Origin of the sequence: Burkholderia sp. COPS, assembly GCF_019425585.1 — a bacterium.
Lineage (GTDB): Bacteria > Pseudomonadota > Gammaproteobacteria > Burkholderiales > Burkholderiaceae > Burkholderia > Burkholderia cepacia.
On sequence record NZ_WIXR01000002.1, the window covers coordinates 172,368 to 287,478 of the forward strand.

Sequence of the window (115,111 nt, forward strand, 5' to 3'; positions counted from 1 at the left end):
GGCCATACGACGGTCGCGGACTATCTGCGCAGCGTGACGGCCAATTCATCGAGCAGCTGGGGGGACGGCTCGACCGCGACGGCCAACTTCGCGGTCGGCGGATCGGGGATCGCGTTGCGCGGGCTGAGCGAAAAATACACGCTGGTACTCATCGATGGCCAGCGCGCCGCCCCGTATGCGTACGCGGCCAACGGCACCGATCAGTTCTTCGACCTGAACACGCTGCCGCTCAACATCATCGACCGGATCGAGATCGTCAAGACGGGCGCGGTGTCGCAGTACGGCTCCGATGCCGTCGCCGGTGTCGTGAACATCATCACGAAGAAGAACTATCGGGGCCTGGAGCTGACCGGCAGCTACGGCGGCGCGACGAACGGCGGCGGCGGCGCGGGCACGACCCGGTTCGGCTTGCTGGGCGGCTTCGGCGACATCAACGCGGATCGCTTCAACGTGACGGCGGCGCTCAGCTACTACAAGAACAACGGCGTGCTCGCTTCCGACCGGAACATGACCGAGAACCAGAATTTCTCGAACTATCCCGGCGGCCTGTCCAACCAGTCGACGTCGTACTGGGCGAGGGCGAACGGCAACGTGCCGCTCGACCCCTGTGCGTATGGCGGCAAGGTCGCACCCGGCAACGCGAATTCCCAATCGTTCGGCGCCGGCGGCACGATCTGCCAGCGCAACACGGCAGGCGCGTCGTCGCTTTCGCCGTGGACCGAGCGCCTGAGCGCGAAGCTGCACGGCGAGTTCAGGATCGACGACGCGATGCAGGCGTTCGCCGATCTGTGGGAGAGCAACAACACGACGGTCGCGAACCGGGGCGTCGGCCGCCTGACGACCAGCACGCAGACCTACGATCCGGCGACGGGCAGCGTAGCGCTGGTATCGAACGTCGTGCCGGCCGGTAATCCCTACAATCCGTTCGGCGTGCCGACGCAGTTGCGCTATGCGTTTCCGGCGTCGCAGTCGGTGCATGTCAGTTCGAACTACTGGCGCGCCGCGACGGGCGTGAAGGGAACGTTCGCGGTGCCGTCCGCGGGCGACTGGGACTGGAGCGCGTCGTATGCGCATTCGCAGGACACGGTCTCGCAGAACTATTCGAACCAGATGAGCGCCAGCGCGCTGACGAACATCATCCGGAACGGCACGTTCGATTTCTCCAACCCGTCCGCGACGCCGAACGGACTGAACGGCCTTTACCAGAGCACGTCGAACCAGGCGATCACGAAGCTCGACGTGCTGGATGCGACGCTGTCGAGCCCGAACCTGTTCAGGCTGCCGACGGGCAACGTGGGCCTCGGGCTCGGCGCGCAGTTCATGCACCAGAGCCAGTACATCGGCACGGGAGCGGGCTGGGCGAGCGGCCAGCTGACGTCGCCGTCGATCCAGTCCGTCGACGGCGAGCGCAACGTCGCGGCCGTCTACTATCAGCTCGACATCCCGCTGCTGAAGACGCTGACGTTCAGCCAGTCGGGCCGCTACGATCACTACAGCGATTTCGGCGGCGCGTTTTCGCCGCGGTTCGCGCTGCGTTTTCAGCCAGTGCGGGAACTCACGTTGTACGGTTCGTACAATCGCGGCTTCCGTGCGCCGACGCTGATCGAGAACACGTCGTCGCGGACGTTCGGCTCGCAAGGCGTGGTGGATGCGCGAGATCCGAACAATCCGGGTTCGTACAACATCGTCGAGGAAATTCGTGCGGGCAATCGCGGCCTGCAGCCCGAGCGCACGAAGAACTATAACGTCGGCTTCCAGTTTTCGCCGACGCGTACCACCGATATCGGTTTCGACTGGTACAAGATTCATATCGACAACGTGATCGGCACGGATGACGTGCAGGTCGTGGTCAATCAGAACGATCCTTCACAGGTGGTTCGCAATGCCAACGGCAGCATCGCCTATGTCACGCTGCCGTATCGCAATCTGTCGTCGCTGGACACCGACGGCTTCGAGGCAACGTTCCGCCAGACGGTCGCGACGAAAATCGGTACCTTCACGTTGTCCGGCGATTGGGCGTACATGTGGCACTTCAAGATGCCGGTTGGCGGCGTGGAAAGGGATTACGCGGGCAACAACGGCGCACTTCACCAGCCGTTCGGCGGCAGCTCGCCGCGCTGGAAAGGGAACACCGACCTGAGCTGGAACCATCACCAGTGGAACGCGACCCTGAGCTGGCTCTATGTCGGCCCTTACGCGCAGGCCATTCTCGCGCCGGGCACGTACCCGGGCATGGCGGATGGCGTTGCGTCGTACAGCCAGTTCAACCTGATGATCGGCTATACGGGATTCAAGCACTGGACGCTGTACGCGGGGATCGACAACCTCTTCAATCGCAAGCCGCCGTTCGATCCGGTATGGATGGCGGGGCCGACCGGCTACGATTCGTCGCTCTATACGTACGTCGGGCGATTTGCGCAGTTGGGGGCGACGTACCGGTTCTGAGGGTCGTTGCGTTTGCCTTTGAACGGCAGCGCGCCGACGCTCACGCGCCGCGCGGCGGCTTGCCGCCACCGGTCATGCTGCCGAGCCGCTTTCGATCAGCCCGGCGGCGCGACGGATGCGCCGGTGATGCCATGCCGTCGCAGCGCATCCGCGACGAAGCCCGACGCCTTCATCTCCTCGACGAACGCGTTCAGTGCCGCCGCGGCGGCTTCGCCGCGACGCTTCGGCACGCCCATTGCCTGCCGGATCACCATGAACCGTTCGTCGAGCAGGCGCAGGCCGGGCGTTTTCGCCGCATCGGCTTCGAGTTGCTGCTTCACGCCCGCCGCGACTTCCAGCTGCTGGTCGACGAAGGTCTGCACGACGGCTTGCGACGTCGGTGCACGCACGATCTGCGCGGCCTTCAGCTCGCGTGTGAGGAACAGGTCGTACGCGCTGCCCTTGCCGACGGTCACGCGGTTGTGAGGCTGGTCGACGTCCGCGTTCGTGCGGATCGGCGACGCGTCGCGCACGAGATAGAACCCCTCGATCAGCACGTACGGCGCCGTGAACGCGACCGTTTCGCCGCGCAGCGGATCGACCGCGAAGAAACCGAAATCGGCACGCTCGTCGGTCAGCGCCTGCACCGATTGGGCCGCGGTGTCGAACACCACGAGTTCCAGCTCGGCCGACAGGCGTTCGGCGAACGCGCGTGCGAGGTCGATCGACACGCCGAACGGTTCGCCGGTTTCCGGGTCGCGGTTCGCGAGGATCGGGTTGCCGAGATTGATCGACGCGCGCAGCTTGCCGGTAGGCGTGAACGCGGAGAGGACGGATGGGGCGAGAGGCATGGGTGGCTCGTTGCGGTCGTAGGGGCAGGGTTCCGGGCGTGTCGATGCGAGTCGAAGCACGACAGCGCGCCGGCATCGAGCTTATCACCCGGCTTTCGTGACGGGGCAGCATCGAGCGATTCAACGGCCTCGCGTGGTCTACGCCGATCGCGGCCACGATTCCGAGCGGCATCGGCGAGTCCTGCGCAATCGCGGTATCCGGCCGGTGATCGCGAAGCGCCGGGCCGGACACGGCAGCGGACTCGGCAAGTATCGTTGGATGGTCGAACGCACTCACTCCTGGCCCCACGGTTTTCGTCGCCTACGCACTTGCTTCGAGCGACGGGCTGACATTCACGAAGCATTCCTGAAACTCGGTTGCCCGCCTGTCTGTTGGAATATCTTCAGGCGTATCGATCACGTGACGAGTCTCGAACTTGACTTCAAAGTCGGTAACCATGTCGCGAGTACACAATGGGTCGTTATCGAACCGACCAACATACACCCCTCCCACGATTCCTTCTGTAGTTACCGGCATGCGTTCTTTTCGTTTCTCTCCCGATCCGCTGTCCGAATACGAAAGATGAACTTCACGATGTCGCCCGGAACGAGGGACTCGCGTCGCTGACGCTCGGGTAACCAGAAGGTGGCGGGGTGCGCCAAAGCGATCGGCTCGGCATCATCCAGTTCCCACCCGTCCCGATCAATCTCTGCAAGCGACATCGTTTTCTCCGGTTTTTTTCGAGGGCTCTTGGCATGGCCTGCGATTCTTTTCTTCGCAGCGGCTCACAGTTCAGGACAGTGCGGCGTGGCAGGCGCGTTGCGTCCGTACGAGATAGGTGCGCACGACGGCCGGCTCGAGCCCGAGCGAGCGTGCCGCCTGTTCGATGCGGAACCCGCGCACGCGACACAGAAAGTATGCCTCGCGGCAAACGGCCGGAAGGCCATCCAGCGGTTGTGCCAGCGGGGCCAATCGACGACGGCGGTGGGCGTCGGGACGCATCGGCCGGGGCCGGGCAGGACGGGCGATCGAGAATCATTTGCTATTGCTGCCGCAAGTGAGCTATCCGGTTCAGGGAGCCAAACAAACGCAAAGAAGCGCGTCACACGCGTCTTATCCCTTCGTCGGGAAAACGAAAGTCACGATAACGATTCTCAACATTCTTCAAGCCGGCGACGCACCGGCTCCCATGCGTGTGGCGCGTGCCGGAAGCCGTGGCCCTCGCGTGTGCCATCCCGGACGATCAAACCTAATCGAACGGCCATCTGGATCCCCGCGTGCATGCGATTCAACCCCTGCTGGATGAGGCAGGTGAGCGGCACATTGTCCGATCGTAAACCGTCCGTCCTGAAATTTGCGTCCAATGACATCGAGAAGCGCGTGCGGACCGAGGTCGAGGTGATCGTGCATCGATTCACCTGGTTTGACGAACAGTGTTCCGGGGGCACGGCGTTGCATCCCTGTGATGGTCGAAGCACCATGGTGTTTGCAAGCTTGAGAGAAAGAACCGTCGGCGCAAGGAGTCGATGGCTGAATCGAGTCACGGGCCGGGGGTAGACAACGACTCGCCGAACCTCAGCGATGACCCTTGGCAATAGCTGACGTCACGATACTAAGTGGGGCAAACAGGAAGGAACAAGATCAAATCGGAACCGTGACTTTGTTAGCTGATTTGTGAAATTAACTTTGTCGACGAGATTAATATTATCAACCTGCAAAGCAAAGGGTATCGATAATGAATTGCAATGTGAAAAATCTTCAAATCACAATGGTGCGATCGTTGGCGATTATGACGGTGAAGCGTTAGGGTTATGGCGCTGCAATTCCCAGACGTTTGTTTATGCAGCTGTATGTGAGTGCGGTGCGACCAATCGTCGTACGGGTGATCATTACGACGCGCCACATCGAGACACGAAAAATTCACTATCCGGTCGTGAGAATGGAGCGATGATGATGCGCCGCGACTAGACACGCGCGAGCAAGCGTTGTCGCACTTTCGAAGAAAAATTCTAAAACGAACCTGAGAGAACAATGGTACTTAGACCATCCGCGCCGGGGGAGTTTAAATATCGCGAGCTTTATAACGCGATCCATCGGGGCTTATTGCAGAACAACCGGCTGTTGCGACTGGACACGCCGCTCGGCCAAAACGCGCTGATCCCGCTGCGCGCGCGTGGTTCGGCGCGGATTGGCCGCGACTACCATTGGACGATCGATGTCGCGTCCCTGCGCGACGATACGGCGCTGCTCTCGCTGATGCATCAGTCAGTGACGCTTTGGTTGCAACAGCCCGGTGCCCCTTTCGCCGACGCGGTCTATCGGCCGATCCACGGCTTTGTACACAAAGTCGGCTACCTCGGCGGGGACGGTGGGCTGTCGACATACCAGCTCGGGTTTTCCTCGGCGCTGGTATTCCTGGGCGGCACCCGCAACGACGAAGGCTGGACCGAACAAAGTGCGCAGGAAATCGTTTCCGAGATCCTGAATCGCTATCCGCAACTGCATGGCAACTTCCGCTTCGACCTGAATCGCGAACCGGCAGTGCGCTCGTGGTGCCGCCAGAGTGAGACGGATCTGCACTTTTTCCATCGGCTGCTCGAAGACGAGGGCTGGTATTGCTACTGGGTCCACGATCCGGTCCGTAACGGCGAGACGCCCAAGACCACACTGGTGATCGTCGACCGGGCTGCCGCGCTGCAGGATCCGAAGGCAGCCGATTTTGTTCGCGATGCCGGGGACGGTGAAGTAGTGAGCGGGTTTGCGCATTGGGCGGCCATGCAGACGATGCAGAGCTTGCGATACGAATCGAGCTCGTTCGACTACAAGCGCCCGACCGCTCGCTTTGAAGTGGCCAGTGCGCTCCAGTCGGTCGGCTACGCGGCCGACGACGGTCGCCATCAGGCGGAGCAACAATCGATACCGGCTGCACCGATGACGGTCTATGAGCCGACCGCTTACGGTTATCCCGATGAGACCAGTGGCGAAGCGCGTGCACGCAGGCGTGTACAGGGCTGGGATGCGCGAGCGCGCCGATACTTCGGGGTTGGAGGGTTGCGTTGGCTCGATGCGGGATCGCGCTTCGTCCTGAACGACCATCCACGCCATCCGGAACACGACAGCGATGCGCGGACCTTCCTGGTGGTCGAAGCGCGCTGGTTCATCGAGAACAATGTGCCGATCGGCCAGCCGCTGGCGGAATTTCCGCTGAGTCTGCGCGCGACACTGGATGAACAACAGGCAGCCCACGGCGCACGCTTCTCGACTCCGGGTCATGGCGAGGACGGAACAACCGGCTTTTACGTGATTGAGGTCGAAGCGCAGGACGCGCGCCTGGAGTATCGCAGCCCCTTCGAGCATCCGAAGCCCGCGATGCCGATCGAGCATGCTCTGGTGGTCACGCAGGAAGGATTCGAAGCGTGGTCGAACGAACGCAATCAGGTCCGTGTCCATTTCGCATGGGACAGGAAGAATCCGCCGGGTGCGTTCAATGCCTCGCCCCTGCTTTCGTCGATGCAGGCGGATACCGGGAACGGCTACGGTGGGGTGCATGTTCCCCGCGCGGGCGAATGGGTGCTCGTCGGCTACTGGGGAAACGACTGTGACAAACCCTTCATCTTGGGCCGCGCCAGCGGTGGCACGACACCCGCGCCCTGGCACACCAATGTGCTGCTGTCGGGGTTTCAGTCGCAGGGCTTCGGCAAAACCGGAGCGTATAACGCATTCATCCACGACGACGCCACGAACCAGGGCGGCACGCGACTGATCAGCTACACGGGGCAGAGCTATGCAGCGCTGACCCAGGGTTACCTGATCCAGCAGGACGGCAATACGCGTGGCCGCTATCTGGGGCAGGGGTTCGTGCTGCACGCCGACGAATACGGAGCGGTCCGTGCGAGCAAGGGGCTGTCGATCAGCACGCATCGGAAAGCCTACGACGACGAACAGATGAGTGTCGGAGAAGCCCGTACGCAATTGCAGAAAGCCGGGATGCTGGCGGAATCGCTGTCGAGCGCCAGCACGACAGCACAAGCCGAATCGTTGCAAGCCGGTCAGGACGCGCTCAACGCGCTGGCCAAGGACGCGGAGCACGCGGTGTCGGGCCGAAATTCGGGCGGGGTTACTGCCGGCGGCGGTACCGGCAACGCCAACGGATTCGCGAAACCGGTGATCGTCATCGCGACACCCGCGGACTTTGCCGCTATCGCCGATCATTCGGCCCACGTGGTGGCCGACAAGGAAGTCAACGTGATCAGTGGCGAGAACACGCATCTGGGAAGCGGGAAGTCACTGATCGTTGCGGCCGCAGAAAAGATCAGCCTGTTCGTTCACAAGGCCGGCATGAAGCTGTTTGCTGCGAAAGGGAAGGTCGAGATCTCGGCCCACACCGACGACGTGCGCGTGAACGCCGGGAAAGAAGTGAACGTGAAAGCCAAGCGCATCGTGCTCGATGCCGACGAGATCTGGATCAAGGCCGGCGGATCGTACACGCAGTGGTCGGCGTCCGGGATCGAGGACGGCACGCAGGCCGGCCGCACGATCAAGTCGGCGTCCTTCAGTCGGCAGGGGCCGAGCTCGGTGGCCCAGCGAATGAACAGTATGCCGACGGCCAGGTTCAACGACCCGTACGTACTGCGTGATCGCATCACCGGCGAGGTGCTGAAAAACCATCCGTACGAGCTGATTCGTGGCGACGGGACAAAGTTGTCCGGGACGACGGACGAGCTGGGGCAGATCACCGAGCAGAAGAGCGAGGATATCGAGAAGCTGGCGGTACGCGCATTACGGCGCCGGCCGAGCGGTCCTGCTGAGTGAATTCGACAACCGACACGCGAAATAGAACAACGACGATGACTGACAACACGAACGATTCCGCCGGCGGTTCGCCGTTCAGCGATAGTGCAGAACAGGATGTCGTGCGGGTGACCAGCCGCACCGACAAGGACGGCGCGTCGGTCGGGCACTTCACGTTGACGCCGGCGAGCGATACGCGGCAAAAGGAGTTGCTGTGCGACGTCCGTCCGATCATGCCGGTGATCTTTCTGCCGGGCGTGATGGGCTCCCCATTGGTCAACAAGGAGACCGGGGACCCGATCTTTTTCCCACCGAACACGGACGGCATGTTGGGTGACTTTGGGGCGCTGCCGGCGCTGCTCGGCATGTGGTTCAAGGGCGCATCCACGCGAGAGACGCGATACGACCCGACCAAGGCAGTCGTGACACCGCTCGGACCTGTTCGTGCGGGCAAGGTCCAGAAGGACGATAGCGAAGACCAGTATGTCGACGAAGCCGAGGCACTCCGACGTGGCTGGGGCTCGGTCTACCGGTCGAGCTACCAGCCGATGCTGGCTTGGCTCGAGGAGCAGCTCAACGAGCCCCGATGCATGGGGAAGAACAAAGGCGCGTGGATCGAGACCGATCCTGACGGCAAGGACTGGACGCTCAAGCCCTTGTTGGGCACCGAGCCCGCCGACTATGGTGCGACGGGCGTGGGTGAGCAAGGCCGGGGGCAGGCGATCACCGAAGACTCGGAAGTCTTCAAACGATTCCTGAAGTACCGCTACCGGGTGTATGCGATCGGCTACAACTGGCTGCAGTCGAATGAACAGTCGGCGAAGGACGTGATCGAGGGATTGACGTTCACGGACAAGAAGAGCGGCAAGAAAGCGCGGCTGATGGGGATCAACGAGATCATCGCCGAGAACGACAGCGGCAAGGCGATCATTCTCACCCACTCGATGGGCGGCCTGGTCGCCCGTATGGCTGTCGCGATGCACGGTGCCGAGGGCCTGATGCACGGCGTATTCCACAACGTGCTGCCGGCGACCGGCGCACCGATCGCGGCAAAACGATTTCGCACGGGTGGCGGCAATGAGGGGTTGCTGAACGGGTTCATCAACGGTGCGCTGCTCGGCAGCAACGCGGACGAATTTGTTGCAGTGGCGGCGAATGCGCCTGGCCCGCTGGAACTGCTGCCGATGCCGGACTACCACAACGGAAAGGCGTGGTGGATATTCTCGCAGCTGAACGGTACCCCGGTAATGACGTTGCCCAAGAATGGTGACGCCTATAACGACATCTTTACAAATTCGAAGTGGTATGGCTTGGTTCCGGAGCAATCAACTTCGTTGCTCGACCCGGCCGGGATCATCCAAAAGCGGCTCGACAGCCAGCCTATCAAAACAACCGTGTTCGAGAATTTTTCGAAAACGATGCTCTCTGTTGTGCGAAATCAAGGAAAAATAATAGATAAATATCATGGTAAAACATACATATCATATGGGGACGGTGCGCTGACGTCCAAGGATTCTGGAGTTCAGAGCGACGATAGCAATAAGAACAAGATCGAGAAAGGAAAGAATCTGGACGACCTATTGGCATGGGGAACGGTCATCTGGAAAGGTGATGTGCCGCCTGGCGTGACGGAGGATGAGTTGAAATCCGCCCGTTTCCTGAGCGACTCGCACCGTGGAACGGTACGGGTGCATCTGGACACACGCAATGTTACCGTCGAGTTCGAAGTGCAAAAAAAGCCGGTGCTGCCGAACGGAAGCAAAGAGCCGGATCCGGAAAAGAACGGCATTGTCCCGGGCGACGGAACTGTTCCGGTTTGGTCTGCTGAAGCGCCAGCACATAGCGCAAGTGGCGGCGCAGCGGAAGGGATACAAATGATATTCGACCAAGGGGGCTATGTGCACCAGGAGAGCTACAACCATCCATGGGCACGATGGGCGCTACTTTATAGTATCGTCCAGATTGCACAAGACACACCGGAGCCGAAAACTTGAAACGAATTCTCCGTATTGTACTTTTGATTGCAGGCCTGTCGACCTGCGCATTGACATTTGCGAACGAGCTGAGCATGACGAATCCATTACTTCTCAAGCCGCGCCCGTGGTGCATCGGGCGTTTTGTATTTGATCGGCCAGTGGCGAGTGAAATTACAAATCAGCGATATGCGTATTGGGGGAATAAGATTGAGACGCAGTACAGCGTTTCTCCTGCTGAATACCGTGTCAAAGTTGATGTAGCGGAAAAGAAATATCGTACGGAAAGACGGTTCGATCCTTCAAATCCAAAAAGTCAATCAGGTCCCGTTTGGCTCGAGAGAGAGATATCGCCAACAAAAAATTCAAGAGTTTTTGCTTATCAAGAAGGTATCGCAAAAGCTGCAAAATTGCCTTTTGGTGTAGATGGATATCTATACGAAAACAACTCCTTGTTTCATGCGACGGGGTCAATTGGTTCCGGTGGTTTGGACAAATTTGAGCCTGTTTATACCGATCTTTTCCGTCGCATCAAAGCGCGCGATAACTGGTCGGTGCCGACGGAATCGGGATTCTGCTTCGACGGTGGCTTCGTTTCAGGGTCGTCGAAGTATACGGAGGAAGTCAGCCAGTCGTTTGCGCTGATGCCGGGACGGCCGGCGTTGCTGGTGATCGAGATGCGGGATGCCGTCGACGTCGACCAGAAAGAGTCGTTGACCAAAACACTGCCTGCATTGCGCGCGAAGATGGACCAGATATCGAGCGGGAGCTACCGGATCTTGCGACAAGGAAAGCGGACAGTGGCCGGTATGGACGCCGAGGAAGTGCTGTTCGCGTTGAAGGAAGGCGAAGTTACATCTTATCGGTTCTACCTGCTTGCGCCGGGCGATCCGAGCACCTTGGCGAAGCCGCATACGGCCATTCAATTGCTGCTCGGCGCGAGCAGCCCGAACTTGTCGCCTGAAGAGGCGACGTCGCCGGTCGACGAGGCAGGCGCGCTGCAAACCTGGGAGACGTTGTTGAACAGCCTGCACCTGCGGCCGGGCGCGGTCTAAACGGGGCCGCCATGCGACGCTTCGACATCGTGAAAGGCGACACGACGACGGTGGGCGGCATCGTCCAGGGCGGGGACCATACGGATATGATCGGCGGCCGAGAACAAGCCTACGAGCATGATCCGGTCTGGTGTCCCGTCTGCAAGACGGTCGGAAAGATTTCAACCGATGGCCCGCGGATTTCCACGACCGGACCGGATGGTCGGCAGGCAGCGTTAAGCGACGATCTATGCGTGTGCGCATGCCCGACGCCGCCGAAACTCGTGGCGTCGCAATCGACGTCGTACATCGACGTCTAGAACAGGGAAACGGGATCTCGACGGGGTACGCTGGCCAGCTCGGACAATCTCTCAGGATGGCGACTCGCGTTCCGGCCACCAGGGCTGCGGTTGTCCACGATCGACCAGCAGCGCGTCGAGACCGTTGCCTTCGATCCACTTCGGCTTGGGGCCGTGGCCGGACCACGATTTGCCCGGCTTCGGGTCGCAATACTTTGCCGGCGCCCTGTGCGTTTTCTTCTGGCTGCCGATGCAGCCCAACGCGCTGAGGATTTCTTGCTGCGTAATTCCCCGTTGCTTTACCTGTTCCTGGAGGATCGAAAGCACGCTTTACTTTTCCGAACGCCGGCCCCACAGCGCTCATCGCTACCAACCTCCGGCCACGGTCCGTCGAGTCTGGCTGGATTCCGACAATATCGACGCGCGACTCACTGCCTGATTGGCTACAGAATCCCGCCGCAGGTCAAGGCTGGAATCGCTTTTTGCTTTGCGCCCGTGGCGGCTTCCGGTTTGCCGTGTCGTGCCGCGTCGCGGGCTTCCGGCCGGGCGCGGCGGGCCTTGATCCGTCCGGCAACCGCTAGAATTGCGGTTTTAGCCCGGAATACGTCCATGTCTTTTGCCTCGCTCGGCCTGATCGATCCCTTGCTGCGTAACCTGCAGGACCTCAATTACCAGGCTCCTACGCCGGTGCAGGCCAAGGCGATTCCTGCCGTGCTCGGCGGCAAGGACGTGATGGCCGGGGCCCAGACGGGCACCGGCAAGACGGCGGGTTTCGCGCTGCCGCTGTTGCAGCGGCTGGTGCAGCACGGCCCGGCGGTGTCCAGCAACCGCGCGCGCGTCCTGGTGCTGGTGCCCACGCGGGAACTCGCCGAACAGGTGCTGCAAAGCTTCATCGCGTACGGCAAGGGCCTCGACCTGCGATTCCTGGCCGCGTACGGCGGCGTGAGCATCAACCCGCAGATGATGAAGTTGCGCAAGGGCGTGGATGTGCTCGTGGCCACGCCGGGCCGGTTGCTGGATCTCAACCGCCAGAACGCGGTGCAGTTCGATCAGGTGCAAACGCTGGTGCTGGACGAAGCCGACCGCATGCTGGATCTCGGCTTCGCGCGCGAACTGAACGCCGTTTTTGCCGCGTTGCCCGCCCAGCGCCAGACGTTGCTGTTTTCGGCCACGTTCAGCGACGAGATCCGCGCGATGGCGGCGAGCATTCTGCGCGGCCCGGTCAACATCAGCGTCAGCCCGCCCAACGCCACGGCCAGCAAGATCAAGCAGTGGGTGGTGCCGGTGGACAAGCGCAACAAGCCCGACCTCTTCATGCACCTCGTGGCCGAGAACAAGTGGGAGCATGCGCTGGTGTTCGTCAAGACGCGCAACGGAGTGGATTACCTGGCGGCCATGCTGGACGAAGCGGGTTATGCGGTCGACACCATCCACGGCGACAAGCCGCAACCCGCGCGCTTGCGCGCGCTGGAGCGCTTCAAGACGGGCGAAGTCCAGATGCTGGTCGCCACCGACGTGGCGGCGCGCGGGCTCGATATCGACGATCTGCCGCTGGTGATCAACGTCGATCTGCCGATCGTCGCGCAAGACTACGTGCACCGGATCGGCCGTACCGGGCGCGCGGGCGCCAGCGGCGTCGCGGTGTCCCTGGTATGTGCCGACGAAGCGCCGCAACTGGCCGCGATCGAAGCGCTGATCCGGCAAACGCTGCGCCGTGAAGAAGAGCCGGGATTCGAGGCCGAACACCGCGTGCCGGAAACCAGCGCGACGGGTCAGATCATCAAGAAACCCAAAAAGCCGAAGAAGCCCAAAGTGCAGCACGCGGCGCCCGTCGCCAGGCCGGTGGCCGGTAAAAAGCCGCGCCCGCAAGCGCAAGGTGGGGAAAGCAGGCACAAGCCTGCGGCGGCGCACGCAAAGCCGGCCGGCAACGAACCGGATTACACCATCGGCAGCCCGTTCAGCGTGCAGAAACCGCGCGGCAAACCGGCCGGCAAGCCGGCTGCGGGATCGCGCAAACCCTCCGGCAAACCCGCCGGCAAACCCGCCGGCGGCCGTGGCAAGCGGCAGCCTTGACGTGTCGGGACGAGTCACGCCGGTCATTGAACCTGGCGGGCGGTTCGGGGCCCGCCGGCAGCGTCAAGGCGGTCGCATCGACGGGGTGAATCCGGCGTAACGCCAGGCCGTTCGCGTCGGCGATCTGGCAATATGCACCGACGGACTTCAGACACGGGCACCCCATGCACATCGCGATTCTGACCTTTCAGGGCTTCAACGAACTCGATTCCCTCATCGCACTGGGCGTGCTCAATCGCATCAAGAAGCCCGACTGGCGGGTCACGCTTTCATGCCCGGAGCATTTCGTCACATCGATGAACGGGGTGACCGTGCAGGCGCAGTCGACATTGGCCGACGCCTGCACGGCGGATGCCGTCATCGTCGGGAGCGGCATTCGAACCCGGGAAGTCGTCAACGACGCGACGCTGATGGAGCAGTTGAAACTCGATCCCGCCCGGCAACTGATCGGTGCCCAGTGTTCGGGCACGCTGGTTCTGGCCAGGCTCGGCTTCCTCGACAACGTCCCGGCCTGTACGGACCTCACGACCAAACCGTGGGTAGTCGAGGCGGGCGTCGAAGTCCTCAATCAGCCGTTCTTCGCGCGAGATAACGTCGCAACGGCTGGCGGCTGTTTTGCTTCGCAATACCTGGCCGCGTGGATCATCGCGCGCCTCGAGGGCGAGGAAGCCGCGCGCAGCGCGCTTCATTACGTTGCGCCGGTCGGGGAGAAGGATGAGTACGTTTCCCGTGCGCTGACGAACATCACGCCTTATCTGCCGTAATGCGATAAAAAATCGCACTGCGTTCATCGCATCATGCGGTGTTCGCGATGGCGGTTTCTCCGGCGCCCTCGGTTCGCAATCGCGTTGCCGGCGGCAGCCGTGATTTCCGTTTTCCCTTGCTTGCGGATGTCGGATACCACCGAATCGGGAAGCGTGATCGGGGCCCGATCCGCGAGGTTCAATGCACGTCATTTGCGACGATGGACGCCAACGCTCGAGCGCCGTCGTGCTGGGCCGTGTCTTCAGTGGAAAAGATGTGGTGACTGAATGCGATCAGTTTGAAGCCGGACCCCGTGGAACGAGGGACGGTGATACCCCAGTGCCAGCCACCGTCCTGCTGGAACACGTGAAGGGCAGGGGGTGCCTGATTCAGTGCTGATGAAAAAGTCGTCATGGCGTGCTCTCCCGTCATGGGGCGACTGCTGGGCAACGACATCGGATGCGCGAACCCAGTCTACGAGCACTTTTGCTGCAGCGCAATATCCGGATGACGCGAACATGCCGATGTGCGGCGCGCCACAATTTTGAAATACAAATATGCAGCGTCGTCGATGGCTGGCATATTGATGTGACGATTAAGAATGTTCGGAGGCTTCATGGACCGCAGTTCGCTTGTGTGGGCGGGGGTACCGCATAACAGCGATGGCGTCGTGTTTCAGGCTCGGGTCGGCCGCGGGCTTCAGCGCTTTCATGTTTCCCGGTTGATTCTCGAGAAGGCATGCGACCTCGAGCGACTGGCATCCGACGCGCGGCAGCTCGAATGCTTTTACGAGCATCTGGCCCCGATCCTGGCAGTCGCCCGGAAGACGCGCTCGAATGCGAAAGCCGATACGGTTTCGCTGAAGGTTTCCGATTTTGCCCGAACAGGCAGCGTGCGTGCCGGGCAGGATGCCCGGGCCGGGATGCGATGAGTATCGCGGGGGCCTCAGATGTTGTCCGCGCGCCAACGACGCGGTGACACACCGGTGACGCGCGTAAATGTCCTGGTGAAGTGGCTCTGATCCGCGAAGCCGCAGATATCCGAGATCATGTGCAGCGGCATGGATGACGTGCGCATGTACATGATTGCGCGCTCGATGCGCTGATTGATCAGCCAGCGATGGGGCGGCAACCCGGTCGTCTGATGAAAGGCTTTGACAAAGTAGCCGCGAGACAGGCCGCACGCTTTGGCGACATCGGCAATCGTGACGTTCCCGGTCAGGTGCTCGAGAAGAAACCCTTTCGCCATTCGTTCCTGCCACGCCGTGAGCTTGCCCGTCGACTTCTCCCGCCGCTCGCTGACGCCGCCGTACTGGCGCGCGACATGTGCCTGAAAGGCGAGTGCGACGTGGTCGACGAAGAGCCGGGACGCATGCCCGGGCTGCGCCAGAGCGGGGAGCAGGGCCTGGCCCAGGCGATGAATGATCGGGTCCACCTTGCTCAAATGCGGTGGCAGGTAAAGCTGTGGCCGCTGCCTGCCGCCGATTTCATCGACTGTCTCCTCCAGCGTCAGGCGGGGGAGGTGAAAATGGATGCAGTCGAACGTTCCCTTCAGGTCGGAAACCCATCTGCGATCGAGGTCATGGATCGTGACGGTTCCTGCTTGATAGGGGACGAAACGAGCGACACGTCCGTCGAGCCACAATTCCTGTTCGCCGAACGCGCGTAATTGCAGCACGACGAGATCGGCGTCTTCCAGTTCGTATGGCGCGGTTCGGCCAATATCCCTGCGAGATGTCTTGAGCCGACTGATGCTGACCTGTGCGTGCGGCAACGTCTGCGTGACGACGCTTTGCCTGAGGTCGGCCGGCATGAAATCAGATGATGCGTTGTCCGACTGTGCGGCGGTCATAAGTCCGCGGGAACGTGAAGAATGGGGCGGCGAAGTATATCAAAGCAATATTTGGCTGGTGTGCGTCGTGGGTCGCCGATGCAGTGGCAGAGCGTGAATACGGCGTGACGTGGGCCTCACTGCTGTCCCGGCCCGTCCCGGCCGGGTCGACGTCGGCGATTGGACGTACGGACAAGCGATAGGCGCGTAAAGGACGTTTTTCCCTCGTTTCGGGCGGCATGTCGTTATTTGAGGGGTCCGGATAAAATGCGACTTTCCGGGTTTTCAGTTAACGACTTCGTCATGCATCGAATCGGATTCTTCGTTTGCCGTGGCTACGATGTGCTCGATCTGGGTGGGCCGCTGTCGGCCTTCAATCAGGTGGCCACCGCGGCGGGCCACACGCCCTATGATCTCCAGGTCATCTCGCAGTCCGGCGGCCCGGTTCCCGGCAATACAGGCGTTTCGATCGAAACGCGGCCGATCGGACGGCGTACGTTCGACACCGTCATTTTCGTGGGCGGGGAGATCGAGCCGATGCGGGCTCCGGAAAACATCGCCGCTGCCAGGAAACTCGGCGCCCGCGCCTCGCGGGTGGCAAGCGTGTGTACGGGGGCGTTTCTGCTGGCCGAAACCGGCTTGCTGGACGGCGTGAGAGCCACGACGCACTGGCTGTACGCGGCCCAGTTGCAGTCGCGCTTCCCGCGCACGCGGGTCGAAGGCGACAGTATCTATATCGAGGAGGGCCGCATCTGGACGTCGGCGGGCATCGCCTCCGGAATCGACCTGGCGCTCGGCATGATTGAACGGGATATGGGTGCGGAGATTGCGCGTGCCGTCTCCCGGTATCTGGTCGTTCCGTATCGTCGACCGGGCGGCCAGTCCCAGTTCTCGGCAATGTCGCAGATGGAGCCGGAATCGGACCGGATCCGCATCGCGCTGAATTTTGCCCGGGAGCACCTCGCCGAAGCGTTGCCCGTCGAACGGCTCGCCGATGCCGCACGATTGAGTGTGCGGCAGTTCGGACGCGCATTTCGCCGGGAAACCGGTGAAACACCTGCCAAGGCGGTCGAGCGCCTGCGAGTCGAAGCGGCGCGGCTGCGCCTGCAGAGCGGTAGCGAACCGATCGAGCAGATTGCGCTGGCGGTAGGGTTCACCGATCCGGAACGGATGCGCAGGGCCTTCATCAAACTGCATGGGCACCCGCCGCAAGCGATTCGACGCGAGAGCCGATCGAACGGCGTGCGCTGATCGGCTGCCGGCCGATCAGCGCACTGCCTATGAATGCCCGTCTGACGGATCAGTCGTGCTTCGTGCAGGTCATGATCCGTTTCGCCGGATGCTCATTGGTCGTTCGTCGGCAGCGGACCGTAATCGTTCCACATGTCGCGATGCAGTTTCCACGCGCCGCCCTGCTTCAGAAAGACGAGCGTCTGCTTGCCGCGGTACTTGAGCTTTCCGTCGTGGTCATGGATCTCCGTATCCGAAACCTCGGTCACGACCCGGTCGTTGCCGTAGAACTCGTAGTTGCTGAACGATACGGTGACAGGCTTCGATCCGGCATACCCTTTGGTGAGGTATTCGGTGATCGCGCGGCTCCCCGTTACCTTGTCGCCGCCGGGCGGCAAGAGAGTGCCGTCGCGGGTATAGAGGCGACCGATTGCTTCGTAGTCGCCTCGCGCGAAGGCATCCGCCCATCGTGCATTCTCGGCTTTGATGGCCGCTTCGGGCGGATGTTGCGAACCACCGGCAGATGCCGGCGTTGCAAACGCGAAAAAGGTGACGCAGGCTGCTGCAAGTGCGGTAGCGAAAGTACGATTCTGTTGCATCGGGTGATTTCCGGTTATAGATCGAATTGAGAGGACTACGAAAATTTAAAGGGCGGGCGGGCAATGTCGGAGCCGGTGATTATCTAGGCCTGCAGACGGCCCGCGCGCATTGCCGGCCCATGTTTCACCGAACGCCTGGAATGCGCGCGAGCCCCCTGGAGGCGCCGGGCAGTTCCTTGTCGACCATCGCGACGACTTCCGGCCGCGCGTCCCTTGGATGGCCGGAGTGGAACGGCGGCGCGGGATCGTATTCGATCACGAGTTGCGTGAATTCGGCCGCCTGTCGGCCGCGCAGCTTCTCCGCCACGCGAAGCGCGAAGTCGATGCCCGCCGTCACGCCGCCGCCGCTCATGAACCGGCCGTTGTCGTCTTCCACGAAGCGGTCGGGAACGGGAATCGCGCCATATTCGGCCAGCTTGTTGACGAAGGCCCAATGGCACGCGCTCCGCTTGCCCTTGAGCACGCCCGTTGCGGCGAGCACGAGCGATCCGTTGCAGACCGACGTGACGTGCCTGGCGCTTTCCGCCAGGCGCCGGATCTGCGCCTGATACGCGGGTTGCATCGGCGCCGTCAAATTAGACCCGCCGGGGACCAGGAGCACGTCCGTCTTGTCGATGTCGGCCAGCCGCTCGGTCTTGCCGTACACGACGCCGAATTCGAGCGTCACGTTGCCGCCATCGAGGCTCGCGTAGCGGACGTTCGTATTCGGCAGCCGATGGAAGATCTCGCTGGGGCCGGCGAAGTCGAGCAGCGTCCCGCCGTCGTAGTTGACGATCAGGATGTTGAGCGGTTCATTCGGCGCAAGTTCGCCCTTGCTGCCGGCCTGCGCAAGAGCAGGGGTGGTGTGCGCGAGCAACGCGCTGCCGCCCAGGATGGCGCCGAGGGTGGCGGCGCCCCCCAGCTTGAGGGCATCGCGGCGCGAACGGCCCGCTCTCGTGAGCGGTGTTCCGGAAGCATTGTCTTCGCTACGGTCGGTCAAGATCGTTTCTCCTTGCACTTCGGCCCCTCTGCGAGCGCAACCAGATTGGGCCGGATTGAATGGCCGCCGCGACGAACGGCGTGGCGGACGTGAGATCGGGATGGGGATGAGCCCGGATGATTTGCAGGGCTCAAGCATCGCGCGCCGCAGGCTTAAAGCTGCGAAGCGCCGCCATCGACGACCAGTTCGGTGCCGACGACATACGACGATTCGTCGCTGGCGAGATAGAGCGCCGCGTACGCGATGTCCATCGCGTGGCCCATGCGGCCCACCGGAATGGTTTCGGCGAATTCGGCCTTGCGCTCGCGAACCCATTCGTCGGGCATGCCCCATTTGGTGAGCAGCGGAGTGTCGATCACACCGGGCGCGATCGCGTTGAAGCGGATCTTGCGGTCGAGAAACTCGTAGGACCAGCTGCGGGCGAGCGATCGTACGGCGGCTTTCGCTGCCGCGGTCAACGAGATGCCATGCTTGCCGGTCTGCGCGACGAAGGATGTATTGAGAATGAACGAGGCGCCTGGCCGCAGGTCCGGCAGCACCGCCTGAAGCGTGAACACCACGCCCTTGACGTTGATGTCCATGATCTCGCCATAGAGCGCTTCGTCTATGTCGTTGACCGCGGACGGGAACGCCCAGCCCGCGTTCGCGAACACGACGTCCAGACCGCCGAACGTCTCCTTGACCTCGGCGGCAATCGCCCGCATGTCGTCGAGCGAACGGACGTCGCCCTTGAGAACGAGCGCATGCTCGCCAAGCTCGGCCTTCACGCGCTCGAACACCGTGTCATCGCGGCCCGTCACCGCTACGCGGGCACCTTCCGCAATGAACAGCTTCGCGGTTGCGAGGCCGATGCCGCTGGTACCGCCGGTGATCAACACTGACTTGTCTTTAAGCCTCATCTTCTGCTCCATTTTTACGTCGTGACTGATCAGGCCGAAGGCTTCAAACGCAATTGCGTCTGTGTGCCTTTTCCGGCTCGATCTTCCACGTGCAGTATGGAACGCGAGGCGTATGGCGCAAAGGTCGTATAACCCTCAAAAAGCGCCACTCGGTTCAAGCGAGTGAACAACGCGGCTCGGCGTTTGGCGGGGGGCATTGCCCGTTCGCACGCTTCATGTGGGGTCTCGCTGGCGGCGAGTGGCGTGTGGCGCAGGCGTGCGCGAAGGTCGGACGCGCAGTGGTCGCGATGCGGATGTCCGAGCGACCGCGGCGAGCGGCCGGTATCTGGAGGCCGTCTGCTTCATTCCTCGCGCTCATAGCGCAAACGGTATCCCCCATTCGTTCGCTCGATGCGTGCGAACCCGCGTTCCCCCAGATGCATGCCGGCGATCAACAGCCCTTCCGAACTGACCTGGTCCAGAAGCCGTGACCGCGTAGCAGCGGCCAACGACGCATCGTGATCGAAGGCAATCGACACCTCCGGTCGCTGAATCTGGATATGCGGGAAATGCACCACGTCTCCCCACACAAGAAGCCCCTGATCGCTTGATTCAAGCAGATATCCGGTGTGCCCGTCGGTGTGCCCGGGTATCGGCAGTGCGTCGATGCCGGGGAGTACTTGCCCGTCGTCGAAAAGACGAAGCCGGTCGCCATAAGCATCGAACACCCGACGCGCCACTGCGAAATTTCCGCGTGCGCGTTCGCTGGCGCGACTCAGATTCCCGTCGTCCTGCCAGAACCCGACCTCGCGTCGATGCACGACCAGTTCCGCATTCGGGAACGCGATCTCTCCTGCACCGTTCACGAGCCCCCCGACATGGTCGGGATGCGCGTGGGTCAGCAGGATGGTGTCGATCGCGGCGGGCTCGATGCCGGCAAGCGCGAGGTTCGTCCCGAGTTGGCCGCCCCATTGCCTGAACCCGCCCGCCCCGGCATCGATGAGCACGGTGCGTCCCGCGCCGCGTACGACGTAGCAATTGATGTGCACGGCTTCTGGCGCCTTCTGCCCGGCATCGCGTTGCATGTTCGACGCGTCTGCAGGGTCGATATTCGACAGAAAGTCGAGACTCGCGGTGAGGTAGCCATCGCTGATGGCGGTAATCGTGAAATCCCCGACTTGCTGGCCGGGAAAGTTAAGCGTGGCCATCGTGCTTCTCCGAATCGGCGAATGGTGGGTTAGTTGCGGGCGTGAATGTTCGACGCGGTGTAAGCAAAACACCGAATGCGCGCGGTGAGGCCGGTGCGCCGGACGATCGCACGATCCAGCGCTTCCATGAACCGGTCCATGACCGCCGACGTGCGGGGTGCCCCGGCACGATACCGAATGTCCGCGTAGACAGGATGTCCGTGCCCGTGCAGAACCGCCTGAAAAATGACGTGGACGTTCCTGAGCTCGGCGCCGAGCACATGCGTACAGAGCTCGACGCAGTCGCGCGACAGCTCGGCAAGATTTTCGTCAGCGGGCATCCGCTGTGCATCGATCGAGAAAGTGACGTTCGGCATCGTGGGCTCACTCCCGGGCAGTCGAAGGGGCACGTGCGCTCGTCAGTTGCTCCGTCATCGGCGCATAAAGGTGAATGCCTTCCGTGCGCTCCTCGACAAGCGGCACGCTGTTGCGCGGCACGACGGCGAGCCAGCGTCGTGCCGGTAACTGCTCCAGCGCGACGGCTTGCATGGCCAGCGGGCGGAGGCCCAACCGGATCAGCGGATCAGGGCCGCCGGCGCACAGCGCGAGGCGTTCGCCTTCCGCCACCGCCGGGGCCAATCCGATATCGGAATAGAGATTGCGATGCCAGTCGGTGATGTGTTGCTGCCATTTCGCAAAATTGCCGCCGCCTTTCCGGCGATATTCGTCGCCGGTCAGCACATCGAGACCGTCGATTGTGTGAATCGCCAGATAGACGGGGCAACCGCTGCCGATCGCCTTGAACCGCTGCGACGTGTGAAATCCCGTCACCGAGATCAGGGCAGGCAGCTTTTCAAGGCTGTAGAAGTCGTTCCATTCGGCTTCGCTGTCGACGTCGGCGAAGCTGCATTCCACGGTGTAGATCATCGGATCGTCCTTTGAGCAAGATGCACGTCCCACGGCGGGCGCTTGATGGTCAGTGCGGTAACGTAATGCTAAGCTCGCATTTGCACCCCATAAAACGAAATAAAGTCAGCCTTCAGTGATATTTGCTCAAGCTGACGTCGAACCCACCCTGACCGGCGAGCCACGCATGCCCCGCAAGATCCCGAGCAATTCCGCGCTGCAGGCGTTCGAAGCCGCGGCCCGACACGGCAGCTTTGCCCGAGCCGCCGATGAACTCGCCCGAACCGAGGGCGCCGTCAGCCGTCAGATCGGCCGGCTGGAGGCGTTCCTGGGTGTCACGCTGTTCGAGCGGATCGGCAACCGGGTACGGCTGGCACCGAACGGTGCGCGGTATGCGGTGCAGGTTCGCGAGATCCTGGATCGGCTGGAACGGGACAGCCTGTACCTGATGGGGCAGCCCGTCGAAGGCGCGAGCATCGATATCGCCGCCATTCCGACCTTCGCCACGCGCTGGCTGATCCCCCGGCTGAAACACTTTCAGGATCGGCATCCGAACGTCACGGTCCATATCGCCGAGCGCATGGAACCGTTCCTGCTGGCCGGGAGCGGTTTCGACGCCGCCATCCATTTCGAGCATCCGGCGTGGGCTGGAATGCATCTGCATCCGCTGCTGGAGGAAGTGCTGGTGCCCGTGTGCAGTCCGGCGTTGCTGGCGGACGCCGGGGCGAACCCGTCGCTGGACGCATTGCCACGCCTTCACCGGCGGCAGAACCCGGACGCGTGGCAGGCCTATGCGCAGGAGTCCGGCATCGTGCTGGGCAACTCGGCGATTGGCGCGCGCTACGATCTCCATTCGATGCTGATCGAAGCGGCGCTCGCGGGCCTGGGTGTCGCGCTAGTGCCGCGTCTTTACGTCGACGCGGAGCTCGAGCAGGGGCGGCTGGTCGCACCCTGGCCGGCGGGCAAGTCCGTCACGAAAAACTTCTGCCTCGTCCTGCCCGAACCGATCGAACTGGCCCAGGGGCCGTTGCAGGCTTTCGCGACGTGGATGCTGAATGACGCGCCGGGCCTGGCACCGCACGGTAGCGCCCGACGCACGCCGCGAGGCAGACGTCAGCGCGGTGCTTCCTCTCCACGTTGATTCGCCGCACGCAGGCCGCGATCAGGTACGCCGCGCTCGGCGAGACACCGCCTGCCGAATGCTCCTGTCAGCCGCGCGTATGCGCCCAACCGACGGGCCTGCAAAGCTCCAGGACCAACAGTGCTGCCGGCACTGAAAACCGGTTCCACCCGCGCAATGCGGGTTCTTCCACATGATCGTTTGGTCTCCTTCGCATCCTTGATGACCATTGCTCCATGACGGCAACGCGATAAGGCACGTCCGGCGGGTCGAGGTGCCGGTGCGGTTGTGGCATCCGGCGTTGCGGTCTCCTGTGGCCGGAAACGTGTGATCCGCGTGGTGCTTGTCGGTGCAAAGCCGCAACGGCCGGGATCACAAGACGTCGAGGAAGATCGATGGATCTAGTGGTTGATGCACCCGTTGTCAACTGACTGGAGGGCCCTGTCTAACAACCTGCACAGCGTTGTTGAACGTGATTCACTTCGCGTGCTGGTGCGAAAACGTTCGTTTGTGTTCGTTTTTATTCGTTTTCCGGTATCGGAGTCCCGTCGCGCCGAGCCGTCGAGTGGGGTACAGCCGACATCCCGCGCGCGGGCGACGCTTCAATGCCGAAAGCGTCGCTGCATCAGCGATTTCCGCATCCTCATCCTCGAGCAACTGACATGTACGTAAAAAATGGAGAGCAAGATGAGCAGATCGATACGAGCGAAGGCAGTGGCGACCGTGGTGGCGATCGCCATGAACGCGGCCCCGGCCGCGAGTGTTGGAACCGTTCTGTCGCTGGCCGGCGCACAGGCCGCTTCCGCCGCGACGACCGCCGTTGACGACTACGCGGCGACCCGGTACCCGATCATTCTCGTGCACGGGCTGACCGGCACCGACAAGTACGGTGGCGTCGTCGAGTACTGGTATCGCATTCCGGAGGACCTGCGGGCGCACGGTGCGGCGGTATACGTTGCCAACCTGTCCGGCTTCCAGAGCGACGATGGCCCGAACGGGCGTGGCGAGCAATTGCTTGCGTTCGTGAAGCAGGTGCTTGCGGCAACGGGCGCGCAGAAGGTGAATCTGATCGGCCATAGCCAGGGCGGCCTGACATCGCGTTATGTTGCGTCCGTTGCGCCGGAACTGGTCGCGTCGGTGACGACGATCAGTACGCCGCACTGGGGCTCGCAATTCGCGGACTTCGTCCAGCAACTGTTGCAGACGGACCCGACCGGCCTGTCGTCGACCGTGCTCGGCGCATTCGCGAATGCGCTCGGCACGTTGACGAGCAGCAACTTCAATACGAACCAGAATGCGATTCAGGCGTTGTCGGTGCTGACGACGGCAAAGGCCGCCGCATACAACCAGAAATTCCCGAGCGCCGGTCTCGGTGCGCCGGGCTCGTGTCAAACCGGCGCGCCAACGGAGACTGTCGGCGGCAATACGCATCTGCTTTATTCGTGGGGCGGCACGGCGATCCAGCCGACAGCGACGGTGGCCGGCGTGACGGGGGCCGTCGATACGAGCGTGAGCGGGGTCACCGATCCGGCGAACGCGCTCGATCCGTCAACGCTGGCACTCCTCGGCAGCGGCACGGTGATGATCAATCGCAGCGCAGGTCCGAACGACGGCGTCGTGTCGCAATGCAGCGCGAGGTTTGGCCAGGTGCTCGGCACATATCACTGGAATCACACCGATGCGATCAACCAGATCCTCGGCGTGCTCGGCGCGAATGTGGAGGATCCGGTTGCGGTAATCCGCACGCACGCGAACCGGTTGAAGAATCAAGGCGTGTAATCGATGACAGGGAGCAAGCGCGGCATCGCGCGACGCCGGCATGTCCGGCGTCGCGCCTGCCGTGATCGGGCGGATCGTCGTGCATCGAGTGGTTTCTTCAGCGCGTTGTCGATAACGGTCACCAGGGCGTGGCCTATCCGTGCTTCAGCGCGGTCGAAACGCGCATCATCGCGGAACCGTTCCGGAGGCGTCGGCGCGATGTTGTAAAGGCAATCGGCCATGCGGCCCTGTCAGCCTCGAACGCGTCAGGATCTCATTCTGCTGGCGCAGGGCGCAACGACGTCGATTACCCCGCACTCGAGAGTGTGGGGCCGGTCTAGAGCCACTGCTCTGAATTCCCGTTGCACTGCCGCATAAAACGATCGTCAGTCGTTGGAAGTGCACGGGGAAAATCGCTTCGTACTCCAACTGAAAAATCCGTCTCGACCCGAGAGTATGACCGTCCAGCAAGGAATGCAGGGCGTTTGACGATTTCATTCCTGGCTCGCCGGAGACGCGCTCGATCATCGCGGTTCGCGATCCGCATTCAAGCGACGAATGTGTGCATCGCAACAATCCATTTCATTCACGGCAATCGTAACGGTAAGGTGAACGCACGTTCGAATTTGATCGAGCGATCCGAAACCACCCTGTGACGATGCCATGACAACGAACCGCGATCGACCTGCCAAAGTGTCAGCCCCGACTTCCGGTGTCACGCCGGCAGGCGGCAATGCGCGTACGGCGGGCCCGCGCCTGCCGGCCAGGCTGGTGGGCCCGATCGTGCTCGGCACGCTGCTCAACGCGCTGAACTCGTCGATGATCGCGGTCGCGCTCGTCAGCATCCAGCAGGCGTTCAATCCGCACGGGCATGAACGCATCGACACCCTGTGGCTCGTGTCGGGCCTTTATCTCGCGACGGCCGTCGGCCAGCCGACGATGGGGCGACTGGCCGACCGGTTCGGCGCGAAGCGGATCTTCTGCATCGGCCTCGCGATCGTGTTGATCGCGTCCGCGCTCGCGCCGTTCGCACCGTCGCTCGGGTGGCTGATCGCGTCGCGCGTCGCGCTCGGCATCGGCACGTCGGCCGCGTATCCGGCCGGCATGGCGATGATCCGCACGTGGTCGCAGCGGCACGCGAACGGCGCGACGCCGACGGGCGGGCTCGGCGCGATCTCGGTGGCGGCACAGGTGGCCGTCGCGTTCGGGCCGCCGCTCGGCGGCGCGCTCGTGCAGTTCGCCGGCTGGCGCGCGATCTTCTGGATCAACGTGCCGATCGTGCTGCTCGCGTTCGTGCTGGCGTGGCTGTGGATTCCGGCCGACGTCGCCCCGCGCGGCGCGCAGCAACGCCGCACGCTGCGTGGCACGCTGAAGGAACTGGACCTGCCGGGCGTCGTGCTGTTCGTCCTGACGCTCGCGAGCCTGCTGCTGTTCCTGCAATCGGTCACGCACGATCCCGACTGGCTGCTGCTCGTCGCGACGCTGGTGCTGTGCCCGGTGCTGGTCGGGCACGAGCGGCGGGCGGCGACGCCGCTGATCGACATCCGCATGCTCGGCGACAACCGTGCGCTCACGAGTACGTACCTGCGTTGCGTCGGCACCTACGCGGTGTTCTACGCGATCTTCTATGCGCTGCCGATGTGGCTGCAGGAGGCCAAGCGCCTGTCTGCCGCCGACGCCGGCCTCGTGATGCTGCCGGTCGCGGGGATCGGCACCGTGGCGACGATGCTCGCGACCCGCCTCGCACACGGTCACGGCTCGCGGCCGGTGCTGATCATCGGTTCCGCGATGCTGTGCGTCGGCAGCGTCGTGATGAGCCTGCTCACCAGCGCGATGCCGGTCTGGTCGATCGTACTGCTATCGATCGTGTTCGGCGTGCCGAACGGCTTCAACAATCTCGGAAACCAGGCCGCGCTCTACCAGAGTGCGCCGCACGACCGGATCGGCACGGCCTCGGGGCTGTACCGCACTGCGCAGTATGTCGGCGGCAGCCTGTCGTTTGCGCTCGTCGGGCTGGCGCTCGGCCATCCGGCGAGCGATCGCGGCCTGCGCGAGCTGGCCATCGTCCTGGCGGTCATCAGCGTGCTGCTGCTGCTCAACGCAGCGTCGAGCCGGCACCTGGATACCGCCGCTTCTTCCATCCCCCAACAGAAGTGAGGTTTTGACATGTCCACTCCGACGCTCAATCGCGCGGTCGCCCTGGTCGCCATCGATCTGCAGAACGGCATCGTGTCGCTGCCGGTCGTGCCCTACACCGGCGCGCAGGTCGTGGCGAAGACGGTCGAGCTCGCGACCGCGTTCCGCGCGTTGAAGCTCCCCGTGATCTACGTGCACACGAGCTACCAGCCGGACGGCGGCGTCGCGCTGAAGGTCAGGACGGATGCGCCGTCGGCGCCGCCGAATCTCGACCCCGAATGGAGCGCGTTCACGCCGGCGCTCGGCGTCGGGCCGTCCGACATCGTCGTGACGAAGCACCAGTGGGGCGCGTTCACCGGCACCGACCTCGACGTGCAGCTGCGTCGTCGCGGCATCACGGACATCGTGCTGACCGGGATCGCAACCAACATCGGCGTCGAATCGACGGCGCGCCAGGCATACGAGAACAACTACAACGTCGTCGTCGTCAGCGACGCGGTCAGCACGTCGTCCACCGACGCGCAGACCTTCGCGCTGACGCAGATCTTCCCGAAGCTCGGGCAGGTCGCCGCGACGGCCGACGTGGAGGCGGCACTGAAGCAGGCGTATTCGCGCTGAACGAAGCGGCGTGTTCGGCGTGCACCATTCAAACAGAGTCATTTACCGAGGCATGACGATGATCAAGACCGATGCATGGGTTCTCTACGCAGGACCGGAACCGAGCAGGAAGCAGGCGCCCGTGGCGGGCGAACTGCGTCGCGAGACCTTCGAATTCTCCGATCTGGAAGCCGACGAGGTGCTGGTCGAGCCGCTGTACGGATCGTGGGAGGCGAACCTCGACCACGCGCTGTCGCGCAATCCGGTCGACATCTGCCGGCAGCGCCGCGAGGACAAGATCGTGCTCGGCAACGGTGCGCTGGTGCGCATCGTCGAGCGCGGCAGCGGCGTGAAGACGCTGAAGGAAGGCGAGATCTGCATGGTGATGCCGTTCGGCAAGCGCGACGAATACGGGTTCGCCGAGCTCGTCTACGCATACGACGCGCCGGGCACGATCGGCGTGATGGCGCAGCGGACCAAGATGCGCGCCGACAACCTCGTGGCGGTGCCGACGGACAGCCGGCATTCGCTGCTGCAATGGGCGACGTACGGCCGCTACTTCACCGCGTGGGACAACTGGAAGGTGGCGTCGACGTGCTGGCGCTCGCAGCTGCCGGACGTCGATCCGGCCGACTACCTGGTGTTCGGCTGGGGCGGCGGCACGACGCTCGCCGAACTGCAGCTCGCGAAGCGCGAGGGTTTTCGCGTCGCGATGACGGCGAGCAACGACCGGCGCCTCGAGGAGCTCGCGAAGCTCGGCATCACGCCGGTCGATCGCCGCAAGTTCCCGAACCTCGCGTATGACGACGAACGCTACAAGACCGACCCGGAGTACCAGGCGAGCTATCGCGAGTCGGAGCGCGTGTTCGCGGAGACGATCGCGGAGCTGAGCGGCGGCCGCGGCGTCGCGATCTTCCTCGACAACCTCGGCGGCGCACTGTATCGCGCGACGATGCGCGTGGTCGGCCGCACCGGTATCGTCACGACGGTCGGCTGGAAGACCGGGATGCGCCTGTGGAACCTGCGCGCGACGGAGTGCATCAACCGCCGCCTGCACATCCACACGCACGCGTGGCGCTACGACGACAGCATCACGATCCGCGATTTCCAGGAAACGAGCGGCTGGATCGGCGAGGAGCCGACCGAGATCTTCGATTTCGACGAGGTGCCGAAGCTCGCGTCCGACTACCTGAACGGGAAGATCCAGACGTATTTCCCGATCTACCGGATCAACGCCGTCTGAGCGGCAGGTCGCGCGCCGCGCCCGCATCGCTGCAAGACGATTAGTCATGCAGATGATGTCGGTGTGCGGCGCGCCGTGCAATCCATCTGACTGGAGAACGGCATGGCCACTGTGGAAATGGGGGGCGTCGACACCGGTGCGGCGTCGGACGCGTCCAAACCGGCGCCGCTCGACGGCATTCGCGTGATCGACGCCGCGACGTTGTTCGCGGGGCCGCTCGCGGCGACGATGCTGGCGGACTACGGCGCCGACGTGATCAAGGTCGAGCATCCGGACGGCGATCCGGCGCGCAAGTACGGCGCGCGTCGCGACGACGTGCCGTTGTGGTGGAAGGTGCTCGCGCGCAACAAGCGGGCCGTCACGCTGAATCTCGGCACGGCCGACGGCCAGCGGATCTTCCGTGAAATGGCGGCGCAGGCGGACGTGGTCGTCGAGAATTTCCGGCCCGGCACGCTCGAACGCTGGGGGCTCGGTTACGACGTGCTGTCCGCGATCAACCCGCGGCTCGTGCTCGTGCGGGTGACGGGCTTCGGGCAGTTCGGCCCGTATGCGAGCCGCCCCGGCTTCGGGACGCTGGCCGAGGCGATGAGCGGGCTCGCGTCGGTCACCGGCGAGGCCGACGGGCCGCCGCTGCTGCCGTCGTTCCCGCTCGCGGACACCGTCGCGGGGCTGAACGCCGCGTTCGCGATCATGACGGCGCTGAAGGCGCGCGAGCACACCGGGCGCGGCCAGGTCGTCGATCTCGCGATCATCGAGACGATGCTCGCCGCGATGGGCGCGCAGGTCGCGAGCTACGACCAGACGGGCCGGGTGCCCGAGCGCACCGGCAATCGTTCGCCGAACAATTCGCCGCGCGGGGTGTACCGCACGTCGGACGGCAAGTGGGTCGCGCTGTCGACGTCGGCGCACAGCATCGCGGAGCGCGTGATGCGCCTCGTCGGCCGTGCGGACCTGATCGACGAACCCTGGTTCGCGAACGGCGCCGAGCGCGCGAAGCATGCGGACGAACTGGATGCGGCGGTCGGCGGCTGGATCGCGCAGCGCTCGCGCGACGACGTAATCGCCGAGTTCGAGCGCGCGCAGGCGGCGGTCGCGCCGATCTACGACGTCGCCGACGTGCTCCGCGATCCGCAGTACGCGGCGCTCGGCTCGGTCGTGTCGGTGCCCGATGCGGAGCTCGGCGCGTTCCGCACGCACAACGTGCCGTTCCGGCTGTCCGACACGCCCGGCGCGATCCGCTGGGGCGGGCCGGCGCGCGGCACGCACAACGACGAAGTATTCGGCGCATTGGGGCTGGAGCGGCACGAGATCGCCGATTTGACCGAACGGGGCATTGTATGAAAACCAGCGCAACCTACCGCAGTTACCTTTACGTGCCCGCGCACAAGGCGCAGGTGGTGGACAAGGCGTATGCAAGCGAAGCCGATGCCATCGTGCTCGACCTCGAGGATGCCGTGCCGGCCAGCCACAAGGCCGAAGCACGCGAGGCGGCCGCCGCGATTCTCGCGGAAGGCCCGCCGAAGCCGACCTACGTGCGGATCAACCCGATCGGCAGCCCGTGGTGTCGCGACGACGTCGACGCGATCGCGCAGCCGGCGCTGCAGGCGCTGCGGCTGCCGAAATGCGACCTGCCGCAGCATATCCAGGAAGTGGCGGGCTGGCTCGACGCGCTCGGCAGCGAGGCGGGCATCCAGATCCTGATCGAGTCGGCTTACGGTGTCGAGACGGCTTACCAACTCGCGACCGCGTCGCCGCGGCTCGAACGGATCGGGCTCGGCGAGAGCGACCTGCGCGCGGACCTGCAGATCGGCGTCGACAACTTCACGCTCGAGGTGTGCCGCGCGCGCTGCGTCGTGGTGTCTCGCGCGGCGGGGCTCGCCGGGCCGATCCAGACCGTCTATCACACGCTGCCCGATCTCGACGGGCTGAGGGAATCGACGTTGCGCGCCAAGTCGATGGGGTTCCTCGGCCGCTTCGCGATTCATCCGTCGCAGCTCGCGGTGATCAACGAGGTGTTCACGCCGTCGGAAGACGAGATCCGCGCGGCCGAGCGGGTGCTCGAGGCAGTCGATGCGGCAGCGGGCAAGGCCTCGGCGTCGTCGGTCTTCGTGCTGCCGGACGGCCGCGTGGTCGCGCCGCCGCTGATCGCCAACGCGCGCGTGACGCTCGCGCTCGCGAACAATCTTCGACTCAGTGGAGCACTGGCATGAGCACACCCGAGACGCTTTCCGCTCCGGCGGCGGCCGCCGATCCAGTTGCACCGGCCCGGCCCGCGCCGCCCGACGGCATCGTCGGCGCGCTCGGCCGCTTCGCGGCGGAGGTGCGCGCCGGAGGGCTGGAATACCGGCTGCGCGTCGAGGCCGCCGCGCGCGTGCTCGACGTGGTCGGCAACAGCCTGATCGCGCACGACGAACCGGTCGTGCAGTCGGTGCTGCAGGTCGCACGGCGCTGGGCGGGCACCGGCCCGGCGAGCGTGATCGGCGCGCCCGACCGGCTGCCGGCCGCGAGTGCCGCGCTCGTCAACGGCACGCTCGCGCATGCGATGGACTTCGACGATTCGCACATGCTGTCGGTGCTGCATCCGAGTGCGTCGGTGATTCCGGCCGCGCTCGCCGCCGCGCAGGCGAGCGGCGCGTCGGGCGCGGCGCTGCTCGATGCGATCACGGTCGGCACCGAGGTGTGCATCCGGCTGGGCGTCGCCGCCTACAACGAGCGGCTCGGCAATTCGGTGTTTTTCGAGCGCGGCCAGCACGCGACGTCGATCTGCGGCACGGTCGGCGCGGCGGCGGCCGCGGCGATGCTGCTCGGGCTCGACGCCGCGCAGATCGCGGCGGCGCTCGGTATTGCCGCGAGCATGGGCGCGGGCCTGCTCGAAGCGAACCGCACCGGCGGCTCGGTGAAGCGGATCCACTGCGGCTGGGCGGCGCATGCGGGCGTGAGCGCGGCGGAACTGGCGGGCGCGGGCGTCACCGCGCCGCCGACCGCGCTCGAAGGCCGCTTCGGCTTCTTCCACGCATGGTGCGGCGACCTCGCCGACGTCGACGCGGTACTGCGCGACCTGGGCGACGAATGGGAGACGAGCCGGATCATCTTCAAGCCGTATCCGTGCAACCACTTCACGCATCCGGGCATCGACGCGGCGCTGCAACTGAAGGCGCAAGGCGTGACGGCGGACGACGTGGTGTCGGCCGAGCTGCGGGTCGCGACGTCGACGCTGCGTACGATCGGCGAGCCGGCCGAGTTGAAGGCGAATCCGCCGAACGGTTATGCGGCGGCGTTCTCGGGGCCGTACACGGTCGCGGCGGCGCTGCTCGGCGGCGGCGGGCTCGGCGTCTGGTTCGACGATTTCGACGATGCGCTCGCGCGGGACCCCGCACGGCGCGCCCTGGCCGCGAAGGTGCGTTGCGTGGCCGATCCATGGTGCGATGCGCGCTTTCCGCATTTCCTGCCGGCCGTGCTGCGCGTCGAGCTGCGCGACGGGCAAGTGCGCGAGGCGTGGATCGAGTCGAGCAAGGGCACGAATTCGCGGCCGCTGACCGAGCAGGAACTCACCGCGAAATTCGTGCTGGCAGCGAGTTCGGCGCTCGGCATGGAGCGCGCGCTCGCGCTGCGCGACGCGGTACGGTCGCTCGCCGACGATGCGCCGCTCGATGCGCTCGCGGCGCTGACGTCGGGCATTGAAGGAGGACACCGATCTTGAATGCACCCCGCTGGAAAAAGCGGCCGCCCGGCTCGAACTGGGGCGACTTCGGTCCCGACGATCAGAAGGGGCGGCTGAACTGGCTGACGCCGGACAAGGTGCGGCAGGGCGCGGCCGAAGTGCGGGAGGGGCTGTCGTTCTCGCTGAGCCTGCCGCTCGACGTGCCGCGCGGCGGCGGGCTGAACGCGCGGCGGCGGCCACCCGCGATCATGCCGGCGCTGCTCGGCGACAAGCCGTATTTCGGTTATCGCGCGGACGAACAGGTTGCGAACGCAACCGATGTGGTCTGCGACGATTCGTTCTGCATGCACTCGCAGTTCTCGACGCAATGGGACGGCCTGTCGCACGTGGGCGGCGTGTTCGACGCGGACGACGACGGCGTGCCTGAAATCGTGTTCTACAACGGTTTCCGGATGGGCGAACATCTGCGGGTGCCGCAAGAGGGCGACGCGACGGGCGGCGCGCACGCGCTCGGCATCGAGGTGATGGCGCAAACGGGCGTGCAGGGGCGCGGCGTGCTGATCGACCTGCGGCGTCATTTCGGCGACGCGCGCACGAAGGTCGGCTTCGCGCAACTGATGCAGGTGATGGAGGCGGACCGCGTGCAGGTCGAGCGCGGCGACATCGTCTGCATTCACACCGGCTTTGCGGATCTGCTGCTGCATGACGACGGCGGATCGCCGGCGACGGTCGCGAGCGCGTGCGTGCTGGACAGCGGCGATGCGCGGCTGCTGCAATGGATCGACGAATCGGGGCTGGCCGCGCTCGTGGCCGACAACCATGCGATCGAGGAACGTCCGCAACATGCGCAGCCGCTCGCGCAACCGGGCGCGCTGATGCCGCTTCACGAACTGTGCCTGTTCAAGCTCGGCATTCACCTCGGCGAGCTGTGGCACCTGACGCCGCTCGCGAACTGGCTGCATGCACACGGTCGGAACCGGTTTCTGCTGACCGCGCCGCCGCTGCATATCCGCGGCCTGGTCGGCGCACCGGCGAATCCGGTCGCGACCGTTTGAGCTTGCGGGCGGCCGCCGGGGCGGCGTTCGCCCGCATTTTTTTGCAATGCGACCTTTTTTCAAAAATCGCGAATCAAATGACCGATTGGTACGGTATCCGGAAGAATCGACGCGAAACGGACCAACTAATTTAAAAAATTAACCAATACCGCTCGATACCTAAAAATATAGATACGTCAAGATTGGACTATTCTTGTGCATTGCACTAAATATCAGGGGATTGCTCCGATTGCGGAATTTTTCAATCGCAATCGGAGGCGGTGTTTAACCTGTTTAGTGGATGGTCGCAAACATGAATCTACGTTCGATCGATCTGAACCTGCTGGTCATACTCGATGCGCTATTGACGGAGAAACAGGTCACCCGGGCCGGCCAGAAGGTCGGCCTCACGCAGCCGGCCGTCAGCAACGCGCTGGCGCGGCTGCGGTTCCTGTTCAAGGACGAGATCCTGGCGCGCACCGCGGTCGGCATGGAGTTGACGCCGCGCGCACAGGCGCTGGCGATGCCGATTCGACAGATCATGCAACAAATCGAGGAATTATTTGAATCGGATTATCAATTCAATCCTTTTACGTCCGAGCGCCATTTCACGTTGCGCATGTCGGATCTCACCGAATTGCTTTTGCTGCCGGCTCTGCTGCGCTGCATGCGCTTGACCAGCCCGAATATCGGCATGGACGTCGTGCACATGAGTGCCGCCAAGACCGCCGACGCACTCGAATCCGGGCTGCTCGACCTGGCGATCAGTGCCGGCCTCGAACATTCGGGCGCGCTGTCGTCGCAAATCGTGTTTCATGACCGGATGGTCTGCGTGATGAGCCGCAGCCATCCGGAAGCGGGCATGCCGCTGACGCTCGAACGGTTCCTCGCGCTCGACTTCCTCAACGTGACGATCAATCCGGTCGACCACAGCCTGGTCGACAACCTGCTTGCGAACATGAACTGCACGCGGCGCATCGCGCTCAACGTGCCGCACTGGCTCGTCGTGCCGAACATGCTGGATGCGCTGCCGTACGCGGTGATCATGTCGGAGCGGCATGCGCTGAGCCTCGACGACGCGCGGCTCGTGATCCGCGACCTGCCGCTCGCGATGGAGCCCGTCGCGTGGTCGCTGTACTGGCACCGGCGCTACGACGGCAGCAACGCGCACGCGTGGTTGCGCAGCCGCATCGTCGAGGTCGCGGAAGCGCTCGAACGGCACGGCGTCGCGGCGGAAGCTTAGGGTTCGTTCACGTCGGTCAGCCGACGACGAGCAGCGGCGGCAGCGTCGCGATATCGGGCTGCTCGTCGAGCCGCCACAGGTAATCGAGCGCCGCGCGGATCTGCGCCGGGCCCCAGTGCCGCCGGCAGTTCTTCGTGAACTTCGCATCGTAGTCGTCGCGCCGCATCGGCCGCGTCGGCGAGCCGGGCAGGTCGTCCACCTGCTTCGTGCAGGTCGACCCGTCTTCGCACACGGCCGTCACCCGGTTCGGCGCGTGCGCGGGATAGCGGGCGGTCAGCGCCGGGTCCTCGCGCACCGTGATCCGCTCGATCAACGCGCGCAGCGCCGGATCGTGCAGCGCGTCGGGCCGGTAGCTCTCGGTCGTGATGTCGCCGTCGAGCATCGCGCGCGCGACGATGTACGGCAGGCTGTGATCGGCGGTCTCGTGCGTCGACGGCGCCCATTTTTCGCGGTCGCGGCCGGCCGTCACATAACCGACTTCGGTCGTGTCGATCTCGATGCGCCGGATGCGGCGCAGGTCGCCGACCTGCGCGGCGACGTCGAGCGCGGCAGGAATCGCGGTTTGCGTGAGCCCTTGCGCGGGATAGAACTTCACGAAGCACTTGCCGATCCGGAACGCGCCGCCGCGCCCGCCGAATTCGCGCGTGTCGACGGCGAACGGCCCGGACACCTGCGGAAAGAATCCCGCCATGCCTTCGAAGATCGGCGCGGGGCCGGTCAGCCCGGCGCGCGCGAGCTGCGTCGCGAACACCGCGTTGCGCGCCGCGTCCGCATCGGCGAGCGCCTTCCAGTTCGACAATTCCTGGACGCGCGTCTGGTTCAGCGCGAGATGGCTGTTGATCGACAGGTTCACCGCCTGCACCAGCTGCGGCGCGGGCATGCGCATCAGCTTGCCCGCGGCGAGCGCGACGGCGGGCAGGCTGTAGCACGTATGATCCCAGCCGCGCGGGCTGATCGCGGCGGCGTCCATCAGCCGGCACGCGATCTCGTAGGCGATCGCGATCGACAGGATCAGGTCGCGGCCGTTCGCATGCTGCGCTTCGGCGACCGCGAGGCACGCGGACATGTTGTCGCTCGGATGGCCGGTCTCCTTGCCGGCGTACGCGTCGTTGAAATCGTAGTAGCGCAGTGCGGTGCCGGTCGCGAACGCGGCGAGATCGGGGCTCGTGCGCTGGTTCGTGCCGACGATCGTCGACACGCCGCCCGGCGACGCGAGCGCCGCGTCGCGCGCGATGCGTACCGGACGTTCGTCGTGCGCGGCGATCGCGCAGCCGAGCGCGTCGATCAGGTGCGCCTTGATCGTCTCGATCGTCGCGGCGTCGAGGTCGCGATACTGCAGCCCGGCCGCGTAGTCGGCGAGCTGCTGCGCGAGATCGGGGCGGCCGGGCGCGGCGGCAACCGGCAGCGCGCCCGCGCGGGCGTGGGCGAACGGCAGCGCGAGCGCCGCGCCGGTCAGCGTGGAAAGGAAGTGGCGGCGGTTCATTGTGCGAAGACTCCGAAGGTTCCTGAAACTGGGGAGAGGCGAGGTCAGAACAGCTTGCGCAGGCCGAGTGCCAGGCCCGCGCTGCTGGCGCGGTCGCCGGCCAGCGTGTAGTGGAGGAAGTTGTAGTTGTAGTTGTCGAAATCGAGCGCGGCGCGGCGCGCGTAGCCGCCCGCCAGGTACAGCGTGACGGCTTTCGACAGGAAGTAGTTCAGCTGCAGCGTGACCTGCTGCGGGTTGGCCGGGTGCGGCGTGGGTGTCTGCGCGTTCGGCGCATTCTGCGCACGGATGTCCTCGTAATAAAACGCGCCGACCGCCTGCAGGTAAGGGGTGATCGCGTAGCGCACGCCGGCCCACCAGAACGTGTAGCGCGTCACGACCGACGGCGCGGCGACGCCGCTCTGGCCGTACGTGACGCCGGCCAGCAGCTGCGCACGTCCGACGGACGCGATCGCGGCGGCGGCATAGCGGCGGAAATGCGCGAAGCCGCCCGGCTGCGGGGTGTTGACGTTGTCGAACGCGGCGGCGAACGAGAATGCGCCGCCGGCATAGTCGAAGCCGGCGCCATAAGCGGCGTTCGACTGGAACGCGCCGGGCGTGCCGCCGAACGAATAGTGCGTTTCGAGCGTCAGCGGGCCGATCTTCGCCAGGTACTTGGCGACGTTGTTCTCGCGGAAGTTGACGCCGACGATCGCGCCGGCCGGCTCGTACAGCGTCGAGTACGCGCCCGTCGGCGAATAGCGCTCCATCACGTCGAACAGCGTCGTGTACTGGTGGCCGAGCCGCAGCGCACCCCAGCGCTCGTGCTGCAGCCCGACCCATGCGGAGCGGTCGAAGCCGCCCGCGCCGGTGCCGGTACCGTTGTTCAGGTTGATGCCGCTTTCGAGCCGGAACGCGGCCTGCCAGCCGCCGCCGAGGTCCTCGACACCCTTCAGGCCCCAGCGCGAGCCGCTCTTGCCGCCCGACGCCATTCGCACGAGCGATGCCGACGACTTGTCGCCGGGCGCGGCCTGATGGGTGAGGAATTCCGTATAGATGTCGGCCACGCCATACAGCGTGATCGTGCTTTGCGCGCAGGCGCCGGCCGATACGAGGCCCAGTCCGCACAGTGCGGACATCCGCTTGCCCATGGTTTGTCTCCTTCCAGGGTTTGTTCTTTGTTTGAGTTCGGCGCCGCGCCGGTCGAGCGGTGCGGCGGTACTGCGGGGCGACGCTATCCGGGCCGGGTGGCGAACGGACGGCATCGTGACGGGACGCGTGCGCGCACCGCGCGACGCGCGCATGGACGCGCGGCGATGAAGGACGGCGCCCGCATTACCGGGGCACGCCGTCGGCGCGCGCCTGTACCGCCGCGTGACGCGCGAGCACGCGCTTCGCGCGGGCGACGCCGGGCGCGTCGACCATCCGGCCGTCGACGCGCAGCGCGCCGCGCCCGTTCGCGCGTGCGTCGTCGTAGGCGGCCAGCACCGCGTGTGCGTCGCGCACCGCCGCGTCGTCGGGCCGGAACGCACGGTTGAGCGCGCCGACCTGCAGCGGGTGGATGCAGGTCGCGCCCGCATAACCGAGCTCCGCGGACGCGCGCGCGATGCGCTCGAACGCGTCGAGATCGCGCAGTTCGTCGAGGCCGCCGATGAGGCCGAGCGGCAGGATGCCGGCGGCGCGCGCGGCGATGATCAGCAACTGTTTCGGCACGCGCAGCACATCGGCGCTCGCGCCGCTTTCGCAGTTCAGCGCGAAGTCGCCGCCGCCCAGCATCATCGCGACGACGCGCGGCGACGCCTGCGCGATCCGGTCCATTGCCTGGAACGCGCGCGGCGTTTCGACGATCGCGACGATCCGCGTGCGGCCGGGCAGCGCGCCGGCTTCTTCTTCGAGCGCGGCCAGCAGTTCGTCGATCGCCTCGATGTGCGAGCCGCCGCGCACCTTCGGCAGCACGACGCCGTCCACGCCGGCCCGGACGGCCGCGCGCAGGTCGGGCACGAGCTGGTCGAGCGGGCCGTTGGCGCGTACCAGCAGGTCGCGGCCCGGCGCGCGCAGCGCCGGCACCGCGTCGGCCAGCCCGTCGCGGGCGGCTGCCTTGCATGCGGGCGGGACGCTGTCCTCGAGATCGAGGATCAGCGCATCGGCGTCGCTCGCGGCGGCCGATGCGACGAAACGGGGGACGTGCGCGGGGACGTACAGCAGCGAGCGCCAGACGGGTGGTGACGATGAATTCATCTACGGTCTCATAAAATGAAAGTCACTTTCATTTTTGTGGTGGATGACCGCATTCGTCAAGATTATCGTTAACGCCTAGTATCAAGGAACATTGCAGGATGATGACCGAACGAAGCTGTGCGGATTCATGTTGATGTCATCGACGATCTGCGTATAATGAAAGCGACTTTCATTTTTCTGGTGCCGGCCGCCGTAACGTGGCACCGACCTGACACGAACGGTCCGGCATCGCACGAGGTGGACATGAACAAGGTGGAGACAAGCAGTCCGGCAGAGGGCGGCGTGGCCGCGGTCAACCGCGCGCTGACCGCGCTGCTGGCGTTCGGCAACGCACCCGGCGGGCTGATGCTCGCGCAGGTGAGCGAGGAGACGGGGCTCAACATGAGCACGCTGTTGCGGATGTTCGAGTCGCTCGAGCAGTTCCGCTTTATCAAGCGCCTGCCGGACGGGCGCTATGTGCTGGGGCCCGCCGTGTTCCAGCTCGGGATGATGTATCGCGAGTCGTTCCAGCTGCGCGAGTACGTGATGCCGATCCTGTCGAGGCTGTCGGCGGAAACCGGCGAAACGGCCGCGTTCTACGTGCGTGAAGGCGACCAGCGCGTGTGCCTGTTCCGCATTCAGGCGCAGCGCTCGGTGCGCACGCACCTGCGCGAGGGCGACCGCTTCCCGCTCGACGTCGGCGCGGCCGGGCGTGTGCTGCTTGCGTTCAGCGGCACGCGCGGCGGCGACTACGAGAAGACGGCCGAGCAGGGCTACGCGGTGTCGATCGCCGAGCGCGATCCGGAAAGCGCGGCGATCGCGTGCCCGGCATTCGGCGTCGGCCGCGTGCTCAGCGGCGCGATCTCGCTCGGCGTGCCGCGTTACCGCTTCAACAAGAAGGTGCTGGCCGACTACCTGCCGCGCGTGCAGGCGGCCGCCGCCGAGCTGACGCATGCGCTCGGCGGCGATCTGCCCGCTGCCGGCGCGGCATTTCGCGCGGCCGACCAGCTCGGCGCGCTGCTCGAGTAGCGCCGCGCGCGGCTGAGCGCGCCTCGAAGGCCGCCTCGAAGTCCGCCTCGAAGTCCGCCTCGCACGACGCATACACCAACCAGGAGACAAGCATGTTCGTTACCGACCCGCAGGCCGCTCACGCGGCCGGCGCGCACCGTCGCGCGTCCACCGGCCCGATTCATCCGAAACCGTTCGACGCCGGCGCGCAGGGGCCGCTCGCGGGCGTGCGCGTCGTCGACCTGTCGCGCCTGATGGCCGGCAACATGCTGAGCGTGCAGCTCGCCGATTTCGGCGCGGACGTCGTGAAGGTCGAGAGCGAGCGCGGCGATACGCTGCGCGCGGTCGGGGCGGGCGGGATCAGCACGAACTGGAAGGTATACGGGCGCAACAAGCGCAGCGTGTGCGTCGACCTGCGCGCGCCCGAGGGCATCGACATCGTCCGCCGGCTGGTGCGCGACGCGGACGTGTTCGTCGAAAGCTTCAAGCCCGGCGTCGCCGAGAAGATGGGGCTCGGCCCGGACGACCTGCTCGCGATCCGTCCCGAGCTGGTGATCGCGCGGATCTCCGGCTGGGGGCAGACCGGGCCGTACCGCCACAAGCCGGGCTTCGGCACGCTCGCGGAAGGCTATGCGGGGTTCGCGGCGATCAACGGCTTCGCCGATCGCGAGCCGGTGCTGCCGCCGATGTTCCTCGGCGACATGACGGCCGGGCTGTCCGGCGCGATCGCCGTGCTGGTCGCGCTGCATGCGCGCGACGCGCACGGCGCGGCGGGGCAGGTGATCGACGTGTCGCTGTTCGAGCCGCTGCTGTCGATCCTCGGTCCGGCCGCCGCGAACTACGTGATGACCGGCAAGATCAAGGAACGCACTGGCAGCCGCTCGTCGAACACCGCGCCGCGCAACGCGTATCGGGCCCGCGACGGCAAATGGCTGTGCCTGTCGAGCTCGACGCAGGCGATGGCCGAGCGGCTGTTCCGCGCGATCGGCCGAGCGGAGCTGATCGACGATCCGCGCTACGCGACCAACGTGCAGCGCGTGCAGCACGCGGAAGCACTCGATGCGATCGTCGGCGAATTCATCGCCGCACGCGATCTCACTGACAATCTCGCGTTCTTCGAAGAAGCGGGCGTGACGGTCGGGCCGATCCAGGATATCGCGCAGATCGTTCAGGATCGCTACGTGATCGAGCGTGAGGCGCTCGTCGAGCTGCCGGACGACGACGTCGGCAGCCTGCCGATGCACAACATCACGCCGCGCCTGTCGGCCACGCCCGGCACGTTTCGCCGGCCCGCGCCCGCGCTCGGCGAGAACAATCGCGAGATCCTGCTGCCGCTGCTCGGCGAACGCGAATACGAGCGGCTCGCGGGGCTGGGCGTGATCCGCACGCGGTAGGCGCGACGTGCGACGTGCGATGCGGCCGCGAAGGACGGCCGCCGCACCCTGGACATTGCATGGAGGAGACACCATGGAACCACGCTGGACCCATCGGCCGCCCGGCTCGAACTGGGGAGATTTCGGCCCGGACGATCAGAAAGGGCGCCTGAACTGGCTGACCGCCGACGCGGTGCTGCGCGGCGTCGCGGAGGTGCGCGAAGGCCGCGTGTTTTCGCTGAGCCTGCCGCTCGACGTGCCGCGCGGCGGCGGGTTGAACGCGCGGCGCCGGCCGCCGGCGATCATGCCGGCGCTGCTCGGCGACAAGCCGTATTTCGGCTATCGGGCGGATGAACAGGTTGCGAACGCAACCGATGTCGTCTGCGACGATTCGTTCTGCATGCATTCGCAGTTCTCGACGCAGTGGGATGCGCTGTCGCACGTCGGCTCGCTGTTCGATCCGGCGGGCGACGGCGAGCGGGCCCGCGTGTTCTACAACGGCTACCGGATGGACGAGCACATCCAGGTGCCTGAAGCGGGTGCGCCGCGCGGCGGCGCGCGTGCGCTCGGCATCGAGGTGATGGCGCAGACGGGCGTGCAGGGGCGCGGCGTGCTCGTCGACCTGCGGCGCCACTTCGGCGACGAGCGGCGCAAGATCGGCTACGCGGAGTGGATGGCGGTGCTGCGCGCGGACGACGTGATCGTCGAGCGCGGCGACATCGTGTGCGTGCATACGGGCTTCGCCGATCGCCTGCTCGACGCCGACGCGCGCGGCGAATCCACCGCGCCGGACATGTGCTGCGTGCTCGACGGCAACGACCCGCGCCTGCTCGAATGGATCGACGCGTCGGGGCTCGCCGCGCTCGCGGCGGACAACCACGCGGTCGAGGAGCGGCCGCGCGATGCGCGGGCGCGCGAGCGGCCCGGCGCGCTGATGCCGCTGCACGAGCTGTGCCTGTTCAAGCTCGGCATTCACCTCGGCGAGCTATGGCACCTGACGCCGCTCGCCGACTGGCTGTACGCGCACCGGCGCAACCGCTTCCTGCTGACCGCGCCGCCGCTGCACCTGCGCGGGCTCGTCGGGTCGCCGGTCAATCCGGTCGCCACCGTATGAACGCCGGCGCCGCGCGCATGCCGCGCCGGCGCCGGGTGTGCCGCTTCGCCGCTTCGCGCAGGCCGCGCGGGCGGATCATCGAGGAATCGCCATGTCTCATTCCCATGCGGCGTCGATCGCCGCCCGCATCGACCGCCTGCCCGCGACGGCCACCATCTGGACGCTCGTGCTGTTTCTGAGCGTCGGCGGGTTTTTCGAGGTTTACGACCTGTTCCAGATGACCTATCTGCCGCCCGGGCTGATCCGCGACGGCATCTTTCACGCGGGCTCGCACGGCGTGCTCGGCATGTCGGACCAGGGCGCGCTCGGCGCGGCGACGTTCGCCGGGCTGTTCGTCGGCGAGATGTTCGTGTCGCGCCTCGCGGACCGCTTCGGGCGGCGCGCGCTGTTCACCGGCGCGTTGCTGCTCTACACGGCGGCGAGCCTGGCGATGTGCGTGCAGACGCATGCGCTCGGCATCCTCGTGTGCCGTTTCATCGCGGGCTGCGGCATCGGCGCGGAGCTGATCACGATCGGCGCGTTCCTGACCGAGCTGGTGCCGAAGGCGGTGCGCGGCCGCGCGTTCGCGTTGTGCTTCGCGGTCGGCTATCTCGCGATGCCCGTGCTGGCGCTGGTGTCGTGGTTATGGGTGCCGCACGATCCGCTCGGCATGTCCGGATGGCGCTGGGTCGTGCTGCTCGGCGGCAGCGGCGCGGTTTTCGTCTGGTGGCTGCAGTCGCGGTTGCCGGAGTCGCCGCGCTGGCTTGCCCACACGGGCCGCGAGGCCGAGGCCGAAGCCGTGCTGCAGCGGCTCGAGCGGGCCGTCGAGCGGGAATCCGGCCGGCCGCTGCCCGCAGTCCCGACGCCGGTCGCGGCGGCCACGGCCACTGCCACTGCCGCACAGCGCGCGCCGTCGATGTGGGATGCGCGGCATCGGGGCCGCACGACGATGCTGATCGCGTTCAATGCCTTCCTGAGCATCGGTTTCTTCGGCTTCAGCCAGTGGCTGCCGACGCTGCTCGCCGCGCAGGGCGCGAGCGTCACGAAGAGCCTCTGGTATGCGTTCGTGATCGCGTTCGCGTATCCGGTGTCGCCGTTCGTCGCCGGCCTGCTCGCCGACCGGGTCGAGCGCAAATGGCTGATCGTCGCGTCGGCGTTCGGCGTTGCGCTGTTCGGCACCGCGTTCGCGATGTCGGCGCAGGCGCCGTTCGTGATCGCGTTCGGCCTGCTCGTCACGCTGTCCAACACGGTGCTCGCGAGCAACGGCACCGCGTACCAGTCGGAAGTGTTTCCGACCGAGATCCGCGGGCGCGCGCTCGGCTTCGTGCATTCGATCGGCCGCCTGACGGGGATCGCGAGCAGTTTCATCGTCGCGCTGCTGCTCGAACGCGCGGGGGTGCCGGCCGTGTTCGTGCTGATCGGCGGCAGCATGCTGATCGTGATGGTGTCGATCGGCGTGTTCGGGCCGCGTACCAACAACCGGGCTCTGGACGAGATCGCGGACGGCGCCGGGAACGCGGCGGCGTTGCGCGGGCTCGCCGAAGCGCCGACCGGGCGTGTCGATGGGCGGCGAAAATTGGGCTAGCATCCTGATTCATCGCGGCAACCGGGCACCTCGCCCATCGACCATCGCCATGAAACCCGTTGCCGTCGTATTGCACGGCCCGACCAGTGCAGGGAAGAGCAGCCTGGCCAGGGCGCTCCAGCAAGGGTCGGACGTGCCGACGTTTCACGTCTCGCTCGACGCGTTCGTCGAGATGTCGCGCCGACGTGACATGCGATCGGACGAGGAGCTGAATCAGGCGCTGAGACTCCATCAGCTCAACCTGCAGTCGACGCTCGCACGGATCGCGGCCAGCCATTTCGAGATCGTGCTGGATCTCGTGCTCCGGGATCCGGCCGCGCTCGACGCATGCGTTGCCGCGCTGTCGCCGCGTCAGACCTTCGTCATCGGCGTGACGTGCCCGCTGGACATCCTCGAACAGCGCGAACGCGCGAGGCCCGATCGCGGCGAGGGCATGGCCCGCTCCCAGTTCGGGCATCCGGCTTATTCGCGGCCTTACGCGCTGCGCATCGACACGTCGACATGCACGCCGGAAGAAGGCGCGCGCCGCATCCGTGCCCACGTCGACGCGCAGCGCGAGTGATCGTCGTCGCGCTCGATCGTGACAGGCCGCGTTCTCCCTTAAACTCGCCGGCAACGAATGTCATCGGCCACGCGGATGATGTCGTTCGCACGCGACAAATCGCATTGTGCGGAGAAACGGGACATTCGCGATGAAACCGATTCCGAAGCGTTTGTGCCGATAACCGGTTTTTCATGTTTCGAACGGATTGAAAGCGAATTTCAAGCGGATTTACGCGCCGACAGGCCATGTGGAGCGGTTCCAGCGGGTAAACGCCAGGTTATGGGCCCGCCGTGTCCAGACAGGGGATTCATGGATTGAATGCGCGCCGATTCAAAATATAAATTTCGGAAAGACTTTGGCACGGGATATGCTTCGCAGTTCTTATCCGAATGGATCATGCGTCGGCTATTCGTCGGAAAAATCAGGCAGGAGCATGAACATGAACCGCCCGGATCTGACAAGCCGATTGTTTAGAGGATGAACAGTTTGTGAATTCGGCGCGGCAGTGCGAAGCTGCCCGCGGAACAGCGTCGTACACGGATTGAGTTGGGTGACTTGAAACGCAGGCCGTAACTCCTAGCGACGGCCACTACTGACAGTTCAGGATATGACATTACTGATTGGGGTCCCTCTGGAGACGGCCAACGAGGAACGGCGCGTAGCGACGGTTCCCGACGTGGTCGAAAAGCTGATCAAGCTCGGGTTCTCGGTGGCCGTGCAAAGCGGTGCAGGCACCGGCGCGAACTTCAGCGACGACGACTACCGCAAGGCCGGGGCCGAAGTCGTGGCGACGGCCGCCGATCTGTGGGGCCGCAGCGATATCGTCCTCAAGGTGCGTCCGCCGAGCAGCGAGGAAGTCGCGCTGATGCGTGACGGCAGCACGCTGGTCGGTTTCGTCTGGCCGGCGCAGAACCCCGAACTGATGCAGCAGCTGGCCGCGAAGCGGGCCACGGTGCTGGCGATCGATTCCCTGCCGCGCACGCTGTCGCGCGCGCAGAAGATGGATGCGCTCACGTCGATGGCCGGCGTGAGCGGCTACCGCGCCGTCATCGAGGCGGCCCATGCGTTCGGCCGTTACTTCAACGGGCAGATCACGGCCGCGGGCAAGGTGCCGCCGGCCAAGGTGTTCGTCGCCGGCGCGGGCGTGGCCGGCCTCGCGGCCATCGGCACGGCCGCCGGCCTCGGCGCGATCGTGCGCGCCAACGACACGCGCGCGGAAGTGGCCGACCAGGTCAAGTCGCTCGGCGGCGAATTCGTCAAGGTCGACTACGAGGAAGAAGGCTCGGGCGGCGGCGGTTATGCGAAGGTGATGAGCGAAGGCTTCCAGCAGGCGCAGCGCGCGATGTACGCGCAGCAGGCCAAGGATGCGGACATCATCATCACCACCGCGCTGATTCCGGGCAAGCCGGCACCGAAGCTCATCACGGCCGAGATGGTGCAGTCGATGAAGCCGGGTAGCGTGATCGTCGACATGGCCGGCGAGCAGGGCGGCAACTGCGAGCTGACGGTGCCGGGCGAGGCAGTGGTGCGCCATGGCGTGACGATCGTCGGCTACACGGATCTCGCGTCGCGCCTGGCGCGACAGTCGTCGACGCTGTACGCGACCAACCTGCTGCGCGTGATCGAGGAGCTGTGCAAGGCGAAGGACGGCACGATCAACGTCGACTTCAACGACGACGCAATTCGCGGCCTCACGGTCATCAAGGAGGGCAACGTGACCTGGCCGCCGCCGCCGATCCAGCAGCCGGCCGCGGCACCGAAACCCGCCACGCCGCCGGTCGCGGCAGCCGCGTCCAAGGGGCACGGGCACGGCAGCGGCGCGCCGATGTCGGCGAAGTCGCTCGCCATCACGTTCGCCGTCGGCGCACTGGTGTTCCTGCTGGTCGGCCAGTTCGCGCCGGCCACGTTCCTGTCGCACTTCACGGTGTTCGTGCTCGCCTGCTTCGTCGGCTACATGGTGATCTGGAACGTCACGCCGTCGCTGCATACGCCGCTGATGAGCGTCACCAACGCGATCTCGTCGATCATCGCGATCGGCGCGCTGGTGCAGGTCGCGCCGCCGCTGGGCGAGGCCGCGGCGGAGGGCCGTCCTTCGGGACTGATCCTCGGCCTGGCGGTGGGTGCGCTGACGCTCACGGCCGTCAACATGTTCGGCGGCTTCGCGGTGACGCGCCGCATGCTGGCGATGTTCCGCAAGTAAGGAGACGACAACAATGACTTCCAACCTGACTACCGTCTCCTATATCGGCGCGGCCATCCTTTTCATCCTGAGCCTCGGCGGGCTGGCGAACCCCGAGACCGCGCGCCGCGGCAACCTGCTCGGCATGATCGGCATGCTGATCGCCGTGCTCGCCACCGTGCTCGGCCCGCGCGTGTCGGCCGAGGGCATTCCTTATATCGTGGCTGCACTGGTCGTCGGCGGCGCCGTCGGCCTCGTCGCCGCGAAGAAGGTGCAGATGACGCAGATGCCCGAACTGGTTGCGCTGATGCACAGCCTGGTCGGTCTGGCGGCGTGCCTGGTGGGTTTCGCGAGCTACATCGATACGTCGGTTCAGTTCACGGGTGCCGAGCACGCGATCCACGAAGTGGAAATCTACGTAGGCATCCTGATCGGCGCGGTGACCTTCGCGGGCTCGGTCATCGCGTTCGGCAAGCTTTCCGGCAAGATCGGCGGCAAGCCGCTGCTGCTGCCGGCACGGCACTGGCTCAATCTCGCCGCGCTGCTGATCGTGATCTATTACGGTCGTGCGTTCCTGCATGCGGAGACGATCCAGGACGGCATGACGCCGCTCATCGTGATGACGGTGGTGTCGCTGCTGTTCGGCGTGCACATGGTGATGGCGATCGGCGGCGCGGACATGCCCGTCGTGGTGTCGATGCTCAACAGCTACTCGGGCTGGGCGGCGGCGGCCACCGGCTTCATGCTCGGCAACGACCTGCTGATCGTGATCGGCGCGCTGGTGGGCTCGTCGGGTGCGATCCTGTCTTACATCATGTGCCGCGCGATGAACCGCAACTTCATCAGCGTGATCGCGGGCGGCTTCGGCACCGGCAGCGGTGCGCCCGCGGCGGCGGGCGCCGGCGCGCAGCCGGCCGGCGAAGTGGTGGCGGTGAGCGCGCTGGAGACGGCCGAGCTGCTGCGCGATGCCAAGAGCGTGATCATCGTGCCCGGCTACGGGATGGCGGTGGCGCAGGCCCAGCACACGGTGCATGAACTCACGAAGGTGCTGCGCGAGAAGGGCGTCGACGTGCGCTTTGCAATCCATCCGGTGGCCGGCCGCATGCCGGGGCACATGAACGTGCTGCTCGCCGAGGCGAAGGTGCCTTACGACATCGTGATGGAGATGGACGAGATCAACGGCGATTTCCCGGAAGCCGACGTGTCGATGGTGATCGGCGCGAACGACATCGTGAACCCGGCCGCGCAGGAAGATCCGGCCAGCCCGATCGCCGGCATGCCGGTGCTCGAGGTGTGGAAGGCGAAGACCTCGATCGTGATGAAGCGCAGCATGGCGTCAGGTTATGCGGGCGTCGACAATCCGCTGTTCTACAAGGACAACAACCGGATGCTGTTCGGCGATGCCAAGAAGATGCTGGACGAAGTCTTCGGGGCGTTGAAGGCCTGACGATCGGGGCGCACGGGCGCACGGGCGTATGGGTGCGCGGGTCGAACGGTCAGCGGCCGTGGTATCGAACGGCGGGTTGATCGGGGCCCGGCACGCCCGCCATGCGTATCGGGAAGGTCACGGAAGTGCGAGACGGAATCGGGTGTTTCGCACTTCCGGGAAAAAAGCGCGATCGATCGTCGGTGCGCGGATCGAAGAACCACGCCAATGATGCCGTTGGAGCGGGCGGCGTCTCCATCATCGGCATGACGATTGCCAGCACGTGGCCGGCCTCCGGAATGGTGCTGGTCGACCGCAGTCCCGTGTGAAGGTGCTATCGCGCGTAACCGCATGAATCAGGCACCAGATCCTTGCCAGCCGCCGATACCGCAGCTTGCCGCGAACGCTACCGGCGCCTCTCCTCGTCGTTCCTCATGTCACGCAGCCGCTCCGGTTTTTTCACACGACCGCGCGTGACGATGTCGCCTACCCAGCCGCTCCCAGTTCCGCGAAACTGGTGATCCTCGCGTCGCATGCGCGCGCCAGCGCCAGGTCGTGACTCGAGAAAAAGACGGCACGGTCCGCAGCCAACGTCCTGAACAGGTCGACGAGCACCGCACGCGACGCGGCGTCGAGCCCGTTGCCCGGTTCGTCGGCGATCACGACGGTGGGCGCGCCGAGTGTCGTCGCCGTCAGGAACAGTTTCTTGCGCGTGCCGAGCGACATCTGCTCGAAGCGCTTGTCCATATGCGGGGCGAGCCCGAATCGATCGGCCAGCTCGAGCGTGCGGGTGTCGACGACGGTTTTCTTGGCGGCCGCCACGAGATCGAGAAACGCGCGACCGGTCTGGAACGGATACGTCAGGCAATCGTCGGGTACGTACGCCAGCGCGGATTTCGCCGCGAGCGGCGCGGTGCGCAGCGAATGGCCGCCGAGCCAGACCTCGCCTTCGTCCGCGTCGATCGTGCCGGCGAGAATGGCGAGCAACGTCGACTTGCCGCTGCCGTTTTCGTCGCACAGCGCCACGCACCCGGCGCCGGATGCGAAGTTGAGCCCTTGGAAGATGACGCGCTTGTCGAAGCGCTTGCCGAGATTGTCGAAGCGGAGCATGGATCGGGTAATCAAACGAAAACTTGCCAGGCCAGCGTGACCCAGACCACGGTCAGCGCGATGCCCAGCAACACGGATTGTCGGGACGCGTAGCGTTGCGGCAGATAGTGTAATGCGACGAGCGGTGCGCCCGAACACACGAGCGCCGCCGCCATCCACGATGACAGCACGCCGTGCGTCACCAGCAACAGCGGCGCGACGGCGGCGAACGGCAGCGCCAGCGCGGCAACGGTCAGCCAGTCGGCCCGGCGCTTCGCAAAGGTCGACAGCGGCAACGATTGCATGAAGTGCGACGCATGCAGGTGCGCCGCTCGCAAATCGCGATAGGTCGTCGCCGCGATCAGCATGGTGACGGCCTGCGCGATCAGCGTCAGCGGAACGGCGCGCTGGTCGAACCCCCATAGCGCAAGCAGCAAGCATGTCGAAGCGGTGACCGCACCCATCGTCAGGCAGTGCCCGGCGGTGCTCGCGGCGCGGTCCCGCAGGATGCCGATCTGCAGCCTCGCGATGGGCGGCAGCCCGCTCCGGACACGGACGCGGATCGCATCCGCGATACGACGCGAGAACGCCCCCGGCATTTCCGAACGGGCGGCCCGCGCAGGGGCCGTATGCACAATCGTGAAAGCGGCGAGCAACAATGCCACGGTCAGCCACGCGGGACGTAACGCCCCCTCGGCGTGAAAGCCGCCGATCAGGAAGACGTTGGCAACGATCAACGCGATTGCATTGCGCAGGTTGCGCGACAGCGCGGTCAATTGCCATCCGAGCGTGATCAGGAACAGGTCGAGAACGAACAGGTAGTTGATCGCCTTTTGCGGCAGGAAGGCGAGCGCGATGGTGGCGGCAAGCACGGGCAGCAGCAGCGGCGTACTCGCGACGATCACGACGATCGTGTCGATGGCGCGACGGCGGCCGTTGGAGACGGGCAAGGACGCGAGGAAGGTGGCGAACGGCCCCCCAGTGATCGCACGACGCTGCGCCAGCACCCACAGGATGCCCACGGCTTCGAGCAGGTGCACCCACGCGAACCGCCATTCGATGGCATGCGACGGTGCCAGTGCCGCGAGTACCGGCGCACCCAGAATTCGCGTCTGCGAAAACACCGGCATCGCCGGCAGCAACAGCATGGCCAGCAGGAGCAGCGCCTGCCAATGCCTGCGCAGCAGGTTTGACGTCGCGAGTGCGTACCACCTCAGTCGGCAAGACAACATCGCTTCCAGCTCCCTTTCACCGAGCAAATGAACCCGGCATCCTGCCACGGTGGTCGTCGCGGCACAACTACCTGTGCCTTTGGCGGCCGGGGCGGCACGCGCGAGATCGCCGTGCCGCATGACACACCGACGCCGCGAATCGCCGTGTCGGCCGCGCAAACGGAGGAGGCACGGTGGCACGAGGCCTCCGTCGGCGTGGCATCGGGATTCACGCGCACGACGCCGCCGCGGACCGTTCGGCAGATGCCGGACAGGTGCGCGGCAAGTCGAGACACGCGCGTCATACGGCTCGGGTATGCTGGACGAATGCCGGGCGGATGAGCAGGCAGGACCGCAACACGGCACGCCACACCACACGCGATCGCATCGCAACCACCGGCCGCACCGGGCCGATTTCAACTCAGGAACAGGGATTCGACATGGCGGAACTGGACAACGAGCTGTATGAGCGGATCGGCGCGCTGAGCGACGCGGGCGATGCGTTGATGGAAGACGGCGACTATGAAGGCGCGCTGGAGAAATTCCGGGCGGGATTCGACCTGCTTCCCGAGCCGAAAACGAACTGGGAGGCCGGCACGTGGTTGATGGCCGCGATCGGCGACGCTAATTTCCTTCAAGAGGACTACGCGGCCGGGTGCGAGAATCTCAGCCAGGCGATGCACTTCCCCAACGCGATCGGCAACCCGTTCCTGCACCTGCGGCTCGGCCAGTGCCAGTTCGAACTGGGCAATCTCGACCGCGCGGCCGACGAACTGATGCGCGCATACATGGCGGGCGGGCCGGAGCTGTTCGAGGACGAGGATGCCAGGTACTTGCGATTCCTTGCCACGCGTGCGGAAGGCATCGAGACGCCCTGACGCGCGCCGTGCGTGCCGGCTGGCGGCCGGCATCGCGAGCAGGCTTTGGCGGCCGCGCCGCGTCGCGATGCGATGCGATGCCGGGCGTTTTCTCCACGTGCGCACGACTTGCCCATGAACCTGACCTTTCCCCTCGCCACCCGGTCCGATGCCGAAACGCTGGTCGCGATTCGCATCGCCGCGATGCGCGACAGCCTCGAGCGTATCGGCCGCTTCGATCCGCAGCGTGCGCGCGCGCGTTTTCTCGCGTCGTTCGACCCGGCGCTATGCCGCTTCATCGAAGCCGATGGCGTGAACGCGGGTTTTTTCGTGGTTCGGCCGCAGGAAGACCACTGGTTGCTCGACCATCTGTACATCGTGCCCGCGCACCAGGGAAAGGGCATCGGCGCGGCCGTGCTGCAGCGGATCTTTGCCGAGGCGGACGCGCAGCGCGTGCCCGTGCGTGTCGGCGCGCTGCGCGGCAGCGATTCGAACCGGTTCTATGCGCGGCACGGCTTCATGCAGGCCGACGAAGCGGAGTGGGACATCTACTACGTGCGCGAACCGGGTTCGGCGACGGCGTAGATCGCACATGCCCGCGCGTCGTGACGACGCATGCGGGCTGTGATCCGGGTGAACGCATCAGCGTTTTCCCGGATATCGAATGCGCGGCGCATGCCGATGATGCAGAGAGAATATAACTACATGATCCGAGGCCAATCATGACGACATCTGCAACAAACGGACCGAATGCGGTATCGACTGAAACGACCGGGGCGGCAGCGACATCCGACGACGCGAATGGCGTGCCGTCGATCCTGCTGGTCGACGACGAGCCGAGCGTGCTGTCGGCGCTCCGGCGCGTGTTCCGGCCCGCCGGCTACGAGATCCTGACCGCGGAAAGCGGCGAAGCCGCCCTCGAGGTGCTGGCGTCGACCGAAGTCGACCTGATCGTGTCCGACATGCGGATGCCCGGCATGAGCGGCGCGGAGTTCCTGGCCCGTGCCCGGGCGCTCTACCCGGACACGATGCGCATCCTGCTGACAGGTTATGCGGAGATCGCGTCGGTCATGCAGGCCGTCAACGAAGGCGGCGTCTATCGTTACCTGAACAAGCCGTGGGACGATCACGACCTGCTGCTGACCATCGAACAGGCGCTGGAGCAGCGCCGTTTGCGGCACGAGGCGGCGCGGCTCGCCGCGCTGACGGAAGCGCAGAACGAAGCGCTGCGCCGCTTCAACACGGAACTCGAAACGCAGGTTCGCGCGCGCACCGAGGAACTCGGCCAGACCGTGATGTTCCTCGAAGCCGCGCAGCGCGACCTGAAAAGCAGCTTCACCGCGATGGTCCAGGTGTGCGCGAGCATGATCGAGATGCGCTGCGGGTCGGCCAGCGGTCACGCGATGCGGGTCGGCGAGATTGCGCGACGGCTCGCGCTGGCCTCCGGGATGAGCGAGCTGCATGCGCAGGACGTCTACTTCGCGGGGCTGCTGCATGGCATCGGCAAGCTGTCGCTGCCGGACGAATTGCTGCACAAGCCGCTCACGCGGATGACGGCGGAAGAGCACGGCCTGTTCCAGCAGCATCCGCTGCGCGCGCAGATGGTGCTGACGCCGGTCGCGCAATTGCACAAGGTCGCGTCGATCGTGCTGCACCAGTACGAGCGCTTCAACGGGCGCGGCACGCCGGACGGGCTGGCCGGCGACTCGATCCCGCCCGGCTCGCGGATCGTCGCGATCGCGCGCGATTTCGAGGGGCTGCGCAATGGCGACATCGGTGCGCCGCATTCGGTCGAGCAGGCGCTCGACGCAATGCGTTCGCAGGCCGGCGTGCGTTACGACCCGCGCATCGTCGAAAACCTGGTCGAACTGATGCGGGACCCGGCGAGCCTCGGCATCGCGGCGTCCGTCGCGGAGATCAAGTCCGCGCAGCTGCGCGAGGGGATGCAGCTCGCCGACGATCTGCGCACGCATCGCGGCGTGCTGCTGATGACCAAGGGCAGCGTGATGTCCGCACACCAGATCGAGCTCGTGCGCCGCTTCGAGACGCGCGAAGGGACGGCGTTCGACATCCTCGTGCTGGCCGGCCAGGCGGCGAAGCCGGCGCAGGGCGTGCCGAATGCGGGCGCGGCGCCCGCCTGAGCCCGGACGCGCGGCCTGACGGCCGCGGTGCGCATGCGCGCCGCGGCAACGCACTCACCTCGATTCGGGCGCTCGATCATGCACGGCACCTACAATCTTCCGCTCGTCCTGCTGTCGGTCGCGATCGCGACGCTGGCCTCCTATACGACACTCGATCTCGCCGCCTTCATTTCGCTGCTCGACAACCCGAAGCTCAGGCGCATGTGGCTGGGCGGCGGCGCGGCGGCGATGGGGACGGGCATCTGGTCGATGCATTTCGTCGGCATGCTCGCGTTTTCACTGCCGATTCCGCTCGGCTACGCGTTGCCGGATACGGGCGCGTCGCTGGCGATCGCCGTGCTCGTGTCGTACTTCGCGCTGTATGTCGTCACGCGCGCGCGGCTGGGCTGGCGGCGGCTGCTCGCGGGCGGCGTGCTGATGGGCGGCGGAATCGCCGGCATGCATTACGCGGGGATGGCCGCGATGCGCATGATGCCCGGGATTCGCTACGATGTCGTGCTGTTCGCCGCGTCGATCGGCATCGCGGTGATCGCGTCGACCGCCGCGTTGTGGATCGCGCAGGCGCTGCGCGCGCGGCAGGCGAGCCATGCGACCGCCCGGCGCGTCGGCGCGGCCGTCGTCATGGGCGTCGCGATCACCGGCATGCATTACACGGCGATGGCGGCCGCGCATTTCGCGCCGGACGCGCGATGCGGGGCCGCGAACGGAGTCGACACGCCGTGGCTCGCGACGACCGTCGCGCTGTTTACGACGGGAACCCTGGTCGTCACGCTGTTGCTCAGTCGATTCGATGCGCGCACAACCTTCCTGCGCGGGATGACCGATACGCTCGAGCGGCTCGTGCGCTTGCGCACCGCCGAACTGGAGCGCGCGCTGCACCGCTACGAACAGACGACGGCGATGCTGCAGCGTACCCGCGAGAACATGGCGACCGAGATCGACGAACGCAAGGCCGCGCAGGCACGGCTCGAACAGGAGAAGGAGGAGCAGCGGCGCCTGTTGCATGCGCTCGAGGAAACCCACGTGCAGCTGCTGCAGTCGGAAAAGCTCGCGTCGATCGGTCAGCTCGCGGCCGGTGTCGCGCACGAGATCAACAATCCGATCGGGTTCGTCAGCGCGAACCTCAATACGTTGAAGACGTGGGTGCGCAGCCTGCTCGACGTGATCGCCGCGCATGAAGCCGCGCTGCCGCAGCTCGACCCGGCCGCGCGCGATGCGCTGACGGCACTGGGCCGCGCGGCGGACCTCGACTACGTGCGCGGCGAGATCGCGACGCTGATCGACGAGTCGATCGACGGCGCGCTGCGCGTGCGGCGCATCGTGCAGGACCTGCGCGATTTCTCGCGTCCGGCCAGCGACGAGTGGAGCGTGGTCGATCTTCGCGCAGGCCTGGAAAGCACGCTCAACGTCGTCCACAACGAACTCAAGTACAAGGCCGAGATCGTGCGCGACTACGGCGACGTGCCGCTGGTCGAATGCCTGCCGTCGCAGTTGAACCAGGTCTTCATGAACCTGCTGGTGAACGCGGCGCAAGCGATTCCCGAGCGCGGCGTGATCACGATCCGCACGTCGAGCGACGGCGAGCAGGTGTCGATCGCGATCAGCGACACCGGCACGGGCATGACGCCCGACGTCGTCCGGCGGATCTTCGATCCGTTCTTCACGACGAAGCCGGTCGGGCAGGGGACGGGGCTCGGCTTGTCGGTGTCGCACGGGATCGTCGAGCGCCATCGCGGCACCATCGACGTGACGAGCGAGCCGGGGCGCGGCACGACGTTCTGCGTTCGGCTGCCGATCCGGCGGGCCGGTGGAAGCGTGAACCAACGCACGAACGAGAACGCGGCCGTGGCGGAGGTTAGCGCCGGTCCAGCAGCGTATCGCTCAGGACACTGAACGCCGCGGCCGGCAGCTCGTGCAGATGCTCCACCACGCTGCTGACCGGATAGAACGCTTCGACCGAATCGTCGAGGATCCCGACGCCGATCAGTTCGACGCGCCGCTCGCGCAGCGCGTCGACGCGTGCGCGCAGGTCGGTGCGCAGGATCGCCGGGTTGCCGTCGCCGGTGGCCGGATAACCGTCGGACAGCACCATCAGGATCCGCCGCCGCGCACGCTGCGCCAGCAGCCGTTCGGCGGCCCAGCTCAAGGCCTCGCCGTCGGGATTCTCGTGGCCGCATTCGATGCACGCGAGGCCGCTCGGGTTGTCGGAATCGAACCGCTTGTAGACGCGCAGGTCGAGCCGTTCGACGAAGCGGTTGTAGCCGAACGTGTCGCGGCCGGCGTCGATCCAGCGCTGGTAATGCGCGCGCATCGCGGCGTCTTCGACGGAGCTGTAGCCGAGCGCTTCGCACGCGAAGCCGAGCTGCATCAGCGCATCGCACAGCGCCGCCGCGCACAGGCGGGCGAGCTCGATCTTCCTGCCGGCCATCGACCCGCTGCAATCGATCAGCAGGCCGACGGCCGCGTCGCGCCCGGGCGCGGCACGCCGGACACGAAACGGCGTGCGGTAGCCGGGTGACGTGACGAGGCGGGCGAGCGCCATCCGGTCGAGTTCGCCGCGTTCCTGTTCGCGCTTCCAGCGCGTCTGCTCGTCCACTTTCAACGCGCGTTCGAGTCGCAGCTTGAGCGGCTCGGTCTGCGCGCGGGCCGCGCTTCGCAGGCGGTGCCAGCGCGCCGCGTCGCCCTTGCCGGTGAAGTCCGTCACCGTGTCGAATGCGGTGGTCAGCGGGACCGACAACAGCGGCCGATGGTCCGCGGACAGGCGGATCGTGCCGGGTGTCGCATCGCCCGGCGTCGGTGATGCCGTTGACGATTCCGTGTCGGCGATCGCGGCGGCGCCCGACTCGGCCGAAACCGGCGCACGCGCATCGTCCGGCGCACCCGTTCCGGCCGAGTCGAATTCGGCGGCGATGCTGTCGCTGTCGATCGTGCCGCCCGGATCGGCCGTGAACATCATGTTGTTCGCACCGGCCGACGCCAGCGCGCGGACGCGCTCGACGATCCGGTGCGCGGCGCGGATGCTGTCGGCCGTCGAAGCCGCGGCGCGTGCTTCGTCGACGAGATCGTCCGACGCGGCGAGCGTCGCGTCGAGCGACGGGATGCGCTCGACCGCGGATGGCGGTTCGTCCCACAGCGCACGTTCGATGCGCGATACGAGCCTGTCGCGCCACGCCATTTGCGGCCATTTTCGAAGCGTGTCGGCGGCCGACGCCACCCGCATCCGCAGCAGGAACGTCTTCGCGCCGGGATAGTGTGCAACGAGGCAAGCGGCCGCGCGCCGGTCGTCGATCGCCTGCGCAATCGCGCGCACCGCGGGCGAAGCCAGCGCGGCAACGTCATCGATCGCGCCGAAGCGGACCCGCGCCGCATGGAGATCGACGAGGCCGACGATCGTGTCGTCGTCGACGCCGCCCGCGAGCAGCGTGTCGGGCAGCACCAGCAGGTCGCGCTGCGCGAGCGGGCCGTGGCGCGCGAACCGTACCTCGATGCCGTGTCGTTGCGCGAGCGTGCGGGCCAGCCGGGTCAGGTGGAGCGAGCGCGCATCGTCGTCGCGGTCCATCGCGTCAGGCCCCGACGTCGATGTAGTGGCGAATGATGCTGCGGATCAGGTCGGCGTCTTCCGCGCCGACCTTCGCGTAGATCGTCGGGCCGGCAGCCGCTTCGGGATCGCCGGTGCGCAGCATCAGGTCGGCCCAGTCGATCAGGCGCCGCGTCGAGAACGCGCTGGCCAGATCCTCGCGGACGAACGCGGCGCGGCAGTCCGCCGCGATCGCCGCGAGCGTGCCGGCCATCGCCTCGGTCATGGCCGCGCCGAACGTGCGCTGCAGCACGCGCGCCTCGTCGGACGGCGGCAGGTAGTCGAGGCGGTACACGCGCCAGCGATCGAGAAACGCCTCGTTCATCACGTTGGCGCCCTGGTAAAGATGGCGGAACTGCCCCATCGCGCCCGCCGCATTGGCGGTCGCGAACAGCCGGAACGACGGATGCGGGACGACGATCTCGTTGCCTTTCTCCTTGAGCAACAGGCGTCCGGCCGGTTCGAGCACGGCGGTGAGCACCGCGAGGATGGCCGGTTCCGCGAAGTCGATCTCGTCGACGATGAGCCACAGCCCTTCGCGCATCGCGGTCGGCAGCACGCCGTCGACCCAGCGGGTCTCGCCGCCCTTGACGGTCCAGAACCCGACGAAGTCGCCGACCGTCGTCTGCCCGTTCATGTTCGAGCGCAGCACGCCGTGGCCGGCCAGCGCGGCGGCCTGCTCGATCAGGCTCGTCTTGCCGGTGCCGGTGTGGCCGATCAACAGGATGCGCCGGTTCTCGACGATGTCTTCCAGCACGTCCGTCGCGCGCGCGGTGAACAGGTAGGCGGGGTTCCGTGGCGGCACGAGCGGCCCGCCCGGGCCGCGCGGCATCGGCACGCCGCCCACCTGCACGACGTGCGCCGCATCGCCGGTGGCCGCCGGCCGCGATGCGTGCGCGTGCCGGAGGTCCTGCATGAACCGGTCGCGATGCGCGGGGGCCGCATGGTCGCCCGTTTCGCGCCGGACGAAACCTTCCTGGATCCACTTGTGCAGCTTCGCATCGAGGTTGTCCGCGTCGACGACCGTATCGACCGACGTGCTGCCGTCGGGACGATGATGCTGGATGCGGTACATGTGCGCGCGTTCGGAGCGGCTGACGGTCCATTGGCCGGCGGACGGGTCCGCCAGTTGCCGATAGACGCCGAGTACCGACGCGGCGGAGGGAGTGGGGTCAGCGGGTGCGTTCATGGTGGCGAGCGAGAGTGGGCGGCCGGCGCTTCGTGCCTTCGATGCGTCACGACGATTGTATATTTTGCCGCGAAGGGTGACATTCGCGCGGGAATCGTTTCGTTTCCTTTCGTTTCGATGCGGCGCGGTGCGTAGCAGGCGGCGCGTCGGCCTGCCGTCATCAAGTGATGGCCAGGTGTAATGCGCTGCAGCATGATCGTTCGGTACCTCGCCACGGAATCGAACCGCTTTTATCGTCCCGATCCGTCTGCAACGCCGCGACGTGTCGCAGTCCGTCGGCAACCTCCACGCGCGTCATCGTCGTTCGACCCCTCGCCTGACGCCGACCTCCCGGGGCGTTCGACGAAGCCAATCCGTCACGTCGGATCGTGGGCCTTCACGCCTTGATCAACAGGGTGGAATTTCAGTACCGTAGCAGGCTTGATCGCCAGGCTCCCATCGCGCCTCCTTGAGTCGCCTGGTGTGTGACATCCAACCATGCGCCGGTCGTCGACTCCGGCGAAGGAGTGTTGAACGTGACGGTGACAGGAACGGACGAGCGGGTGATCCGACGTGCCAGCGCGCTGGATGCGCCGGGCGTCCTGGAGATCTTCGATGAAGTGATTGCGTGGTTCGTCGACATCGGCAACGACGGGCAATGGGGCCGCGAGCCCTGGTCGACGCAACCGAAGCGGATTGCGCTCGTGACGGAAGCGTGTGCGCTGCCCGACGCGTGGGTGGCGGAATCGCCTGACGGCCGCATCCTGGGCGCATTGATCCTGGGCGAATCGATGCCCTATGTGCCGCCCGCGACCGAGCCGGAAATCTACGTGAGGGTGCTGGTCGCGTCGCGCGATGCGCGGGCGCGTGGTGTCGGCCGGCGGCTCATGGCCTTTGCGGATGAGCGCGCCCGGGCTGCCGGCGTGGCCCGCTTGCGGGTGGATTGTTATGGGGGCGGGACCGGCGCACTGGTGCGCTTCTACGAGTCCTGCGGGTATGAGCGGCTGTCGACCTTCGATGTGGACGGGTGGCCGGGACAGTTGTTGGGGCGCAATCTGTGACGGTGCAGGTCAGCCGCTTCGCATGCGGCGCATCAGCCGACGCTCGATGCGCCGCCCGTGAAAAGGCTGCGGTAGCGGTCGGCAGTGTAGCTTTGCCGAATCCGCCACGTGGTATTCGCCCGTTTCCGCGCGGCGTGATGTGGACGGGTGGCCGATTCCGCTTTGCCGCCTCCCCGCGGCTTCCAGTGTGATGACGGTTTGAACGCGCGTGCCGGTTGGCCGGGCAGGCCGGCACGGCGCCTGTCGAGTCGGGCGCTTGTGCCAACCGTTCCGTCAGCCGGAAACGGCCGGTGGTGCGACAGACGCCAAGTGGGCCGACGAGCCGGGATGCGCGGGCGTCTCGTTCACACCATGCGCAACCGGCAGCGCAACCCGCACATAAACAAACGCCCGCCGCTCGCGATCGGGCAACACCTGCGGTCCGTAGCTGATCGTGACCGTGCCGTCGCGGAGCTCGCCCGCCTGCGCGAAACGCCATGCGCCGGGGTCGCTGTCGAGCAGGAATTCGGCGCGTGCATACGCGAGCGGTTCGAACCGCTCGGGAATCGCGACCGGGCGCCCGTCGAGTTTGTCGAGCAACGCTTCGGCCACGTCGAAGCCGTAGCCGTCGCGCACGATGTCGCAGATGAAGCTGCCGGCGATTCGCGGATTCAGTTCGATCACATGCGGCACGCCGTCGTGCACGATGCAGTCCAGGTGCACCGGCCCCCACGTCAGCCCGGCGGCCGCCGTTGCGCGCGTACCGACGTCGATCAGCGCGCGCAGCGTCGGCGTGTCGAGATCGAGTTCGGACGTATAGCCGCGTTCGAGAAAGCCGGCGCCATGCCGCTTCAGCTTGCGCATCGCGCCGACATAGCGCCCGTCGAAATACTCGACGCAGTATTCGCTGCCGCCCAGGAATTCCTCGATCACGATGCGCTCGGTCGCAAGCGCCTGTGCATCGGCTCGAACGGCGGCTCGAGCGGCGGCGAGTGCGTCGAGTTGAGCGCGCACGTCGGCGATGTCCTCGCAGCGCCGCACGCCGTCGCTCGCCGAGCCTTCCGACGGCTTGACGACGACCGGGAAACGCAGCGGAGCGGCCGCGGCGGCGAGTGCCGCCCGCGCGGCCAGCGTGCCCGTGACGAATTGCGCAGCCGGGATGCCGTGCGCGGCGAGCAGTGCCTTCTGGTTCGACTTCGACACCGCGTGCGCGACGTGGCGCGCATCGGGGCCGGGCAGGCCGAGCGCGTCGGCGACCCACGCGGCGGTGCGCGCATAGGTGTCGTGCGCGGTCGTCACGCGCAGCGTGTCGATCTCGTCCGGATAGCGCGCGCGCAGCCAGCCGGCGAGCAGCGCGGCATCGGGTTCGAGATGGATCGTCTCGACGCCGTCCGGAAAGACGCCGTCCAGACTGTGACCGGGCGCGGTGATGACGGTCACGGCCACCTGGCGGGCGAGCGCGCCGCGCACGAGCGCGAGGCTGCTGCCGGTGGCGCGTGCGCCGATCACGATGAGTCGCTTCATGCTGGATCCTTGATCGGAGAAGAAGGGGGGCGTCGCGCGCCGGCTAACGTGCACGCCGGCGCAGGCGCTGTGCCTCGAGGCGCGGCAGCAGATGCTGGACGACGCGCGGGAGCGTGTAGATCGGCAACTGTGCGCACGTGAACACGAGCGCCATGGTGGGCGTCGCGGCGAGCCCGAGCGCGGCCCACATCAGACCGACGTTGCGATTGGCGACGATCAGCGCGACATTGAGCCGTGTGCGGACGTCGCCGGGCGTGAGCCCGTACGCGATGATCTGGAAGCCCGCGTTGACGGCCGGCCATCGTGCCGAGCGCGAACACCAGCAGCGCGGCAACGACGGTCGCATCGATCGGCGTCGCATAGCGGTCGAGCCGGGAACCCGCGAACCGCCGCACGAGCAGCGCAACGCCCTCGGCGCTGCCGATCAGCAGCGCGAGCCGCAATGCGAGATTCAACGGCGAGATCGACACGGCCGCGTCGTGGCTGAACCAGGCCGTCAGCAGCGGCGCGGTGAGCGGGACGAACACCATCGATGCGAGCGTCGCGACGAGCGCGACGCTGGCGTCGAGCGACAGCATCCGCGCGATCGTCGACGTGCCGCTCGACGGCGGCGCGCAGTACGCGATCACGAGTGCGACGACCCAGTCGTACGGCATGCCGGCGAGCCGCGCGGCGATGCCGAGTGCGACCGGGCACGCGATCATCGTCGCGGCGGGCAGCAGCAGCGACACGGCCGGCCGCCGCGCGACCGCGCGCACGGCGCTCGGCTCGACGCGCAGCAGCGTGCCGAGCACGAACAGGAACACGGTGACGGGCATCAGCGGCCGCGCGAGGTCCGCGAGCGGCGGCACCAGCAGCCCGAGGCCGACGCCGCCCGCGAGCACCGTCGGGCCGCGCCGCACCAGCGCGGCAATCAGCGTGCGCACGAGGGCGCCTCGGGCCGGTGGTGAGCGGCGGCGAAGCCGGGGCAGGCGGCGGATGGCATGCGGTTTCCTCGAAAGGGGGCGGGCCGGTACGGGATATCCATCAGGCTATTCCTGATTATTGGCGAAGTAAAATGATATAAACTGCATCAGTAACAAGAGATGATGATATGAACATTCCTCTGCTCGAAACCTTCCGGGCCGTCGTTCAGGAAGGCAGCGCGCTGCGCGCGGCCGAACGGCTCGGCTGCACGCAGTCGAACGTCACCGCGCGCCTGCGCCAGCTCGAGGAGTCGCTCGACGCGCCGCTGTTCGACCGGCACGGCAAGCGGCTGGTGCTGAACGACGCGGGGCGCCGGCTGATTCCGTATTGCGACCGCATCCTGCGCCTCGTCGACGAAGCGACGCAGGTGGTGCGCGAGACGCCGGTCGCGCGCAGCTTCCGGCTCGGCTCGATGGAAAGCACGGCGGCCACGCGGCTGCCGGCGCTCGCCGCCGCGTTGAAGGCGCACGATCCGGCGCTCGGCCTCACGGTGCAGATCGGCAGCGAGCCGGATCTGGCCGACGCGCTGCTGCGCGGCCGGATCGACGCCGCACTGACCGCGCGCGCGGTCGTCCGGCCCGGGTTGCGCTACGAGCCGGCGTTCGCCGAGGAGATGGTGCTGGTGAGCGCCGCCACCGTCACGCGCCGGCAGGTACTGGCCGACAACACGGTGCGGCTGCTCGCGTTTCACGACGGCTGCCCGTATCGCGCGGTGGCGGAGCATTGGCTGAAGGCGCGCGGCATCGCGATCGGGTCGGTGGCGTCGTTCGGCACGTTCGGCGCGATCCTCGGCTGCGTGGCGGCCGGCATGGGCGTCGCGATCCTGCCGAAGCGGATCACGACCGAGCAGGTGGCGCGCAAGGAGCTGCGGACGCACGCGTTCGACGATCTCGACAACGTGACGACCTATCTCGTCACGCCCGAGGAAGCGCCCGCGCTGCCTGAGCTCGACGCATTGCGCGCGGTGCTCGGCCGGCAGGCGGGTGCGCTGCTAGCGCGTTAGCGAAGTACAACCGTGGCGCACGGCACGGCACGGCACGGCACGGCACGGCACCGCACCGCATGCGCGGCGCCGATCGCACCACGCGGAGACACTAGGCCGACTCGACCGCCCGTTCGTCCGCGAAGAAATCGGCCTCGATCTCGCGGATGCGCCGGCAATCCTCGAGCAGGCGCTCGAACGTCGGGCTGTAGAGGCCGACCGTGCCGAGCGCCGTCTGCAGGTCGGTTGTCACGCGCAGCGTGTCGCCCACCTTGGCCCATTGCTTGAGCCCGACGAATGACGGCAGCGCCTGGATCGCCTGCCAGGTGAAGTCCTGCCGGAGCACGCCGTTGCGCGACGACAGCAGCAGCACGTGCCCGCAGTAACCGCGGAAATCGGTCGGCGCGGCGGCTTCGCCGAACAGCCGCTCCGGATGCAGCACGGCCTCGACGGCGGCCGATACATGGTTCTCGCCGCTGACCGCGCTCGTCAGCCGCGGATCGAGGCTGCCGTGCAGCCGCGCGTTCAGCTCGACGATCGTCGGGCCGTCCGCCGTATCGAACAGTTCGAGATGGGTCGGCCCGAAGCGGACTTCCAGCGCGTCGAGCACGTCGGCCGCGTAGTCGAGCAGCGGCGCGTAACGCGGGTCGGCGTGATTCAACACGAGCATCTTGTCGAGCCTTGGTGCATGCGTGCGGTCGCGGTGCACTTCCCACAGGCTGACCACCCGATGGCGGCCTTCGAAGGACACCGAATCGACGATGTATTCCTGCCCCTCCGAATAGCTCTGGATCACGATGTCGTCGTTCGGCTGGTTGTAGAGCGAGCGGGTGGCGAGCACGTCGCGTGCGGCGGCCTCGACCTGGTCGAGTGTCCGGCAGATCTTCACGCCGGCGACGCCCGCGCTGCGGGCCGGCTTCACCACGAGCGGCAGCCTGCCGTGCGCGCGCGCCCATTCGAGCGTGGCGTCGACCGACGTGCTGTGGAAGTGGGACGGTGCGCGCAGGCCGGCCTGGCGGATGCGCTCGTTCATCGCGTACTTGTCGCGGCGCGCGGCCGAGGTCGCGAGCGGATTGCGGTACGGCACGTCGAGCCGCTCGGCCAGCGTGTCGGCCAGTTCCAGCGCCGCGTCGAGGCCGTGCAGCACCGCGCCGATCCGCAGGTCGGCCAGCTGCGCGAGCGTCGCGTCGAGGTCGCCGCGATGCTGGACCTGGCGGATGTAGTCGGACGGGACGAACTGGTTCCGGTAGATTTCCGGCAGGTCGGGGTCGCTGATCACGTGCGCGCAACGGATGCCGTAGGCGCGAAACGCGGGTGCCAGATAGGCGGCTGTCGACGCGCCGTCGACGATCAGGACGGTATCGATGAAGCGATGCGGCATGGATTCCTCGCTGGGCTGTGGGATCGGTTGAAGGAGGCGGCCGGCGCGGGCTCAGGCTCGCGGGCCGGGTTCGGGCGTATCGCCGGGCCAGCGTGCGGCCAGCACGATGCAGACGGCCACGAGCGCGGCCGCGACGGCGAATGCGCGTGACGCGCCGGCCACGATCGCGGCGCCCTGGCCCGCGACCAGCGCGCCGAGCGCCGCGACGCCGACGGCTGCGCCCACCTGGCGCGCGGTATTGAGGATCGCCGACGCGGTGGCCGAGCGGCCGGCCTCGACGCTGCCGAGCAGCGTCGACGTCAGCGCGGGAATCGCGATGCCACCGCCGATCGCCATTGCCGCGAGCCCCGGCGCGAGCAGCGCATATGGGGTATGCGCGCCGAGCGTCCGCCACAGCCACACGTAGCCCGCGAGCGACACGACGAGCCCGACGATGACGGTCGCACGGAATCCGTGGCGCACGGCGAGGCGCGCGCTCGCGATGTTGGCGAGCATGATGATCGTGAGCGGCGCGAGTGCGAGCCCCGACTCGGTCGCGGTGAAGCCGCGCGCATTCTGGAAATAGAGGCTCAGCGAGAAAATCAGCCCGTAGAACGCGGCATTCGTGATCGCGCCGATCGCGAGCACGCCCGGCACGCGCGCAATCCGGAAGAACGCGAGCGGCACCATCGGCGCGGCCACACGGCGCTCGATCGCGACGAACAGCGCGCCGAGCACGACCGATGCGGCCAGCGCACCGGCCGCATACGGGTCGCCCGGCCCCTGCGCGCCGGCCCGGATGATCCCGCCCGTCAGCAGCGCGAGCACGAGCACCGCGACGATCTGGCCGGCCGGATCGAACAGCCGCGTGCGGGCGGCGGCCGAGTCCCGCACATGGCGCACCGTGAGCCACAACCCGGCCGCGCAGATCGGCAGGTTGATGAAGAAGATCGCACGCCAGCCGAGCGAATCGATCAGCAGCCCGCCGAGCGTCGGCCCGGCCGCGCTGATCGCGCCGCCGGTCGCGCTCCACCACGCGACGGCCTTTACGCGCGCGGCGGCATCGTTCGCGCACGCATGTGTGATGAGCGCGAGCGACGTCGGCAGGATCATCGCGGCGCCGACGCCCTGCGCGACCCGCGCGGCGATCAGCGCGGCCAGCGACGGCGCGAGCGCGCAGCCGAGCGATGCCAGCAGGAACAGCGCGAGGCCGTACGCGAACAGCCGGCGGCTGCCGAAGCGGTCGGCCAGCGTGCCGGACGTCAGCAGCAGCGCGGCGAACGACAGCGTGTACGCATCGACGATCCACTGCAGCCCATGGACGCTCGATCCGAATGAATGGCCGAGGCTCGGAATCGCGACGTTGACGACGGTCACGTCGAGCTGAACGATCGCGAAGCCGAGGCTCGCGGCCGCGACGGTCGGAAAGATCGCGCGCAGCGACGTGCGATGCGGCGGTGCGACGGCGGCCGGCGCGCCGCCGAGCGCCTGGGCGCGATCGCTCATTGCGGCCTCCGTGCCGCGTGGCGCGCAAGGCAGTAAGCGGGCAGGGTCACGTCGTGACCGGACGAACGGCGCAGCAGGCGGAATCGGGTCATCGGGCAGATTTCCGTAGGGCGGAGGAAGGGCGCCGGCTGCCGATCGACGGCCGGCCGCATCGTCGAATCCGACAGAAAACTAGCATCGACCTGCTAACGAATACAAATAATAACCAGCGATTTTTTAACCACCTTTCGTGTTAAGGCGTGGCGCGATCGACGCTGCCTGACGCCGCCGGGATTGCTGAACTTATATCGAAAATTTTTGTTTGCAATCGATTTAATATCATTTCGCAATGCAATGACGGTCTCCTAGTCTTGTCGAGCGCTGCGCCCCGAGGACGGCAACGCGCAGCGGCGGTGCCATGCCGCTCTTCGAACCCCGATCTTTATACGAGAGACCTATGACCTATCTCGCAGATGAACGCATCGTCTTGACGGCAGCGGAGTCCGGTCACATCCGGAAGACGCTCGGCGCACTGGCCTACGATCCGGCCGGCGGCGCGGGCTACATCAGCGCGGTGCGCAAGCTTGCCTACAACGCGTTTCCCGACCGGATCGTCGACGCGTTCGATCGCGCGAAGGCGCCGACCGCCGACGCGCACGGCTCGATCGAGATCGACAACCTGCCGATCGACGACGACGTGAAGGGCAGCCCGAGGTTCGAGGAGACCGGCCGCTCGTTCAAGGCCGGCGTGTTGAGCGAGAACGTGCTGGTCGCCCTGAGCACGCTGGCCGGCGAGCCGTATTCGATCGCGCACGAAGGCCGCGAGCTCGTGAACAACCTCACGCCGCACAAGACGACCGCGCGCGACTACACGGGCCTCGGCTCCGAGGTCGAGCTCGATTTCCATATCGAGAACGCCGCGCAGGCGCACATGCCGGAAGGCGACACGTCGCCGTTCGCGTTGCTGCTTCTCGGCGCGCGCAGCGAAGCCGGCGGCGGCCCGTACACGCGGCTCGCCGACGCGCGCCGCGCGCTGCAGCTGCTGTCGCCGGATGACATCGCGCAACTCTACGGCGAGCACTACATCATCCGCGTGCCGTACCGGTGGCGCGGCGCGGCGCCGACGCCGCGCGACAACACCGACCTGAGCGCGGTGCTGTCCGGGCCGCTCGACGCGCCGCGCGTGACGGTCGCGTTCTATCCGGACATGGTGCTGGCGGTCAATGCGCGCGCGCAGGAGGCGCTGGCCAACCTGTATCGCGCGGTGCGCGAAGTGTCGTTCGGCGTGCAGGTACAGCCCGGCAAGCTGGTGCTGATCAACAACCATTTCACGCTGCATTCGCGCGATCGTTTCGATCCGCAATACGACGAGAACGACCGGGCATTCCGCTGGGTGCAGCGCGTGTTCGTCGCGCGCAGCCTGTGGAACTTCCGCGCGTTCACGCCATTGCAGGCGCGGGTCTTCGATCCGAAGGCGCTGTATGCGGGCGACGCGCATGCAACGCGCCCGTCGCCGGTCGCGCAACCGGCGCCGCAACGCGCGGCCGCCGCAGAACTCGAGGCGGCGCCCGCGTGAGCGGGCCTGGAACGCCGGCAGGAGAAGGGCGGCGAACGGGCGGTGAGCATCGTTCGGCGCCGCCCGCGTTCGGCACACGCTTCGAAAAACATCAAGGAATCCGGAAGACATGAGAAGAACAGCATTTCCCGCAGCACGCATCGCTCGCACGCTGGCCGCCGTCCTGATCGGCGGCAGCGTCGCCGCGCAGGCCGCGACGTTCGACCTGAGCCCCGAGCAGCCGGGCCGGCAGCGCGGCACCGTGAACCCGGCGGTCGAGCAGGCATTGCCGGCCGGCTACCGGTTTGCCGAAGCGGGCACGTTGACGATCGGCATCGCGCCGAACCTGCCGCCGCTCAGCACCTATGCGACCGATGCGCGAACGGTCGTCGGCTTCGATCCCGATCTCGCCCAGCTCGTCGCCGACAGCATCGGCCGCAAGCTGAAGATCGTGCCGCTCTCGTGGGCCGACTGGCCGCTTGCGCTGCAGTCCGGCAAGGTCGATGCGGTGATCTCGAACGTGACGGTGACCGAACAGCGCAAGGAGAAATTCGACTTCTCGACCTACCGGAAGGATCAGCTCGGCTTCTACGTGAAGAACGGCAGCCGGATCGCGTCGATTCGCGAGCCGAAGGACGTTGCCGGGTTGCGCGTCGTGACCGATTCGGGCACGAACCAGGAGAAGATCCTGCTCGAATGGAACCGGCAGAACGTCGCGCGCGGCCTCGCGCCGGTCGAGATCCAGTACTACGCGGATGCGGCGGAGCGCTGGGTCGCGCTGCAGTCGGGGCGCGTCGACACGATCTTCAGCGTGAACTCGATGCTCGCGTACCAGGCGTCGCTGCGCGGCGACGCGAAGCTGATCGGCACCGTGAGCGGCGGCTGGCCGCGCACCGCGGACATCGCGATCACGACGCGCAAGGGTAGCGGCCTCGCCGATCCGCTGACGGTCGCGATCAATGCGCTGATCGCGAACGGCAGCTACCGGAAGGTGCTCGGCCGCTGGAGTCTCGACGCCGAAGCGATCGACCGGTCGCAGACCAATCCGCCGGGGCTGCCGCGCACCTGAACCGCCCGGGCGCCGATCGCCGCGATGCTCAGGTGACCGGCCACTGCAGGATCACGATCCCGTCGTTGTAGTCGGCATCGGCGCCGTCCTCGGCGCCGAGCCAGCCGAGCCAGACGGTGTCGCCCGCGGACAGCGGCGCGAGACGCGCATCGGTCGCGGATTTCCTGCCGTTGGCGGACGCGTCGATCCGGATCTTCCCGCTCTTCGAGTTCAGCGTGAACAGCCTGACGCCGTCGTCGCTGTTGCCGGTAAACGACGCGGCCGGTTCCGGCGCATCGTCGATGAAGAGCCGGAGGTCCTGCCGGTCGGCGGCATTCGCGTAGAAGATCGCCTTGAACGCGGTATTCGGCGGCAGCGTGAAGTTGCCGTTGCGATCCGACGACGGCTTGAAATCCTGCTGTTTCTCGGCCGGCTGGCCGGCGCCGATCTCGATCGACGTTTCCCAGCGGAAATAACCCGACACGGTGCCGTCGCGGTCGAACACGGCGAAATCGGCCGTGCACGTGGTGGCGCCCGCGGCCAGCACGTCGCTGCGCCAGTAGTGGTCCTTCATCGGATGGCACGGCGGATGCAGCAGGTCGTCGGCATCGGGTACCGGCGCGGCCGCGTCGCGTATTTCCGCTTCGAACGGCGCGACGATGCCCGCATCCTTCAACGCGAACCGGACGAACAGCACGCTCGCCTCGGCGCGCAGTGCCAGCGCGGTCTCGCGCAGGCGCAACTGGTCGCCCGGCGACAGCCCGGCAAAGAGCCGGCTGTCGTTGTGGCCGAGCTGCGCGGCGTCGCCGGGGCTCACCACGTACAGGTGCCGGCCGTCGATCACGGTCGGCGCGTCGGGGTCCCGGCTCGCCTCCGGGTAGGCCGACAGCAGCGTGACGGCGTCGACGATCACGAGCACATCGGAACGAAGACCAGGCATGAGCGCTTCCTCCGCAACAAGGGGTTGATGCGGGCAGCCGCCGCGCGGCCGCCCGCCTGCCGCGATCAGTTATGGATCGAGATGAACGGATCCCACGAGAAGCAGCCCTGGCTCTGGCAGTTGCGATCGATGATCTGGAACTGGAAGTGGTAAGTCACGCGGCCGACCTTCAGGCATTCCGACGACCAGTAGTAGTTCGCGACCTTCTGGCAGGTCGGCACCTCGGGCTTGCTGGTGTTCGGCACCGGGATCGACGCTTCCGCGACGCGCGGCGTCGGCGTCGAGATCAGTTCGTTGCCGACGTTGCCGATGAACTTGTAGAACACCACCTGGTTCTCGAAGCCCAGCGACAGGCTCGTTTCACGCCAGCGGATCAGGTCGCCGACCTGCGCCTTCAGGTCGAGTTCGCCGCCCGCCTGCCCGGACACCACGTTGTCCTGGTTGGTGACCATGTACACGTGCTTCCAGTCGATCAGCGTCGGGCTATTCGGATTCTTGCTGGGATTCGGATATTTCTTGAGGATGGTTTCGGTATCGAAAGAGACGAGCACATCGGTAACGCGTGACATAGAAGCTCCCGTTTGAATGAATGGGAATTATTGTTGCGCGAATTACGTCGCGCAGTCGCCATTGCCTTGTCATGCAAGGCTCGTCGCCGTTCGATGCCCGTGCTGGCGAGATGGCGAAGGCAGGTTATCCCGTTCGGTTGTTTATGGAAGCTGTAAAAGTAAACAGGGTATTTAATTTGTTTTGGTCGGTAATTTTAAAACCGGAATCAATCGGATTCATGCGTGACATAAATATGCCGACATTGAATCTGTTAATTGAATGACCGATTATTTTCGGGGGCGGCGGGGAGGGGCGTTCAACGATAGGTCCAGAGCCGGTGCAGCAGGAACGTCGTCGGCGGAATCAGCAACGCGATCGCGACGATGCTCATTGCGCGGGACACGTCGAGCGCTTCGGCCGCGCGCGCGAGCAGCAGGGTTTCGACGAAGCCGGCGAGCGTGACGGCGAGAAAGCGCACCGCGTTGCGCGTGCGCACCGCCGACGAAAAGCTCCACAGCGTGTTCGCGAGATACGAGAACGCCGTCGCGCAGAGGAACGCGATCGTGTTCGCCGTCACCAGCGTCGCGTCGAACCGCGCGAACAGCGTCGCCGCGACCAGCGTGTGGATCGCGGTCGAGCAGAGGCCGGACACGCCGAAGCGCACGAGGCGCGTGCGCTCGGCATCGAGCAGGCCGATCATGGCCGTCGCCGCGCGTCAGCGTTCGCCGATCCGCGCACGGGTCGGCTGCACGCGCCGGCGAGCGCTCTGGCGGCGCGCATCGCGCGCGACCCGCAGCTCGACCACCTTGCCGTGCGTCTGGTAGCGGCGGCGGATCAGGTAGACGGGCCGTTGCTTCGACTCGTCGTAGATCCGCCCGATGTATTCGCCGACGACACCGATCCCGATGAGCTCGATGCCGCCGATGAACAGCGTGACCGAGATCAGCGACGCGTAGCCGAGTACCGGATTGCCGAACAGCAGCGTGCGGAGGATGATGAACGCGCCGTACAGGAACGCGAGCGCGGCGATGCCGACGCCGATGTAGGTCCAGCTGCGCAGCGGCACGGTGCTGAAACTGGTGATGCCTTCCAGCGCGAAATTCCACAGCTTCCAGCCGGAAAATTTCGAGTGCCCGGCACTACGCGCGTCACGCTGGTATTCGACGATGACCGTCCGGTAGCCGACCCATGCGAACAGTCCCTTCATGAACCGATGCCGCTCAGGCAGGCTGCGCAGCGCGTTCACGACCTTGCGGTCCATCAGCCGGAAATCGCCGACGTTCTCCGGCAGTTTCACGTCCGACAGCAGGTTGTGCACGCGATAGTAGATCGCGGCCGCGGTGCGCTTCGCGAACGAATCGCACGCGCGGTTGCTGCGCTTCGCGGCGACGACTTCCGCACCGTCGCGCCAGTGTTCGATCATCACGGGAATCAGGCTCGGCGGGTCCTGCAGGTCGGCGTCGAGCGGGATCACCGCGTCGCCGAGGGCTTCGTCGAGACCGGCCGTGAGCGCCGCTTCCTTGCCGAAGTTGCGGGTCAGGTCGATCACCCGCACGCGCCGTTCGCCGGTGCCGATCCGGATCAGCCGCTCGAGCGTATCGTCGCGGCTGCCGTCGTTCACGCAGACGATCTCGAACCGGATGCCGTCGATGGACGTCATCAACGGCATCACGACGTCGAAGAAGCGCTCGACGGCCTCGCCTTCGTTATAGAACGGCACGACCAGCGATACGAGCGGTATATAGAGTGGTTCCCGCATGATGATTTCCCCTGTGATGTCGCTTCACCGATGCGCGCCGATGGTCGGTCGGCCGGTGCGGCGCAATCCGTACGCCGGGCGGTGGTGCGTTCTGGCCGAATGGGTGAACGCTGTGTCGGTCGAGTGATCGCGCGCGTCCGGCATCGACGGCACGTCGCGCCGGTCCCGGGCGATCCGGCTGACGAGCAGCCCGAGCGATGCCAGCGTGACGAGCGGCATGAACTGGAACGACAGATGCGGCACGACCGCGAGGCCCGCGAGCGGCGTCAGCCACAGCAGCGTCAGCCATTCCCGGTCGAAGCGCCGCCAGCCGTGCGTCCACGCATAACGCGCGTACCACGCGATCACGAGGCCGTACCAGGTCAGGTCGTAGTCGTACAGATAGGGGCTGACGAGCAGGCACGCGCACGCGAGCGTCGCGGCGCGCAGCGCGTACGCGCAGTCGCCGCGCCACGCATAGACGACGGCGATCGCGGCGACCGCGGCCGACAGCAGTTGAAGGGCGTTGGCGACGGAAGCGGGCAGGCCTGCCATCGCGGCCAGCGCGAACAGGGTCGGCATCCGCGCGAGCTTCGCATGGCCGGTGCTGATGACCTGGTAGACGTCGTGCATCCCGTGTGCGAACGCGATCCACGAGTCGGTGCCGAACGCGAGCGTGGCGAGCGCGACGCAGGCGGCGATCGTCGCCGCCCACGCGGCCAGCGTACGCCACTGGCCGGCGCACAGCAGCGCGAGCGGGAACAGGATGGCGATCTGCGGCTTCATCATCAGCATGCCGAAACAGATCCCGGCCCAGACGGGCCGGCGCTTCAGCAGCAACAGGCCGAGGCCGCCGAGCGTCGCGGTAAACAGGCTCGTTTGCCCGATGACGACGGTGATGAATGCGGCGGGGAAGGCCAGCGCGCACAGCCACGCGGTGCCGCGCTGCACGGTCGCCTGCATGACGACGGCGAACAGCACATACGTGACGCCAAGCCAGAGCACGACGGCCGGCGTGTACGGAAGCCAGCCGAGCGGCAGGACCAGCAACAGCATGCTGGGCGGATAGAGCCACAGGAGCATGCCGTCCTCGAGATTCATTCCCGGGACGGCGAGTTGCTGGATCGTGAACAACGCGCTGAAATGCCAGACGTCGGCGGCACGACCGTGCGCGGCGAGCCATGCGGCGCTCCAGATCGCGGAGAAATCCTCCGACAGCGGCACCAGCGCGGCGTCATGCTGCAAGTACATTCGGGCGATGTAGATGCCGATGAACAGCAGTTCGGCCAGCAACGCGGCGCCGGCATAAACGCGCACGCGATCTCGATTGAGCCAGTGAGGATAACGGCGCGGGCCGGCGATCGGGAGTTCCGGGTGCGCATCCGTCTCGGGACGGGCGTGGAAAACGGAATGGGGCGTTTTCATCGCGAGCTCCGGGGCGAGTACTGCGCGGTGCGGCGAACGACGACGAACAGCACGGCAAGCAGCACGATCGGGCCGATCTGCGGCAGCTTCATCAGGCGGTTCAGCATTTCGAAGATCGGCAGCAGCCAGGCGAGCACGATCACGGCCTGGTCACCGGGCAGCCAGCCTTCATCGAAGCCGTGGGCGATCAGGCAGAAGATCGCGATACCGAGCCAGGTCAGCTCGTAGTGCCACAGATACGGTGTAGTCAGCAAGGTGGCGACGGCCAGTACCGCGCCGCGCAGGCGCATGTCGGGCGTGCGCCGCCAGACATCGACGGTTGCCGCGATCGCGAGCAACGCGATCGCGGCCTGCGCGGCCAGGGCAGCCGGCACCGGGAAACCCGAGAGCCGCAGCGCGGCGAACGGCGTCGGCGAAGCGAGCCAGTAGGACGGCAGCATGAAGTGCTGGCCGCGCACCGTCGCCACGGCGTCGCCCAGCCCATGCAGTGCGCCCGTACCGGTCAGCGCGATCCCGGCCGCCGCGAACAGCGTGGCGCTGATTGCCGCCGCCGCGAACGTGCGCCACGCGCGCGCCGCGATCAACGCGAACGGGAACACCACGGCCAGCTGCGGCTTGATCGCGAGCAGCCCGATCAGCACGCCGGCCGCGACCGGGCGCTTGCCGAGCAGATGCAGCGCGAGTGCGGCGAGGCCGGCGGTCAGGATGCTGTTCTGGCCGAACAGCGCGGACATGCACACCGCCGAATACGCGACCACGACGATCGCCGCGGCGTGCGGCACCGGAAGATGCGCGCGCAATCCCGACAACCGCGAGACGGCGAGCGCGTAGCATAAAAGACTGCCCGCGAAAAAGAGGAAATATGCGGGCAGGAAAGGCACAAGGGCAACCGGAGCGATGAACAGCAACATCGTCGGCGGATAGAGCCAGGGAAGCGACCGGTGCTGCAAATACGTGTCGAATTGTGCGAGCTCGGCCTGCAGGAACAAGGAAGGGTCGTAGGCCGAAGCGGCATGGCCTTGCAACACCAGGTGCGATGCGGTCCAGAAGACGGAGAAGTCGACGCCCGGGCGCACGGCGGCGTTCGACGTGAAGCCGTTCGTCACGAAGCCCCAGACAATCAGCAACGCGGCGAAGAGCATCAGCATGATGCAGCTGTACGGAACGATCCGGTCGGCTGTGAGCCATTGAGCACAGCGTATAGCGCGAACGCGCGACCCACGATTGGCTGTGTACATGATTCCCCGTATGTGTGTAGAGGCTGCATGGTTTGTCGCAGCCGTTTCATGTTCTGTCGTGCCTGCGGATCGAATCGCATTGAAATCGCGTCGTCCGGTGAATTCATTGTTGAAGAAAAAATCGCGTGATGCAAATCGCCCGCTGAAAGCCGGAATCCGGATTGACCGGTGACGCACGTGAAAACGGTGTTTTCAGGTATGAGAAATCGACGTTTCCGGATTTCATGTTTCTGCTTTGAAACATTCGGCCAATTTGACCGGCTCGGCATCCGGCCGGCCACATGAGGCACAGGTCGTATCGCGTGTGCGGGAAAGTCCCGAGAAAATTTTTTGGGTCCTTGGCGGAGCGCGGCGGCAGGCATTCAGGCTTGCAACGCTTGCGCGGAAACCTATATCAATTTTGAAACATTTCACGCGCCGGGCCCCCGGCCGGGGAACCCGGGCATCGCCGGAACCCTTGATGCATCTCGATTCCGCTCGAGGTGGCCTGCTCTTTGCGTAAGCGTTGGCACGGCAGTCGACGAGGTGACGACCGGGCGGTTCCGGCAAAAGACAGACGGAACCCGCATCGGAATCACCGGCGGAAAGAAGGGCCGGAGCGCGTCGGGGAACACGCAGCTCCAGGTCGATCAACCGCGCAAGCCTTCGTCGAGTGACCAATGAGCCCCGGTATCGTCAGGGCAATAAAAAGTCGGCATGGCCGAATATGGGGAATAAAAATGAAAGACCACAGCACATCACGGTTCGAGAACCGGATTAAAAACATATTGCAGCTTATCCGGGAGATTGTTTCCCGTTCATCTGGATTCCATGCGTCGAACGGCCGTCGTGCCGTTCCGGTCGACCGGATTGCCCGGCTTGTCCGGCTTGTCCGACCTGTCGCACCGTACACGCCTCTCTCGCATTCTGCCTCACTGATACCCGTTCGCGCGGACAGGGATGTGCATCCCCGTTCCCGCAGCTGAGCGTCGCGTTCCGATTTTTCGCGTAGTGCCGGTGGTGCCCGTCCCGACGTCGCACAAGACGAAGGGTATTCAATAGCAGTCCGAAAGGAGAGTACCTATGACAAGAGTCATCGAAAAGATCGCCTGGTTCGTCGAGGATCGGGAAGGCGTGACGGCCATCGAGTACGGCCTGATCGCCGCGCTGATCGCACTCGGCATCGTCGTCGCGTTGACGACGATCGGTACGGACCTGTCGACCGTGTTCAGCACGATCGCCTCGAGTCTGGACTCGGCGGTAACAGCACTCTGATGGACGGTACGACGAACGGAACATTCGAATCGCTCGTCGACACCACACGGCAGCAACACCCTGCCTCGACGTATCGATGCACGGTCAACCGACCAGCCGGCACGCGAGGATTTTGAAAGTCACCACGCAAGGAGATCATCATGACCAAGTTCATTCAACAAGCCGCCCGTTTCGTTCGCGACGAAGACGGCGTGACCGCCATCGAATACGGCCTGATCGCAGCACTGATCGCGGTCGGCATCATCGTGGCCGTCACGGCGGTCGGCACGCAGCTGAAGACCGTGTTCACCACGATCGCTGCCGACCTGACCGCGGCCGTGTGAGGCCGTTGAAAAGCAGAGCGTGCGGACGGCTCGGCCGGTGCAGCGATCGAGCCGCTCCCACGCATCGGATGACCGGGAACCGGAGACCATCATGCAAACCAGGGTGCGTGTCGCAGGCCCCAGGATCGGCGCGGAGCAGCGCGCGACGTCGATCGGGTATGCATCCGTCGCGGCGACGTTCGCCGTCGCGGTGCTGGGCAGCGTCGTCACGCCGAAAGGCTCGCTTGCCAATACGTACGCGGTGATCGCAACGGCCGTCACGGCCGCCGTGGCCACTGCGTTGGCAATGGTTTCCTGATCCTTCGATTCGCTCAGCGAGGTTCGCCATGTTGCTCGTTGCGCCGTCTTACCCGATTCCGTTGTGCGTGACGCTGCTCGCGGTATCCGCGGCCGGCACGGACATCGTGGCCCGCCGCATCCCGAACGGCCTCGTCGCGCTCGGACTGGCGGGCGCGCTGGTCGCCCAGTGCGTGCTGCACGGCGTCCTGGCAGGCGCACTCGCCTGGCTTGCCGGCGCGGCGACCGGCTTCGCGCTGCTGCTGCCGTTCTACCTGCTGCGCGGGATGGCGGCCGGCGACGTGAAGCTGATGGTCGCGATCGGCGCATGGGTCGGCGCGGAAATGACCTGTTACATCGTGCTGGCCACGTTCCTGGCCGGCGGGATCGGTTCGCTCGCGGTCGTGCTGTTGCGCGGCCGGATGCGCCAGATGTGGACGAACGTCCGCGCGCTGATCGCGCGGCATTCGCGAGGAACGCGCGGGGAGGCCGCCGACGGCCCCGCGGAAATCGTATCGGTCGGCTCGCTGCCGTATGGCGTAGCGATCGCGGCCGGCACGCTGGCCATGCTGTTCGCGTCGCACACCTAGCGCGATGCACCCGCAACGAGGATCGAACGACCATGAACACGAACCATACCGAACCGAGACGCGACGCGCAGGTGGCCCATCTGCCCGATCCGTTGCCGTCGCGGGAGGCCCGCACGAAGCTGGGCGCGCAATTGCCGGCGGCGCCGCGCTCGCTCGACGAAACGGGACTGAGCAAGACGTTCGTTGCCGGCCTCGTGCTGAAGTCGACGCTGATGCTCGGCCGCCCGTCGTACGGCGACCTGGTCGAGCGGCACTGCCTGCCGCTCGCCGTGCTCGACGACGTCTTTGCATTCCTGGTGCGCGAGCACCTCGTCGAACTCACCCATCGCGGCGCGACCGATCTCGACGTGACGTTCCGCCTGACCGACGCGGGCCGCGTGCTGGCGCTCGAGGAACGGGCGCGCAGCGGCTACAGCGGGCCCGCGCCGGTGACGCTCGACGCGTATCTCGAATGCGTGGCGGCTCATTCGGTGCGCAAGCTGCACATCGGCCAGAGCGACGTGTGGGCCGCCTTCGAAGACATCGTGATCGACACGTCGGTGCTCGACGCGGCGGCCGCGGCGCTCAATGCGGGCCGCCCGCTGCTGATCCACGGCCCGGCCGGCAGCGGCAAGACCTTTCTCGCCGAGCGGCTCGGCTCGCTGATGCGCGGTTACGTGCCGGTGCCGCACGCGATCTGCGCGGCCGGCGAGGTGATCCAGGTCTACGACCCGCTCGTGCATGTCGACGCGGCGTCGCAGCCCGGCGGCCAGTCGGTCGATCGCCGCTGGCGCCTGTGCGAGCGGCCGGTCGTGATGTCCGGCGGCGAACTGACGCTCGACGAGCTCGACCTGCGCCGCGACGAAGCCGCGGGCTTCTACCAGGCACCGCCGCACATGAAGGCGAACATGGGCATGTACGTCGTCGACGATCTCGGCCGCCAGCGCGTCGAGCCGCGCGACCTGCTCAACCGCTGGCTACGCCCGCTCGATCGTGGCGTCGATTTCATGACGCTCGAATCCGGCAACCGCTTCGTGATGCCGTTCGACGTCTGGCCCGTGTTCTCGAGCAACCTGGCGCCCGAACAGTTCTGCGACGACGCATTCATGCGTCGCCTCGGCTCGAAGATCCACGTCGGCGCGCTGTCGATCGACAACTACCGCGCGGTGTTCGACGCGGCGTGCGCATCGCTGGGCCTCGTCGCGGCGAGCGATGCCTTCGACTACCTGCTGCACCACCTGCATCTGCCGACCGGCAAGGCGTTTCTCGCGTGCTTCCCGGCAGACCTGCTGCGACTCGTCGCCGCCGGCGCGCGCTATCGCGGCGATCCGGCCGAGGTGACGCACGACGCACTGTACGACGCGTGGGCGAGCTATTTCGGCGCGGGACCTGAACGGGAAGGCGTCCATCCGCCGCCCGTCGAGCGCGGCGGACGCACCTTCATCACCGGTTGAGCCGTTTCTTTCACGATTCGTCGAGGAGCATTGCCATGAAAAACAGTCGAGCGATCCTGATGCTGGTCGTCGCGATGGTCGCGGGTCTTGCCGCGGTCGTGTTCGCGTCCCGCTGGCTGATGCAGACATCCACGAGTTCGGTCACGTCGGTTGCGGTGGCGGCCACCGACCTGAACCTGGGCGAACCGCTCGGGCCGAACCAGATCCGCATGGTGAACTGGCCGTCGGGCAGCGTGCCGGCCGGCGCGTTCACCGATACCAAGGCGCTCGAAGGGCGCGTGGTACGCACCAGCCTGTCGCGCGACGAGCCGGTGATCGAATCGAAGCTCGCGCCGGTCGGCACGAAGGGCGGGCTGTCCGCGGTGATCTCGGACGGCAGCCGCGCGATCACGGTGCGCGTGAACGACGTGGTCGGCGTCGCGGGCTTCGCGCTGCCGGGCAACTACGTCGACGTGATCGTCAACACGCAGGAACAGCAGGGCAAGACCGACGGGCAGAGCATCTCGAAGATCGTGCTCGAGCACATCCTCGTGCTCGCCGTCGCGCAGCAGGTGAGCCGCGACGACACGGCGCCGAAGGTCGTCAACGCGGTGACGCTGGAAGTCACGCCCGACCAGGCCGAACGGCTCGACCTCGCGCGCAGCGTCGGCACGCTGTCGCTCGTGCTGCGCAACCAGATCGACCAGAAGACGCTGAACACCGACGGGGCGACCAAGATGACGCTGCTCGGCAAGGAGCCCGCACCCGAAGCACCCGCGGCGCCCGCTCGCGTCCGGACGGTACGCGTGCACGTCGCATCGCATGCGGCGCCGGAAGCGCGGCGCGACTGCGTCGGCGTGCTCACGGGTGTAAGGGGCAGCGTCGAGTGTTTCTGAAGCAGATCAACACAGTCACATAAACGGCCGCCGGCAACGCGGCGGCCCTGGAAGTCGATAACCGGCACGGAGCCGGTCTCTCGGGGGATCAGACGAAATGAAGATCAAACCGCAATGCACGGATACCGGCCCGCTGCGCACACGCGTCGCACGGGGCACGATGATGGCCGCGATCCTTTGTTCGGGATGGCTCACGGTTTATGGCGCACTCGCGCAGGAAGGCGTCGAGTCGGCGGCGCTGACGAAGGGCGGCGCCAGCGCGCCGGCCGCGGTCGGCAAGGGGCCGATGCAGATGACGATCAGCATGGCGCCAATGGCGGCCGCCGCGCCCGCCGCGTCGGCAGGGCCGCTGCGCGGGCCGAACTGCGTCGGCGCCGTGCGCGAATCGACCAGCGTCAGCGTGCCGCTCGGCAAGTCGCTGCTGGTGCCGATGCCGGAGCCGGTCCGTAACCGGACGATCGGCAATCCGGCCGTCGCGCAGGCCACGATGGTGTCGCCGCAGACGCTGTACATCCTCGGGCTCGCGGTCGGCACGACGAACATGATCGTGCAGGGCAAGAGCGGTGCGTGCCGCGTGATCGATGTGGCAGTCGGCGCGGATGCCGGCGGCCTGCAGGCGTCGTTGCAGCAGCTGATGCCGACCGAGCGCGACATCCGCGTGACGACCGCGGCCGGCACGATCGTGCTGTCGGGCACCGTGTCGAGCTCGCAGGCCGCACAGCAGGCCGTGCAGATCGCGCGCGCCTACGGCGACAGCGCCGGCGACCCGGCCGCGGGCGGCAAGCAAAGCGGCGGCGGCGTGCTGAACATGCTGGCCGTCACGTCGCCGCAGCAGGTGATGCTCGAGGTGAAGGTGGCCGAGGTGTCGAAGACGCTGATGAACCAGATGGGCAGCGCGCTCAACATCCAGGGCGGGTTCGGTTCGTGGAGCGGGGCGCTGGTCACCAACCTGCTCGCGGGCGTCGCGAGCGGCGTCGCGTTCAGCAAGGCGAACAACAAGCCGTTCAACCTCGCGGCCGACGCGCAGAACACCGACAACCTGGTCAAGATCCTCGCGGAGCCGAATCTCGTGACGATCAGCGGCCAGGAAGCGACGTTCCTCGCCGGCGGCAAGATCTTCATCCCGATCCCGCAGAGCAGCGGCAACGGCACGTCGTCGATCACGCTGCAGGAAGAGGAATTCGGCGTCGCGCTGAAGTTCACGCCGACCGTGCTCGCCAACGGCCGGATCAGCCTGAAGGTGGCGCCGGAAGTGTCGGAGCTGTCGCAGACGGGTGTCACGCTGAGCGCGACCAACATCGGCGGCACGTCGATCCTGCCGCTGATCACGACGCGGCGCGCATCGACGACGGTGCAGATGAGCGACGGCGAATCGTTCGCGATCGGCGGGCTGATCAAGGACAACGTGACGGGCGCGCTGAAGGCGCTCCCGGGCGTGGGTGAGGTGCCGGTGCTCGGCGCGCTGTTCCGCAGCACGTCGTTCCAGCAGGATCGCACCGAGCTGATCTTCCTGATCACGCCGCACCTGGTGAAGCCGCTGCAGACCGCCGACGTGCCGCTGCCGACCGACAGCTTCTCGAAGCCGAACGAAGTCGACGTGTACGCGACGGGCAACATGGAAGGCCGCGGTGGTGTCCGCAAGCCCGGCGCACAGCCGGCGAACGGCGCGGCAGCTGCGCCGCAGGCACCGGCCCAGGCACCCGCACCGGCGCCGCAACCGGAAGCCCCGGCCGCCGCGGCCGCCGCGCTGCCCGCACCGCGTGTGCCGCAAGGCGCGGACGCGCAGCCGCCGGTACCGGCCGAGCCGCAGAAGACGCCCGCGCCGGTGGCGGCTGCCGTGCCACGGCCCGACGCAGCCAACGCAGCCCGTGTCGCGCGCATCGAAGCCACCGCCGCGCGTCTTGCCGCGGCCGGCCCGGCCACACCGGCCCAGCCGACGCACCGGCTCCCGGTGGCCGCCCATGCGCAGGTCGCCCGCTCGGAATCCGAGTCCACCGATCGTTGATGCCATCCAAGGGGACACTCATGAAATCCGCCTACTTCGTATTCGTGCGCCGCGCGGCGCTCGCCGCACCGCTCGCCTTCGCGCTTGCCGGCTGCATGTCGTCGACCCCGGTGTGGGACACCCGCTTCGGCGAATCGGTCCGCGCCGTGACGCAGGCCCAGATCATCGATCCACATGCCGCAGAACACGCGGCCGCGACGACGGTGGTCGACGGCGGCGCGGCAGCGTCGGCGCTCGACAACTACGAAAAGTCGTTCAAGCAGGTCGATCCGCCCGCCAATGCATTCGTGATCGGCATCGGGAAGGCCACCCAGTAACGACGGCACGCTCAGGGAGAAAAGCCATGAACAGCGCAGCCCGCTATCCGAAAGTCATGCGTCGCAGCCTGCATCGCCAGCGCGGTGCCGTCGCGATCATCGTCGGTCTCGCACTGGCGGTGATGATCGGGTTCGTCGGTCTCGCGCTGGATCTCGGCAAGCTGTACGTCACGCGCAGCGAACTGCAGAACAGCGCCGATGCATGCGCGCTGTCGGCTGCGCGTGACCTGACCGGGGCCATCAGCCTGACCGTGGCCGAGGCCGACGGCATCGCCGCCGGCCACCTGAATTTCGCGTTCTTCCAGAACCAGTCGGTGAAGATGCTGACCGACACGAACGTGACGTTCAGCGATTCGCTGACCAATGCGTTCCTGACGAAGAACTCGGTCACGACGCCGGCGAACGTGAAGTACGTGCAGTGCACCGCGTCGCTGAGCAACATCTCGCACTGGTTCATGGAAGTGCTGAACGTGCTGCCGGGCACCAAGATCGCGAACGCGGCGACCGTGTCGGCCAGCGCGATCGCGACGGTGGGCGGCGGCCAGACGGCATGCGCGATCCCGGTGTTCGTATGCCGGGCCACGGGCGCGCCGTCCTACAACGTCGGCGACTGGATCACGTCGCCGTCCGGTTCGTCTTACGGGCCCGGCAACTTCGGCTGGGCGGCACTCGACGGCTCGACGAACGAGCCGACCATCGCGAGCGAGCTGTCGGGCAATACCTGCAATATCACGAGCCCGCCCGACCTCGGCACCACCGGCCTGAAGTCGGCGTCGTTCCGCGCCTGGAATACGCGCTTCGGCATCTATACGAACGGCGCGAACGGCTCGAGCGGCCAACCCGACTTCACCGGCTACGCATATGTCGGCCCGAACTACGGGCCGCCCGGAACGGCGGGCATCAAGGGTGATGCGTACACGCAGTTCGTGACCGACCGCTCGAACTTCAAGCCTTACCAGGGCGACGGCGCGCCGCCGTCGGGCAGCGGGATCTCCACCAACGGCACCGTCACGGCGAGCAACTACCAGACCTATGGCGGCGACCGCCGTGTCGCGCTCGCGCCGGAAGGCGACTGCTCGTCGCTGAAGGGGAACAGCGGCAAGGTGCACGTGACGCAATGGGATTGCGTGCTGATGCTCGATCCGCTGCCGTTCAGCTCGGGCAGTGGCCCCGTCATAGCGCACCTCGAATACCTCGGCTCGTCGGTCTCCGGCAACAATCCGTGCGCGACGCACGGCTTGCCCGGCGACGGCAGCGCGTCCGGGGTCCAGGTGCCGATGCTCGTTCAATAGGGAGAGACGATCATGAAAAGGCCCCCGTTTCGCCGTTCGCGCACCCGTGGCGTGGCCGCCGTCGAGTTTGCGATCGTGCTGATTCCGATGATCCTGCTCGCGACCGGCGTGGCCGAGTTCGGCCGCGCGATCTACCAGTACGAGACGCTGACCAAGGCGACCCGCGACGCGGCGCGCTACCTGTCGATCTGGCTGCCGACCGACAGCGCGTATCCGGTGTCGGCGGCGCAGTGCCTCGTCGTCTACGGCAGCACGACGTGCGGCTCGGCCGGCACTGAACTGGTGCCGGGCCTCACGACGTCGATGGTGACCATCTGCGACGCGCAGCATACGACCGGTTGCAGCGACGCGTCCGACCCGGCGCAATTCTCGAACCTGCCGACCTACGACTCGAACAACAATGCGGCGAGCGGCACGGCGACAGGTGCGATCAACGTCGTCGAGGTGAAGATCAAGGGCTACACGTACCAGCCGATCCCCGCGTATCCGGGGCTGACGTCGATCCCGTTCGGCAACATCGTCACCGTGATGAGGCAAGTGTCATGAGCGCGCGCCCAGTCCCCCTGTCACGCCGGCGCGGCCAACGCGGCTCGACGATCGTCGAGTTCGGGCTCATCGCGTCGGTCCTGGTCATGCTGCTGATCGGCATCTTCGAATTCGGTCGTGTGCTGTTCTACTGGAGTACCGCGAGCGAGGCCGTGCGCCTCGGTGCGCGCACGGCGGTGGTCTGCGACGTCAATGCCGCCGGTGTCGCGAAACGCGTGACGGCGCTGCTGCCGCTGCTGTCGAACGCGAACGTGTCGGTGAACTACTCGCCGGCGAGCTGTACCGTGAACACCTGCGCGTTCGTGACGGTGAGCGTCACGAACGTCACGGTCAAGACGATGATCCCGTTCATGAACGTGTCGGTGAAGATGCCGCCGTTCACGACGACGCTGCCGCGCGAAAGCCTGACTTCCGCGACCGGCGGTGCAAACTGCAATTGATCGAACAGGCGAGGCACACGACATGATCAACATCCTCGTAGCTTCCGACGATACCGCGCGGCTCACGCAGATCGCGCGCCTCGTGACCGACTGCGGACGCTATCGCGCCACACGCGCGACCGGCCGCCCGTCGCAGATCGAGCATCGCACCGACGGGCTCGACGCGTTCGACATCCTGCTGGTCGATGGCACGTCGCTCGACGCGCCCGAGCTGGCGGCCATCGAGCGGATCTGCCGGGTTCACACCGGGCTGACCTGCATCCTCGTGACGGCGGATGCGTCGCCGCACGTGCTGCTCGACGCGATGCGCGCGGGCGCGCGCGACGTGCTGCAGTGGCCGCTCGACCTGCAGGCGCTCGGCAATGCGCTCGCACGCGCGGCCGCGCAAAGCACGCGGCGCGACACCGACGATACGCGGATCGTGTCGTTCATGTCGTGCAAGGGCGGGGCCGGCACGAGCTTCGCGGCCAGCAACATCGCTTTCGAGATCGCGGAAGGCTTCAAGCGCCGCGTGCTGCTGATCGACCTGAACCAGCAGTTCGCCGACGCGGCGTTCCTCGTCAGCGACGAAACCCCGCCGTCGACGCTGCCGCAGCTGTGTGCGCAGATCGAGCGGCTCGACAGCGCGTTCCTCGATGCGAGCGTCGCGCGCGTGACGGAGAACTTCCACGTGCTCGCCGGCGCCGGCGACCCGGTCAAGGCCGCCGAGATGCGCGAGGACGCGCTCGAATGGATCCTCGGCGTCGCCGCGCCGCGCTACGACTTCGTGCTCTTCGACCTGGGCGTCTGCATCAATCCGCTGTCGATGGTCGCGCTCGATCGCAGCGACCAGATCCAGCTCGTGATGCAACCCGCGATGCCGCACGTGCGCGCGGGCCGCCGGCTGCTGGAGATCCTCGTGTCGCTCGGTTATTCGACCGACCAGATGCGGCTCGTCCTGAACCGCGCGACGCGCGCGAGCGACCGGACCCGCACCGCGCTCGAGGAAGTGCTCGGCCTGCAGGCGGCCTGCACGATTCCGGACGATGTCGACACCGTGCTCGAAGCGATCAACCAGGGCCACCCGGTGTCGCGTCTCGCGCGCGGCACGACGGTCGCGCGTGCGCTGCAGGGATACGCGAAGCAGCTCGTCGAAGGGGAGGTGCGCGTGGGGCGCGGCACCAAGCACAGCGAACCGCTGATGTCCCGGCTGTTCGGCCGCAAGGCCACGCCGAAGCTCAAGTCCATGTAAATCTTTCGGGGAACCATCATGTCATTGCGCGAACAGATGTCGTTGCACCGGGCCCAGCCGCTGGCGGCGGGCAACGAACCGGCCGGCCCGGCGCATTCGTCGGTACGCGACGCGTACCAGAAGCTGCGCCGCGAAATTCACCTGGCGGTGCTCGAGCGCGTCGAGCTGGAGCGCCTGTCGCGGTTGCAGCAGGATCAGGTCCGGCAGGAAATCGCCGGGCTGATCTCGCGCATCCTCGACGACGAACGGATGCCCGCGAACGACATCGAGCGGCGGCAGCTCGCGATCGACGTGTACGACGAGATGTTCGGCTTCGGCCCGCTCGAAGCGCTGCTGCGCGACCCCGGCATTTCCGACATCCTCGTGAACACGTACCGGCAGGTCTACGTCGAGCGCGCCGGCCAGCTCGAACTGACCGACGTGACGTTCTACGACGATGCGCACCTGATGAAGGTGATCGAGAAGATCGTGTCGCGCGTCGGGCGCCGCATCGACGAATCGAGCCCGATGGTCGACGCACGCCTGCCGGACGGCTCGCGCGTGAACGCGATCATCCCGCCGTCCGCGATCGACGGGCCGCTGATGTCGATCCGGCGCTTCGCGGTCAACCCGCTGAAGATGGACGACCTCGTGCGCTACCACAGCCTGACGCCGCCGATGGCCGAACTGCTCGATGCGCTGTCGCGCGCGAAGGTGAACGTGCTGGTGTCGGGCGGCACCGGCAGCGGCAAGACGACGCTGCTCAACATCCTGTCCGGCTACATTCCGCGCAACGAGCGGATCGTGACGATCGAGGACGCCGCCGAGCTGCAACTGCAGCAGCCGCATGTGCTGCGGCTCGAAACGCGCCCGCCGAACATCGAGGGCAAGGGCGAGATCACGCAGCGCACGCTGGTGCGCAACGCGCTGCGGATGCGCCCCGACCGGATCATCCTCGGCGAAGTGCGCGGCGCCGAAGCGCTCGACATGCTCAATGCGATGAACACCGGCCACGAAGGCTCGCTCGCGACGATCCACGCGAACACGCCGCGCGACGCGCTGACGCGGCTCGAGAACATGATCAGCGTCTCCGGCCTGACGCTGCCGCCGAAGACGATGCGCCAGCAGATCGCATCGGCGATCTCGGTGGTCGTGCAGGCGGCGCGGCTGACGGACGGCAAGCGCAAGATCGTCAGCATCCAGGAGCTGACCGGGATGGAAGGCGACATCATCAACATGCAGGAGATCTTCACGTTCAAGCGCACGGGCGTGGACCGCGACGGCTCGGTACGCGGCCACTTCTGCGCGACCGGCGTGCGGCCGAAGTTCGTCGAGCGGCTGCAGGCGTTCGGCATCAACCTGCCGGATTCGCTGTACGACCCGTCGCAGCGTTACGAGACGAACTGACGACAGGGCGCCGCTAACCGCCGGGGAGACCTCATGAACACGATCTTTTACGCCTTTGTGATTCTCATGTTCGTCGCGGTCGTGCTGACGATCGAAGGCACCTATCAATGGTGGAACGCGCGGCACGGCGCTGCCGCGCGCCGGATCGAGTCGCGCATTCGCGCGATGTCGGCCGGCGGCAACGTCCAGCAGGAGCGGCTGTCGATCCTGAAGAAACGGATGCTCGACGAGTCGAAGCCGTTCGACCAGTTGCTGCTGCGCGTGCCGCGCGTGCAGGCGCTCGATCTCCTGATCCAGCAATCGGGCCTCGACTGGACGCTGTCGAAGCTGATCGTGCTCAGCGCGGTGTTTCCGGCGATCGCGTGGGTCGCGCTGAGTTTCGCCACGTTGCCGCAGCTGGCTGCGCTGCCGATCGCGCTGTGTGCCGGATGCCTGCCGGCGATGGTCGTGATGCGCGCCCGCCGGCGGCGCATGCGCAAGCTCGAACGGCAGTTGCCGGACATCTGCGACATGATTTCGCGCGCGCTGCGTTCCGGTCATTCGTTCACGAGCACGCTCGGGATGGTGAGCGAGGAGTTTCCCGATCCGATGGGCGGCGAGTTCCGGGTCACGTTCGACGAGGTCAACTACGGCGTGTCGCTGCACGACGCGCTGATGAATCTCGCGACGCGCGTGCCGGTGCAGGACCTGCGCTATTTCGTGATCGCGGTGCTGATCCAGCGCGAGACCGGCGGCAACCTGGCCGAGCTGCTCGACAGCATCTCCGCGCTGATCCGCGAGCGCTTCAAGTTGTTCGACAAGGTGCGTGTGCTGTCGGCGGAAGGGCGGCTGTCGGCGTGGATCCTCGGGCTGCTGCCGTTCGGTACGGCCGGGGCGATCGCGGTGATGAACCGCGAGTTCCTGTCGGTGCTCTGGGAAGATCCGGCCGGGATCAGGATGGTCGGCACGATGCTGGTGACGATGCTCTTTGGCCTGCTGTGGATTCGCCGCATTGTCCGGATTCGCGTCTGACGCGTGAGCTGAATAACGAACCTTAGCGAGACTGTCATGCAAAACCTGAGCGTAGTTCACGCCGTGATGCTGGGCGGCCTGTTCATCTTCGTGGCCGGCGGCGCCCTGATCGGGATGCTGCTGTTCGCGCCGCGTAATATCCAGCGCCGGATCCAGCAGGCCGGCGGCGCCGGCACGGGCCCCGGCGACAGCGACGACCTGGCGTCGCGCTGGGTCGCGAAGCTGGTGGAGCTGTCCACCCCGATCTCCAGGCTGTCGGTGCCGAAGGACGGTTGGGAGAATTCGCCGCTGCGCATCCGGCTCATGAACGCCGGCTGGCGCAACCCGAGCGCGGCGGCGCTGTACTTCACCGCGAAGACGATGCTCGCGCTCGCCGTGCCGTGCGCGGCGCTGCTGGTGCTGATCACGACCCGGCTCGGGGATCAGCGCGAACTCCTGTCGGTCATCCTCGTCGTGCTCGCCGGGATCGGCTACTACATCCCGAACATCGTGCTGTCGCAGCGGATCAAGGTGCGCCAGCAGAAGATCTTCGAGGATTTCCCGGACGCGCTCGACCTGCTCACGGTGTGCGTCGAAGCGGGGCTGGGGCTCGACGCGGCGCTGATGAAGGTGAGCGAGGAGCTGCGGTTCAGCAGCGAGGTGGTCTCGAGCGAACTCGACCTGCTGCTGCTCGAGATGCGCTCCGGCTTCACGAAGGAGACGGCACTGCGCAATCTCGCGTTGCGTACCGGCGTCGAGGACATCGAATCGTTCTGCGCGATGCTGATCCAGGCCGATCGTTTCGGCACGAGCATCAGCGAATCGCTGCGCGTGCTGTCGGACATGCTGCGCACGCGGCGCCGGATGCGCGCGGAGGAGCGGGCCGCGAAGATTGCGTTGAAACTGCTGTTCCCGCTGATCTTCTGCATCTTTCCGTCGCTGATGCTGGTGCTGCTCGGGCCGGCGATGATTCACGTCTATCGCGTGCTGTTGCCGACGTTCGTCGGGATGTCGCAGTAAGCGGCGAACCGGCGTTACGCCGGGATCGGCGGAAACGGCGATGAAGGATTCGCGTGCCGGGCGGCCACCGCCGCCGGCCGGCACGGCAACAGGCTTCATGGAGGCTCCCTCCCCAGGCGGCGCCGCGAGACAGGTTGACCATAGCGGCGTCAATGCATCCTGGACCCATGGTCGGCCATGGAACTAGCCGTAGTCCACCGCCTGATCGGCTGCCCCCTACTGCTAACCTGAATGCCGGCGAAATTTGCCGGCATCACGCCGTACGCGATGCAGCGGAGGTCGCGGTTCGCGACCGGTGTGCACGCGGCGTCACGGCCGCCATTCGCCCGGCACTTCGGCCGCTTCGGGCCCCGTTCGCCCGGTCTCGACCGTCACTGAAAGTGATGCACGTACCGCAGCACCATCCGCGTGCCCTGCGGCCGGTTCCGCGCATAGGTCTCGAAATACGCGTTGAACATCAGGTGATCCTGCTGCGAGAAGCTGTACATGGCCCCCGGGCCGATCGCGAACACGGCCTCCCGCGTGCCCGGCACGTCCTGCCCGTTTTCCTTCATGTCGGTGGTCTGTCGCAGCCAGTAGCCGTTGATCCCCAGCCGCAGGCCGGGGCGCACCTCGTACTCGGTCGCGAAGTTCGCGTGGATCGCCTGGCCGGCCTGCGTCGACGTCACGTCCGGGCCGAGCGACGTGGCCGGCCGATGGTTGGTCGTGTTCCACAGATAGTGCAGCCGCCACGACACGGTCCATTTCGGCGTGAGCCACAGCGTCGCCGCCCAGTACGGGTCGAACGACCAGGCATGGCTGCCCGGGTTGATCGCGCGCGACGGGTCGTACGCGCCGGTCGGCACGATGAACTGGAATTCCACGCGCTGCGCGAAACGCGGGCCTTGCGCGCCCATCACCGGGTCGAACTGGACGAACGGCCCGATCAGCAGGTCGCCGAAGCCGGCACGCGCATTCAGCGCGACGTTGCCGAGGCCGTCGTCGGTCCGCGCCGACGCGATCCACGGCAGGATCACGTCGAGGCCCGGATGCATGCCCGCGAACGTCTGCGGCGACTGATAGACGAGCTGGCTCAGCCCCGCGAACAGGTCGATGTCCTGCTTCGGCAACCCGACCTTGTTGCCCGCGTTGTCGTTGACGCGGCCGGCCGTGTAGTACTGCAGGTACTGCGTGCCGTACCAGCCGGAGCCGGCCGGCGGCATGCCGTCGAGGAAGCTGGTCATGCCGAGGTTGACCGCCGGCAGGTCGGCTGCGCGGGCCGGCGCGCTTGCGGCCATGCCGGCGATCGAGAGGCCCGCGACGACGAGCAGGCAAGAGCCGAATTTCATGTTCACCACCTCCTGGTTATTTATCTGTATAACTAATCAAACGGTGCGAAAAAGATCGGGATGATCGGCGATCGCACGATACTGGCCCGCATGAAACACGAGCGGCGCCTTGCCGAACGCGTCGAACTGTTCGATCTGGCCGATGAAGAGCAGGTGATCGCCGCCTTCGTAGTGGCCGACGTTGCGGCACACGAAGCGCGCGCTCGCGCCGTCGAGGCAGGGCACGCCGCCGGCTTCCGAATCCGCGTGCGGCACGCCGTCGAACTTGTCGGCGCTGGGCGTCGCGAAGCGGCGCGACAGGTCGATCTGGTCGTGCGCGAGGATGTTGATCGCGAAATGGGTGGCCGCGATGAAATCCGGGCGGCTCGGCGCGAGCTTGCGAAGGCTCCACAGCACGAGCGGCGGATCGAGCGACAGCGACGAGAACGAATTGGCGGTGAGGCCCACCTTGCGTCCGTCGGCCGCGCACGTGGTGATCACGGTGACGCCGGTCGGGAACTGCCCGAACGCGGCGCGCAGCTGCATCGGGTCGAGGGTCGGGGGGGCGGTAGCGATAGTTTCCATGCCGGTCACTCCGAACGTGCGCTGTGTTCGCGGATGAACGCCGCGCAGGCCGACGGCTCGAACCACCACGGCGAGAACCGGCGCGGATCGTCGAAGCCGTCGACGATCGCCGCGGCGAGCGACGGCAACTGGCCGGCCGCGCCGAGCAGTTCGAGGATGTGCGGCGGCGGGGGGGTGAGCAGCGAGTTGGTCCAGCGCACGACATGCTGCGCATAGGCCCAATAGCCTTCGAACGTCTGCTGCATCCAGTCTTCACCGAACGGCGCGGCATCGCGCGCGACGATCGCATCGAAATATGCGTTCGCGCATTTCGCGGCGTTGTTCGAGCCTTGCCCGGTGATCGGATCGTTGACGACCACCGCATCGGCCATCCCGAACACCGTGCGGCCCGACGGCAGCCGGAAGAACGGCTTGCGCACCGTCGGCGCGAAGCGCCCGGCCAGCGTGCCGTTCGGATCGGTGAGCTCGACGTCGCGACAGCGCTCGAATTCCCACGGCACGTATTGCCGCAGGAACGACAGGCTCCGGTCCAGATGCTGCTCGGGCGTCTTCACGTCGGCCCAGCAGTCGAGCGGGCCGCCCGGAATGCCTTCGAACACCATGATTTCGCACGGGCCCGTCGTGGTCAGCGCGGGGAACACGAAATACTCGCCGATGCCGGGCAGCAGGTTGAAGCGCACGCGCGAATACGGCTGGCTCGGCGTCATCCCTTTCACATAGGTGAGGGCCAGCGCACGTTGCGGGCGGTCGAACGCGCTGCGCGCGTCGTCGCGGACGAGCAGGTTGACGATCTCGCCCTTCCCGGCCGCGAGCAGCACGAGGTCGTGGCTGCGCGCCAGTTCCTCGAGTTCGGGCACGCCGATGTCGCCGATGCGCACGTCCGCGCCGCGGCGGCGCACGCCGTCGAGCCAGTCGGCCATTTTCACGCGCTGGTCGACCGACTGCGCGTAGCGGGTCAGCCGCGACGACCAGTCGATCGCCTTCCGGCCGCCGCCGTCCGGATGCGGTACCGCGACGCCGATCCCTTCGACGGACGGGCACGCTTCCTCCCAGGTGTTCAGGCCGAGGTCGCGCTCGATCTGCAGCGCGGTATGGAACATGCACTGGCTCGACATGACCTTGCCCGTGCGGATCTGTTCGGCGTCGCGATTGGTCGCGAGCGTCACGTGATAGCCCTGGCCGAGCAGGGCGAAGGCGAGTTGCAGGCCGGACTGGCCGGCGCCGACGATGGCGATACGTCTCATGGGGATGTCCTTGGTTGGCCGGAGGCCGGCCGGAATGATTGCGGGAAGCGGCGGCGGGGAACGGTCACTCCGCGAGCCGCGGAATGGCCGGCACCGCCTGCTCGGGGCCCATCGCGGAATAACCGCCATCGACCGCGTAGTCGGCGCCCGTCACGAAGCTCGCCGCGTCGCTGCACAGGAAGGTCACGACCTGCGCGACCTCGGACGGATCGCCGACGCGGCCGAGCAGGTGGAACGGCGCGGCGACGCGATCGGTCTTCGCGCGGTCGCCGTGCGTCAGCTCGTCCATCACGCGCGACCACGTCCATCCCGGCGATACCGAGTTGACGCGAATGCGCTCGGGCGCGAGATCCATCGCCATGCTGCGCGTGAGCTGGCGGATCGCCGCCTTGGACGTCGGATACAGCCAGCGGCCGGTCTGCGCGCACTCGGCCGAGATCGAGCTGAAGTTCACGATCGCGCCGCCGCCGCGCCGGGCCATGTGCGGATGCACGGCCTTCGCGAGCATCGCTGCCGACACGACGTTGACGTCCATCGCGGCGAGCCAGTCGTTGCGGGTCGCCTGGATGCCGTTGTCGACGTAGCTGCACGCGAGGTTGACGAGCACGTCGATCGCGCCGAACCGCTCGACGATGGCCGATATCGCACGTTCGATCGCGCGATCGTCGGTGATGTCGAGCGCGACGAACATCGCCTTGTCGCCGAGGGAACCCGCGACGCGCGCACCGTTGTCCGCATCGAGATCGAGGATCGCGACGCATGCACCGGCGCGGCTCAGGTCCTGCGCGACCGCGGCGCCGATCAGCGTGGCGCCGCCGGTGACGATCGCGACTTTGCCAGCAAGGGCAGTCATGGGGTGTCTCCGTGAATCGTGGGGTGAGGGAGGGGGCGCGTCAGTGCGCACCCGTCGACGGCTCGCTGTCGTGCCAGCGGCGCATCAGGCCGTTCGACGGCACGGTTTCGTCGAGCAGCTTGCGGGCCGTCTCGACGCCCGCGACCGGCAGGCCGGCCGGATCGAGCAGGCCGATCTGCACGAGCACGCTCGCCTGGTCCCAGTAGATGTGCTCGTGATAGAGCTTGTCGCCGCGAAACTTGACGATCGCGACGAGTGGAATCTCGACGCGCTTGCCGGTGGGCGCGACGCCCGGCAGCATCCAGTCGATCTCGGTGGTGTGCGTGAAGCAGAACAGCAGTTCGTCGACGACCTGGCTCGCGCCGATCGTGCGCGAGATCGGGGTGATCGTCGTGTCGGGCGGATTCGCATGCACGAAGTGATGCGTGTAGAAGCGCTTGAGCTCGTCGTGGCCGACGCCGCCCGTCAGCGTCGGAACATGGTTGACGTACGGCTCGGCGACCATCGTCGCCATCGTGGCATCGACGTTGCGCGTGGCGAATTCGTGTTCGAGATGCGCTTCCCACAGTGTGGACAGGTCGTAGTGCGGGCCGAGCGCGGCGCGGAACGCTGCGATCGCGCGCTGGTGGGCCATGACCGCGGCGGCCTTGTCGAAATGATCGCCGCCGACGCGGGCGAACGCGTGATCGACGCCCGGATACACATACACTTCGACGCCGTCGCGGCCGGACAGCGCGTCGGCGATGCGCTGCTGCGCGTCGGGCGGGCAGAAGCGGTCCAGCCCCGCGATCTGCAGCACGAGCCGGCCCTGCAGGTGCGCGGCCTCGTCCAGCGCCTGCTCGATGCCCACGCCGTAGTAGCTGACCGCCGCGGCCACGCCCGGCAGCCGGCACGCGGCGAGATAGGCGAGCTTGCCGCCGAGGCAGTAGCCGAGCACGCCGGCTTCACCCGTGCATTCCGGCTGCTGCCTGAGCGTGTCCAGCGCGGCACCGATGTCCTCGACGCCCTTGTCCTCGTCGAATTCGCGATACAGGGCCATCGCGCGCTCCACATCGGCTGCCGCATGGCCGAGCTCGATCCCCGGCGCCTGGCGCCAGAACAGGTCGGGCACGAGCACCGTATAACCTTCCTCCGCGTAGTAGTCGGCGGCTTCCCGCATCGTCGCGTTCGCGCCGAAGATCTCGTGGCACAGCACGATGCCCGGCCCCTTGCCGCCGGCCGGCGTGCTCAGGTAGGCGCGAAACGTTCCGCCGTCCGGCGACGGAATCTCGATGTGACGTCCTTTCATCTGTCCCTCCGTTGAATTCATTGCTGCGACGAGCCCAGTATTGGCGGACGAAACGTGCGCTTCTATCCGCTTTCTTCGGCCGGTATCCGCGAATTCCGGAAACCTGCGGCACCGGCCGCCGCGCGTGGGCAGGCGCGCGGCCGACTGCGGGTATGTGCGGATGCTGAAAGCCCGCACAGTTTTCTACGATGCGCGAACGGTCCGTTTCTTGCGTCGTTTGCGCGGGACTTGCGTGCTTTGGCGGCCGGACTGTCCGGATACTCCGGGCGCTATCCGGATCGTGCGGCGAATGCCCCCACACCGGGAACGCATGCACGGCGCGAGTGCAACCGAGCATGACGGGAGAACATCGATGGCGCAATTTTCCGGAACGGGCTGGCTGGACGACACCGCCTGTTTCAATCACGACAACCTGCTGCTGCAGTCGAACGATGTCGACGAGGTGCGCGCGCGTGTCGCCGACGTCTTCAAGCCGCACCGGCTCACGCCGACCGGCGAGTCGCGCGCGCTGCACAGCTGCATGCATCATGCGCGCTGGGGCAACCTGTCGTTGAACCTGCTCGATTACGGCGGCGGGGTCAGCATCGAGCCCGGGCCGCTCGAGCACTTCTTCCTGTTGCAGATCCCGTTGCGCGGCGACGCGGAGATCGAGTGCGGATCGGCGCGTTTCGTGTCGTCGCCAGGCACCGCGTCGTTGATCTCGCCGACGCTGCCGCTGAAGATGCGCTGGGGCGACGCGTGCCCGCAAGTCATCCTGCGCATCGAGCGCGAAGTGATGGAGCGCCACGCGCAGCGCCATTTTGGCGACGACCGGCGCGCGCCGGTCGAATTCGAACCGGCATTCAGCCTGTCGTCGTCGCAAGGGGCGTGTCTCGCGCAGTTGCTGCCGGTCCTCGCGGGCGCGATCGCGACGGACGCGCATCCGCTGCGTCATCCGCTCGCGTTCGAGCCGCTCGAATCGACGCTGCTCAACCTGCTGCTGCACGGCCACCCGAACAGCGCGCGCAACGGCACGCGGCACCTGCCGGTGGCGCTCGCACCGTTCTATGTGCGGCGCGTCGAGGATTACATCCGCGCCCATCTCGACGAGCCGCTGACGATCGAACGGCTCGCCGAACTCGCCGGCGTGAGCCCGAGCACGCTGTTCGCCGGCTTCCGCCATCGCCACGGGATCACGCCGATGGGCTTCGTGCGGCAGTTGCGGCTGCAACGTGTGCGCGAGGAACTGCTGGCCGACGAGTCGCCGGGGCTCGCATCGGTGACGGACATCGCGCTGAAATGGGGTTTCGCGCACCTCGGGCGGTTCGCGATCGAGTACAAGCGGGCGTTCGGCGAGTCGCCGTCGGCGACGCTCAGGATGCGGCGCGTGCGCGCTTAGACCCTCCGGCGGCAGCCCGCGGCCGCTCCCGGGGCGCATGCAGCCTGGCATCGCCGCCTTTCACCCGCCTTCCACGAGGGCCGCCGCATGGATCGATCCCGCGCCGGCCCTGCCTCCAAAGCGCCAGACGCCGGCTTTTCCCGCCGGCGCACTTTTTTTAAAGACTCCGTTACGTTCGCCCGGTATGATCGCTGCGCTCGCGAACGACGCCATTGGCCGTTGCATGCCGACTCGCGCGCAACCAGCATCGCCGGCATGACAACACAGGGCGGGCGCCGGCGCCGCGTCGCGCCGAGATCGCGCCGCGATCGGGTCGAATCGGCCACCAGCACGACGGAGCATGGAACGATGGTAACGGGGACGGGGGCGGCGAAACGCGCGATGGCGATCGCCGCCGGAGGCGCGTTGTACGTGGCGGCAGCGGGCGGCGCGCACGCACAGGCATCGGGTGCGGCAGCGGCGCCGCCGGCGGCCGTGCTGCCGGAAATCGACGTGACGGGGAAGGGCGACCGCTCGTCGAGCGGGCTCGTCGGGCTGCGCACCACGGCCGGCACGAAAACCGACACGCCGGTGGCCGAAGTGCCGCAGACGATCAACATCGTGACCGCGCAGCAGATCGAGATGACCGGCGCGACCGACCTGAACCAGGCGCTGCGCTACGTGCCGGGATTCGCGACGTTCGGTGCCGACAGCCGCACCGACTCGTATGCGGCGCTGCGCGGCTTCACGCCGACGCTGTACGTCGACGGCGTGGCCGCGCCGCATACGGCCGTGATCGCGGACTGGCGCGTCGACCCGTACACGATCGACTCGATCGCGGTGCTGCGCGGGCCGACGTCGGTGCTGTACGGCGCGGGCGAGCCCGGCGCGATCGTCGACGCGCACACGAAGCTCGCCGACGGCGAACGCGTCCGTGAAGCCGGCGTGCAGATCGGCAACGACGCGCGCAAGCAATTCATGGTCGATGTCGGCGATACGCTCGACCCGGACGGCCGGTACGCGTATCGTTTCGTCGGCGTGGCGCGCGACGGCAACGCGGAAACCGGCCCGAACGGCGACCGTCGCGTCGCGCTGGCGCCGTCGTTCCGCTGGCGGCCGAACGCCGACACGTCGCTGACGCTCTCGGCGACGTTCCTGCAGGACAGCGGCGACATTTCGTCGAACTTCCTGCCTGCGTCGGGCACGGTGCTGCCGAACCCGAACGGCCGCCTGTCGCAGGACATCTACATGGGCGACCCCGGGTTCAACGACTACCGGAAGAAGCAGTGGTCGCTCGGCTACGCACTGGAGCACCGCGTGAACGCGATCTGGTCGCTGCACCAGGACGTGCGCTGGTCGCACCTGTCGCTCGACGACGCAACGGTGTTCGGCAACGGCTTCGCGCCCCGCAGCACCACCAACATGATGCGTACCGCGGGGCTGTTCCAGCTCAACTACAGCCGACTCGACATCGACAACCACGCGCAGGCCCGCTTCGGCACGGGGCCGCTCGAACATACGCTGCTGCTCGGCGCGCAATTCGACCGGCAGACGACGACCAATAGCGTGTGGCTTGCGATCGCGCCGTCGCTCAACCTGTATCACCCCGTGTACCGGCCCGTCACGGACGCGATTTTCGCCGGCCCGACGTCGCTCGGCCACGTCGACCAGTACACGGCGATGAACACGTTCGGCGTGTACGCGCAAGACCAGATCCGCTGGAAGCGCTGGACGCTGACGCTCGGCGGCCGCGAGGATTTCGTCAATGCGCGGTTCGACGACCGGACGGCCGGCAAGCAGGCGCGGCAGGACGTCAGTGCGTTCTCCGGGCGCGTCGGGCTCACCTATCGGGGCGACGCCGGGCTGTCGCCGTATGTGAGCCATTCGACGTCGTTCGATCCCGTCATCGGCGTGCGGCTGTATGGCGGCGGCCTGCCGAAGCCGACACGCGGCACGCAGACGGAAGCCGGGTTGCGCTGGCAGCCGCCGGGCCGGAACCTGATGCTGAGTGCGGCCCTTTACCAGATCGACCAGACCAACGTCGCGACGCCGACGCCGGTCAGTCTCGACCCGACCGGCACGACCTCCGTGCAGACCGGCAAGGTCCGCTCGCGCGGGATCGAGCTGAGCGCGGTCGGCAAGGTCACCCGCGAGCTGTCGATCGTCGCGTCGTACGTCCATCAGGACGTCAAGAACGTGCAGGCGAACGACGCGTCGCTGAACCACTGGCCGGTGGCCGTGCCGCTGCCGCGGCAGATGGCTTCGATGTGGGCCGACTGGACCTGGCGCGCGGGCGTGCTGTCGGGCCTCGGGTTCGGCGGCGGCGTGCGTTACCAGAGCGCGTCGGCGGGCGCGCCCGACAACTCGCTGACGGTGCCGAGCGTGACGCTGGTCGACCTGGCGCTGCACTACGAGATGCCGCACTGGCGGTTCGCGCTGAACGTCGCGAACCTGTTCGACCGGCGTTATGTCAGCGGTTGCCAGTCGTACAACGTGTGCGTGTTCGGCAACGAGCGGACCGTGCTCGCCAGCGCGAAATACAACTGGTAGGCGCGAGCGCGCGGAACGCGTCCTACGCGTCGCGTTGCGGCTCCCGGCGCGCGGCGCGTTCACCGGCGTGGCGCTGGCGCCGCCACTCGGTCGGCGTGAGGCCGAAACGTTCGCGGAATGCGGTCGCGAAATTCGCCGGCGTGGAAAAACCGATCTCCTTCGCGATGCTGGCAATGCTGAGCGACGTCGAATCCAGCAGATCCTGCGCGATCCGCAGCCGCTCGTGCCGCAGATACTCGAACACCGTCTGGCCAAGATTGTCGCGAAACGCCCGCGACAGCCGCTTTTCATGCGTGCCGACCGCGCGTGCCAGTTGTTCCACCGTCGGCGGATCGTTCAGCGTCCGCGCCAGGTGGCGGATGGCCGCGCGCACGATGATGTCGTCGTCCTTGCCGGTCACGAACACGCTTTCCGTGTCGACGGGCCGCTCGCGTGTCGCCCGCGCGAGCTGCACGCGAATCCGCGCGAGCACTTCGGCCGGCTCGAACGGCTTCACCACGTAGTCGACGCAGCCGATCTCGAACCCCTCCAGGCGTTCGTGCAACGCGCCCGCCACGGTCAGGAAGATGACCGGAATCGCGCACGTCAGCGGATCGGCGGCCAGCAGCCGGCATGCGGTGAAGCCGTCCATGCGCGGCATCCGGACATCCATCAGGATCAGGTCGGGCATGAGCGCCTGCGCGCGCTGGCACGCCTGCAGCCCGTCGGATGCAATGCTGATCCGGCACCCGGTGCCGCGCAGGATGTCGATCAGCAAGCGAAGCTGGTCGGGCTGATCGTCGACGATCAGGATATGAGCGTCGCCCAATACGGAGGTCGATGGATGCATCGTGCACCTGTTCTGGAATGGCTGCTGGCTGCGTTCCTGCGGGTGGCCGGCCCGGTTCGGATAATCGTTGGAAACTGCTCTATGGCAACGCACAAGCGCATCGATATTCGGATTTCGCGCAAACCGCGCGACAGACGACCGGTCGGCGTAATACCCGGTGTTGCTTGTATTGATCGCTGATCCGGTAAGGACGCGAAGCTTTGCCGTCGCCGCGCGTGAAAAAGGGCGCGGCCGACCGTGTCGATGCGAGCCGAATTGTAGGGGGATATTTCGATTCTTGCCAGACGCATTGACTCTATTTGCTTCATTCCGATTTTCTGATTCTTCATCAGGTATTGTGATTTGCTTGAGCGGTATCGCACCTGATGCCTGTCCATTTCCGCCATTTTCATTCTTGCCCGCACGCGATCGTGCGGCTCGGCGGTTTTTTCTGCGGAAATATTTTCGCCGGAATTTATTTTTAATCCGTTTCGGCAAAGCATTTGTCCGCCCGACAAAACATCTGGATTAATTTTGGCGCCACGAAATCGTTTGCGAGGTGCGCGTTTTTCACGCAACTTATTGAATGTATTGGATTTTACAATCTATAAAGAATGTCGCCTTCAATAATTCAGGTGCGTGTCTCATAATTCGTCCGAACTTTGAATGCAGGGTTGCACGGGGCAGCACAAGGCACGGAGGGTCGTGACGGACGTTGCGTGATTCGGGGGCGTGGCATCAATTGATGCTCATCCGAACGCATGTCCGTAGCGCTCGGGCGCACGTCCGGTTGCCGTCGATGAAATAAAAGAAGCGGGGTTGGTCGCGGTCGGCGCGACATCAAATCAGGGGTGTCCATAACGGCGGTTGAATCTCCGGATTCAGTCGATGGGCGAGTTCGCCCATATAAAACGATATGCATTCCTAATGCATTAACCGAATTAACGGAACGGGCCGTCACACCGACGGCGTGCCCGGGATTTCGAACGTCCCGTCGCTACGGGCGGGCGATGCGTGTCGTCTTCGGCACGCTCGGGCCGGGCATCGGAATCGGGTTCCGCACGGAAGTCGTAATCGCAGTCGCAATCGTAATCGCAGCTGAATCCTTCAAGAAAACTAAGTAGTCCGTATACAAACCAGACGCTACAAAACGGAGCAGAAGACCATGAAGAGGAAGCAGATTTCGGCGCTTGCCGCCGCCATGTTCACAGGCGCAGGTGTCCTGATCGCGGGGGCCGCGCATGCGGACAACTTCGTCGACCGCGGTAACCCGGACAACGCGCTGAACGGCCAGTGCATCGACGGGACGAACCCGCTGTGCGTGTCGACCAAGAGCGGAAGCTACGTGGCGGTGAGCACGGCAAACGTCACGATGGGGACGAACGCCAGGGCCGGTACCAGCGGGATCGCGATCGGCGACCAGTCGAATGCGAGCAGCAAGGGCGGCACCAGCAGCGGCGGCGCGATTGCGATCGGCGTCGGTTCGCAGGCGCTGGCGAACTCTGCCACGGCCATCGGCACGGTAGCCGTCGCGCAAGGCAATACGTCACTCGCCGTCGGCCGCCAGTCGGCCGCGGTCGGCGACTTCTCGATGGCGCTCGGCAACGTCGCCGATGCGCGCGGCACGAGCTCGATCGCACTCGGCCACTCGGCGCTGGCAAGCGGCGACCGTTCGGTCGCGATCGGCGGTGCGAACCCGACCTCGAGCGACGGCGTGTCGGCCGGCGCGTCGTACGACGCGGCGACACAGACGCGCGCCGGCGGCACGCAATCCGTGGCGATCGGTGCGGGCGCGCAGACGAACGACAACAACCAGGTGGCGATCGGCTCGGGCAGCGTCGGCGCGAACAACGGCGGCACGCCGGTGTTCGGCGGCACGGCCGCGCCGGTCGGCGGCGCGGTGTCGTTCGGCGCGATCGGCGCCGAGCGTCAGCTCAAGAACGTCGCGGCGGGCGCGGCCGATACGGATGCCGTCAACGTCCAGCAGCTGAAGAACGTGAACGGCACCCTGAGCACGAGCATCGCCAACGTCGACGCACGCGTGACGTCGGTCGGCAATTCGCTGTCGACCACGATTTCGAACGTCGACCAGCGTGTGACCAGCGTGGGCAACAGCCTCAGCACCAGCATCGTGACGGCGACGAAGAACGTCGTGAAATACACCGACGATTCGCACGCGGCGATCGCGCTCGACGGCAGCAACGGCACCACGATCGGCGGCGTCGCGGCCGGTGTCGCCGACACCGATGCGGTCAACGTCGGCCAGCTGAAGGGCAGTGTCGCCCCGCTGCAGACGTCCATTTCGACGGCGGCGTCGAACATCACGAACCTGCAGACCAGCGTCACGGGCATCAATACTTCGCTGAGCACGGCAACCACCAACATCAGTAACCTGCAGGCGGCCGACGCACGCAACGTCAAGTACGACGGCCAGAGCGGCTTCGATTCGGTGACGTTCGCCGGCACGAACGGCACAACGCTGCACAACGTCGCGGCCGGTGTCGCCGATACCGACGCGGCGAACGTCGGGCAACTGAACGGCGGCCTGTCGTCGCTCAGCACGAGCGTGACGAACAACATCAATACGACGCTCGGCAACCTGAGCACGTCGATCAACAACCAGATCGGCAACGCGACGAAGAACGCGGTGCAGTACGACAATGACGCGCACAGCGGCGTGACGCTCGGCGGCAAGGGCGCGCAGTCGCCGGTCGGCCTGCACAACGTGGCGGACGGCACTGCCGCGAGCGACGCCGTGAACGTCGGCCAGCTCGGCAAGGCGACCGACTCGCTGAACCAGTCGATTACGAACGTCAGCAACAACGTGACGACGCTCGGCAACCAGGTGACGACGAACACCGGCAACATCGCGGCGCTCCAGCAGGACGCGCTCCAGTGGAACGCGAACCTCGGCACCTACGACGCGAGCCACGGCGGCAACGGCCCGCAACGCATCGGCAACGTCGCGGCCGGCAAGAGCGGCACGGACGCGGTCAACGTCGACCAGTTGAACGCGGCGATCCAGGATGGCACGAGCCAGCTCGATGCACTCGCCGTGAAGTACGACGACGCGAGCAAGAAGCAGGTTTCGCTCGGCGCGGGCAACGGCGGGAGCCCGGTGCGCCTCACCAACGTCGCGGAGGGCAACGTCGCGGCCGGCAGCACGGACGCTGTGAACGGCGCGCAACTGCGCCGCGCAACCGACGGCACGGCGGCCGCGCTGGGCGGCGGCGCGACGGCGAATCCGGACGGCTCGATCAGCGCGCCGGACTATAAGGTGGGCGGCGGTTCGTTCAACAATGTCGGCGACGCGCTCACGAATCTCGACGGTCGTGTTCTCAACAATACGACGACGCTCGAGAATCACGAAACGCGTATCGGCAATGCCGAAACGAACATCGCCGGCAACACGGCCGCGATCGCGGGGCTGCAACAGGACGCGCTGCAGTTCGACCCGACGCTCGGCGCCTACAACGCGGCGCGCGGCGGTGCACCGACGAAGCTGACGAACGTGGCCGACGGCAACGTCGCCGCGGGCAGCACGGACGCGGTGAACGGCGGCCAGTTGTCGGGCGTGAAGTCGTCGCTCGAACAGCAGATCACGCAGGTGTCCAACCAGGCGGGCGAGGCGGTGAAAAATGTCGTCAAGTACGACGTCGACGCGAACGGCAACCGGATGAATTCGGTATCGCTCATCGGCGGCGACGCGAACGCGGCCGTCGTGCTGAAGAACGTCGCCGCGGGCACCGCCGATACCGACGCGGTGAACGTCAAGCAGCTGAAGGGCGTGCAGTCGAGCCTCAACCAGCTCGGTGCGCTCGCGGTGCAGTACGACGACGCGTCGAAGAGCTCGATCACGCTCGGTGGCGCGGGTGGCACGCGCATCACCAACGTGCAGGCCGGCACGCTCAGCGCAACCAGCACGGATGCGGTGAACGGCTCGCAGCTCTACGCGACCAACCAGCAGGTCGCGAAGAACACGACGGACATCACGAACCTGCAGGGGAACGTGAACAACATCGCGAACGGCAAGGCCGGCCTCGTGCAGCAGCAGGACCCGAACGGCGCGATCACGGTCGGGAAGGACACCGGCGGCACCAGCGTGAACTTCTCCGGCACGTCGGGCGACCGCGTGCTGACCGGTGTCGCGGCGGGCGTGAAGGACAACGACGCGGTCAACATGGGCCAGTTCAACAACGCGCTGAAGAACGCGGCGGCCAACGACCAGATCCGCGCAGCGGCGACCGATGCGAACACGACGTGGATCGCACGTGCCGATGCGGGTTCGATCGGGTCGACGGCAACCGCAACCGGCAAGAACGCGGTGGCGGTCGGCCAGGGCTCCGTCGCCGATCGCGACAATTCGTTCTCGGTCGGTGCGAAGGGCAGCGAGCGCCAGGTCACGAACGTCGCGGCCGGCACGGCGCCGACCGACGCGGTCAACGTGCAGCAGCTGAACGACAACCTGTCGACCGCCACGTCGCAGGCGAAGGGCTACACCGACCAGCGCATCGGCCAGGTGTACAACTCGTTCAACGACCTGAAGAAGGACATGTACGGCGGCGTGGCATCGGCAATGGCCGTGGCCGGCCTGCCGCAACCGACGGGCGCGGGCCGCTCGATGGTCTCGGCGGCGACGTCGAACTATCACGGCCAGCAGGGTTTCGCCGCCGGGTACTCGTACGTGACGGAAAGCAACCGCTGGGTCGTCAAGGCGTCGGTGACGGGCAACACGCGTTCGGACTTCGGCGCGGTGGTGGGCGCGGGTTACCAGTTCTGACGTTGTCCGCGCAGTATCGATCGAACGGTGGTGTCGGGCAGCGGTCGTGATGCCCGACACCGACGGGAGATCCGTGGCCCGGGGTGAGTCTGTCGACCCCGGGCCGTCGACGCTTGATGAGTCGCGAAGTGCGGTGTGGCTGCGCCGGGCCTGTCCGGCAGGCGATGCCGTCGATGGATGATCGATTCGCCGATTGTGGAGATAATCGGCGCTGGCGCAATGCACTCCGCATTGAGCGTGTCCAAGCACGCCTTCCAGTCCCGTATGGGTGCCGACAACGAAACATGAAAACGATGAAACCCGAGAACAGGATGCTTCCCGCGCAGCGCGTCGCGTTGCCGCGTCACATTGGGCCGCCTGCCTTCGCGGCGAGCGACGCGTTGCCATTGGCTTTGCCGGCCGGTTATGGCGGCAGGTGCCGCTAGCGCCCGGACAATCCGCGCCGTGGGTTCGACAAGAGAACCGGCGCCCGAATCGAACGGCCGGGCAACCGGTATCGAACGGCGATATCAATTGGTGCACCCGTGAGCGTGCATCGGGTCACTTGAAGATGCATCCGGGGTAAAGGCACATGATCGGGAAAGTTGCATGGCTGTCCGTCGTTTCGCTTCTGGTCGCGGCATGCGGGGATCGCTCCGGTCAGGCCGATACCGCAGCGAATGCGCAGCCGGCGGTCGCGCCGGCGACGCAGGCCGTTACCTCGCAGCGCGAATGGCGCGACTCGCCCGTGCCGCCCAGGCCGGGCCAGGTGCTGGAGGGCATTTACCAGAAGGACGCGCATGGCGAGGCGACGATGGAGATCGCCAATGGAAGCCAGGCCACATACTGGTACGGCCACGCGTTCGACCTGAACGGCGGCCACTACTTCACCGGCTTCGCCTACGAGACGCCGAACAAGTACGCCGAACAGGAGAACACCGCCGAGCCGGCGCACGATGCCAGGGTGACGATCACGGAGGCGACCTTCGAATGGATCACGGACGGCGGCGTGGCCGGCTGGAACATGGTCGAGTCGGAACGCTCGATCGGCGAGTTTGGCGGCGACGAGAAGGCCGACACGATCGACGACAAGGAATCCGCCGTGAGCACGACCCTGCCGGACGGGCGGATCGTGCTGGCCGTGCCGACCTGGTACCTGGCTTCGGGCACCCGGATCAAGTCGTTCGGCATGTTCGTCTATCGGCGCACCGATGCGTCAAGCAATCCTGTCGATACCGACTGGACCTATGCCGGCAACGTATTTCGTGGCAACGACAGCGGCGCGGCATGCGATGCCGCGGGTGCCGGCAACCGGATACCGTGCGTGGAAGGCTCGTCGACGCTGACGTTCCTGCCGGCCGACGCCAGCGACTGGCCGCGCCTTCGCGTGGCGACGAACGGGACGGGCATCGACAACGCCGGCCGGAAAAAGACCGACGGCGCCGCGGATGTCGTCGAATACCGGTTCAACCCGAAGACGAAGGCTTACGAAACGGCGAAGACGTAGGGCGGCATGGGGCGTGTCGCTTTCAACGATGGTTCCACCTGTCCGGAAAGAGGATCCGATGGAGATGGCTCTCTCGAGAAACAAGGTGGGCGGCTGCCGGAAGTGATGTGGTTCAGCCAAATGGCGGACAAATGCGAATGGTGCGATCCGCAGCGCTCGCAATCGCGCCCCGATCCGCGATTTCTCGCGGGTTCGCGCGCTGTCGAGCCAGGCGGCGAATGCGAATTGTCGAATGCGAGCCGCGGCTCGTATTCTGGGTGCGTCGGGCGGAACGGCATGGGGCCTCCGCCGATCGACGCATGACGGAGACTCGCAATGACTGCCATGACGCAAACCATGAAGCTCAATCACCTGAGCTTCCCTTCCGCCGACACACTGGCGACGGCCCGATTCTTCGAGCGGCATCTCGGCTTCACGATCGCGGGAAGCTGGGACAAATCCTGGATCCTCAAACGCCCGGGCTTCGACGTAGTGATCGATCACGCCGGCGACGATGAGACCGCGTGGCCGACGAATTTCCACGTCGGGTTCGAACTGCCGAGCCTCGATGCCGTTCGCACGACGTTCGAACGCTTCAGGGAAGAGGGCGTCGAGATGGTGACGGACGTCTTCAACAACGGGCGCGGTTCGCGTTTCTTCTGCCGCGCGCCGGGCGGCGTGATGTTCGAGCTGAACACGCGCGCGGATGCCGCACCGGAATATCAAGGCACGTTCGACGACTGACGCCGGCAAGCGTCATACCGCGTTCGGGTGCCGGCGCGGGCCGCCGTTTCAATGACCGTGCAGGGCGGGAAGGCTGCGCATCTCCATCCCGTGCAGATCGCCGCAGCGCGCGACATGGCTGTGCCGCACCACCCGCGATGCCGTCGCACCGGACTTCAACAGCAAGAAACGGAGTGCCTGCCTGCAAACGGTCGCCTACATTGCCGTGACTGACCTCACTCACGGGATGTGAAGAAGATGACCTTACTCGAAGGGAAAGTCGCCATCGTCACCGGTGCCTCCACCGGAATCGGCCGGGCGATCGCACTGATGTTCGCGGCGCATGGCGCGTCAATCGTATTGGGCGCGCGAAGCGAATCCACGTTGAACGAGGTGGCCGACGAGATTCGTCGTCACGGCGGGCAGGCGTTCGCCTGCGCCGGCGACGTCTGTCACGCCGATACGCATCGAAGGCTCGTCGCGACGGCGCTGCGCGAGTTCGGCGGTCTCGACATCGCGATCAACAACGCGGGAACCGTCGGGCCGCTCAAACCGCTCGCGGACATCTCGCTCGACGATTGGCAGCACACGCTGTCCACCAATCTGACGGCGGCCTTCCTGGGCGCAAGCAACCAGATTCCCGCGATGCTCGAACGCGGCGGCGGCTCGATCGTCTTTACGTCCAGCTTCGTCGGCACCAGCGTCGGGCTACCCGGCATGTCCGCGTATGGTGCGTCCAAGGCCGGCTTGATGGGACTGGTGAAGGGTATCACCGCGGACTACGCGGCACGGGGGATTCGGGCAAACGCACTGTTGCCGGGCGGTGTGGACACCGCGATGGGGGGAGACCGCGAGCAGAAGGAATGGGCGGCCGGGCTCCACGCGATGAAGCGCATCGCCCGCCCCGACGAGATCGCATCCGCGGCGCTGTTTCTGGCGAGCCCGATGGCCAGTTTCGTTACCGGCTCGGCCCTGTTCGCCGACGGAGGCAATGCGGCCGTGAAGTGAGTTCGCATCGGCGCAAACGCGCGTCGCGCCGCGCTCAACGGCCGGCGCGAGCCAGCATGTCGATGACCGCGCGGGTGCGCGAAGGCCGGGTGATCTCCGTCCAGTGCAGATGCGCGTATTTCGGGTCGTCGCGCAGGCTGGCGAACTTGACACGATTCCTGGCGAACGTGGTGTACGACCACAGCAGCACCGACTCTCGCGAAAATGCCATCCGCAGCGACTCGCGGTTGCCGTGCGAAAGCTCGGTGCGCATGAGCCCGCGGCTCAACGTGCGCCAGAGCACCCGAGAGAACACCGTCCGCCGCCCGAAGTTGAGCCAGATCACGTGGGTGGCTCTCGACCAGAGCACGTCGCGCACGGCGCCGTAGTTCCCGTCGGCGACCCATCGGTCGCCGGCCGTCGCGGCCCGCACGGCGCGCTCGAACTGTTCCGGCGGCACGGCTGTCCAGTCGGGGCCCCAATTGAGTCGATCCAGCTCGATGTACGGGCAGCCCGCTGCTTCCGCCAGTGCGCTGGAAAAGGTGGATTTCCCCGCCCCGCTGGTTCCGACGACGACGAAGCGCATGGGTTTGATCGCGGTTGAATGTTGAAGGCGGCTATTGTGCCTCATGCACGAAGCGGTCGCTCGACGGCGGTTCGTCATTGAGTACCGGCCATGGCCCGGCTTGCCGCACCACACGTCCTGCATTGTCGCGGCGGGCGGCGCAGGGAGCCCCTCGCCGCTCCTCAACGGTCATTTGAATTCGGCGTCTACCACTCGTTTCCCGCACCTTTGTACAATCAGCCGCTTCAGTCTTGCCGCACACAATCGCGGCAAACCCCGAAAAAAAACAACGTGAGAGAAACGATGGCGACCGAACCCGGATTTCAGACGCGCATGTACGCGGATAGCGCCCGCTACGGGCGCCCGTCATGTGCGCTCGAATGGGCAACGACCGGATGTGCGTCCCGATCGGATCGAGGGCTGGCATGAGCGACAAACCCGTTCTTGCCGCCGGTGCGCCGTGCGAACCTGCGGCGTCGGCCGCTCCCCTGATGGCGCTGGCGTGCCTGGTCGTATTCATGGCGCAAATGGCGACGACGGTGTACCTGCCGTCGCTGCCTGTCGTCATGCGCGAGTTGAAGATGACGCAAGGCGGCGCCGAGTTATCCATCTCGGCCTATGTGATCGGTGCCGCGCTGCCGGTGCCATTCTGGGGCGCTGCCGCGGAACGCTGGGGCCGGCGCGGCCCGCTGCTGATTTCGCTGCTGCTGTTCATCGGCAGCAGCCTGCTGCTCGCCGGCTGCACGGCCGCACCGGCGCTGCTCGGGTTGCGCGCCATCCAGGGCATCGGCGGCGGCGGCGCGGCGATCATCGCCCGAATCATCGTCCGCGACAACTGGCGCGGCGACGAACTGGCGCGACGCCTCTCCGTGTTGTCGATCGCCTTCATCACGGCCCTGGGCGGTGGCCAGTTCATCGGCGGGCTCATCGGCCGATACAGTCATTGGCAAACGGGTTTCGTGCTGATGGCCGCCGTCGCCGCGCTGGCGATCGCGCTGTCTTACGCGTTGCCGTTGAAGGCGGGAAGTCGTGCCGCCAAACCGTCGGGCCTGGCCGGTACTTACTGGCTCCTGCTGCGGCGCCCCGGCTTCCTGTGGCCGGCCTGCGCGGGCGGGCTGGGGTTCGCGACGACCGTCACCTTGCAGGAGGTGAGCCCGTTCGTGTTCCAGGAGCATTTCCAGCTGGCCGTGACGAGCTTCGGCAGTATCGGCTTGCTGCTCGGCGTGGCCTATTTCAGCGGGGCGATGCTGGTCAACCGTCTCGTCAGGCGGCTCGGCGGCGTCCGGCTGATGCATGCCGGCGCCGCGTTGCTTGCGTTCGCAACCACGTTGATGCTGGTGTCGTGGTTGAGCGGCCTGCTGACTCATTTCACCGGCCTGTGGATCTTCATCGCGCTGTATTGCCTGGCGATCTTCGGCCAGGCGGTGCTGTTTCCGAACAGCATGGCGACTGCCGTCAGCGATGCGCATGAACATGGCGCGCATGCGATGGCCTTGTGCGGTTTCCTGCAGCAGGGACTGGCGGGCATCGCCGCGACGGCCGCGGTGCTGCAGCACCATGGCGGCACGTGGACGCTCGCCGTATTCGTGCTGGGGGCGCTGACGTGGCTGGTGGTGCAGGTCAAGGTGCGGGGCAGGTAGGCGGCCGGCGTCGACGGATGGTTCATCGGCCGTATGCTTCTCTCGCGAAAACAGCGGCGTGCGACCGTGCGTCCGCTTCACGCCGCGCGGGCAGGGCGATGCGAGAGGCAGTGTGACCCGCTCATGCTGCCGGCTGTGCTGTGCCGCTCAAACAAATGATTCGTAGAAAACATATTCTCGCGCGTCGCTTGCGACGCTTTTACTACGAATTAAAAGGCAGTCTCATCAAGGGCGAGAATCGGAAAAGCATTAAAAAGTCCGGCGGAGTGCCTGGAATGGCAATAATCAAAATCAATATTTAATAAAGCAAACAGCATCTGCCGCGTTACCTCGAGCTTCACATCTCCCGTCCGCCCGACCCACGCACTGCCTTTCCCCAGTAACGGCGGGCTCGGCGCGCGCATTCCGCCGATGCAGCGTTGCCGAAACCGGCATCGCAACCGACGAGATCATTTCAGATTTATAACCAAATCATGGCTCGATTAACATCGCCGAAAGAAGTTATTAACCTGTCAGAAAATATCTTGTAATTATAAAAATGACCTCCTAGCATCCCTCTGCAGTTCGTGACATGTCCTGGATCAAAGTCTGTACTTGATGCATTCCTCGAACATCACCCATACATAACCGGGGGATTACATGAAGAAACTGTCTCGCCTGCTGTCCATCACCGCGATTACCATCGCGAGTCTCAGTGCTTTTGCCCAGGCCGGCGACCAGTCGGCCACGGTCGACAAGGCACTGCAACTGATCCAGCAGAATCCGTCCGCCTTCAGTCTGGCCGCTGGCGGCGCAGCACGCACGTTGAAGTTCGCAGGGCCGCAGGCGAGTGCGCCGACGGACGGCGATCAATTCGAGGTGCGCGACGTGATCGTCGATCCCGACGGCACCGAGCACGTGCGTTTCGACCGCTTCTACGCGGGCCTGCCCGTGATCGGCGGTGACGTGGTCGTCCATTCGAGCAAGGGGCAGTTGAAGCAGGCGAGCGTGACCCAGCTCGCGCCGATCAATCTCGCCGGCACGATCGGCAAGGTCGGAAACCGCTCCGTGATACGCAACGCGCCCGACATCGGCAACGCCCGGGTCAAGCGCATCGCGACCGCGCGTTTCAACTCGGACGTGCGCCGCGTCGACGACGCGGAGCTCGTGGTGTTCGCACGCGACGTCACGCCGACGCTGGCCTACGCGGTGCGCGTATACGGCAAGTCGAACGACGTGCACGGCGATGCGGTGCTGTATTACGTCGACGCACGCACGGGCGCCGTGCTCGATGCGCAGGACCTGATCAAGACCGCCGCCGCGACCGGCACCGGCCGCTCGCTGTACTACGGCAACCTGACGCTGACCACCGACCAGACCGGCACGAACGCGTACCGGATGCTCGATCCGAATCGCGGCGGCGGCTCCGTGTACGACGGCCGCGGACTGATCGCGGAGGACGTCGAGCAGGCGACCGACCTGCCGATCTTCACGAGCAGCACGAACGTGTGGGGCAACAACGCGACAACCGACCGGCAGACCGTCGCCGCCGACATCGATTACGGTCTGGCGTTAACTTGGGACTACTACAAGACGACGCACAACCGCAACGGCATCTTCAACGACGGGCGCGGCGTGAAGAGTTTCGCGCACGTGGTGTTCGACACCGGCAGCGGCACGACCGGCGCGAACGCGGCATGGATGCCGTCGCACATCATGGTGTACGGCGACGGCCAGCCGGGCACGAGCCTGCCGAAGCCGGTCGTGTCGGTCGATGTGGCCGGACACGAGATGAGCCACGGCGTGACCGAGGCCACGGCCAACCTGAACTATTCGGGCGACGCGGGTGGGCTGAACGAAGCGACTTCCGACATTTTCGGCACGCTCGTCAAGTACTACGCGAACAACCCGAACGATCCCGGCAACTACGTGATCGGTGCGCGCGTGGTGAGCGGCGGCCTGCGCAAGATGTACAAGCAGGACCTCGACGGCCGGTCGTTCAGCTGTTACCCGTCCGGCGGATTCTCGTGGTCGAATCCGCGCCACGATCCGCATTTCACGTCGGGCGTCGGCAATCGCCTGTTCTACCTGCTGGCGGAAGGCCCGACGGTGCCGTCGACCGATACCGGCCTGACGAAGGCGAAACTGGTCTGCAACGGCGACACGACCTTCAGCGGGCTGGGCCGCGAGAAAGCCGGCAAGATCTGGTACCGGACGCTGACCGTGTATCTGAACGCCAACTCCAGCTACCCGAACGCGCGGCGTGCATCGATCCAGGCGGCGAACGACCTGTACGGCGCGAATTCGGCCGAAAGCGCGACGGTCGCTCGCGCGTGGAGCGCGGTCGGGGTGAATTGACGGCGTGTGGGCCAGTGCGTTGAATGCCCGAGGATCGATCGCGTGGCGGCATTTCGTGTCGGAGAACGGAGAGCCGATCGAGGCCACGCGACGCCCGGGCAAATGACGCACGCGTGTCGATCGATCGCCTGCAATTGCGGGCGGTCGATCTTTGGAATCCGGTTGTTGTCCCGCCAGCGACGTATCCCGTTCTTCGGCACGGCGTGCCGACATGGTTGCACCTGCCGCACCTTCCTCGATCACCGCGCCGCGTTCGTCGGCCGTCCGTGACGAACCCGGGAGAAACCCGACGGTGAAGCGCGGCGGAATCCGGCCGTATCACCCATCGCCCACACCCGGCGGTCGATCGGCAAACCATCGGCCGATCCTTCGATATCCCGCCCCGTCTGGTTCCGGCACTTTTTTCAGAAAAAATTTCTTCCGGGCAATCGTTTGCGTGCCGCCGCGCGGCGTTCAGTTTATTCATCGCATGCCGATATCCGGAAGGCGCGCCTGATCGAAGCGGCATCGCCCCGCGGTTTCGATCGGGAACGGCATCCACGCATGCGACGGATAGGGGAAGAAAGGTTTTGGCGACAGTTTTAGGGTGCATCGTTTATCGGCACAATCACTGGCTGGTCCTGCTTGCCGCGCTGTTGTGCGGGGCCGGTTCGTGGGTCACCGCGCGCCTGTTCCAGCGCACGGTGAACACCTCCGGCATGCAGCGGCTCGGCTGGCAGGTGCTGACGGCCATTTCGGCCGGCGTGGCGATCTGGTGCACGCACTTCATCGCGATGCTCGGCTTCGATGCCGGCGCGCCCGTGCAATTCGACCTGCCGCTCACGCTCGTGTCGCTGCTCATCGCGGTCGGCGGCAGCACGATCGGCTTCGCGCTGACGACCTGCCGCATCGTCAGGATCGCGCCCGCGCTCGGCGGCGCGATCGTCGGCGTCGCGATCGTGCTGATGCATTACACCGGCATGCTCGCGTGGCGGGTCGAGGGCATCGTGTCGTGGGACATCGGCTACCTGGTCGCGTCGGTGCTGCTGGCGATGACCCTCGCGGCGCTCGCGCTGCACCTCGCGCTGCGGCCGTCGCCGCACGCGGTCAACCAGATGGCCGGCGTGCTGTCGCTCGCGATCCTCGCGCTGCATTTCACCGGGATGTCCGCGCTGAGCATCACGCCGCTGACGCTCGACGGCGCGTGGACCGACGTGAACACGCTGCGTCCGCTGGCGCTGGCGGTCGCGGGTACGTCGCTCGTGATCGTCTGCACGGGGCTCGTGAGCTACGTGATCGACAGCAACGTGCGGGCCGAATCGCTCGAGCACCTGCGCCGGCTGGCACTGAGCGACATGCTGACCGGCCTGCCGAACCGGGCGAGCTTCAACGAGCGGCTGGACCTCGAAATCGCGCTGGCGCAAGAGCAGGGCACGAAGCTCGCGCTGATCGGCATCGACCTGAACCGCTTCAAGGAAATCAACGACCTGCGCGGCCATCACGCCGGCGACGAGGTGCTGCGCATCCTCGCGCGGCGCATGTCGAACGTGCTGCGCGAAGGCGAATTCGTCGCCCGCATCGGCGGCGACGAATTCGCGGCACTCTGCCGGATGGGCGACGACACCCGCCTGATGGATCTGCTCGAACGGCTCGAGCCGGCGCTCTACAAGCCGGTCAGGCTGGACGACTACGAGGTCGTGCCGGGCGCGAGCTTCGGCGTCGCCATCTACCCGGACGACGCCGCCACCAAGGCGATCCTCATCAACAACGCGGACCTCGCGATGTACCGCGCCAAGGGCAGCGTCTCGCAATCGATCTGCTTCTACGAGCCGGCGATGGACCTGATCGTCCGCGCGCGCCGCAGCCTCGCGGCCGACCTGCGCCGCGCGGTGGCCGACAACCAGCTGAGCATCCACTACCAGGTGCAGACCTCGCTGACGACCGGCGAGATCCGCGGCTACGAGGCGCTGCTGCGCTGGCAGCATGCGACGCTCGGCACGATCCCGCCCACCGAGTTCATTCCGCTCGCCGAGGAGAACGGCGTGATCCTGGAGATCGGCGCGTGGGTGTTGCGCGAGGCATGCGCGCGGGCGGCCACGTGGGAGCCGCCCTATACGGTCGCGGTGAACGTATCGGCCGTGCAGTTCATGCACGCGGACCTGACGGCGCTCGTGGCGGACGTGCTCGAGGCAACCGGCCTGCCGGCGTCGCGCCTGCAGCTGGAGCTGACCGAATCGACGATCTTCGCCGGCCGCGAGCGCGCGCTGGATACGCTGCGGCAGATCAAGGCGCTGGGCGTGAGCATCGCGCTCGACGATTTCGGCACCGGCTATTCGTCGCTCGACACGCTGCGCTCGTTCCCGTTCGACCGCATCAAGCTCGACCAGTCGTTCGTCGCGGACGCGGAAGCGAAACCGCAGGATCGCGCGATCATCCGCGCCGTGCTCGCGCTCGGCAAGAGCCTGGGCATCCCGATCCTGGCCGAAGGCATCGAGACGCGCGACCAGCTCGTGCTGCTGGCCGACGAAGGCTGCGACGAAGCGCAGGGCTTCCTGCTCGGCAGGCCCGCACCACTCAACGAGATTGTCGGCAGCGGGCAGATCGCGCTGACCGGCAGCAACCGCGCCAGCGCGACGGTTCCCGCGTCCGGATCGGCCGTCACGGCCGAGCTGGATCCGGGCCCGCGCCGGTAACCGACGACGCCGGATACGGCAATCCGAACGCGGGTTGCAGCAGGCAGGCTCACATGAAAACCCACTACGCACGGATGGTCAGACTGGCAAGCATCGCGGCGCCGGCCCGGAACCCGGACCTGCTCGCGGCGCAATTCCGGGTATTCGCCGGCCAGCTCCCGGTGATGTACCTGATCCTCATCTCGAGCACCTGGAGCCTCGCCGTCACGCACCTGCGCAGCACGCCGTGGTGGCTGTCGGTCGCGATGCCGGCCGCAATGACGCTCGTGTCGCTCGCGCGGCTGCTGCACTGGCGCCGCGCCCGGCTGGTGGAGCCGACGCCGGACACCGTGTCGCGTGCGCTCACGATGACGAACTGGCTGGTGATCCCGATCGCGGTGACGTTCACCCTCTGGGCGCTGCTGCTGTTCCCGTACGGCGACGCGTGGCAAAAGGCCCAGGTCGCGTTCTACATGGCGATCACTGTGATCGGCTGCATCTTCAGCCTGATGTACCTGCGCACGGCCGCGCTGATCGTGGCCGTGATCGTCAACGCCGCGTTCATCGCGTTCTTCCTCTCGACGGGCCAGCCGACGCTCGTCGCCACCGCGGTCAACATGGCTTTCGTGTCGGCCGCGCTGATCGCCGTCATCTCGGTCAACTACCGGGGTTTCGTGCGCACCGTCGACGCGCAGGCCGAATCGCGGATGCGCGAGCAGGCGCAGACGCGGCTGATGCGGATGATCGACGACATGCCGCTGGCCGTGATGACGGCCGACCCGGAGACGTTCCGCATCAACTACCTGAACACGGCGTCGCGAAACCTGCTGCGCTCGATCGAACATTTGCTGCCGATCCGCGCGGACGATGCGCTCGGCGCGTCGATCGACTTCTTCCATCCGCACCCGCAGCACCAGCGCCGCCTGCTCGCCGATCCGGCGAACCTGCCGCATCGCGGCCGCGTGCGGCTCGGGCCGGAAGTGCTCGACTTCCAGGTCTCGGCGGGGCGCGATGCCGAGGGGCGCTATATCGGCCCGATGCTGTCGTGGTCGATCGTCACGCAGCAGGCCGAGGCGGAAGCGCGCATCCACCAGCTCGCGCATCACGATTCGCTCACCGGCCTGCCGAACCGCGCGACCTTCCTCGCCGAATTCGACGCGAGCCTGCACCGCTCGGACAAGATGCTCGGGCTGCTCTTCATCGACCTCGACGGCTTCAAGCTGATCAACGACGCGTGCGGGCATTCGGCGGGCGACGAGGTGCTGCGCCAGGTCGCGGAACGCCTTCGCGGGCAGTGTCCCGAGCCGGGAATGATGCTCGGGCGCATCGGCGGCGACGAATTCGCGGTGCTGCTGCGCGACACCGACGCGGACGGCGCGATGGGCGCGGCCGCGCGGCTCGTCGACACGCTCGTCGCGCCCTATGCGCCGTCGCCCGGGCGGCAGTTCCGCATCGGCGCGTCGATCGGCTGCGTGCTGGCGCCGCATCACGGCAACGACGCCGGCGTGCTGCTGTCACGCGCGGACATGGCGCTCTATGCGGCGAAGAAAGCCGGGAAGGGGACGTACCGGATGTTCTCGCCGGACATGGAAACGCGCGCGCAGGAGCGGATCGCGCTCGAATCGAAGCTGCGCGTCGCGCTGGACGAGAACCAGGGGCTGTACGTGTTCTACCAGCCGATCGTCGATGTCCGGACGCGCCGGGTGACGACGCGCGAGGCCCTGCTGCGCTGGCATCATCCGCGCTCCGGCTGGATTTCGCCGGGCTACTTCATTCCGATGGCCGAGCGCGGCGGCCTGATCGACCGGCTCGGCCGCTTCGTGCTCGACCATGCATGCCGGGAGGCGGCGCGCTGGCCGGACGGCGCGCGTGTCGCCGTGAACGTATCGGCGGCACAGCTCGGCCACGGCACGATCGTGCCGGCCTTCGCGGCGGCGCTGGCCGGCGCCGGCCTCACGCCCGACCGGCTGGAAATCGAGGTGACGGAAACCGCGCTGCTGCATGACGAGGGCAAGGCGATCGCGGATCTGCGCGCGCTGCGTTCGATGGGCGTGCGCGTCGCCCTCGACGATTTCGGCACGGGCTTCTCGTCGCTCGCGCATCTGCGCGCGTTTCCGTTCGACAAGATCAAGATCGACGGCAGCTTCGTGCGCGATGCGATCTCGCGACCGGACTGCGCGGCCGTCGTATGCGCGGTGGCCGATCTCGGCAAGCGTCTCGGCGTGACGACCGTCGCGGAGGGCGTCGAGACGGAGGAGCAACTGGCGTGCATCACCGATGCCGGCTGTCGCGAGGTGCAGGGCTTCCTGATCGGCAGGCCCGCGCCGGGCGAGCACGATGCGCCGGCCATCCGCTGGATCGAGCGGGCCGCGTTGGCGGCGCAGGCTACGGGCAGGCGGGCGTGAGCGACGGCGACGCGACCGGACTGCGGGATACCCGGATCGATTGAGGGCCGAAAACGCGCATTCCAGGAAGACGATTGCGCGCGCCCGGCGGGTTGCGTTGAAGGTCAGGAATACACGTCCGCGATCACGCGTCGAACGGCAAACGCCAGCGGATCGACCTCGTGCACCCCGATGCCGAGCCTCGCATCGAACGACGCCGCAAGCTGCTCGAGTTGACCGAAAGCGTATCCGGGGTCCGCGG

97 protein-coding genes and 1 pseudogene (2 of these 98 only partly in view) are annotated in these 115,111 nt (G+C 66.3%); 61 read left to right on the forward strand and 37 right to left on the reverse strand.

The features are described from left to right. A protein-coding gene (locus FOZ70_RS01295) for a TonB-dependent receptor (protein ID WP_219704793.1) crosses the window boundary here: on the forward strand, positions 1-2,445 show its 3' portion. It extends 273 nt beyond the left edge of the window; only the last 2,445 of its 2,718 coding nucleotides appear in the window; the start codon falls outside the window, past its left edge; the stop codon is at positions 2,443-2,445. Positions 2,446-2,540: 95 nt separating this feature from the next. Here FOZ70_RS01295 and FOZ70_RS01300 read toward each other — a convergent pair whose 3' ends face one another. Next, positions 2,541-3,275 carry an ABC transporter substrate-binding protein gene (locus FOZ70_RS01300; RefSeq protein ID WP_104766098.1) on the reverse strand — a complete coding sequence of 245 codons (735 nt, stop codon included), beginning with the start codon at positions 3,273-3,275 and terminating at the stop codon, positions 2,541-2,543. Positions 3,276-3,393: 118 nt separating this feature from the next. Here FOZ70_RS01300 and FOZ70_RS01305 point away from each other — a divergent pair. Continuing rightward, positions 3,394-3,672: pseudogene (locus FOZ70_RS01305) on the forward strand (transposase); the annotation flags it as partial. Between the two features lie 110 nt (positions 3,673-3,782). On the opposite strand, the gene FOZ70_RS01310 reads toward FOZ70_RS01305, so the two are convergent. Continuing rightward, on the reverse strand, positions 3,783-3,977 hold the full coding sequence (locus FOZ70_RS01310; protein ID WP_219704886.1) for a hypothetical protein: 195 nt from the start codon (positions 3,975-3,977) through the stop codon (positions 3,783-3,785). Between the two features lie 1,309 nt (positions 3,978-5,286). Between FOZ70_RS01310 and vgrG the strand changes: the two genes are divergently transcribed. From vgrG to FOZ70_RS01335, 4 genes are read left to right on the forward strand one after another with little or no spacing between them, the layout of a single operon-like run. Beyond that, the gene (gene vgrG, locus FOZ70_RS01320) at positions 5,287-8,067 is read left to right on the forward strand and encodes a type VI secretion system tip protein VgrG (protein WP_219704795.1); all 2,781 of its coding nucleotides are present in this window, start codon (positions 5,287-5,289) and stop codon (positions 8,065-8,067) included. Between the two features lie 35 nt (positions 8,068-8,102). Next, complete coding sequence (locus FOZ70_RS01325; RefSeq protein WP_219704796.1) at positions 8,103-10,040, forward strand: alpha/beta hydrolase; 1,938 nt, start codon at positions 8,103-8,105, stop codon at positions 10,038-10,040. Further along, on the forward strand, positions 10,037-11,074 hold the full coding sequence (locus FOZ70_RS01330; RefSeq protein ID WP_346656378.1) for a T6SS immunity protein Tli4 family protein: 1,038 nt from the start codon (positions 10,037-10,039) through the stop codon (positions 11,072-11,074). The genes FOZ70_RS01325 and FOZ70_RS01330 overlap by 4 nt, the downstream gene beginning before the upstream one ends. 11 nt (positions 11,075-11,085) lie before the next feature. Continuing rightward, positions 11,086-11,373 carry a PAAR domain-containing protein gene (locus FOZ70_RS01335; protein WP_060088845.1) on the forward strand — a complete coding sequence of 96 codons (288 nt, stop codon included), beginning with the start codon at positions 11,086-11,088 and terminating at the stop codon, positions 11,371-11,373. 51 nt (positions 11,374-11,424) lie between these two features. On the opposite strand, the gene FOZ70_RS01340 is transcribed toward FOZ70_RS01335, so the two are convergent. After that, entirely contained in the window at positions 11,425-11,679 is a 255-nt protein-coding gene (locus tag FOZ70_RS01340; RefSeq protein ID WP_219704797.1) for an H-NS histone family protein, read from the reverse strand. A 282-nt stretch (positions 11,680-11,961) separates the two neighbouring features. Between FOZ70_RS01340 and FOZ70_RS01345 the strand changes: the two genes are divergently transcribed. Beyond that, the gene (locus tag FOZ70_RS01345) at positions 11,962-13,425 is read left to right on the forward strand and encodes a DEAD/DEAH box helicase (RefSeq protein WP_219704798.1); all 1,464 of its coding nucleotides are present in this window, start codon (positions 11,962-11,964) and stop codon (positions 13,423-13,425) included. A 164-nt stretch (positions 13,426-13,589) separates the two neighbouring features. After that, a complete protein-coding gene (locus tag FOZ70_RS01350; RefSeq protein WP_059648688.1) occupies positions 13,590-14,189 on the forward strand; it encodes a DJ-1/PfpI family protein in 600 nt (199 codons plus the stop codon). A gap of 178 nt (positions 14,190-14,367) precedes the next feature. On the opposite strand, the gene FOZ70_RS01355 is transcribed toward FOZ70_RS01350, so the two are convergent. Continuing rightward, positions 14,368-14,583 (reverse strand): hypothetical protein, encoded by a 216-nt coding sequence (locus FOZ70_RS01355; protein ID WP_124467574.1) that lies wholly within the window; start codon positions 14,581-14,583, stop codon positions 14,368-14,370. Positions 14,584-14,785: 202 nt separating this feature from the next. Here FOZ70_RS01355 and FOZ70_RS01360 point away from each other — a divergent pair, with 202 nt between their 5' ends. Then, positions 14,786-15,100, forward strand: a complete 315-nt coding sequence (locus FOZ70_RS01360) for a hypothetical protein (protein ID WP_042972813.1) — start codon at positions 14,786-14,788, stop codon at positions 15,098-15,100. 14 nt (positions 15,101-15,114) lie between these two features. Here the strand turns inward: FOZ70_RS01360 and FOZ70_RS01365 are convergent, their stop codons facing one another. Further along, positions 15,115-16,020: an AraC family transcriptional regulator gene (locus FOZ70_RS01365; RefSeq protein ID WP_059855810.1), complete on the reverse strand. Its 906-nt coding sequence runs from the start codon at positions 16,018-16,020 to the stop codon at positions 15,115-15,117. 282 nt (positions 16,021-16,302) lie between these two features. Here FOZ70_RS01365 and FOZ70_RS01370 point away from each other — a divergent pair, with 282 nt between their 5' ends. Next, positions 16,303-17,250 (forward strand): GlxA family transcriptional regulator, encoded by a 948-nt coding sequence (locus tag FOZ70_RS01370; protein WP_060372640.1) that lies wholly within the window; start codon positions 16,303-16,305, stop codon positions 17,248-17,250. A gap of 92 nt (positions 17,251-17,342) precedes the next feature. Here the strand turns inward: FOZ70_RS01370 and FOZ70_RS01375 are convergent, their stop codons facing one another. From FOZ70_RS01375 to FOZ70_RS01400, 6 genes are all read right to left on the reverse strand, one after another. After that, positions 17,343-17,828, reverse strand: coding sequence for a nuclear transport factor 2 family protein (locus tag FOZ70_RS01375; RefSeq protein ID WP_021156588.1), 486 nt, complete (start codon positions 17,826-17,828; stop codon positions 17,343-17,345). Positions 17,829-17,952: 124 nt separating this feature from the next. Beyond that, entirely contained in the window at positions 17,953-18,807 is an 855-nt protein-coding gene (locus FOZ70_RS01380; RefSeq protein ID WP_060148194.1) for a DJ-1/PfpI family protein, read from the reverse strand. Positions 18,808-18,959: 152 nt separating this feature from the next. Next, positions 18,960-19,706 (reverse strand): SDR family oxidoreductase, encoded by a 747-nt coding sequence (locus FOZ70_RS01385; protein WP_059486102.1) that lies wholly within the window; start codon positions 19,704-19,706, stop codon positions 18,960-18,962. A 341-nt stretch (positions 19,707-20,047) separates the two neighbouring features. Continuing rightward, positions 20,048-20,893, reverse strand: coding sequence for an MBL fold metallo-hydrolase (locus FOZ70_RS01390; protein ID WP_219704799.1), 846 nt, complete (start codon positions 20,891-20,893; stop codon positions 20,048-20,050). A gap of 29 nt (positions 20,894-20,922) precedes the next feature. Next, the gene (locus tag FOZ70_RS01395; RefSeq protein ID WP_219704800.1) at positions 20,923-21,249 is read right to left on the reverse strand and encodes a hypothetical protein; all 327 of its coding nucleotides are present in this window, start codon (positions 21,247-21,249) and stop codon (positions 20,923-20,925) included. 7 nt (positions 21,250-21,256) lie between these two features. Continuing rightward, positions 21,257-21,799 carry a sugar ABC transporter gene (locus FOZ70_RS01400; protein ID WP_219704801.1) on the reverse strand — a complete coding sequence of 181 codons (543 nt, stop codon included), beginning with the start codon at positions 21,797-21,799 and terminating at the stop codon, positions 21,257-21,259. 166 nt (positions 21,800-21,965) lie between these two features. Here FOZ70_RS01400 and FOZ70_RS01405 point away from each other — a divergent pair, with 166 nt between their 5' ends. The 10 genes from FOZ70_RS01405 to FOZ70_RS01450 all read left to right on the forward strand — a co-directional run bounded on the left by FOZ70_RS01405 (position 21,966) and on the right by FOZ70_RS01450 (position 34,570). Beyond that, positions 21,966-22,919 (forward strand): LysR substrate-binding domain-containing protein, encoded by a 954-nt coding sequence (locus FOZ70_RS01405; RefSeq protein WP_060148101.1) that lies wholly within the window; start codon positions 21,966-21,968, stop codon positions 22,917-22,919. Between the two features lie 666 nt (positions 22,920-23,585). Continuing rightward, positions 23,586-24,677 (forward strand): triacylglycerol lipase, encoded by a 1,092-nt coding sequence (locus tag FOZ70_RS01410; protein WP_021156595.1) that lies wholly within the window; start codon positions 23,586-23,588, stop codon positions 24,675-24,677. A gap of 642 nt (positions 24,678-25,319) precedes the next feature. Beyond that, a complete protein-coding gene (locus FOZ70_RS01415) occupies positions 25,320-26,813 on the forward strand; it encodes an MFS transporter (RefSeq protein ID WP_258025512.1) in 1,494 nt (497 codons plus the stop codon). Between the two features lie 9 nt (positions 26,814-26,822). Then, positions 26,823-27,410 carry a hydrolase gene (locus FOZ70_RS01420; protein WP_219704803.1) on the forward strand — a complete coding sequence of 196 codons (588 nt, stop codon included), beginning with the start codon at positions 26,823-26,825 and terminating at the stop codon, positions 27,408-27,410. A gap of 58 nt (positions 27,411-27,468) precedes the next feature. Next, positions 27,469-28,632, forward strand: a complete 1,164-nt coding sequence (locus tag FOZ70_RS01425) for a zinc-binding alcohol dehydrogenase family protein (protein ID WP_027792762.1) — start codon at positions 27,469-27,471, stop codon at positions 28,630-28,632. A 117-nt stretch (positions 28,633-28,749) separates the two neighbouring features. Beyond that, on the forward strand, positions 28,750-29,973 hold the full coding sequence (locus FOZ70_RS01430; RefSeq protein WP_059710595.1) for a CoA transferase: 1,224 nt from the start codon (positions 28,750-28,752) through the stop codon (positions 29,971-29,973). Continuing rightward, positions 29,970-30,842, forward strand: a complete 873-nt coding sequence (locus tag FOZ70_RS01435) for a CoA ester lyase (protein ID WP_021156600.1) — start codon at positions 29,970-29,972, stop codon at positions 30,840-30,842. The genes FOZ70_RS01430 and FOZ70_RS01435 overlap by 4 nt, the downstream gene beginning before the upstream one ends. Continuing rightward, positions 30,839-32,332 (forward strand): MmgE/PrpD family protein, encoded by a 1,494-nt coding sequence (locus tag FOZ70_RS01440; protein ID WP_053077831.1) that lies wholly within the window; start codon positions 30,839-30,841, stop codon positions 32,330-32,332. Before FOZ70_RS01435 ends, FOZ70_RS01440 begins: the two co-directional genes overlap by 4 nt. Then, positions 32,329-33,348 (forward strand): cyclase family protein, encoded by a 1,020-nt coding sequence (locus FOZ70_RS01445; protein WP_059710593.1) that lies wholly within the window; start codon positions 32,329-32,331, stop codon positions 33,346-33,348. Before FOZ70_RS01440 ends, FOZ70_RS01445 begins: the two co-directional genes overlap by 4 nt. A 292-nt stretch (positions 33,349-33,640) precedes the next feature. Next, entirely contained in the window at positions 33,641-34,570 is a 930-nt protein-coding gene (locus FOZ70_RS01450; RefSeq protein ID WP_048027736.1) for a LysR family transcriptional regulator, read from the forward strand. Between the two features lie 16 nt (positions 34,571-34,586). Here FOZ70_RS01450 and FOZ70_RS01455 read toward each other — a convergent pair whose 3' ends face one another. The 3 genes from FOZ70_RS01455 to FOZ70_RS01465 form a co-directional block, all read right to left on the reverse strand. Continuing rightward, a complete protein-coding gene (locus FOZ70_RS01455; protein WP_060156741.1) occupies positions 34,587-36,053 on the reverse strand; it encodes an MmgE/PrpD family protein in 1,467 nt (488 codons plus the stop codon). Positions 36,054-36,097: 44 nt separating this feature from the next. Then, entirely contained in the window at positions 36,098-37,180 is a 1,083-nt protein-coding gene (locus FOZ70_RS01460; protein WP_060148112.1) for a porin, read from the reverse strand. 184 nt (positions 37,181-37,364) lie between these two features. Beyond that, positions 37,365-38,267 (reverse strand): CoA ester lyase, encoded by a 903-nt coding sequence (locus FOZ70_RS01465; RefSeq protein ID WP_059710591.1) that lies wholly within the window; start codon positions 38,265-38,267, stop codon positions 37,365-37,367. Between the two features lie 243 nt (positions 38,268-38,510). On the opposite strand from FOZ70_RS01465, the gene FOZ70_RS01470 reads away from it, so the two are divergent. From FOZ70_RS01470 to pntB, 7 genes are all read left to right on the forward strand, one after another. Beyond that, on the forward strand, positions 38,511-39,275 hold the full coding sequence (locus tag FOZ70_RS01470; RefSeq protein WP_048027293.1) for an IclR family transcriptional regulator: 765 nt from the start codon (positions 38,511-38,513) through the stop codon (positions 39,273-39,275). Positions 39,276-39,367: 92 nt separating this feature from the next. Continuing rightward, complete coding sequence (locus tag FOZ70_RS01475) at positions 39,368-40,648, forward strand: CoA transferase (protein ID WP_111997081.1); 1,281 nt, start codon at positions 39,368-39,370, stop codon at positions 40,646-40,648. Between the two features lie 73 nt (positions 40,649-40,721). Further along, positions 40,722-41,741 (forward strand): cyclase family protein, encoded by a 1,020-nt coding sequence (locus FOZ70_RS01480; RefSeq protein ID WP_219704804.1) that lies wholly within the window; start codon positions 40,722-40,724, stop codon positions 41,739-41,741. A gap of 91 nt (positions 41,742-41,832) precedes the next feature. Next, positions 41,833-43,305 (forward strand): MFS transporter, encoded by a 1,473-nt coding sequence (locus tag FOZ70_RS01485; RefSeq protein ID WP_219704805.1) that lies wholly within the window; start codon positions 41,833-41,835, stop codon positions 43,303-43,305. Continuing rightward, complete coding sequence (locus FOZ70_RS01490; protein WP_081071767.1) at positions 43,283-43,867, forward strand: AAA family ATPase; 585 nt, start codon at positions 43,283-43,285, stop codon at positions 43,865-43,867. Before FOZ70_RS01485 ends, FOZ70_RS01490 begins: the two co-directional genes overlap by 23 nt. Before the next feature lie 589 nt (positions 43,868-44,456). Further along, positions 44,457-46,049 (forward strand): Re/Si-specific NAD(P)(+) transhydrogenase subunit alpha, encoded by a 1,593-nt coding sequence (locus FOZ70_RS01495; RefSeq protein WP_059621310.1) that lies wholly within the window; start codon positions 44,457-44,459, stop codon positions 46,047-46,049. 13 nt (positions 46,050-46,062) lie between these two features. Then, positions 46,063-47,475, forward strand: coding sequence for a Re/Si-specific NAD(P)(+) transhydrogenase subunit beta (pntB, locus tag FOZ70_RS01500; protein ID WP_027792749.1), 1,413 nt, complete (start codon positions 46,063-46,065; stop codon positions 47,473-47,475). Between the two features lie 49 nt (positions 47,476-47,524). On the opposite strand, the gene FOZ70_RS01505 is transcribed toward pntB, so the two are convergent. The 3 genes from FOZ70_RS01505 to FOZ70_RS01515 all read right to left on the reverse strand — a co-directional run bounded on the left by FOZ70_RS01505 (position 47,525) and on the right by FOZ70_RS01515 (position 49,895). Next, the gene (locus FOZ70_RS01505) at positions 47,525-47,737 is read right to left on the reverse strand and encodes a hypothetical protein (protein WP_219704806.1); all 213 of its coding nucleotides are present in this window, start codon (positions 47,735-47,737) and stop codon (positions 47,525-47,527) included. Between the two features lie 203 nt (positions 47,738-47,940). Continuing rightward, positions 47,941-48,564 (reverse strand): ABC transporter ATP-binding protein, encoded by a 624-nt coding sequence (locus FOZ70_RS01510; protein ID WP_048027285.1) that lies wholly within the window; start codon positions 48,562-48,564, stop codon positions 47,941-47,943. 11 nt (positions 48,565-48,575) lie between these two features. Further along, positions 48,576-49,895: a DUF6136 family protein gene (locus tag FOZ70_RS01515; RefSeq protein ID WP_219704807.1), complete on the reverse strand. Its 1,320-nt coding sequence runs from the start codon at positions 49,893-49,895 to the stop codon at positions 48,576-48,578. 197 nt (positions 49,896-50,092) lie between these two features. Here FOZ70_RS01515 and FOZ70_RS01520 point away from each other — a divergent pair, with 197 nt between their 5' ends. The 4 genes from FOZ70_RS01520 to FOZ70_RS01535 all read left to right on the forward strand — a co-directional run bounded on the left by FOZ70_RS01520 (position 50,093) and on the right by FOZ70_RS01535 (position 54,645). Then, positions 50,093-50,632 (forward strand): hypothetical protein, encoded by a 540-nt coding sequence (locus FOZ70_RS01520; RefSeq protein WP_224052551.1) that lies wholly within the window; start codon positions 50,093-50,095, stop codon positions 50,630-50,632. Between the two features lie 114 nt (positions 50,633-50,746). Beyond that, the gene (locus FOZ70_RS01525) at positions 50,747-51,196 is read left to right on the forward strand and encodes a GNAT family N-acetyltransferase (RefSeq protein WP_219704808.1); all 450 of its coding nucleotides are present in this window, start codon (positions 50,747-50,749) and stop codon (positions 51,194-51,196) included. Between the two features lie 137 nt (positions 51,197-51,333). After that, positions 51,334-52,752, forward strand: coding sequence for an HD domain-containing phosphohydrolase (locus FOZ70_RS01530; protein ID WP_219704809.1), 1,419 nt, complete (start codon positions 51,334-51,336; stop codon positions 52,750-52,752). Positions 52,753-52,830: 78 nt separating this feature from the next. Beyond that, complete coding sequence (locus FOZ70_RS01535; RefSeq protein WP_219704810.1) at positions 52,831-54,645, forward strand: histidine kinase; 1,815 nt, start codon at positions 52,831-52,833, stop codon at positions 54,643-54,645. Here FOZ70_RS01535 and FOZ70_RS01540 read toward each other — a convergent pair. After that, positions 54,608-56,311: a cobalamin biosynthesis protein CobT gene (locus FOZ70_RS01540; protein WP_219704811.1), complete on the reverse strand. Its 1,704-nt coding sequence runs from the start codon at positions 56,309-56,311 to the stop codon at positions 54,608-54,610. The genes FOZ70_RS01535 and FOZ70_RS01540 overlap by 38 nt on opposite strands. A gap of 4 nt (positions 56,312-56,315) precedes the next feature. Then, entirely contained in the window at positions 56,316-57,518 is a 1,203-nt protein-coding gene (locus FOZ70_RS01545; protein ID WP_048027279.1) for an AAA family ATPase, read from the reverse strand. Positions 57,519-57,982: 464 nt separating this feature from the next. Here FOZ70_RS01545 and FOZ70_RS01550 point away from each other — a divergent pair, with 464 nt between their 5' ends. Continuing rightward, positions 57,983-58,558: a GNAT family N-acetyltransferase gene (locus FOZ70_RS01550; protein WP_346656379.1), complete on the forward strand. Its 576-nt coding sequence runs from the start codon at positions 57,983-57,985 to the stop codon at positions 58,556-58,558. Positions 58,559-58,831: 273 nt separating this feature from the next. Here the strand turns inward: FOZ70_RS01550 and FOZ70_RS01555 are convergent, their stop codons facing one another. Next, positions 58,832-60,061 (reverse strand): ATP-grasp domain-containing protein, encoded by a 1,230-nt coding sequence (locus FOZ70_RS01555; protein ID WP_081070064.1) that lies wholly within the window; start codon positions 60,059-60,061, stop codon positions 58,832-58,834. Further along, positions 60,058-60,987 (reverse strand): hypothetical protein, encoded by a 930-nt coding sequence (locus tag FOZ70_RS01560; RefSeq protein ID WP_258025513.1) that lies wholly within the window; start codon positions 60,985-60,987, stop codon positions 60,058-60,060. The genes FOZ70_RS01555 and FOZ70_RS01560 overlap by 4 nt, the downstream gene beginning before the upstream one ends. Positions 60,988-61,154: 167 nt before the next feature. Here FOZ70_RS01560 and FOZ70_RS01565 point away from each other — a divergent pair, with 167 nt between their 5' ends. Then, positions 61,155-62,030, forward strand: a complete 876-nt coding sequence (locus FOZ70_RS01565) for a LysR family transcriptional regulator (RefSeq protein WP_219704812.1) — start codon at positions 61,155-61,157, stop codon at positions 62,028-62,030. Positions 62,031-62,121: 91 nt separating this feature from the next. Here the strand turns inward: FOZ70_RS01565 and FOZ70_RS01570 are convergent, their stop codons facing one another. Together FOZ70_RS01570 and FOZ70_RS01575 are read right to left on the reverse strand one after the other, a co-directional pair. Next, positions 62,122-63,390 (reverse strand): ATP-grasp domain-containing protein, encoded by a 1,269-nt coding sequence (locus FOZ70_RS01570; protein WP_059648663.1) that lies wholly within the window; start codon positions 63,388-63,390, stop codon positions 62,122-62,124. Positions 63,391-63,441: 51 nt separating this feature from the next. Further along, positions 63,442-64,875 (reverse strand): MFS transporter, encoded by a 1,434-nt coding sequence (locus FOZ70_RS01575; RefSeq protein WP_219704813.1) that lies wholly within the window; start codon positions 64,873-64,875, stop codon positions 63,442-63,444. 436 nt (positions 64,876-65,311) lie between these two features. On the opposite strand from FOZ70_RS01575, the gene FOZ70_RS01580 reads away from it, so the two are divergent. Further along, positions 65,312-66,430 (forward strand): TauD/TfdA family dioxygenase, encoded by a 1,119-nt coding sequence (locus FOZ70_RS01580; RefSeq protein ID WP_219704814.1) that lies wholly within the window; start codon positions 65,312-65,314, stop codon positions 66,428-66,430. A gap of 109 nt (positions 66,431-66,539) precedes the next feature. Further along, positions 66,540-67,478, forward strand: a complete 939-nt coding sequence (locus tag FOZ70_RS01585; protein WP_059648661.1) for an ABC transporter substrate-binding protein — start codon at positions 66,540-66,542, stop codon at positions 67,476-67,478. 28 nt (positions 67,479-67,506) lie between these two features. Here FOZ70_RS01585 and FOZ70_RS37895 read toward each other — a convergent pair whose 3' ends face one another. Both FOZ70_RS37895 and FOZ70_RS01600 read right to left on the reverse strand, forming a co-directional pair. Next, on the reverse strand, positions 67,507-68,397 hold the full coding sequence (locus tag FOZ70_RS37895) for an AidA/PixA family protein (RefSeq protein WP_258025514.1): 891 nt from the start codon (positions 68,395-68,397) through the stop codon (positions 67,507-67,509). 65 nt (positions 68,398-68,462) lie between these two features. After that, positions 68,463-68,966, reverse strand: coding sequence for an inclusion body family protein (locus FOZ70_RS01600; protein ID WP_027792733.1), 504 nt, complete (start codon positions 68,964-68,966; stop codon positions 68,463-68,465). Positions 68,967-68,986: 20 nt separating this feature from the next. On the opposite strand from FOZ70_RS01600, the gene FOZ70_RS01605 reads away from it, so the two are divergent. Next, positions 68,987-69,229: a hypothetical protein gene (locus tag FOZ70_RS01605; RefSeq protein ID WP_219704815.1), complete on the forward strand. Its 243-nt coding sequence runs from the start codon at positions 68,987-68,989 to the stop codon at positions 69,227-69,229. A gap of 33 nt (positions 69,230-69,262) precedes the next feature. Here FOZ70_RS01605 and FOZ70_RS01610 read toward each other — a convergent pair whose 3' ends face one another. The 4 genes from FOZ70_RS01610 to FOZ70_RS01625 are packed head-to-tail and all read right to left on the reverse strand — an operon-like array spanning position 69,263 to position 73,347. Next, the gene (locus FOZ70_RS01610) at positions 69,263-69,646 is read right to left on the reverse strand and encodes a GtrA family protein (protein ID WP_060156718.1); all 384 of its coding nucleotides are present in this window, start codon (positions 69,644-69,646) and stop codon (positions 69,263-69,265) included. A 15-nt stretch (positions 69,647-69,661) separates the two neighbouring features. Further along, on the reverse strand, positions 69,662-70,705 hold the full coding sequence (locus FOZ70_RS01615; protein WP_021156627.1) for a glycosyltransferase family 2 protein: 1,044 nt from the start codon (positions 70,703-70,705) through the stop codon (positions 69,662-69,664). Between the two features lie 24 nt (positions 70,706-70,729). Further along, positions 70,730-72,109 (reverse strand): glycosyltransferase family 87 protein, encoded by a 1,380-nt coding sequence (locus tag FOZ70_RS01620; protein ID WP_059587472.1) that lies wholly within the window; start codon positions 72,107-72,109, stop codon positions 70,730-70,732. After that, positions 72,106-73,347, reverse strand: a complete 1,242-nt coding sequence (locus FOZ70_RS01625) for a glycosyltransferase family 87 protein (protein ID WP_021156629.1) — start codon at positions 73,345-73,347, stop codon at positions 72,106-72,108. The genes FOZ70_RS01620 and FOZ70_RS01625 overlap by 4 nt, the downstream gene beginning before the upstream one ends. Positions 73,348-74,409: 1,062 nt before the next feature. Here FOZ70_RS01625 and FOZ70_RS01630 point away from each other — a divergent pair. The 15 genes from FOZ70_RS01630 (at position 74,410) to FOZ70_RS01700 (ending at position 87,325) form a co-directional block, all read left to right on the forward strand. Beyond that, positions 74,410-74,601: a Flp family type IVb pilin gene (locus FOZ70_RS01630; RefSeq protein ID WP_021156631.1), complete on the forward strand. Its 192-nt coding sequence runs from the start codon at positions 74,410-74,412 to the stop codon at positions 74,599-74,601. 140 nt (positions 74,602-74,741) lie between these two features. Then, entirely contained in the window at positions 74,742-74,924 is a 183-nt protein-coding gene (locus FOZ70_RS01635; protein WP_021156632.1) for a Flp family type IVb pilin, read from the forward strand. Positions 74,925-75,015: 91 nt separating this feature from the next. Then, positions 75,016-75,222, forward strand: coding sequence for a hypothetical protein (locus FOZ70_RS01640; RefSeq protein WP_048027263.1), 207 nt, complete (start codon positions 75,016-75,018; stop codon positions 75,220-75,222). Between the two features lie 28 nt (positions 75,223-75,250). After that, complete coding sequence (locus tag FOZ70_RS01645) at positions 75,251-75,790, forward strand: prepilin peptidase (RefSeq protein WP_124467616.1); 540 nt, start codon at positions 75,251-75,253, stop codon at positions 75,788-75,790. A 32-nt stretch (positions 75,791-75,822) separates the two neighbouring features. Next, a complete protein-coding gene (locus tag FOZ70_RS01650) occupies positions 75,823-77,223 on the forward strand; it encodes an ATP-binding protein (protein WP_021156635.1) in 1,401 nt (466 codons plus the stop codon). A gap of 35 nt (positions 77,224-77,258) precedes the next feature. Then, positions 77,259-78,098 carry a Flp pilus assembly protein CpaB gene (cpaB, locus tag FOZ70_RS01655; protein ID WP_042972805.1) on the forward strand — a complete coding sequence of 280 codons (840 nt, stop codon included), beginning with the start codon at positions 77,259-77,261 and terminating at the stop codon, positions 78,096-78,098. Between the two features lie 97 nt (positions 78,099-78,195). Beyond that, complete coding sequence (locus FOZ70_RS01660; RefSeq protein WP_219704816.1) at positions 78,196-80,103, forward strand: type II and III secretion system protein family protein; 1,908 nt, start codon at positions 78,196-78,198, stop codon at positions 80,101-80,103. Between the two features lie 20 nt (positions 80,104-80,123). After that, a complete protein-coding gene (locus tag FOZ70_RS01665; protein ID WP_059648656.1) occupies positions 80,124-80,420 on the forward strand; it encodes a hypothetical protein in 297 nt (98 codons plus the stop codon). A 26-nt stretch (positions 80,421-80,446) separates the two neighbouring features. Further along, positions 80,447-81,712 carry a TadE/TadG family type IV pilus assembly protein gene (locus FOZ70_RS01670; protein ID WP_048027257.1) on the forward strand — a complete coding sequence of 422 codons (1,266 nt, stop codon included), beginning with the start codon at positions 80,447-80,449 and terminating at the stop codon, positions 81,710-81,712. Between the two features lie 12 nt (positions 81,713-81,724). Beyond that, positions 81,725-82,258: a TadE/TadG family type IV pilus assembly protein gene (locus FOZ70_RS01675; RefSeq protein ID WP_042973877.1), complete on the forward strand. Its 534-nt coding sequence runs from the start codon at positions 81,725-81,727 to the stop codon at positions 82,256-82,258. Then, entirely contained in the window at positions 82,255-82,698 is a 444-nt protein-coding gene (locus FOZ70_RS01680; protein WP_021158148.1) for a TadE family protein, read from the forward strand. Before FOZ70_RS01675 ends, FOZ70_RS01680 begins: the two co-directional genes overlap by 4 nt. 22 nt (positions 82,699-82,720) lie before the next feature. After that, positions 82,721-83,929 carry an AAA family ATPase gene (locus FOZ70_RS01685; protein ID WP_059555515.1) on the forward strand — a complete coding sequence of 403 codons (1,209 nt, stop codon included), beginning with the start codon at positions 82,721-82,723 and terminating at the stop codon, positions 83,927-83,929. A gap of 18 nt (positions 83,930-83,947) precedes the next feature. Then, positions 83,948-85,315, forward strand: a complete 1,368-nt coding sequence (locus tag FOZ70_RS01690; RefSeq protein WP_021158146.1) for a CpaF family protein — start codon at positions 83,948-83,950, stop codon at positions 85,313-85,315. A gap of 33 nt (positions 85,316-85,348) precedes the next feature. Further along, positions 85,349-86,326, forward strand: a complete 978-nt coding sequence (locus tag FOZ70_RS01695; RefSeq protein WP_048027249.1) for a type II secretion system F family protein — start codon at positions 85,349-85,351, stop codon at positions 86,324-86,326. Between the two features lie 36 nt (positions 86,327-86,362). After that, a complete protein-coding gene (locus FOZ70_RS01700; protein WP_048027247.1) occupies positions 86,363-87,325 on the forward strand; it encodes a type II secretion system F family protein in 963 nt (320 codons plus the stop codon). A gap of 371 nt (positions 87,326-87,696) precedes the next feature. Here FOZ70_RS01700 and FOZ70_RS01705 read toward each other — a convergent pair whose 3' ends face one another. The 5 genes from FOZ70_RS01705 to FOZ70_RS01725 all read right to left on the reverse strand — a co-directional run bounded on the left by FOZ70_RS01705 (position 87,697) and on the right by FOZ70_RS01725 (position 92,602). Beyond that, entirely contained in the window at positions 87,697-88,653 is a 957-nt protein-coding gene (locus FOZ70_RS01705; RefSeq protein ID WP_219704817.1) for a transporter, read from the reverse strand. Between the two features lie 36 nt (positions 88,654-88,689). Then, positions 88,690-89,217, reverse strand: a complete 528-nt coding sequence (locus FOZ70_RS01710) for a flavin reductase family protein (protein ID WP_059813322.1) — start codon at positions 89,215-89,217, stop codon at positions 88,690-88,692. Positions 89,218-89,222: 5 nt separating this feature from the next. Continuing rightward, entirely contained in the window at positions 89,223-90,461 is a 1,239-nt protein-coding gene (locus FOZ70_RS01715; protein ID WP_219704818.1) for a styrene monooxygenase/indole monooxygenase family protein, read from the reverse strand. 64 nt (positions 90,462-90,525) lie between these two features. Then, positions 90,526-91,314 (reverse strand): SDR family oxidoreductase, encoded by a 789-nt coding sequence (locus FOZ70_RS01720; RefSeq protein ID WP_048027245.1) that lies wholly within the window; start codon positions 91,312-91,314, stop codon positions 90,526-90,528. Between the two features lie 40 nt (positions 91,315-91,354). After that, complete coding sequence (locus FOZ70_RS01725; RefSeq protein WP_060125239.1) at positions 91,355-92,602, reverse strand: dienelactone hydrolase family protein; 1,248 nt, start codon at positions 92,600-92,602, stop codon at positions 91,355-91,357. A gap of 352 nt (positions 92,603-92,954) precedes the next feature. On the opposite strand from FOZ70_RS01725, the gene FOZ70_RS01730 reads away from it, so the two are divergent. Both FOZ70_RS01730 and FOZ70_RS01735 read left to right on the forward strand, forming a co-directional pair. Beyond that, positions 92,955-93,980 (forward strand): AraC family transcriptional regulator, encoded by a 1,026-nt coding sequence (locus tag FOZ70_RS01730; RefSeq protein ID WP_059492824.1) that lies wholly within the window; start codon positions 92,955-92,957, stop codon positions 93,978-93,980. A gap of 348 nt (positions 93,981-94,328) precedes the next feature. After that, positions 94,329-96,509 carry a TonB-dependent siderophore receptor gene (locus tag FOZ70_RS01735; protein ID WP_219704819.1) on the forward strand — a complete coding sequence of 727 codons (2,181 nt, stop codon included), beginning with the start codon at positions 94,329-94,331 and terminating at the stop codon, positions 96,507-96,509. A gap of 22 nt (positions 96,510-96,531) precedes the next feature. Here the strand turns inward: FOZ70_RS01735 and FOZ70_RS01740 are convergent, their stop codons facing one another. Further along, the gene (locus FOZ70_RS01740) at positions 96,532-97,338 is read right to left on the reverse strand and encodes a response regulator (protein ID WP_042973870.1); all 807 of its coding nucleotides are present in this window, start codon (positions 97,336-97,338) and stop codon (positions 96,532-96,534) included. Positions 97,339-98,482: 1,144 nt separating this feature from the next. On the opposite strand from FOZ70_RS01740, the gene FOZ70_RS01745 reads away from it, so the two are divergent. The 4 genes from FOZ70_RS01745 to FOZ70_RS01760 all read left to right on the forward strand — a co-directional run bounded on the left by FOZ70_RS01745 (position 98,483) and on the right by FOZ70_RS01760 (position 105,293). Further along, positions 98,483-102,097 carry a YadA-like family protein gene (locus FOZ70_RS01745; RefSeq protein WP_219704820.1) on the forward strand — a complete coding sequence of 1,205 codons (3,615 nt, stop codon included), beginning with the start codon at positions 98,483-98,485 and terminating at the stop codon, positions 102,095-102,097. Positions 102,098-102,668: 571 nt separating this feature from the next. Next, a complete protein-coding gene (locus tag FOZ70_RS01750; protein WP_219704821.1) occupies positions 102,669-103,583 on the forward strand; it encodes a hypothetical protein in 915 nt (304 codons plus the stop codon). Between the two features lie 315 nt (positions 103,584-103,898). Continuing rightward, positions 103,899-104,306: a VOC family protein gene (locus FOZ70_RS01755; protein WP_175851235.1), complete on the forward strand. Its 408-nt coding sequence runs from the start codon at positions 103,899-103,901 to the stop codon at positions 104,304-104,306. 237 nt (positions 104,307-104,543) lie between these two features. Beyond that, on the forward strand, positions 104,544-105,293 hold the full coding sequence (locus tag FOZ70_RS01760) for an SDR family oxidoreductase (protein ID WP_059555927.1): 750 nt from the start codon (positions 104,544-104,546) through the stop codon (positions 105,291-105,293). Between the two features lie 34 nt (positions 105,294-105,327). Here the strand turns inward: FOZ70_RS01760 and FOZ70_RS01765 are convergent, their stop codons facing one another. Further along, the gene (locus FOZ70_RS01765; RefSeq protein WP_219704822.1) at positions 105,328-105,858 is read right to left on the reverse strand and encodes a toxin; all 531 of its coding nucleotides are present in this window, start codon (positions 105,856-105,858) and stop codon (positions 105,328-105,330) included. A 404-nt stretch (positions 105,859-106,262) separates the two neighbouring features. On the opposite strand from FOZ70_RS01765, the gene FOZ70_RS01770 reads away from it, so the two are divergent. The 4 genes from FOZ70_RS01770 (at position 106,263) to FOZ70_RS01785 (ending at position 114,870) form a co-directional block, all read left to right on the forward strand. Next, on the forward strand, positions 106,263-107,477 hold the full coding sequence (locus FOZ70_RS01770) for an MFS transporter (RefSeq protein ID WP_258025515.1): 1,215 nt from the start codon (positions 106,263-106,265) through the stop codon (positions 107,475-107,477). A gap of 639 nt (positions 107,478-108,116) precedes the next feature. Continuing rightward, positions 108,117-109,814 (forward strand): M4 family metallopeptidase, encoded by a 1,698-nt coding sequence (locus tag FOZ70_RS01775; protein ID WP_219704823.1) that lies wholly within the window; start codon positions 108,117-108,119, stop codon positions 109,812-109,814. 569 nt (positions 109,815-110,383) lie between these two features. Then, positions 110,384-112,486: an EAL domain-containing protein gene (locus tag FOZ70_RS01780; protein WP_060309399.1), complete on the forward strand. Its 2,103-nt coding sequence runs from the start codon at positions 110,384-110,386 to the stop codon at positions 112,484-112,486. A 53-nt stretch (positions 112,487-112,539) separates the two neighbouring features. Further along, complete coding sequence (locus FOZ70_RS01785) at positions 112,540-114,870, forward strand: EAL domain-containing protein (protein ID WP_219704824.1); 2,331 nt, start codon at positions 112,540-112,542, stop codon at positions 114,868-114,870. A 104-nt stretch (positions 114,871-114,974) separates the two neighbouring features. On the opposite strand, the gene FOZ70_RS01790 is transcribed toward FOZ70_RS01785, so the two are convergent. After that, positions 114,975-115,111 carry the 3' portion of a radical SAM protein gene (locus tag FOZ70_RS01790; RefSeq protein WP_219704825.1) on the reverse strand. Its footprint extends 1,975 nt past the window's final position, so 137 of the gene's 2,112 nt are visible here — the last part of the coding sequence; the start codon falls outside the window, past its right edge; its stop codon occupies positions 114,975-114,977.

Excerpts from the sequence above, each read along its gene's own strand:
- FOZ70_RS01300 (WP_104766098.1), bottom strand. The coding sequence starts at position 3,275 with ATGCCTCTCGCCCCATCCGTCCTCTCCGCGTTCACGCCTACCGGCAAG.
- FOZ70_RS01310 (WP_219704886.1), bottom strand. The coding sequence starts at position 3,977 with ATGTCGCTTGCAGAGATTGATCGGGACGGGTGGGAACTGGATGATGCC.
- vgrG (WP_219704795.1), top strand. The coding sequence starts at position 5,287 with ATGGTACTTAGACCATCCGCGCCGGGGGAGTTTAAATATCGCGAGCTT.
- FOZ70_RS01325 (WP_219704796.1), top strand. The coding sequence starts at position 8,103 with ATGACTGACAACACGAACGATTCCGCCGGCGGTTCGCCGTTCAGCGAT.
- FOZ70_RS01335 (WP_060088845.1), top strand. The coding sequence starts at position 11,086 with ATGCGACGCTTCGACATCGTGAAAGGCGACACGACGACGGTGGGCGGC.
- FOZ70_RS01345 (WP_219704798.1), top strand. The coding sequence starts at position 11,962 with ATGTCTTTTGCCTCGCTCGGCCTGATCGATCCCTTGCTGCGTAACCTG.
- FOZ70_RS01350 (WP_059648688.1), top strand. The coding sequence starts at position 13,590 with ATGCACATCGCGATTCTGACCTTTCAGGGCTTCAACGAACTCGATTCC.
- FOZ70_RS01355 (WP_124467574.1), bottom strand. The coding sequence starts at position 14,583 with ATGACGACTTTTTCATCAGCACTGAATCAGGCACCCCCTGCCCTTCAC.
- FOZ70_RS01360 (WP_042972813.1), top strand. The coding sequence starts at position 14,786 with ATGGACCGCAGTTCGCTTGTGTGGGCGGGGGTACCGCATAACAGCGAT.
- FOZ70_RS01365 (WP_059855810.1), bottom strand. The coding sequence starts at position 16,020 with ATGACCGCCGCACAGTCGGACAACGCATCATCTGATTTCATGCCGGCC.
- FOZ70_RS01370 (WP_060372640.1), top strand. The coding sequence starts at position 16,303 with ATGCATCGAATCGGATTCTTCGTTTGCCGTGGCTACGATGTGCTCGAT.
- FOZ70_RS01375 (WP_021156588.1), bottom strand. The coding sequence starts at position 17,828 with ATGCAACAGAATCGTACTTTCGCTACCGCACTTGCAGCAGCCTGCGTC.
- FOZ70_RS01385 (WP_059486102.1), bottom strand. The coding sequence starts at position 19,706 with ATGAGGCTTAAAGACAAGTCAGTGTTGATCACCGGCGGTACCAGCGGC.
- FOZ70_RS01390 (WP_219704799.1), bottom strand. The coding sequence starts at position 20,893 with ATGGCCACGCTTAACTTTCCCGGCCAGCAAGTCGGGGATTTCACGATT.
- FOZ70_RS01395 (WP_219704800.1), bottom strand. The coding sequence starts at position 21,249 with ATGCCGAACGTCACTTTCTCGATCGATGCACAGCGGATGCCCGCTGAC.
- FOZ70_RS01400 (WP_219704801.1), bottom strand. The coding sequence starts at position 21,799 with ATGATCTACACCGTGGAATGCAGCTTCGCCGACGTCGACAGCGAAGCC.
- FOZ70_RS01405 (WP_060148101.1), top strand. The coding sequence starts at position 21,966 with ATGCCCCGCAAGATCCCGAGCAATTCCGCGCTGCAGGCGTTCGAAGCC.
- FOZ70_RS01410 (WP_021156595.1), top strand. The coding sequence starts at position 23,586 with ATGAGCAGATCGATACGAGCGAAGGCAGTGGCGACCGTGGTGGCGATC.
- FOZ70_RS01415 (WP_258025512.1), top strand. The coding sequence starts at position 25,320 with ATGACAACGAACCGCGATCGACCTGCCAAAGTGTCAGCCCCGACTTCC.
- FOZ70_RS01420 (WP_219704803.1), top strand. The coding sequence starts at position 26,823 with ATGTCCACTCCGACGCTCAATCGCGCGGTCGCCCTGGTCGCCATCGAT.
- FOZ70_RS01425 (WP_027792762.1), top strand. The coding sequence starts at position 27,469 with ATGATCAAGACCGATGCATGGGTTCTCTACGCAGGACCGGAACCGAGC.
- FOZ70_RS01430 (WP_059710595.1), top strand. The coding sequence starts at position 28,750 with ATGGGGGGCGTCGACACCGGTGCGGCGTCGGACGCGTCCAAACCGGCG.
- FOZ70_RS01435 (WP_021156600.1), top strand. The coding sequence starts at position 29,970 with ATGAAAACCAGCGCAACCTACCGCAGTTACCTTTACGTGCCCGCGCAC.
- FOZ70_RS01440 (WP_053077831.1), top strand. The coding sequence starts at position 30,839 with ATGAGCACACCCGAGACGCTTTCCGCTCCGGCGGCGGCCGCCGATCCA.
- FOZ70_RS01450 (WP_048027736.1), top strand. The coding sequence starts at position 33,641 with ATGAATCTACGTTCGATCGATCTGAACCTGCTGGTCATACTCGATGCG.
- FOZ70_RS01455 (WP_060156741.1), bottom strand. The coding sequence starts at position 36,053 with ATGAACCGCCGCCACTTCCTTTCCACGCTGACCGGCGCGGCGCTCGCG.
- FOZ70_RS01460 (WP_060148112.1), bottom strand. The coding sequence starts at position 37,180 with ATGGGCAAGCGGATGTCCGCACTGTGCGGACTGGGCCTCGTATCGGCC.
- FOZ70_RS01465 (WP_059710591.1), bottom strand. The coding sequence starts at position 38,267 with ATGAATTCATCGTCACCACCCGTCTGGCGCTCGCTGCTGTACGTCCCC.
- FOZ70_RS01470 (WP_048027293.1), top strand. The coding sequence starts at position 38,511 with ATGAACAAGGTGGAGACAAGCAGTCCGGCAGAGGGCGGCGTGGCCGCG.
- FOZ70_RS01475 (WP_111997081.1), top strand. The coding sequence starts at position 39,368 with ATGTTCGTTACCGACCCGCAGGCCGCTCACGCGGCCGGCGCGCACCGT.
- FOZ70_RS01480 (WP_219704804.1), top strand. The coding sequence starts at position 40,722 with ATGGAACCACGCTGGACCCATCGGCCGCCCGGCTCGAACTGGGGAGAT.
- FOZ70_RS01485 (WP_219704805.1), top strand. The coding sequence starts at position 41,833 with ATGTCTCATTCCCATGCGGCGTCGATCGCCGCCCGCATCGACCGCCTG.
- FOZ70_RS01490 (WP_081071767.1), top strand. The coding sequence starts at position 43,283 with ATGGGCGGCGAAAATTGGGCTAGCATCCTGATTCATCGCGGCAACCGG.
- FOZ70_RS01495 (WP_059621310.1), top strand. The coding sequence starts at position 44,457 with ATGACATTACTGATTGGGGTCCCTCTGGAGACGGCCAACGAGGAACGG.
- pntB (WP_027792749.1), top strand. The coding sequence starts at position 46,063 with ATGACTTCCAACCTGACTACCGTCTCCTATATCGGCGCGGCCATCCTT.
- FOZ70_RS01510 (WP_048027285.1), bottom strand. The coding sequence starts at position 48,564 with ATGCTCCGCTTCGACAATCTCGGCAAGCGCTTCGACAAGCGCGTCATC.
- FOZ70_RS01515 (WP_219704807.1), bottom strand. The coding sequence starts at position 49,895 with ATGCGGCACGGCGATCTCGCGCGTGCCGCCCCGGCCGCCAAAGGCACA.
- FOZ70_RS01520 (WP_224052551.1), top strand. The coding sequence starts at position 50,093 with ATGAGCAGGCAGGACCGCAACACGGCACGCCACACCACACGCGATCGC.
- FOZ70_RS01525 (WP_219704808.1), top strand. The coding sequence starts at position 50,747 with ATGAACCTGACCTTTCCCCTCGCCACCCGGTCCGATGCCGAAACGCTG.
- FOZ70_RS01530 (WP_219704809.1), top strand. The coding sequence starts at position 51,334 with ATGACGACATCTGCAACAAACGGACCGAATGCGGTATCGACTGAAACG.
- FOZ70_RS01535 (WP_219704810.1), top strand. The coding sequence starts at position 52,831 with ATGCACGGCACCTACAATCTTCCGCTCGTCCTGCTGTCGGTCGCGATC.
- FOZ70_RS01540 (WP_219704811.1), bottom strand. The coding sequence starts at position 56,311 with ATGGACCGCGACGACGATGCGCGCTCGCTCCACCTGACCCGGCTGGCC.
- FOZ70_RS01545 (WP_048027279.1), bottom strand. The coding sequence starts at position 57,518 with ATGAACGCACCCGCTGACCCCACTCCCTCCGCCGCGTCGGTACTCGGC.
- FOZ70_RS01555 (WP_081070064.1), bottom strand. The coding sequence starts at position 60,061 with ATGAAGCGACTCATCGTGATCGGCGCACGCGCCACCGGCAGCAGCCTC.
- FOZ70_RS01565 (WP_219704812.1), top strand. The coding sequence starts at position 61,155 with ATGAACATTCCTCTGCTCGAAACCTTCCGGGCCGTCGTTCAGGAAGGC.
- FOZ70_RS01570 (WP_059648663.1), bottom strand. The coding sequence starts at position 63,390 with ATGCCGCATCGCTTCATCGATACCGTCCTGATCGTCGACGGCGCGTCG.
- FOZ70_RS01575 (WP_219704813.1), bottom strand. The coding sequence starts at position 64,875 with ATGAGCGATCGCGCCCAGGCGCTCGGCGGCGCGCCGGCCGCCGTCGCA.
- FOZ70_RS01580 (WP_219704814.1), top strand. The coding sequence starts at position 65,312 with ATGACCTATCTCGCAGATGAACGCATCGTCTTGACGGCAGCGGAGTCC.
- FOZ70_RS01585 (WP_059648661.1), top strand. The coding sequence starts at position 66,540 with ATGAGAAGAACAGCATTTCCCGCAGCACGCATCGCTCGCACGCTGGCC.
- FOZ70_RS37895 (WP_258025514.1), bottom strand. The coding sequence starts at position 68,397 with ATGCCTGGTCTTCGTTCCGATGTGCTCGTGATCGTCGACGCCGTCACG.
- FOZ70_RS01600 (WP_027792733.1), bottom strand. The coding sequence starts at position 68,966 with ATGTCACGCGTTACCGATGTGCTCGTCTCTTTCGATACCGAAACCATC.
- FOZ70_RS01605 (WP_219704815.1), top strand. The coding sequence starts at position 68,987 with ATGGGAATTATTGTTGCGCGAATTACGTCGCGCAGTCGCCATTGCCTT.
- FOZ70_RS01610 (WP_060156718.1), bottom strand. The coding sequence starts at position 69,646 with ATGATCGGCCTGCTCGATGCCGAGCGCACGCGCCTCGTGCGCTTCGGC.
- FOZ70_RS01615 (WP_021156627.1), bottom strand. The coding sequence starts at position 70,705 with ATGCGGGAACCACTCTATATACCGCTCGTATCGCTGGTCGTGCCGTTC.
- FOZ70_RS01620 (WP_059587472.1), bottom strand. The coding sequence starts at position 72,109 with ATGAAAACGCCCCATTCCGTTTTCCACGCCCGTCCCGAGACGGATGCG.
- FOZ70_RS01625 (WP_021156629.1), bottom strand. The coding sequence starts at position 73,347 with ATGTACACAGCCAATCGTGGGTCGCGCGTTCGCGCTATACGCTGTGCT.
- FOZ70_RS01630 (WP_021156631.1), top strand. The coding sequence starts at position 74,410 with ATGACAAGAGTCATCGAAAAGATCGCCTGGTTCGTCGAGGATCGGGAA.
- FOZ70_RS01635 (WP_021156632.1), top strand. The coding sequence starts at position 74,742 with ATGACCAAGTTCATTCAACAAGCCGCCCGTTTCGTTCGCGACGAAGAC.
- FOZ70_RS01640 (WP_048027263.1), top strand. The coding sequence starts at position 75,016 with ATGCAAACCAGGGTGCGTGTCGCAGGCCCCAGGATCGGCGCGGAGCAG.
- FOZ70_RS01645 (WP_124467616.1), top strand. The coding sequence starts at position 75,251 with ATGTTGCTCGTTGCGCCGTCTTACCCGATTCCGTTGTGCGTGACGCTG.
- FOZ70_RS01650 (WP_021156635.1), top strand. The coding sequence starts at position 75,823 with ATGAACACGAACCATACCGAACCGAGACGCGACGCGCAGGTGGCCCAT.
- cpaB (WP_042972805.1), top strand. The coding sequence starts at position 77,259 with ATGAAAAACAGTCGAGCGATCCTGATGCTGGTCGTCGCGATGGTCGCG.
- FOZ70_RS01660 (WP_219704816.1), top strand. The coding sequence starts at position 78,196 with ATGAAGATCAAACCGCAATGCACGGATACCGGCCCGCTGCGCACACGC.
- FOZ70_RS01665 (WP_059648656.1), top strand. The coding sequence starts at position 80,124 with ATGAAATCCGCCTACTTCGTATTCGTGCGCCGCGCGGCGCTCGCCGCA.
- FOZ70_RS01670 (WP_048027257.1), top strand. The coding sequence starts at position 80,447 with ATGAACAGCGCAGCCCGCTATCCGAAAGTCATGCGTCGCAGCCTGCAT.
- FOZ70_RS01675 (WP_042973877.1), top strand. The coding sequence starts at position 81,725 with ATGAAAAGGCCCCCGTTTCGCCGTTCGCGCACCCGTGGCGTGGCCGCC.
- FOZ70_RS01680 (WP_021158148.1), top strand. The coding sequence starts at position 82,255 with ATGAGCGCGCGCCCAGTCCCCCTGTCACGCCGGCGCGGCCAACGCGGC.
- FOZ70_RS01685 (WP_059555515.1), top strand. The coding sequence starts at position 82,721 with ATGATCAACATCCTCGTAGCTTCCGACGATACCGCGCGGCTCACGCAG.
- FOZ70_RS01690 (WP_021158146.1), top strand. The coding sequence starts at position 83,948 with ATGTCATTGCGCGAACAGATGTCGTTGCACCGGGCCCAGCCGCTGGCG.
- FOZ70_RS01695 (WP_048027249.1), top strand. The coding sequence starts at position 85,349 with ATGAACACGATCTTTTACGCCTTTGTGATTCTCATGTTCGTCGCGGTC.
- FOZ70_RS01700 (WP_048027247.1), top strand. The coding sequence starts at position 86,363 with ATGCAAAACCTGAGCGTAGTTCACGCCGTGATGCTGGGCGGCCTGTTC.
- FOZ70_RS01705 (WP_219704817.1), bottom strand. The coding sequence starts at position 88,653 with ATGAAATTCGGCTCTTGCCTGCTCGTCGTCGCGGGCCTCTCGATCGCC.
- FOZ70_RS01710 (WP_059813322.1), bottom strand. The coding sequence starts at position 89,217 with ATGGAAACTATCGCTACCGCCCCCCCGACCCTCGACCCGATGCAGCTG.
- FOZ70_RS01715 (WP_219704818.1), bottom strand. The coding sequence starts at position 90,461 with ATGAGACGTATCGCCATCGTCGGCGCCGGCCAGTCCGGCCTGCAACTC.
- FOZ70_RS01720 (WP_048027245.1), bottom strand. The coding sequence starts at position 91,314 with ATGACTGCCCTTGCTGGCAAAGTCGCGATCGTCACCGGCGGCGCCACG.
- FOZ70_RS01725 (WP_060125239.1), bottom strand. The coding sequence starts at position 92,602 with ATGAAAGGACGTCACATCGAGATTCCGTCGCCGGACGGCGGAACGTTT.
- FOZ70_RS01730 (WP_059492824.1), top strand. The coding sequence starts at position 92,955 with ATGGCGCAATTTTCCGGAACGGGCTGGCTGGACGACACCGCCTGTTTC.
- FOZ70_RS01735 (WP_219704819.1), top strand. The coding sequence starts at position 94,329 with ATGGTAACGGGGACGGGGGCGGCGAAACGCGCGATGGCGATCGCCGCC.
- FOZ70_RS01740 (WP_042973870.1), bottom strand. The coding sequence starts at position 97,338 with ATGCATCCATCGACCTCCGTATTGGGCGACGCTCATATCCTGATCGTC.
- FOZ70_RS01745 (WP_219704820.1), top strand. The coding sequence starts at position 98,483 with ATGAAGAGGAAGCAGATTTCGGCGCTTGCCGCCGCCATGTTCACAGGC.
- FOZ70_RS01750 (WP_219704821.1), top strand. The coding sequence starts at position 102,669 with ATGATCGGGAAAGTTGCATGGCTGTCCGTCGTTTCGCTTCTGGTCGCG.
- FOZ70_RS01755 (WP_175851235.1), top strand. The coding sequence starts at position 103,899 with ATGACTGCCATGACGCAAACCATGAAGCTCAATCACCTGAGCTTCCCT.
- FOZ70_RS01760 (WP_059555927.1), top strand. The coding sequence starts at position 104,544 with ATGACCTTACTCGAAGGGAAAGTCGCCATCGTCACCGGTGCCTCCACC.
- FOZ70_RS01765 (WP_219704822.1), bottom strand. The coding sequence starts at position 105,858 with ATGCGCTTCGTCGTCGTCGGAACCAGCGGGGCGGGGAAATCCACCTTT.
- FOZ70_RS01770 (WP_258025515.1), top strand. The coding sequence starts at position 106,263 with ATGAGCGACAAACCCGTTCTTGCCGCCGGTGCGCCGTGCGAACCTGCG.
- FOZ70_RS01775 (WP_219704823.1), top strand. The coding sequence starts at position 108,117 with ATGAAGAAACTGTCTCGCCTGCTGTCCATCACCGCGATTACCATCGCG.
- FOZ70_RS01785 (WP_219704824.1), top strand. The coding sequence starts at position 112,540 with ATGAAAACCCACTACGCACGGATGGTCAGACTGGCAAGCATCGCGGCG.